Genomic DNA, 115,343 nt, shown 5'->3' on the forward strand with positions numbered 1-115,343 from the left:
CACTCAAAAGCAAATAGACCTTCCGCTTTATTCTGCGCCGCTTCCCTCTACGCTCAAAAAATATACTTCTGCAAAAAACAATTCCATATACCGGCACTCGTTTACCGTTTTTTCAATCGGCGCCCGGCTGCAATGCCGTCATTTTTCTACACTATCTTTATTTGCTCATAGCATCCTAAAGGGTTTAGTCGGCAGAATTTCAAGAACACCTCATAATGAAGAATGGGGCTGTCAAAAAACCAACCAATTTTTGAGACATCCTTATCGTCCATATATAAAACTATCAAAATCAGGAGAATTCTATGAATCATGATGCAAAGAAAAATGTATGTCCTTTTATGAGGATGTGCTCAATCTGCATTGCGCTCATTGCAGCGGTAATGTTTTTCGGCTGTAAGCAGAATATGGGCAACGAAAGCAAAACGCCGTCACAGCCCAAGTACACGCTCACCTTTAGCGTAGACGGCGGGAACGGGTTCCTTGAAGCGAAAGTTGACGGCACTAAAATCAATTCAGGGGATCAAGTTGAAAAGGGGAAAACCATTGTCTTTACCGCAAAGCCATTTTCCGAGTATAGTGTTGATACGTGGAGCATCGACGGCAGCGCCTTTGAAGAAGGTTCCGGCACCGCAGGAAACCGAACGGCAAAAGTAAAAATTACAGCGGGCACAACAGTAAAAGTAAAATTTAAACCTACCTTAACGGATCAAGAAAAGCTTGAAAAAGCAAAAGAGGCGTTACAACTCAGTTTTCAAAACGACGATACTGCAGACAGCATAAGCTCTCATTGGCTGAACCTTCCTGTGAGTGGATTACATGACACTAAGATTAGCTGGAAGTCAAGCGATGAAGCCATAATCGAGATAAAGAAAGAAAATGAATGGAACTGTTACGGTAGTATTACTCGTCCCGAAGAGAATACGCAGGTAACACTGACGGCAACCATCACAAAAGGAGACGCTTCCGCAACAAAATCCTTTATAGTTACGGTACGCGGCACAAATGAGGATGCGGTAATCAGTGCGGCAGAACAGGCGGTAAAATCGATCCCTTCATTTGTGACAAAAGATACGCATATTCAGTTAAAAACCGAAGAAACGGTTTTCGTTTCGAACGGCAGCAGTAGTTCTTCTGTCAAAGTCGATATAAAGTGGAATGCAAAACCGCCAGAGTTTATCTCAGATTCGGACGGTACGGTTACACCGCATGAAACGGAAATAAAGAAAGTAACATTAACCGCAACCGCAAAAAAAGGAAATGCCGAATCCTCAAAAACCATTGAGGTAACCGTATATCCTAAAAACAACGAACCCAATCTTCAAACTGTTGTAGAGAGGATTGTCAACGGAATACCGACCGAAATTGATGCCGATATTCAGCTGCCGCAGTCTCCCTCAGGGTATGAACTCACATGGTCATCTGCTAATAACAGCATACTAAAGATTGCCGGAAATAGCGGACATATTGAGACATGGGATTTGGTTAACCGAACGGTGAAATTGACTGCAACACTGAAAAAAAATGCTACCGGTGAACAGGCAACAAAACCGAAAACGCTTACAATAAAAGCTCGAAAGAAGTTTACAAGAAAAGCCAATATCTATGGAAACGGTGGAACTTATGAATTTGCCAACGATAAGCTGACGCTGCGACATGGAGACGATGAACCTGCTGCCGTATACCGTGTGGAAAATATTAATTCTACTACTAAAACAATAACAGCAACGCTTGAACGGATTACTAGAGGGCATTATACCACCAATACCTTGCTGAAACCAGAAGAAATGGCAAAAAGCCATCTTGCAAGCATTGAACAACTATTTGATATGTATTTTTCTCTCTTTGAATTTCAACAAAAGCCGTTGGTTACACTGCAAGACATCAGGATCACTATACAACAGTTTCCAGATCAGCCTAACTTTAAGACCGATAAAGAGCTTTTCGAAAACTGGTTTCAACATTCGCTTTCAATGATGTCTTATGAAGAGTTTTTGAAAAAAACTAAGGAAGAACAGAGTGAGCTGCTTAAGACAGTATTAAAATCATGGCATGACAGTATCTACAAGACTTTTGGTTTTGACAAAACGGTTTCGCTTACAGAAGCGAGAGCAAAACAGAAATTATTCCTAAAAAAGGCTGTAGAGGCCCACCTTGAAAGAGCCAAAAAAGCGTATGTATATCAGTACCACATTGAAGGAGAGGTCTTGCATACTAACGCACAGTATATCCCCAATACGCTGTGGTACCGGCAGCCGGGAAAATACAGCTTTCATGCGGAAGATGGCGAAATAAAGGATGTATCCCTATTGGTCAATACTGAATTCGATGGAACGACTTATAGTCACATAAACATCAAAAAAGCAAACGAACAGACGATGCAGTTTTTTGCAGGGAATTATGATGGCAGCTCGGCCTTTAAAGCAAAGAAAAGCGGCCACGGCATACCGGATGAAGAAATAGACGTAACTATTACCGGAGAAGATAAAGACAGTCACACATTGAGCGTAACCATAAGCGGTGCAGTTTCCTTTACGGATGTCCTCACCTTTTCCGGAAAGCCTATTCCAGAATCATGGGATGAATTTTAACGCTATTCGGCCGTCTTTAAAACAGGCGACCGATATATAATCAACAACCTCGTACGAATAAAAAATATTCCAGCTTTACAACTGGCTTTACCAATGAGGCAGCTTCTAAAAATCTAACCGAATTTTTAGAAGCTGCCCTATAGAGGCCTCAATATTGCATTTTAGCATCGGTGGACAATAAAAATGTGTTTTTAAAAGCGACGAGTATACACTAAAAGCTATATAAAACGGCCAGCGTCTATGTTAAATATTTTAGCTAATATATTAGCTGTTTTACGGCTAATAGGCTTCTGCCCTGTCTCCATATTGGAGATAAACTGCCTACTGGTATGCAGTCGTTCAGCCAACTGAGCTTGCGTAAATTTATGTAGATTGCGATAAAACCGTAAGGTGTTCGCAGGCGTTTGCCTCTTTTCAGCTTCTTTAAACCATTCCATACTTGTGGCTTCAACATACTCGTCTTTTTCATCATTCACTGTAAGATATTTTTTATAACTTGTTTCAAGTATAGTCATAATATTTTCAGGGATATCGCCTGATACCGTAAAACTAGTATGGGGCATTTTCACGACTGCCAACATATTCAACCTCCAATTAAATTATGCAAAACATCTTGCGCTTTTTCGGGCATAAGGCGTATTGTTTTATTTAATTTTTTAGGCATAACTACTGTATATTTCATATTCATAATGTAATATATTTTATATTACATGTCAAACCTCGTTTTAGGAAATCAATATACTCCAGTGCAGTGTGCAGCCGAAGAACAGCAATAACTCGCCCCTTTGTACGAAAAAACCTTTTCGCATCCTTTTAAAACGCAGATGCGCCGCTCCCAGCGCTTTTGAAAACAGGCGATGCAGATGCACCTGCCTATTTTTACAGGGCAACCGCATTATAAAATATTTGCAGCGGGTGCCTTCCTTCTGTGCGAAATTTTGCTTAAAATTTCGCACATTTTTCCAGCAAAGGGGGAAACGCATCAGGGAAAATAGATAAAAATCGCGGAAAAATTGAGACTGTGAGACCATTTGAACCGCGAAGAGGTTCAACTCTGGTCGAATAGTCTCAATTTTTCCGCGGGGGTGTTAAAAAAACGGCCTGATGCGTTTCCCCTGCATATTTTCAAAAGCATCCTTGTAAATTTGTGGAAATGCTTGTACAATAAATACCAGCGTTTACTTTTTTGCAGGTAACTTTGGGCAGGTAGTATGGAAGTAAAGAAAGAGCGGTTCGGGATGCTGTCATCGGGAGATGCGGTATCGATTTTTACGGTTTCTAATGGCACAATGTCGTTTTCGGCAATCGATTACGGCTGCTGTATTACCGCGATTTTATTACCCGCAGCAAAGGGCGGATATGACGATATCGTGCTCGGCTATTCAACGCTCGAAGGGTATATCCGTAATAAGCCTTATTTCGGTTCTATTGTCGGGCGATGTGCAGGTCGTATTTCAAATGCCCGCTTTTCTATAGAAGAAAAATGCTATACACTGACCCGCAATGACGGCGGAAGACATTGTTTGCATGGCGGTTATCCTCTGTATGGCAAGCAGTTGTGGCAAGCGGAACCTATTTCCGGCAGTGATGAGGCGGGTATCCGTTTTTCCAGAATAAGTCCTAACGGAGAGCAAGGCTTTCCCGGCGAAGTTCAGCTTACCGTTTCGTATACCCTCAACAAAAACAATACTATCACGCTTCGGTACGAAGCTCATACAACAAAGACAACTCCAATCAGTCTGACAAATCATACGTATTTTAATCTGAACCCTGCGGGGATGCAGGATGATGGAAGTTATGTTTCAGTGTTGAATCATCAAGTTCAGCTTTTGGCAAGTCGCTATGCAGAGGTTGACGCTTTGCTTATACCGACCGGCACGCTGGTGCCCGTAGCAGGGACGCCGTTCGATTTCCGTACGCCGAAGTTGTTATCACAGGATTTTGCTCAATTGAAAAACGGCTATGACGATACATGGCTGCTCGATGCGGATGGTGCGGACGATGTTCCGCTTGCTGCGGTTGTAACTGAGCCGGCGACAGGCAGAGCGCTGCGTATTTATTCAACACAGCCGGCAATTACGATGTATACCGGAAACTTTTTAAGCGGAGAGCAGGGCAAAAACGGTGATGTGTACAACAAGCATTCCGGCGTGTGCTTTGAAACTCAGCATATACCGGATTCGCCCAATCGTCCTGAATTCCCTTCCGTATGGGTTCATCCCGACGAAGTGTATCGGCACGAAACGCAGTGGCGCTTTACGGTTTAGCGGTAAGGAGCAACCAGCGTACAATTGGGAGCGGATGCTATCGGGGTTATAACGATGCCGAATAAATGTTATGGTGATAACTAGCGATTGATAGACTAGAAATTGATCGAATCGATATATACGATATAAGAGAGGTGAGTTGATTATGGAAGTTCAGTTACAGGATCTTGTTGAAAAGATCAAGCAGGACGGTATTGCTTCTGCTGAACAGCAAGCTGCGGGTATCATTGCCGAAGCGGAGAAAAAGGCAAAGGCTATCGTTGCGGATGCGGAAAAAGAGGCTGAAACCTTGTTGAAGAAGACTGAAGTCGAATCCCAACGGTTTACAAACGCTTCGGAGGCTGCCGTTAAACAGGCTTGCCGCAATGCGCTCATCGCCTTTAGAGAAGGAGTTACCGCTTCTCTCGATGCCCTCATCAAAGCGGAAACCGCAGCGGCATATAACAGCGATGTACTCAAAACGCTGATTCCCGAAGCGGTAAAGGGTTGGATTAAAACAAACGAAGCCGATATTTCCATTATTCTGTCCCCTGAAGATGCTAAAAAGCTGGAAAGTGCTTTGCTCGCTGCGTTTAAGAAAGAGGTTGAAAAAGGCATCGAGGTTAAATCCGATGCACAGCTTGCAGGCGGCTTTAGAATTGGGGTAAAGGACGGTTCGGCATACTATGATTTTTCTGCAGAAGCGGTTGCCGATTTGTTTTCCGCCTATATCAGCTCACGCGCTGCACGCCTGTTGAAGGATGCGGTAAAGGAGTTATAAGGAGTGGCTTCATACTATTATTTGATGGCTCAGCTGCCGTCAATTATGCCGCACACCGACCCTCCGCTTTCTTACGCGCAATTTAAAGAGCTTGCCCTGCGGTTTTTAACTGAAAAAGATGCTGCCGTGCTGGAATCTTTAACGCTCGTTCCGCCCCGCGAGGCTGTCCATACGGCTTCTGCTGTGGTGAACGAATGGTATGCGTTTGAACAAGAACTGCGGTTTGCGCTTGAACAAATACGCGCTGCAAAGCTGAAACGGGATGAGCGGATTGCTCCTGCAGAAACACCTGCTTCCGCCTTTGATATCGGCGCTATTGTGCGCGGGGTTTCCAACATCGATGACCCCTTAGCGGCGGAACGGTATTTGCTGAATGCGCGGCTTGCGGCAGCGGATCAGCTGCGGAAACTGCATTTTTTTGATAGCGAAGCGGTTTTCGGCTATGGAATTGTATTACTGTTGAGCGAACGGGCTTCAAAATTTAAGATGGAAACCGGCCGCACAGAATATCACTCAATTTATACACAAATTCTCGGAGAAAAGATATGAGAGGAACGAAAGGAAAGGTAGTCGGTATTAACGGGAATATGGTCAGCGTTGAGTTTGACGGTCTGGTTACGTTAAACGAAGTTGGCTACGTCCATATCGGCGACACCAAATTGAAGAGCGAGATCATCCGTATACGCGGCTCCGTTGCTCAGATGCAGGTATTCGAAATTACCAAGGGTATCCGCGTCGGTGATGAAGTTGAGTTTACCGGAGATCTCTTGTCGGTTGAACTTGGGCCGGGACTGCTCGGCAGAGTGTATGACGGTTTGCAGAACCCGCTCCCCGACCTTGCAGAAAAGGCGGGCTACTTTTTGGAGCGCGGTATCTATTTAAATGCGCTTCCTACCGAAGCACAGTGGGATTTTACGCCGGTTGCACAGGTCGGCGATACGCTCGTGCGCGGCGATGTGCTAGGAACCGTGCCGGAGGGGAACTTTACCCACCGGATTATGCTTCCCTTCGGTATGTACGGCACATACACGCTTTCTTCCATTAATCCGGCAGGGCAATACACCGTACATGAAACCATTGCGGAAGTAATCGATGAACGCGGGAAAAAGTACCCGCTTACGATGAGCTTCCGCTGGCCGGTAAAGCGTGCAATCGACTGCTATGCCGAACGGCTCAAGCCCTCCGAAACGCTTGTTACCAAAATCCGCACCGTAGATACCTTCTTCCCGGTAGCAAAGGGCGGAACCTATTGTATTCCGGGGCCGTTCGGTGCCGGTAAAACCGTTTTACAGCACGCAACCAGCCGTAACGCAGAGGTTGATATCGTTATCATTGCCGCCTGCGGTGAGCGCGCCGGTGAAGTTGTAGAAACCTTAAAAGAATTCCCTGAATTGATTGACCCCCGCACGGGACGTACCCTGATGGAGCGGACGGTTATCATTTGTAATACATCGTCGATGCCGGTTGCGGCGCGCGAGGCTTCGGTTTATACCGGCGTTACCCTTGCCGAATACTACCGCCAGATGGGGCTTGACGTTCTGCTCCTTGCAGACTCCACCAGCCGCTGGGCGCAGGCTTTGCGCGAAATGTCCGGACGCTTGGAAGAAATCCCCGGTGAAGAAGCCTTCCCCGCCTACTTGGAATCCTACATTGCAGCGTTCTATGAGCGCGCCGGTATTGTCCGCTTAAAGGACGGCAGCAAAGGCTCCGTAACGATCGGCGGTACGGTTTCCCCCGCAGGCGGTAACTTTGAAGAGCCGGTTACGCAGGCAACGCTCAAAGTTGTCGGCGCTTTCCACGGACTTTCCCGCGAACGCTCCGATGCCCGTAAATATCCCGCCATCCACCCGCTCGATTCATGGTCGAAATACCCGAGCGTACTCGGCACGGCGCAGGTGGAATACGGCAGAAGGATGCTCCGCCGCGGTACCGAGGTCGAACAGATGATGAAGGTTGTCGGTGAAGAAGGTACCAGTATGGAAGACTTTATTGTCTACTTGAAGGGAGACTTCCTCGACGCGGTTTATTTACAGCAAAACTCCTTCGATAAGGTTGACGATGCCGTTTCCGTAGAGCGCCAGCGCTATATTTACAAACTGATCCTGCGCATATTGGGTTCTCAGTTCTCCTTTAATACCAAGGATGAAGCCCGCGCATACTTTAACAAGCTGCGCCAGTCCTTTATCGACTATAACTATTCGCCGTGGGAATCGCCGGAATTTAAGCAGCATGAAGCTGCTATTACCGGAGCGCTTTCCGATAAGGCAACAGGGCTGGATGAAAAAGCGGCAAAACTCATAAAAGAAGCGGAGGCACATCATGAAGAAAGTGTACAGTAAGATTGAATCCATTAACGGTTCGGTTATAACCGTCAAGGCTGAAGATGTGTCCTACGGTGAGCTTGCGCAGGTTCAGACAAGCTTTGGCGCCTCGCTCGCGCAGGTCAATAAGCTGGATAGAGGGCTTGTTTCGTTGCAGGTATTTGCAGGCGGACGCGGTGTTTCCACCGGTGATGAGGTACGCTTCCTCGGCAGGGAAATGCAGGTAAGCTTTTCCGATGACTTGCTCGGACGTATCTTTAACGGTTCAGGTGAGCCGCGCGACCAAGGCCCGATGCTCAAGGATAATATGGTAGAAATCGGCGGCCCGTCCGTAAACCCGTCCAAGCGTATCATGGCGAAGCGCATGATCAGAACCGGTATTCCGATGATCGACGTATTCAACACCCTCGTGGTTTCCCAGAAGCTGCCGATTTTCTCAAGCTCCGGTGAACCCTACAACGAACTGCTCGCACGTATCGCAATGCAGGCTGAGGTTGACGTCATCGTACTCGGCGGTATGGGACTGAAATACGACGACTACCTCTATTTTAAGGATACGCTGGAAGAAGCGGGCGCACTGAGCCGCACGGTGATGTTCGTACACACTGCCGCCGACCCGACGGTAGAATGTTTGATGATCCCCGATATGTGTCTTGCAGTCGGCGAGCAATTTGCACTCAAAGGCAAGGATGTCCTCGTCCTTTTAACCGATATGACCAACTTCGCCGATGCGATGAAGGAAATTGCCATTATACAGGAGCAGGTTCCGTCAAACCGCGGTTATCCCGGCGATCTTTACAGCCAGCTTGCCGCCCGCTACGAAAAGGCGGTTGACTTTGACGACGCAGGTTCGGTTACCGTTCTTGCCGTTACCACCATGCCCGGCGACGACGTAACGCACCCCGTTCCCGATAACACCGGATACATCACCGAAGGTCAGTTCTATCTTAAACACGGACGCATCGAACCGTTCGGAAGTCTTTCCCGTCTCAAGCAGAACGTTAACGGCAAGACCCGTGAAGATCACCGTGCGCTCATGGACAATATGATCAAGCTCTATGCGTCCTACAAGGACACGCTTGAGAAAAAGTCGATGGGCTTTATGATGAGTGAATGGGACGGCAAGCTGCTGAAATACGGTGAGCTTTTTGAATCCCGCATGATGGACTTGTCGGTGAATATTCCGCTTGAGGAAGCGCTCGATAACGGATGGAAGATTCTTTCGTCCTGCTTTACTCCTGAGGAAACCGGTATTAAGTCCGATTTGATCAAAACCTTCTGGCCCAAGGATGCGCAGAACAATCCCTCCGCGGATTAATGCGTTTCCTTCCATATTATAAGGAATAGCGATGGCTATTAAACTGACGAAAAACGAGCTGAAAAATCAAAAAGAATCGCTTAAGATGTTCCAGCGGTACTTGCCGACGCTTCAGCTTAAAAAACAGCAGCTGCAAACCGAAATCCGCACGATTGAGATGCATGCAAAAGAGGTTCGGCTGAACCGAGATGCGCTGCACAAGGAGTTTGAGCAGTGGATTGCCGTCTTCGGTGAAGCGGGAGTCTTTACGCCTGAAATCCTCAAGGTGAAAGAAGTGCGTACCTCGACGGGAAATATTGCCGGTGTTTCGATACCGGTATTTTCCGGGGCGGACTTTGAACGCAGCAGCTACGATCTTTTTACAACGCCGCTTTGGCTCGACATTGCCTGCGACCGGATGGAGCGGGTTTTATCGCTCGATCTTGAAGCCCAAATCCTCGATGAACAGGTGGCACGGCTCAACAACGAACTGCGTACTACAACGCAGCGTGTCAACTTGTTTGAAAAGGTGAAGATACCGGAAACAAAGCGGAACATCAAAAAAATTTCCGTGTATCTGGGAGATCAGCAGGTAGCGGCTGTTGTGCGCGGGAAGATTTCCAAGAAAAACTTGGAAAAGAACGCTCCGGATGAGGAGGAAACAGCATGATTTTACCGATGAAAAAACTGACGCTCCTTGTGCTGGATTCTCAGAAAAAGGCGGCTTTAAAAACGCTGCGGAACTTCGGTGCGGTGCATATCGAAAAGGAAACCGCTTCAAGCGATACCTTGACGGAATTGCAAAACACATACACGAGAGTACAGCAAGCGGAAGCATTGATTACCGAATCGCAGCCGAAAAAAGCTGAAAAAGCACAGACTGAAACGCTCACATTGAGCCGGAATGACTTATTGCAGGCAGTTGACGAGATTCTTGACCTCAAAGACCAAGAATCAAATACACGGGCTGCAATCAATAAGCTGACCGGCGACATTGAAGCATACAATGCTTGGGGGGATTTTGAGCCCAAAGATATACACAGCTTTGAAGAAAATGGCATCTATTTGACGATGGGTGAGCTTCCGGAAAAGTCATATACAGCACTGCCTGAAACGATTAAAACGGTACGGCTTGCAGGCGGCAAAAAAACAGTCCGCTTTGCCATAGTGTCCGAAACCGCAGATGTTCCTGCCGATTTGCCGTCCGATTTTAGTCCGCTTATTTTACCGGATATGCGGCTTTCGGCAATGCATACCGAAAGGGAACGGTTGCAAAAACAGCTGCCCTCATTCAAAGCAAAGATTGGGACACGGACTGAATTGCTTGCGCCGTTAAAGGCAGAGGCAAAAAAGCTTGCAAAAGAGATTGAGTTTGAAACCGTCCGTGCCGGTATGGAAGTCATTCCACTTGAAGAAGATACGGCGGCTGCTTCCGGTATCGATAGCTCGGTAACGCTTGCCGCATCCGGCAATACTGCAAATGCTGCAAACGGCACTACCGGGACTGCCGCAAAAGAGCCGATACGGCTTGCACGGCTTTCCGGTTATATTCTTGCTGAAAAACAAGCTGATTTTGCAGGGCTTGCAAAGGCAAACGGCTGGGCGTTTATTTCAGATGATCCTGCTGAAGAAGATGCCGTTCCGACTGCCATGCGGCATAACCGGTTTGTACAGCTGCTTACCCCGCTAACGGACTTCCTCGGTACCGTGCCGGGCTACCGCGAACCTGATATTTCGCTGTGGTTCCTGCTCTTTTTCGGTATCTTCTTTGCAATGATTTTCGGGGACGCAGGCTACGGCGGCATCCTCGTGATCTTATCGCTCATCGGAATCGTCAAAGCAAAAGCGAAGGAGCAGCCCGCTCCGCTTGCCATGCAGATGTTCCTTTACCTCGGTGTCCTCACCGTTATCTGGGGAACTGCAACCTGCAACTGGTTCGGCATCTCGGTGGAGTACATCCCCGCATGGCTGAAAAACCTGTCCGTACCGGCTATCTCGAACGTAACGGAAGAGAGCATCAGAAATGCCAACTTGATGCAGTTCTGCTTTACACTCGGGCTTATTCAGCTGACAATCGGGCATATCATCTCGATTGTGCGGAATATCCGTTCTCCGCAGATACTGGGACACATTGGTTCCATTGCGATGCTCTGCGGAATGTATGTTGTAGTGTTAAGCCTTGTCGTCAGCGCCGAGCGGTATCAGATTAACCAGCCGGTAATGATTGCGGTAGGTGGCGGCTTTGCGCTCAACTTTATTTTTTCAAATTATCAAACCGGTATCGGGCAGAGTATCGTGGACAGCCTTAAAAATATCATCACGATGTTCTTAGGGGTGGTAAACGTCTTTGCCGATATCATGAGCTATATCCGTCTTTGGGCAGTCGGGCTTGCAGGTTCTGCAATCAGCGCGACAGTCAACCAAATGGCGGGGCCGGCGCTCGGCAGCTTCCTCATCTTTTTGGGTGTGCTGCTGTTATTCTTCGGACACGGGTTGAACTATATTATGAACGTACTTTCAGTCATTGTACACGGAGTGCGGCTTAATACATTAGAGTTTTCAAACCATGTCGGATTAACGTGGGCAGGGTTCAAATACGAACCTTTTGCAGAATAATTAAATAAGAAGAACAACTTCTTATCGTGTAGATTATCAATTTGGAGGATTTCAATGAGTTTTGGTATGTTTGGTGCAGCAGCTGCACTCGGTATTTCGGCATTCGGATCGGCATTAGGGCTTGCTATCGCAGGACAGGGCACAATCGGAGCGTGGAAGCGGTGTTATTTGAATAATAAACCGGCTCCCTTCATCCTCCTCGCATTTGCAGGCGCCCCGCTCACGCAGACCATTTACGGCTTCTTGCTGATGAACAAAATGCTTACTTCAAAAGCGGATCCGTGGTTCCTGTTAGGTGTCGGTGTTGCGTGCGGTCTCGGTATTGCAGCTTCCGCTATTGCACAGGGTAAGGCTTCCGCAGCAGGTTCTGATGCGTTGGCGGAAACCGGTAAAGGTTTCGGTCAGTACATTACCGTTGTCGGTCTTTGCGAAACCGTCGCGTTGTTCGTTATGGTTTTCGGACTGATTAACTGCTAAGCGGTGTCCATTGCTTATTTAAAGCAGCACTGATTATTCCGTGTCGGAATTAGTCAGCGCTGCTTCCTTAAGGAGAAATACACATGAAAAAAATATAGTATTCTGTTTCTTTGCTGTCGCTATTCTTTCAAGCTTGTTTGCAGATCATGATATAATTTTAGCTCCCTCCGTGGGGTATACATATACCAATGCCTTTACGGTGAAAAATCCTATCAATCCTTCATCGGAGAATATCGATTATTTTAAAGCTCACAACGGTTACCTTGAATTTACGGTTGGAGTTATTTTGGACAACGGCTTTACTTTTATTGAAGATGCCGGATTTGCAGCCGGCCCTGCGTATGTTACGGATAGCCAAATGCGCGTTCCTTCTTTCTTTTTTATATCCCGCTCTTTGCTAGGATATACGTTCAAGCCTACACAGAACTTGTATATTAATCTTTTAACAGGGCTCGGATTAACCTGGGGATATCCGCAGGTGCTGCAAGTAGGTATGCCGGTTAATATAGGTCTTTTTTGTTTTTTTAGTAAAAAAAGCGGCTTAAACATAACAGCAACGGATATGGTTGGAATCGGGTTTCCGTCTTTTTTAACAAATGCCTTTACCGTTAAAATAGGGCCTATTTTTAGACTGTAGCGTTATCAGCCATGCTGATAAGACAGCATTTTCGTTAACTGAGACTTATACTCCTGCCTTTTCAACTGTTCAAAGTTTTAAAGGTTCTGCAATTATGGCTTTTCTACTGCGCAGAGAATATTTTTGTAGCCGGTACAGTCCACGAGCTTTGGAACATCGGTGTGTATTATTATCTGTGAGGAAATACAAGCTTCGCGTGTACTGTATTATTGCTGTACTTTACGCTCGGCGTTTATTTCAGCAAACTGAATAGGGTATGGTACAAGATTAAGTTTACGCAGAAGTAGGAGGAAAGACATCGCTATCTTTCCACGTATTTCTTCACTTTTTTTCCAAAAACATAAAAATTATTAGCCGAAACGCCGTTGATGTCGCATAAAAGGGGCATGAACCTTATAAAATTTTATTACGGCATCAAGTGTATGCCAACCCTATTGTGTATGTTTGTTACCGTCTTCGGATGCGTTTCTACGCAAGTCTACGGGCAACAATCGCTTTTTGACCGTCTAACCAATGACCGTTTTATATTCGGTCTACAAAACGGCGAGGAATACGATATCGATGAATACTCCAATGAAGATTCCGATGAGGATTCCGGCACCGAGACGGATGAATACAATTTCGATAAAGCTTCCGAAACCGGATCGGAAACAGGCGGCGGACAACAGACGGGCGAATCAACTGAGCAGCAAACGGATAAAGCGCTTACCCAACAGACAGACGAATCGGTCAAACAACAAATAGACAAAGCGGATTCCTCATCGGACATACAACAGAATGATAAGGCTGATGCAAAACACACAGCCCCGGAACGCGACTATTTTTTCCGATATGTACACAGTGTTCATAAAGGCGCCCGGATTTCTGCCGGAGTCAGCGGTCGCGGTTACATCGGTTATTTGCAGCTTGAATCGCCGATGCCCGTACCCTACTTTGAACTTTCGGTGAGGAATTTCGGTGTCGGGCTGTATCCGCTTGCAGCACTGCAACCTTCTTTTCCTGAAAAAAATATCCCAACGCTTTTCCTCGGTGCAGGAAGCCTTACCTTTGATAGTTTCTTAAAAACGGCGCAGTTTTCCGGCTTTTCGAAAACAAAAGCAAGCTACGGCGGAGTCAAATTTCCGCGAGAACAGTTCATCGGTATCGGGAATGCGCAAAAGGCTATTCAATATGGGGTTGAAGTATACGGCAGCGGATGGAACGGCGCTTTTTTTGCAAGCCCCGAACCAAAGAAGCAGCGGATGCGCTACGGCCTTATTGGCGGTTGGCGTATGAATCAGAAAAAAGCGGACATCAACTTTGCCATTCAATATCTTACCGCTTTTATGCCGGAATTGATCAGAGAGGTAAAAACATCTTCTGCAGAATCCGCAGGCATATATGGTGGAGATATTCGGCAGCGTTACCACACGCTTTTCGGTTTAAACGCCGTTTTTACTCATCCGGTTGTCTCGTTTTCGACAACCGGTTTTTGCAGCTATGCGGCAGACAAAACAGTTTCCGGTGCGGTACAAGCCGAAATCGATGCTTGGTACCGGTATGCGGGTATACGAACCGGCGGCAGCTATACCGGAGCGCGCGCCGTCAACTGGGATGGAAAGCAGCAAAACGAACAGGTTACCGCTTTTATTCAGCCGCACTTTAAGGTGGGCATTTTCTCGCTGTCCGCGCTCTATGGATTCAGTATGGAAGATAAAACAATGCTGCATAACGGCGGGCTTATTACACAGGTAAAACATGAAGTAATCCGTTGGAAGGCAAGCTGGGATTACCGCAATGAACTGCATACTATTAAAACGGAACTGATATGCATAAGCAAACCGAAATGGTTTAACGGCGTTCAATGGTTCCAAAAAGCGACTGCCGGAGCTTCCGTTGAATTACAGGATAAAACTGCCAATCCGTTTATCTTAAAAAAGTATGCTATCCATATAAACGGTCATTTCTGCATTACCGACGGCGTTTTTTGCGGTATCGCCGGTTCGTTTTCCCAAGCAGTACGAAAGGAAGAAACCGAAAATGAACGCCTTATATACCTTCAAAACCCCGTGTATGGCGGCGGCGTATATGTCAGTTTTAAGCGAGACGGTATCGGAAAGGTACACTCCGGCAAATTGGAAGTTTCGGTAAAAAATGAAAAGCCGTATTACGATATTAAGCTTGTGTATCAGGTTCGCGGAAAGTGAGAGGATTGCTCCGCTATCTTCTGAGCGGCGGCAGCACAATCCAAGCCGGCCGTGTCGATGATAAGGTTGCAGTTCCTGCGGTACAGTTCGGTGCGGCGCGTATACAATTCGGTAAACAGATGCCGCGCTTCCGCTTTTTGAGCAACAGGCAGAAAGCGTAGAAATGCCGGATAATACCCTGTTTGCAGCGCATCATGCGTCAAGCGTTCAAAAAGCGCCGCTTCCGTTGCATAGAGGAATACCCGCAGCGGTATTGCTGCAACGATGGCAGACGCTTCCGTGTTATCGCAGATGCCGCCGCCCGCCGCAATGACAGCGCAGTTTTCTACGGCTGCCCCCTGCGGTTTCTCAGCGGAGCCGTCGGTTGGCAGGGACAGAGATACGGAAGACAGCAACGGCTCGGCTGCAAAGGCATCCCCGCCGCAGTCATGTAGAGCGCAACATTCACGCAGGGCAGCGGCTTCCGCAGCATGTAATGCGGATACCCCTCCTTGACGGCAAAGCTCCCGCGGCGTTAAACCGGTACGGATACGGATAAGCTCATCGGTGTCGTAAAAGGAGCAGCCGAGCCGTTTAGCAAGGAGTCTCCCTACGGAAGTCTTTCCCGAACGGCTCAAGCCTAAAAGTATCATGAAGTTCACGATAGCGGCAGTGCTAGGCACTTAACGGATGCGGTGAAGGACAATCGGGTTCGGGCGGTGTGATAAAGTGCAACAGCATTTTCAGCTTTTTAATCGCAGCAGGGAGCGCAATCCGCAGCGGGAGGGGGTGTGTATCATCGGGATTCAGAGCCAAAAGGCTTGACGAAGCGGCGCCCATATACGGCGGAACAGCACCGAATAACCGCATCATCTCCTCTTCTCCATATTGCCGTCCCGTTTGAACATCTTGCACCGTACCTGTCCCGTTGATAGGGGTACCGGAAATTCCGCCTGCTGCATTACCGGCAACTACGGAAGGTTCCATATACCGGCATGGCTTCCAGCGAATACGCCTGTCTTTACCATGATCTCCCGAAAAACCGAATAACCGGCATATCAGACACCGTCCGCCGTACACCGTGCAGTGATACGGGCTTTCGGGGTCAAACAGAACGCAACCGTCGCCTCCGATAGAAGCACCGCTGTCCGCTTCGGCAATACGTTCCGCTCGCTCGCTCTGATTTTCCAGCATCCATGCTGCGAGATACAGCGCTTCAGCCTCATATACTTCAGGTTCAAAATGAACGCAACAACTACCGCAGCCGTCAGGGCATTGCATGGGGCTTTTTGCCTTCCATATTTTTTGATCTGCGTCTATATCATTATACAACGAATCAACTGCCGTCAAAATATCATAGATCACAGTACCCGCAAATTTTTCCGCTTCTTTTATCATATCGTAAATTCTTTTACCTTATTCGCCAATATTTCGATACTTTCTTTATTTTTTTGAACCAGATCATTTACCTCTACAACGGCATTATTTATTTGAATAGCACCGGCAGACATTTCGTCCATGCTGTTGGTAATAACCTGAGTCAATCCATCCAGTTTATTCATCTCCTGCGCAACTTCGCCGCTGCCCGAAAGCATTTCCGATGAACCGGCTTGTACCGTATTCGTAGTAATATTGATATCTTTAATCGCTGCCAATACTTCTTTATTCGCATTCATCTGATCTTGCATGGAACGCGTAATAAAGTCTTCCTGAGCGGAAATTCTGGTCGCAAGTTCATATACCTTATCAAAGGTCTGTTCGGCACCGTTACCGGCAGCTATCAGCGTACGAATAATTTCAATAGATTCTTTCAGAACACCGCCGATTTGCTTTCCCTGTGCATTTGATTCTTCCGCAAGTTTACGGATCTCATCTGCAACAACCGCAAAACCTTTTCCGGTTTCTCCCGCATGGGCGGCTTCGATAGCGGCATTCATAGCGAGCAAGTTTGTCTGGCTTGCAATATTCTGAATAATCAGACTCGCTTCCAAAAGTGCATCGGATCGTTCTGCTATTTGCTTAACTACCGAGTTTGCCGTATTAGCGCCGTTTTTCCCCTCACGAGTCATCGAATACATCTCTTTTATCAAATCATTATTTTTTCAAGCGTTTGCGTAATAGTAACAATATTTGCAGCCATTTCTTCAACTGCAGAAGAAGAGTGCGCAACTGAATTTGCTTGTACTGTAATCTCTTTATCCAGTTCTTGAATTTGCGCAATAATATTTTCAACTACATTGCCGGTTTTTTGAACACTCGAAGCCTGGGTTTTTGCTTGCCTTTTAATACTTTCCACATTTGCACTGATTTCGTTTATTGCACTTGCCGTTTCGGCCATATTATTATAGAGATCATCTCCCACATGCTGCATCGCCTTCGATTCATGGATAAGCGAATCAATCATACCGGCAACCTTATCCATTGTCGTATTAAAATCGATCATCAGACGACCGATTTCATCATTTTTCTTAATGTAAAATCGTCCGGTCAGATCGCCGGATGCCATTTTTGCAAAGATAAGCTGCAACTTTCGGAAATATCCTTTTACCCGTTTGGAGAACCAGAAAATAAGCCAGAAGAATACAATCAGCATCCCCGTTCCGACTGCTGCCATACTGACAACGATTCGGTAAAAACTTTCCAATATCTCACTATTTTGCATCAATATCGCTATTTTCCATCCTAATTCATCAATAGCAAAAACCCGTATCCGCCACTGAATATTATCGATCGTAACAACTTTCGTTTCGATACCGATATCTTGAAAATGTTTAAGGTATTGATTACCGGTACTATCCAGCTTTGTAAACACTAAATCTCGATGCATCGGATCGGCTAAAATAGTCCCGTCATTTTGAAACAACATTACATATCCTGCCTTGCCGACTTTTATCGAATCAATAAATGAAGTAAGTTGCTCAAGTTTTACCTCAAGTCCCAGATTTCCGATAAAACGCCCTTCCGGCGATAATACTTGTCTGGAAAAACAGATAACAGGGGCCCCTATCGTCGACATATACGCAGGGGTCACAACGGTATCGCCACCGGCAGCTTCCGCTTGTTGATACCATATACGCTTTCGCGGATCAAATCCCGCGCTGACGGTATCATCCCACGAACTGGCAAACCCACCCCATTTTGATCCGAAAAAAACTTCCGCGATATCGGAATATCCGTTATAGACACGCTTAAACAGCGTTACCATATCTTGCTCTATCTCTCCTTTCGATACATTTTTCAGTATCATGTTCTGCTTTGTAGTCGTATAATTATTGAGGCTGGTATCAGCAACTTGCACGATAGGATGCTCTGCAAGCACTTTTGCCGTATTTTTATTATTTTGCATAAACAGCATGATCGTTTGTTCTATCAGCGAGAACTGCTGGGATGAGGTTCGGTCGTATTGTTTTATATTAACCTGATATACTTGAAAACCGATTATAGCGCAAGCGCATATTATTAAAATACACAGTATAACGACGCCGGCAAGCAAAATTTTAGCGCGCAGGGATATATTCCTTTTTCTAGTATCCATCATTTCTCTCCTCAATAACAAATGATAATTAAAGAATGCCTAAAAGAAGAATCCTATTTTCCAAATAATCCGCGTTGTCCTGCTTTTATCCATTTACCGGGTATGCGCGATAATGCTGACTGGTTTATTTGTGCAGCCAACCATTCGGTATAGAGAGCATTATCTTCTCCTTCAAGACGAACAAGCATTGTTTGCAAAAGAGCGTTTTCTTCCTGTGCAATCGTTGCCGAACTTGCCTCCGCCATCCTCACAAAGGCCCCGGAAGCAGCGGCAACCGGTATATTCCCGCATGAAGGAGAGACATCTCGATGTACAAATATTAACTTCCCCGATTTTTTATGAATAAAATACCGCATGAAAGTGTAGGCTAACTGTATATTTGCAGTAATCAATTCGGTAACAATCTTATCGGCATGCAATACACCGGTATTGGAATATAATTCGGTATACGCCGGTGCATCAAAGATCAGCAGAGCAGTTTCAATATTCAACTGTAAATTTTTAAATTGGAGTGGTAAAGATTGAAGAGAGAATACGGATTGGCGATTCCATAATAGCACAGGGCCTATCGCATTCTCCGCTTTTTTATCTTTTGTTCGTTCGGCATCGGAAATAACAATTACGCGTTGACCCTGTACTCGTAGGAAATCAGCTAAACTTAACGAAAAATTTAAACGATCGTCTGTTATCAGTATATCAGTACTCATAGTTACTAGTATATACCGAATAAATAAAAATTTAAATAGCTAGTCGATTAAAGTCGCTTCAACCATATAACGGAACGAATCACCTGCCACAGAGCGTTCTTTTTTTTCTATGATGAAAATCAGAGCGCGGGAGGTATCGTCCATCAGTATTTTCTTAACGGCATAATTTTTAACACCACTTCGCACATAATCGGGGCGGCCGACTTCTTTTTTTATCTTGGTACCATTCGGCTTTGTTTTTTCTACCGTTAAATAGAATGAACTTTCCGTTTTTGATTTTTGTGTCGTATTAAGCACAACCGTATATTCGTCGCTTGTCTGGAAGTCGCGGAAAAATAGTGTTTGATTCCCTTCAGTTGCTTCTGTTTGCGCATAAAGAACACGTCCCTGCCGTGTTTCGGAAATACCCCACTTGCTCAGTGAAACTTGAGCCCTATTCTGCAGTGCAAGGAAAGTCGATTTACTTTCTTTTCCTTCCGTTTGCTTTGAAGGAGATGTTCTGAAAATACCGTTGGGGAGAAAAGTATTGGCACCTACATCGACAGCGTAAATTTCGGCATACGCGCGATAGGTTTTATCCTGTAAACCGTATTGGCCGAAAGCAAACTTAGTTCCGTCAGCGGAAAAGCCTAAATTAACAAAGTTTGCAAGATCGCCGGCATAAACGGCAGCCGCAAAGACCGCCATAACAATTATGGTATAAAATTTTCGCATAACAACTCCTGCGCGTGAAAATCCGTGGATTACGTTCCTATACTTGTATCGGAATATAAAATGCAAACTTTAAAAAGGGGAAGCAAAACAAGCACTTTATCTTGTTCAAAGTAATCGGAAACCAATTACCAAATACTACAAATTATCCATTACCCATTACTTACTCAGCTGTCGCCAAACTTTAAGCTGTTCTTGTATCAAAGCCTTACCTTCTTCCAAAACTTTTAACTGGGCTTCTTTTGTAGTGGGTGTCGGATATATTTTAAGAACTTTTACCCGATATGCGCCTCCACGTAGATTGGTTGCAAGCCGTGTTATCGAAGAGATATTCCATCCGCCGTCAACCGCGGCAACAACTACCGGCATCGGAGCCTTGGATAAAAACCGCCGGAAACCGGCCGAATGAAAAGTTCCGACTTCGCCATTCTTTGAGCGGGTTCCCTCAGGAAAGAGTATCGGTATCCAATTGTTGCGCATCACCCGTCGCGCGAATGCATCCATTGCCTGCATGGCCTGACTGGGACTACCGGTACGCTGCACGATACAGTGTTCGTCACTTTTCAGCATAACGGAAACTAACGGCACATAGTCTGCCAGTTCCTTCTTCGCAACAAAACGAACCCGCTTTCCACCGAGATAGTTCATAAACACCACAATATCTAAGATGCTTTGGTGGTTGGAAATCAGCAAATACTGTTCCGGCAGCCGCGGCACAAGAGAATAATCCCCTCTGAAATGGAAATTAAGATAAGCAGAAAAAATCGAAAAGATACGGTGCGCGACAACGGTCGAAATATGTGCATTGATTTTTTTACACCACGAGCGGTGAATAGCATAAGCAATACGGTTTAATAACGCCCATCCGGCCAAAGTGCCGATACAGCATATAATACAAAAAACACCAAGCATAAAGTCCCTATCAATACAAAAAGTTTTCGACAGTATAAACTATTTCTTCTAAAGATGCAAAGCATTGCTTGGTTTTAGGAATACTGTCGATAAAAATTCTCCCGTACTGTTTAACAAGCGCCCGCTTGTCGAGCAGCGTTACAATGCCGCGGTCGGTTTGCGAGCGCATCAGGCGGCCGAAGCCCTGCCGGAATTGTACAACCGCTTCGGGGACGCTCAGCTGCATAAACGAGCTGCCGCCTCTTTTTTCGATGGCATCGGCACGGGCGCGAAAAAGAGGTGCACTCGGCACGGCAAAAGGGAGTTTTACCAAAATGACATGGCTGAGCGCCTCTCCCGGTACGTCGATGCCTGCCCAAAACGATGCGGTCGCGAATAAGCTGCTTTCGATATGTTCCTTAAAGGTTTGCAAGAGGCGGCTGCGGTCGTCCTCTCCCTGCTGTAAAAGCTCCATATCGGGCAGCTGAGTGCGGGCGTACGCACAAGTTTGTTTTAACGACTCGTAAGAAGTAAACAGGACAAGCGTTTTTCCTCCGGTCATTTCAATCAATTTGGTAACGGCGGTGTTCACAAATTGCTGAAACTGCTCATCATCAGGGGCAGGTGCATCGGTCGGGATGTTTAAGAGCACATTTTTGTCGTACGGGAAAGGCGATTCAAAGGTACCGGTGCGCACCGGCTTGTCGGAAAAAGGATGCAAGCCGACCCTGCCCAGCCAATACGAAAAGCTCGTGCCGATTTTCAGGGTTGCGGAAAGGGCAATGACGGTATCGAAGGGGATGAATACCGCCTGCCGCAGCAAACCCGACATATCCACCGGCGTTTGATTAAAGTACGGAACTTCCCCCGCAGGGCTTTGGTATTTTTCTATCCAAAAGACATACTCGGGCAGTTCTTTCCAACGGAAAAAATTTTCGAGCGTTTCGGAAATGTCTTGCAGCCGGTGCAGTGCAAGCGAACCTTCCCGCACCGCTTCTTCATACGGAGAACCTTCATCCGGTTCGGCATTGGTAATCAGCACCGCGAGCTTGACATTCAGGATATTCAGCTCCGCGTAAAAATCCTTGCACGCGGCAAGCAGCGCCGCCGTCTTCGATGCCGGAACCTGTGTAAAACCGAGACTGCTCACATTCCCGCAAAACGAGAGCGCCCGCGCCTCCAATACGGAGTAAGCCGTTTGCGTTTTTGCAAGAGCGGCGATAATAGCAGGCATCAACTCGGCTTTAGTAGAAACCGCAGTGATTTTTTCGATACAGCCGGCGGCTTTTCCCTTTTTAGTACGGGAAAGCGTTGTAATACAGCGGGTTAAATCATAGCGGGAAAAGGTACGCGAAAAAAATCCGCTTGCCGCCTCTTCAATCGTGTGAGCTTCGTCAAAGATGATTGCGTTAAAGGGCGGCAGAACGGCAGTTGAATCATAACCGGCGCCTTCTTTTCTGCTGGCGAGATCGGCAAAGAGCAGATGGTGATTAACAATTAAGAGCGCTGCCTTTTCCGCTTTTTTACGCAGCTTCATCACAAAACAGTCAGTATAAAAAGGACAGCGCTGCCCAAGGCAGTTATCCGATTCGGAGCAAATCTTTGACCACAATCCTGCCGCGGGCATAAACGGGAGTGAAGAGCGGGCGCCGTCTTGGCATGTTTGCGCCCATTTTTGGATAACAGCCAGCTCTTCCGCTTCCTGACTAAAGAGATCAGGTTCCTGTATTGTCTGCATAAGCCGCCGCAAACAAAGGTAATTCTGCCGCCCCTTAATGAGCACCGCCTGCGGCTGTTCCGATTGTTCACCGCATACACCGAGTATTTTTAAGGCGTCGGGAACATCCTTATCGACGAGCTGATGCTGTAAATTGATGGTACCGGTGGAGATAACAATACGAACTTTGTTGGCAAGCGCCCATTCAAAGGCGGGCAGCAAGTAGGCTAAACTCTTCCCGACGCCGGTTCCTGCTTCAAAAACACCGATTGCGCTGTCGTTAAAACAATGTGTTATTGCGCGGATAAGATCGAGCTGTGACGGGCGTTCTTCATAGCGGTCAAAAAAAGACGCAAAGCTGCCGGTTTCTTCAAGATAGCCTGCTATTGTATCGGCATTAAGGCGGTGGTATACACGTTCCTCCGCTTCATCTTCGTAGTGCATAAAGGCTTAATCGCGCAGCCATTCTACCGTTGCGGTATCATATTTAACACTGATAATAGCCGTTTCATTGTATTGAATCTGAGCATCGACCTTTGTGCCTGAAAGAATTTTTTTATCGGGGGATACCAAAAAGCGCCACTGTGGAGGATTGGTTTTTTGAACCGCTTGGCGGGCAATTTCATCGGGTAAATTGAGAAATTGGCGGGGCTGCAAACTGCCTTTTTGCGTTACCAGCAAGTATCCGTTATCGATTTTTAAATCGAGTGAGACGGACACACCGCTTGAAAATACCGCCATTCCGCGACCGCCGCGCAAGATCATCACACGGTCGAGCCCCGGCTCCCCCTTCCATGAACCAGCAAGCGAATCAACAGTGTCGATGTACCCGAACTCCGTATTCTGCTCAGTTTGCGGCAGGGAACGCGCAAGTTGCTCCAGCGGAACCGAAAAGTCAAAGAGGTTGAACACTAACAGTCGGGAATCAAGGAGAATCTTGTTAATATTATCGTATACTTTTGAAATGATACGGGTAAACTGATCTTTTCGTCCCTTTAAAATAAGTTCAAGCTTAATCCCCTCCGGAACCTCTTCCAATGCCCCGAAGAAAATATATTCAATAGCCGGATTTTTAGGAAAATCAACCGGCGCGGACTCATTACGCAAATCAAAGATAGTATAGGTTTTAAGTTCTTTAATAAAAGAGAAAACAAGATTATCAACCGTTTGGGCAATCTGTTCGTTCATAGTAGGAGCCTGTAATTGATAGACGGCAACGCCCGGAAGCGCCGAAAGTACCGGTGGCAGGCTAATAAGCAGAAGGAGAAGCATTATGTAAAGTTTCTTTGTTTCTCTATATTTCATTGCTCGTTATTACCTGTTCTTTAGCTGCAATTCCCGTTGTACATCCCGCTTAATATCCCGTTCTTTTATGTCAGCGCGTTTATCAAACTGCTTTTTCCCTTTACAAATTCCCAGCATAACCTTAATTCGACCTCGCTTTAAGTAAAATTCAAGCGGGATGAGCGTATAGCCTTTTTCTTCCGTTTTTCGAGTTAATCGTTTAATTTCATCCTTATGCAGCAGCAGTTTCTTAGGACGGTCAGGATCATGGTTAAATATTGAAGAATATACATATTCCGAAATGTGAAAATTCTTTAACCATACCTCATTTCGTATAATTTCGGCAAACGAGTCGGGGAACGAAATGCGCCCGTCCCGTACCGATTTTATTTCGGTACCTTGCAACGCAATTCCGCACTCTATTGTTTCTTCGATAGAATAGTCAAAATGCGCTTTTTTATTTTTTGCGATAATTTTTATCGACTCTCCATCCATTAAGCTTATTATATTCATCTGAAAATACTTGTCAACGTGGAAGCAAAATGGTACTGTATTGGAGGTATCTTTAAAGAGTCGGTTAGCTTTTTAGAGGTTCTCACTGGCCGCCTTCACTCGGATGTGTCAGCATCACCGGTAAAATAGGTTTTTTATGTTTTTTCAACGGTACAAATTTACTTCATATACTGAACGACGAGCAAAACGGTTTAGAATTTTCCGCACTGCCTTTATTATTTTCTTAATTTTTATACTGTATCAGCTTATCAGTTCGTATATTATCGCCGCATACCGAATTCAAGCGGATACGATGCAGCCGACTTTTTCCTCCGGTGATATGATTATCACAACCCCCTTTTATTCCCCTCAAAAAGATATTGAACGGGGTACACTCGTAACGGTCGAACCGATTGAACGGCCCCATCAAAATTTTTTTGAAAAAATGGTGCAAAAAGTCGTTGCCTTTTTTACCTTCCAGCTGGTCAATCCCTTTTCAGCTAATCAGCCGTCGCAAGCAAAACCTTTTGTTCGGCGCGTTGTCGGCATTCCCGGTGATACACTATATATGGAAGATTTTGTGCTGCATATCAAAACAAAAGACGGCGAGCATTTCTTAACTGAATTTGAAGTAACAAAAAACGACTATAACGTCAAAAGCGAAAACCTACCGGAGAATTGGGATACGTCACTGCCATTCTCGGGCTCTTATCCCGAAATTACGCTCAAAGAGGGGGAATATTTTGTACTCTGCGACAATCGAATTGCATCAAGCGATTCACGCCTCTGGGGGCCATTACAAGCGACAACACAGATTAAGGGACGCATCCTAATGCGATATTGGCCGTTTTCCCGCATTTCAATTTTCTAGCCCGAAACCATACCCGTGAAGCCGTCCGGTCTTTACATTCATATCCCATTCTGCACACAAAAATGCCGCTATTGCGATTTTTATTCGATAACGCAAAAGGCGGGCTTTTTCCCTTATCATCCTAATCCCCAATTTATCGAGCGACTCCTGCAAGACGTCCGTTCTTTTAAAGAACGCTATGCTATTGAAGCATGGGAAACCGTCTATATCGGCGGCGGTACACCTTCGCTGCTGCACCCCGATGATATTAGCACCCTTGCGGCCGGTATCCGTAAAGAGCAGTATCTGGCGGTTCAAGAATTTACGATAGAGGCAAATCCCGAGGATATTCATCCCGAATGGCTTGCAGCCTGTAGCGAAGGCGGTATCAACCGGCTTTCCATCGGCGTACAGACTTTTGATAACGATGTATTGGCCGTAAACGGACGGCGCGGCTCAAAAGAAAAAACGATAACAGCGTTGAATACGATAAAAAGCCGATGGCACGGCGAACTTTCCTGTGATTTAATCGCGGGATTGACAGGACAAGCCGCGCAGAGCCTTTCCGACGATGTACGGCGACTCATCGATTACCGCATCGAGCACATCTCCCTCTACGGGCTTTGCAGCGAAGCGCCGCTCCCCGATACCCGTGAAGATTTTATTTCCGAGCTTTTACGGGAGAACACCGAGCTTTTAGCTGAAAACGGGTACATCCGGTATGAGGTGTCGAATTTTTCGTATCGGGATAAGCACCGTTCCCTGCATAACCAAATTTATTGGAATATGGAACCATACGTCGGAATCGGCCCTGCTGCATGCGGAACTCTGGTACATGAAGATAGCGGCGGAAAATTTATCGCAGCGGAGCGTTTTGAAGGAATCAAAGATATCGGCAAATGGATGACCGCAGCCGACCGTACTTCGGTATATCCGTGTGAACATATCGACCGGAATATCTTTTTGGAAGAGGTTCTGCTGATGGGTTTCCGACTTTCGGAAGGGATTAACCGGCCGGCATTTGCACGGCGGTTCGGCGCGGATATTACTGCCTTTATCGGCAATACCCTCCGCCTCTGGGAAAAACGCAGGCAGTGCCGCATCGGAGCCGATCGGGTCTACCTTACTGAAGAAGGCCTGCTTTTTCTCAACCGCTTTTTAATCGATGCGCTGTCGGAACTGGATACAAAAGCACAATGCCCTGCCGGAAAGCCTCTTGACCTCGACGGTTAATCATTGTTATTCTATGTGCTATGACAGAAACGGATAAAATAGCGTTGATAGATTTGGATGAAGAAGATTACGATACGGTTTTAGCTGAGGATATTGTCTTTGACGGGATCATTAAGTTTGAAAAGCCCTTTATGATAAAGGGTGCCGTACAAGGAACCATTCAATCTTCAAGCGATTTAATGATCAGTGAATATGCAAAAGTAAAGGCAAAGATAAACGCAGACCGCGTTATTATTAAAGGCGAGGTCATCGGTAATGTTACTGCTACAACCTCCGTACATGTATTTGCCTCAGGTAAATTAACCGGCGACGTAACAGCTCCCGAAGTAATACTGGATAGCGGTTGTTTTTTCAGCGGAATTTGTACGATGAATCGGCACTAGAGGTTGTAAGAACGTGTTTGCTTTTCGCAAAAGATTTCCGGCAGGAATCGCATTAGTTTTTTTAACGCTCTTTTTTCCCTATTGTATTTATGCACAAAAGGGTGATGATGCGCTGGTATTATATCGTGAAGGCCGCTATAAAGAATCCGCATCGGTATGTTTAAACGAAATAGAACGGATGCCCCGCAATATCGACAGCTATGTTGTACTGACATGGGCGCTACTTGCCGACGAACGCTATCAGGAAGCGGCCGACTGGACAGTTAAAGGGCGGGAAGTTTCGCAATATGATCCGCGGCTTATTGAAAGCCATGCACAAGCGCTCTATCACCTTGGAAGGAACGAAGAGAGTCTGCATCTCTTTGAAGAGTATATCGCCTATGCGCCTAACGGTACGAAGGTAAGCGGCGTGTATTATCATATCGGAGAATTGTATTTGCGTATGGCAAAATACCGTCATGCCGATATAGCCTTTTCTACCGCTATCAGGTTGGAACCGCTCAATAGCGTGTGGTGGACGAGGCTTGCGTACTCGCGGGAACAGGCAAAGGAATACCGGGCAGCATTGGAGGCGTATTCGTCTGCATTGCAGTTGAATAAAAATTCAACTGACGCTCAAAAAGGTTATGAACGCGTACTGCACCGCTTTTAACCCGCCACAGCGCCCGCCCTTCTGCTTGACTCTTTGTGCAGGTTTTCTTCATTAATATGAATGTTCAATTATGTTCAATACGAATTGAAACGCTCGGATGCAGGCTTAATCAAACGGAGGCTGAGTCCTTCGCAGCGCTGTGTACCGATGCAGGATTTTCCATCTATACCGGCCATGCCGATTATGCCGGATACGCCGGTACAACGCCTGCCGACACTCCAACGATAACAGCCCCGGAATCCGCGGCTCCCATTCGATTATCTTCCGCGCTGCCGCCCGAACAGACGGTTCTCTGCTTTGTGAATACATGCACGGTAACCGGCAAAGCGGAACAAAAGGCGCGTCGGCTGATCAGATTACTGGTGAAGACACATCCCTATGCCGTTATTCTGGTAACAGGCTGCTATGCGCAACTGGAAGCCGCAGCAATAGAAGCGCTGCACCCCCACATACTCGCGTTTCCCGGACAACAGAAAGATTTATTAACCGAAATACCGGCATACCTTGCAAAATTGGTAGCCGACAGCGCTTACTTTGACACAGCCTTTTTTCTAAGTGCAGTGCGCGCCTACCTTACCGACTTGACAACCAAGGTTCCGCAGCATACACAGACCAAACCGGTACAAAATTCATCAGTACAAAACATATCCATACACGGCATACGGGAGAGCCGGCTATTCGCACTCAGCTCCCCGCATTTTTTATTCCACTCACGCGCACTGCTGAAAATTCAGGACGGCTGTAACGATGCCTGTGCTTATTGCAGGATACGGCTTGCACGGGGAAAATCCGTGTCGCTGCCCGCCGCCGAAGTCCTCGAACGGCTTCGCTGTATAGAAGAAACCGGTGCTCATGAAGTAACACTGACGGGTGTGAATCTGTCGCAGTACCGGAGCGAAGCCGGAGACTTTGCCGATATGCTCAAACTCATACTGGAAAACACTGAGATGCGTATCCGCATTTCGAGCCTTTATCCCGATAGGATAGATGAGACACTTATCCCGCTGCTGGCACATCCGCAGATTTGCCCCCACTTCCACCTTTCCGTACAATCGGGCAGCGATACCGTCCTTAAAGCAATGCACCGAGGCTACAGGAAAGCTACCATATATCAAGCGGTTTCCGAACTTCGCCGCGTAAAGGACAATCCGTTTATCGGTGCGGATATCATCGCGGGTTTTCCCGGTGAAACGGAAGCTGATTTTGAGGAAACATACCGGATGTGCCGTGAACTTGAGTTTGCGGGAATACATGCGTTTCCCTTTTCCGCCCGCCCGGGAACAGAGGCGTGGAAAATGCAGCCAAAAGTACCTGAACGGATTGCCGGTCAACGGATAAAAAAGCTGAACGAACTGGCGGGAACGCAATCCGCAGCGTATTTACAGGCATGGGATGGAAAACCGATATGCGGGGTTGTCGAAGCGCCGCGCAACGGTCGGCAAACCGTTATCACGGAAAATTATCTTTCGCTGCCTTTAATACGGGATTCTTTACAGGAGCGTAATTTACACGGCGGCGAATATGTCCGTGTACGAGTGCAGGGAAAGAATGCCGTACTAACGGAAATCATCTCCGACCCGCACAGCTAACCGAAGCAACCTCACATCATTTTGGTGGGTAATAGGTAATGGTACCGATGGGTATCTCTAAAAATCTAACCGAGTTTTTAGAGATGCCCTATTCTTTTATGGCCACACTATTACCCGTGTCATATCGAGGCTGTACGGATTATCGGCAAACGCAATATCCTTCACCTTTTCCGAATTGTATACCGCCATTTCCCTCGCGTAAGAAATCGGTATGTTCACCGCCTCATCATGCAGCGTTGTTAAAATGAACCGGTAATCGTCCCGTATCGCATCTTCGTTTACGGTGCTCATCATACCGGCAATACAGGCATCAATGCGCGCTTTTTGCACCAAGCCTGCCTGAGAGGTTTTATCCAACCCGTCGTCTGCCATCGCAGTCAAAAAGACATGCGGGTCTTGGGGAAAGCCGTAAGTGTCGTTGACGGACAATTCAAATGCACCCGACGTACCGGTATCGAACCACGTCATCGTTTCGTACCCCTGCAAGACAAGCTCAATGCCGATATCCGCAAGCTGCCCTTTTACCGCCGTCAGTATTTGCTCGTCGATGGGCTTTGCGCTCTGATAAATCGCCCGTAGCTGTAACGGTGTTCCGTTGCGCATCCGTATTCCCTTGCCATTCAGTTCCGTCCAACCGGCCTGCTCAAGCAAAGACACCGCACGCGCTTTATCGTATTGATACGGCGGCAGCGCAACATCGCAATACGGCATATCGCGGGTAAACAGCGTATCCGCCTTAACCTCGCTTCCGTGTAGTACTGTATTGATAATTTCATCTTTATTGATTGCATACTCAAGCGCCAAACGCACCTGCTTATCCCGCGTAAGCGGCGCAGACGCATTGAGCAGCAGATTTCGTGTAATATAAGTTTTATCCGAAAACCGCACGGTCAACCCGACCCCCGCACCGTTCTGATTCGCCATTTCGGTCTGCGCCGGCATCCTGACCTGCTCCAGCATATCGTAGGTAATTTGATACGAACCGAACAGTATATCGATTTCCCCCGCTTTAAGCGCAAGAGCGCGGCTGTCCGCATCGGGGATAATCATTACGGTAAACGACTCCGGCCCGCCGTTTTGTCCATACCATTGCTGATTTTTTGTAAACCGATACCGCTGCCCCGCAACACAGTTTGCCGCCTTTATCTCGTAAGGCCCCGTTCCCGCCGTATCCGCTGTATAGGAGCCGTAGGGATTATTCCCGTTTTCAAACAGACGAGGAGAAAGCATCCCAAACGCCGACGCACTTAACTCCTGCAAAACGGCAGGGTGAGGTTCTGCATAGCGGAACCGCACCGTGTATTCATCTGCCGCCTCCACCGCACTGATCCGCGAAACCGCCCCATAATAGCCGAGATAGTCCCCGACAAACTCCTGCATCTTTTCAATGTTGACCTTTACCGCCTCCGCAGTAAACGGCTCCCCATCGGTAAACGTAACCCCGCGCCGTAAATGAAACGTCCACGAATGTTCGTCATGCTCCCACCTTTCGGCAAGAGCCGGTTTCACTTCCCCATTCTCAAACCGGACAAGCGTTTCATACACCATCTCCGAATAATGAGAAAACCCAAGCCCGTCCATAATCCCAATCGGCTCATAACTTGCAAAATCGACCGCTTCTCCGACAATCAACTCATCACGGTCTTTTACCTCCGACGCCTTTTTGCATCCCGACACGGCAATCAGCGCCGCAACCGACATCGCTGCAATCCACCGTATTTTTCTTGTATTCATACAAACCTCCATTGTTTTTTGTTACTTCTAAGTCTGATGATCTTCCCCTCATTTTCCGTCATAAAAGCAGCTGCCCGCAGGTCATGTGTGATAAACAAATATGCGCATTGCGTCTCTTTTTGCAGCCGTTTTAAGAGCTGAAGGATATGCAGCATCACCGTAGGATCAAGACCCGCGACAGCTTCATCCAACACGGCGAGCTTCGGTCTGATAGATAGCGCACGGATAATGCATATCCTTTTTTGCTGACCGCCCGACAATTCATGCGGATACTTTTCCAAAAGATAGGCAGGAATATCGGCGGTATCCAGCAGCGGAGCAAGCCGAGCCATACACTCCTTTTCAGAAAATCGGCAAAAATGCTGCAGCGGCTCGCAAAGGCTTTTCTTAATTTTTTGCCTTGGGTCAAAGCAGTTCAGGCTATCCTGAAACACGGGTTGAATATGCCGGTAGAGCGTTCTCCTGCGGGCAAGCGGAAAAACATCCTCACCGTCCCACCGGATGCTGCCTACAGTCGGTTTTTCAAAACCGCAGATAAGACGCGCCAAGGTACTTTTTCCGCTGCCGCTTTCGCCGATAAGCGCAACCGTCTCCCCATCCCCGATCGTCAATGAAAAATCCTCCAGCACCGGTATGCTGTCCTTCCTGCCGTTGTCCGTATAGCGTTTTGTTATATGTTTTATTTCGAGCATCGCTTCTCCTCTATAAAATACCCACGTGCACACATGAAAAGAAAAATCTTCCGCCATGGAGGGCGGTGTTAAACAAATATACATCCGTGTATATTTGTTTAACTTCGAGTTTGTTCCCACAAACTCGATTCTGTGGATACTCCCTGGCATCCTTGCCAGTATAACGATATTTTGATCTTGCCAAAATTCGCAGTCAAAAGTGTACATGGACGTACACTTTTGACGATGATAGTAATTCGGCTGTATACGGATGCCGGGGATTTTTCAGAACCGTTTCGGCGGTTCCTGTCTCTACTATTTCACCCTCTTTCATCACGGCAATACGTTCTGCAATATTCGCAACGGCATTCATATCGTGCGAAACAAACAACAATGCGGCTTGGGTCTCTTTTACCGCTTTTGCAAGCAGTTGTAAAACAATACCGCAATTACCGGCATCCAGTGCGCCGGTCGGCTCGTCGGCAATGAGCAACACGGGACGCAGCGAAACGGCAATCGCAACCATAACCCGCTGCAGCATTCCGCCGCTTAATTGCCCCGGATAGCTTTCCATAACACGTTCCGCATCGGGAAGCCCTACGGCACGGAGCAGTTCATACCCCAGCCGGAAAGCCTCACGTATACTGCAATGACGGTGAGCCTTAATCGTTTCCACAAAATGGCGCTTTATTTTCATACACAGATCAAATGCCGCATGCGGATTTTGCATGACATACCCGATATCCTTTCCATTGATTTTCTGTTGTTCCTTTGGGGATAATCGCAGCAGTTCTTTACCGCACAGCCGGATACTGCCGCTTTGCAGCACACGGTCTTTGAGTAAGCCGAGTATCGCTTTGCACACGGAACTTTTACCGCTGCCGCTTTCACCGATCAAACCGAACGTTTCTCCCCGCGCAATGGAAAAACCGATATTGCGTATTTTCGTTCTTTCATTCGGATATTCGATACACAAGCCGCTTACGGAAAGGACAGGTTCCACCTTCACCGGTTCTCCCGTATACTGTGCATATTGCGGCGTGAGCATACTCGCTTCATTCATTGATGCTTTCCTGTACGGAACCTTGATACGGAGAAAAGAAACGGCGCAAACCTTCCCCCGTTATATTGCAGGCGCATACGGCAAAGAAGATACAAAGTCCGGGATAAACGGCGAACCGAGGAGCGCGAATAAAGCTGCTTTTTGCATCCGACAGCAGCGCGCCCCATTCCGGCGTCCCCGCAGGCAATCCGATCCCTAAAAATGAAAAGCCGGAGAGCATCAGTACCGCATCGCCGATTCCTATCGTCAACAGTACGATAAGGCTCGGCATAATATTCGGAAAAATATGCGTTACCGCAATACTCCAATCGGAAAGGCCTGCGGTTTTTGCATAAACAATATAGCTTTTTCGGCTTTCGTGATGCGTATAACTGCGCACCATTCTGCCGTACCATCCCCAATATGCAAACCCCGCGCTTACCAGCAGATTGACTACGCCGTTTCCCATAATGCCGATAACCGCAAGCACCAGCACCGTTGGCGGCATCGCCATACTCACATCGCAGCTTAACACAAAAAGCTGATCCGCAACGCCGCCCTTAAACGCCGCAATCATCCCGATAGGTGTTGCAAGCACGGCAACCATCCCAATAACTGCGGCGGCAAGTCCCATGGAATAGCGCGTGCCGTACAGCAGTCTTGAAAATATGCACCGTCCGTATGCGTCCGCTCCCAATGGCATCGCAAAAGACCGCTCGGCAAACCGCACACTCATATCGATTTTGTCAGGATTATTCGGCGCCAACACATCGCAAAAAACAGCGATGATAACCAACACCGAAAGCATACCGAGCCCTGCGCCGAGCGCGGCATTCATTTTTCCCCTCATGCACGCTTCCTCATTGAACGTTTATTTTAAGCGGCTTAAATGGCGCCGCTTAAAAACACTGTGAGTTTGCCATTCGGCAAACATCACTTATTATATGTGCGCTTTTCGCGCACGAATTAAACAACTTCCAAAGTTGACACTTCGTTCAGTTGTTTAATTTTAAGGAAGGATTAAGCGCTTCGCCGATAAACTCTGCCGCGCCGTTGCACACGGTAAATGTAAACGCCGTTACAATAAGGTACGCATTGATGACGGGAAAATCGCGGTTAACTGCGGCGTTCAGTGCATACATACCGAGCCCCGGAATTGAAAAGATAGTTTCTACAATCGCTGTTCCTGCAATAAGATAGCCGATATTTTGTCCCCACAGGGTTACAAGCATCGGAGCGGCGTTGCGTAAAAGATGGCGCGTCATAATGTTCCAGTCGGTAATCCCGCGGGCTTTCGCGTATTGAATATACTCTTTCTCCTCATTTTCCAATAAGAAGGAGCGTAAAAGGCGGATAAGCGTACCGGTCATCGGCAAAGCAAGGGTAAAAGAGGCAAACAGTACACTGCTCCCCTGCCCGTGCCCGATAACGGGAAACAGACGTAAGCGCATACCGAAAACGAGCAAAACCAAAAGACCGGTGCAATAACCAGGTACGGAAAAACTCAAGAAAGAAATGAAGCCGATAAGTTTATCCGCCAACCGGTTTTTGTACAAAGCCGCCGCTATGCCGAGCGGAACGGCAGCAATGATGCTGAATACCGATGCACAGGCGGCAATCAGCAGCGTTACGGGCAGCGCCTTGCCGAGTTCTTGCCGTACGGATTTTTTGGTAAGGTACGATGCACCGAAATCCAGTCGTACCGCTTTATGCAGCCATGACAAATACTGCTGCAGAATCGTCTTATCAAATCCGGTAAGTTCACGGTATTGCGCAATCAACTCCTTATTTGCAGAACGGACAACCCTCCGCGCGTATGCTTCCGCAGGATCAATCGCCGAAATATTTGCCAACAAGAACGAAAGGAAGGACACGCACACCAAGACAAGGATAAGATACCCCGCTTTTTTAATAATTCTCACGTTTGTTTCAAATGCCCCATAGTATCATCACAGCAAACGCATCAGTACTTTTTTGATATTCACACAGAATAAACAGGCAGCTCACCAGAGTTTCGCTGCTTTGCAGCTCAAATGGTGCCCCGCCTATTTATTCTGCGATTAGACTTTAGACTGATGCGGTTGCCCTTTATTTGCAGGTATTAGTTTATAGAAAGGCACGAACATCTCTACCCCAATCGGAATTTATTATGCCCCAAACGGGTATTGTTATATTTATCAGGTCAAATCTCGAGTTTTGGTAAAACAGGAGAATCAAGGAGAACCCATTATGGTTTTGTTTGTAGCTTTAAGAAAGTTCTCCAAAAACTAAATGGGAATAAAATAGAATTTTCCAATTCTTTAATAAAATATTAAGGTAATAAGAGAGAATGTTTTATAAAATGAAATTGAACTTTAGGGCTAAGCAAGGTAGCAATAAAACGCGGTTTTACGCCGCTTAAACAAACTGTTTGACATATACACGCTCTGTATGTATAATACACTTATGATAAAGACTTTTGCGGATAAAGAAACAGAGCATGTTTATAAACAGGAGTTTTCAAGACGGCTTCCGAATACAATTCAGAAAGTTGCTTTGCGTAAACTTATGTTAATAGATAATGCAAAGTGTCTTGAAGATTTGCGGGCGCCTCCAAATAATCATCTTGAACAACTTGTAGGAGACAGAAAAGGACAGCACTCTATCCGTATAAATGATCAGTGGCGTGTCTGTTTTACAGAAAAAGATGGACACTTTTATAATGTAGAAATTGTGGATTACCACTAGGAGAAAACTATGGCAGAGTATATCGAAACACCGACAATGGGTGAAATCTTAAATGAAGAATTCTTGATTCCTCTTGGACTTTCCGCATATAAAGTAGCACAGGAAATTAAAGTTCCTACATCTCGCATTCAGGATATTCTTCATAATCGCAGAAGAATTACTGTAGATACATCTTTACGACTTGCAAAATTCTTTGGAGTTTCAGATGGTTATTTTATGGCTTTGCAGAATGATATTGATATAAGAAATGCAAAGTTAGAGCTTGCTCCACAATTAGAAGAAATAAAAGCCTACGCTTATGCATAATAATATGCCATAACAAGAAGTTCAAAGCCGGCACGGGCTCAAGGTCTGTGCGGTTTAACTCATTGTTAGATGTACAAATCACTAAGCAGATTCTTTATTTACAATCAACAACCCCGACGCAAGCGTCGGGGCACAGTGCTCAACGTTTCGCACTGTGTATTCTATAAGGTGGTTGCAGTCGGCTTTAATACCCTTTGTTACGACGCAAGCGTCGGGGTATTAAACCCTCCGCACGAATAAAAACGTGCAGGTGTACAAAATCTTGATATTTCAAGCATTCTATAGATTGAAAATGATTCCATAAATAGGTTTCAATATAAAAAATAATATATGGAGAAAAATTCTACTCGCTTTTTCCTTTTTGCATTTTATTTAATTCGGCGATATAATTTAAACCAAAAACCTCAATCTCGTCTAATACTTTTCGAAACTGAGTTCCCAATTTACTCAAAGAGTATTCAACATGAGGCGGGACTTCGGCAAAGACTTTGCGGTCGATTAGTTTATCTCTTTCAAGCTGACGGAGCTGTCTTGTTAAAACAGTTCGAGTTGTTGTGGGCATTAATCTTTCGAGTTCATTAAACCTTTTGGTACCCGTGCTCAGATGATATAAAATTATAATCGCCCATTTTCCTTGCAATACTCTTTGAGTAGTAGCGAAGGGACACTTATCATACATCGACATTATAAGAACCCTCTCAAGTATTATTTTTGATACTATGTATTATAAATGTTCGTACTTACAAAATCAAGACTAAAGACTATAATGGTACTTAAAGAAGTGAGAAACTTCTAAATATTTACTGGAGGAATGTTATGAAACATGAAGTAATGAAGGTCTTTGCTGCTTATCGAGATGCATTGGAAAAGGGCGATTTTGCGGGAGCCTTTGCAACAATGTCTGACACTGTTGTATGGCACATGGGAGGCGAAAGTTCGCTTTCAGGTACGATTATGGGGAAACAAGCATTGGGAGAGCGTTTAGGAGAATTCGCAAAAAGGAGCGGCGGCACATTTAAAGTTATTACCAATTGGGCTGCGAGCAACGAGTGTTTTGTTGCTGCAAGTGTTGTTTCCATAGCGGAGAAAGGTACTGATAAGCTCAATGATCCGGGTATTGATCTATTCAAAATAGAAAATGGCAAGATACAAGAAGTATGGACTTTTGCCGAACAACAATCGGCAGAAGACACATTTTGGGGTTAAGTGTGTACGCTTTGATTCATATAGAATTTTTCTGTGTTATAGATCATTCATCATAGAAAAATAAATAAAGACATCTAACACCCGCTTCAACCTGCCATTACCTTTGCGGCAATGCAAGGAAAGGCTCATTTTGCCGAGCATGAGTTGATTGAGGCAGAGTAATGCGGCTATTATGGGAAGATAGAGCATGGGATGATTATTTATATTAGCAGGCACAGGACAAGAAAACACTGAAAAAATAAACGGGCTTATCAAAGATATTCAACGAAGTACTTTTGAGGGGATAGGTAAGCCGGAACCCCTAAAGAGAAATTTAAGCGGTATTAGGGCGCTCTACCCCAATCGGAATTTATTATGCCCCAAACGGGTATTGTTGAAGAATCACATAAAGAATGGGTAAAGACTATTTCTCTACTACGGAAAGTGTTATTTTATTGTAAGCGTTCTTTTTATCGTTCGGGTGCGGTTCCAAGCCTATCACTGTAATATCCTCCCGACCAGGTCCATAAACCCAAAAAATTCTTTCAGCCGCTGGTTTGTTATTTTCCACATAGGATTCCCAAACTTTCAGATCGTATCGTTTTGTAAGTGCCTCAATATCATGTGTACAAAGGCTTGGATACCTTGGGTCAGTAGAAAGTTTCTTAAAACAACTGACAAGTTTTTTAAATAATTCAATCTCTTTTTTACTTGCGCTTTTAGCTTTGATTTTTTGCTCTAAATTGTCCCAAAATTGTTTCATTTCAGGAATACCCATTCTGATGTTGAACATTATTCAATATCTGTATAAGAGGAGAGACTCAGAGGCGCTGATACATTGCCTGTTTTAAAATTATCCACACTGGAATCCAACATAGAAAGAGAATTCTGAGAAATTTGAAATGGTTTTGTTAATTCCCGAGGTTCCAACACAATTTTCCCATCTTCATATTCTTCAATATGAAAATATTCATAAATTGTATTGCGCAACGTAATTCTTTTCTTTGAGTCTACTTTTGCATTATATGATCTGATCGTTGCTGCCTGCATAGTATGCCTCCAAATAGTGGGATTTCCCACCTACACTATAAAATATAAGCCTAAAAAAAACAAGTCGCCGTTGACCCGTTCTATTCTGAAAGTAATATCCGCTATCTTGAAAATATTGTGCGTGATATAAAAGAAGGAAAGGCTCATTTTGCCGAACATGAGTTGATTGAGGTAGAGTAATGCGGCTATTATGGGAAGATAGAGCATGGAATGATTATTTACGTTGGCAGGCACAGGACAAGAAGACACTGAAAAAAAATAAACGGGCTTATCAAAGATATTCAGCGCAGTACTTTTGAGGGGATAGGTAAGCCGGAATCCCTAAAGGGAAATTTAAGCGGTATTAGGGAGCTCTACCTCAATCGGACTTTATTATGCCCCAAACAGGTATTGTTATATTTATCAATTAATTTGACAATAATCCCATCCTTCGAATCAGAGTACCATGGGGTATGTTTATGAAAAGCTCTGCAAAAAACAATCAATATATGCTATAATACCACCCGGAGGCAGCAAAATGTTTGCAATAACTGGGATTATTCAGGGAAATACCATTCTTACGGATTATCCTTCGCTTGAATATTATAATGGTAGAAAAGTAATAATAACCGTTTTGGAAGATGACAAGCCATATCATACCGTTTCTGATGAAAAACTTTTTGCAATTTCCGATTCTCTCATCGATCGGAATAAGCAAGCGTATCAGGAATTAGCTAAATGATTTTCTTTGAGTATGAACAAGTAGTAAAAATCCACAGGTCTCTTATCGAAAAGACAGGCGGTATGGATGGTATACGTGACGCGCAGCTCTTGGATTCAGCATTGAAAACACCATTTCAAACTTTTGGCGGGAACAATCTTTATCCTGATATTTTAGACAAGGCTTCGCAGCTGTGCTACTCTTTGATTGAGAATCACCCTTTTATAGATGGAAACAAAAGAATCGGCGTACATTTAATGTTGCTTTTTTTAAAGTTGAATAATATTGAAGTAAATTATTCACAACAAGAATTGGTTGATTTTGGTTTAGACATTGCTTCGGGAAAAATGTCTAAAAATGACATAAAAGGATGGATTATTGAGCATAGAAAATAATCAGCCTCCCCCGCAGCAACCCCGCATGCAGGACTGCGGAGGAAGAGTAATTCACAGCCTTATGCCTTTACAATAGGCACCCATAGCTCCATCATGTAATTCTTGCTGTACATATCCCCTTCCGAATATGCTTCAAAGTCGGGAGTACCGGCATGACAGTACCCTTGTTCGGGAAAGAAGGTTTCCATAACATACTTCCAGCCTTTGTGGATGCAGTCGGGAACGGGGCCTTTCAGCTGGACTACTGCGTATTCTGCTTCAGGGATGTGCATCACCGACAAGCCGAGTTCGGCAGCTTTTTGTTCGTCACGGCAATCATACGCCGCTGCATAGGTAAACGTTTTGCCGTCTTTTACCTCGGAACAGATGCCGAAGCTCCTGCCGTTTCCGAGTTTTGCAAGTTCTTCGTGCGAAGCTTTTTCAAAAAGGCTGTTCCAGACTTTCGGAAAATCACTGGTTAGATCCGCATCGACTTGAATGCCTGCAAGCGTAAATCCGCTCTTTTTTTCAATTTTGACTTCCATAGTTTGCCCTCCGTTGACGGTTAAAGATAATTTAATTGGAGCAAATGATTTAAACTCTTTTCCGTTTCGAACCGCACTCGGACTGACGCCGTGAAATTTCTTAAACGCAGCTGCAAAAGAATCAGGCGATTCATAGCCGTACGCCAATGCTATGTCGATAATCTTAGCATCGGTATTGCGCAAATCGGCGGCGGCTCGGCTGAGCTTTCTAAAACGGAGATATTCATTTAAAGGATACCCGACCAATATCGAAAAAATTCTGCTGAATAGCGGATAGGAATAACCGGAAATGCGCGCAATCTCCGCTTCATCACACCCTGTCTCAATAGTTCTTTCAATATAAGCCATCGTTCCGTTAAATGATTGAATGATATTCATCTTTTGCTCCAAAACCTACGGAGAGTATAATGCATATAAAAACAGCCGTCCCGATAGTTATCGTACAAAAAAAAGCGGCTGCGATGTGTCTTCTATATCATCATCAGCCGCAAAAATAAGTACAACGCACAGTAAAAAAGCTGCATAAAAAAAACAGGCGTTTCATACAATGTTTTTCATAAGTTATTGGTACTCCAAAACTTATGAAAAACATCATCTCGGATAGGCTTACGATTTTTAGCGGCGCCATCTTAGCGGCTGACAATCAACATTGTTTTTTAGCAGCGCCCTACACTTAAGCCCGAGTCTTACGCTCCTGCCTTTTTCATTTGTTCAAGGTTTTGCTTCATCGCTTTTTCGACTGCGCGGAGGATGTTTTCGTAGCCGGTGCAGCGGCAGAGGTGTCCGGAGATAAGCTTACGCAGCTCCTCCCGTGTATACAGCTTTCCGCTGCCGACAATTTCTACCGCCGTCAAAATAAGCCCGGGGGTACAGAAGCCGCATTGAACCGCCGCTTCATCGATAAAGGCCTGCTGTATCGGATTGAGTTCTCCGTTTTCGCCCTGTAAGCCTTCAACCGTCAAAATGCTCTTGCCGTCCGCCCATACTGCAAGGTAAATACAGCTGTCAACAGACACTCCATCCACCAACACGGTACAGGCGCCGCATTCTCCTACTTCACAGCCTTTTTTAACACTGGTTAACGCAAGTCTATTGCGAAGCGCGTCGGCAAGCGATTCCCGAACATCAACGGCAAGCTCGCGTTGCTTTCCGTTCACCTTCATACTAATAATTTTTAACATGCTTACGCCTCCTGCCGCTCGACAGCTTTCCGTAAAGATCGCACCGCTATTTGCTTGGCGGTATTAACTCTGAACGCTTTTGACGCGCGCCACGAGTCACGGGGATTGATATCCGTGAGAAGCACTTCCTGCAAGCCTTCATATAATGCATCGTTGATTTCTTTACCGGTCAAAAAAGCCTCGGTATTTTTACAGCGGAGCGGTACCGGAGCGGCAACACCGAAACACATACGCACTTCATCGATTTTTAAGGCGCCGTTTTCCCGTTTGGTTTTTACAAGGGAGGCGCAGCTCAAGTTCGCAATATCCATCGCATTACGCATCGCATACTTGATGTAATCGCCGGTAAAGCCTTCGTAGTCCTTCTTTTTAATGAGGAATGAGGTTACCAACTCGCCTTTTTGCAGCACAACTTTTCCGGCAGAGACGTAAAACTCCTGCACGGGAACCAACCGCACTCCGTCCGGGCCGGTAATTTCGACAACCGAGTTATAGCACTGCTGGCTCGGCGCGGTGTCGGCGCTCGTTACACCGTTGGAGATGTTCCCGCCTGCCGTTCCCATATTCCGTATTTGAGGCCCGCCGACCTGATCGGCCGCATAGCCGAGCATCGGTAAGTGCTTCTGCACGATGGGACTTCCGGTTAATTCGCTAAAGACCGTTAGCGGACGGATGCGGATAGTACCTTCCTCGTCTATGCTCACGCCGCGCAATTCGGGGATGCCGAAAATAGACACGACATTCCGTCCGGCAAGTTTACCTTCCCGCATTTGAATCAGCACGTCGGTGCCGCCGGCAAGGATAACCGGATTTTCGGTACGGACTAAGGCGCTTACGGCATCGGCGACGGATGTCGCTTGATAAAAACTTTCCATATCGTACATATTAGATCACCTCCTTCAGCAGCCCGCTCTCGCTGAACGCTTCAAAAAGCCGCTGAGGATTAAGCGGCAGCTTGTTAATGGCAACACCCGTCGCATGGAGCAGCGCATTGCGGATTGCCGGCGGCTGCGAAATAATCGGCGGTTCGCCCAGTGATTTATTCCCGAAGGGGCCGGTGGGGTCGGCATTTTCGATAAACAGCTCGTGTAAGTCGGGAAGATCCATCGCCGTCGGCAGCTTATAGTCCAAAAGGTTCCCGTTCAGCAGCTTGCCTTTATTATCGTAGAGCATCTGTTCGGCAGTTGCAGCGCCGAGTCCCATTCCCATGCCACCGTGTACCTGAGCCGCCGCCAGCTGCGGATTGATAAGCGTGCCGCTGTCGTGCAGGTTCAAAATATTCAATACCTTGATTTTGCCGACCGGGATATCAACTTCAATCTCAACAAAGGTTGCGCCGAACGAGAAGCAGTTATCGGTGCAATGAGAGGTTTCTTCTGCGCTGAGGTGATTGGATTCCTTCATACTATAGCAGCTTTCCATTGCGACCTCTTCCAAGGTGAGCCGCTCTTCACCGGTACTGCGAACAATAATTTTTTCATGCTGCAGATCAAGTTCATCGGCCTTCATATCGAGCATCCACGCCGCATAGTCTAATATTTTTCGTTTAAGCGATTCGGCAGTTTTTTTAATCGCCTTACCGCTCACGTATGTTTGACGAGAAGCATAAGCCGCACTGTCGTACGGGCTGACATCGGTATCCTGTTCGGAAAAAATATAGACCTTATCCATCGGCAGCGAGAGCACTTCGGCAGCCATCTGGCAGAACACCGTATCGGCGCCCTGCCCTATTTCCGTCGCCCCCATCTGAATTTGAATACTGCCGTCCTGATTGAGCACAATACGGGCGGAGGCGGTTTCGAGCGAGATGGGGTAAACGCCGGTTTTGTAGTTAAAGCAGGCAACTCCGACACCGCGGCGCACCGGCCCTGTTTGATTCGCATACTTTTTCCGCAGCTCATCCCAGTGGAACACCTCGCGGCCTTTCTGCAAGCATTGATACAGCCCGTCCGAGTTTGCTCTAATCTTTGTAACGGGATCTTCGTACCCTTCCCGCATACAGTTCTTGAGCCGCAAATCAACAGGATCCATATTCAGTTTGAGCGCCATATCATCCATAAAAGATTCAAGGGCAAAATCCGCTTGCGGAATCCCATACGCGCGCATAGCCCCTGCGGTAATATGATTGGTAAACACGGAATACGCTTCGGAAATAACGCCCTTTTCTGCCGAATAGAGCTGCTTAAACTCGTTGGCGGCATTCGCGGTAATGGCGTGTCCGTGTGAAGCGTAACCGCCCTTTGTCGAATAGCAGAGCATTTTGCGCGAAATGAACCTGCCGTCCGACTTCCGCACTGTTGTCTTCATGTGAAATTCCATTGCATGGCGCGTGCGGGTACACATAAAGGTTTCTTCCCGCGAAACGGACAGCTGTACGCACCGTCCGCCGACCACCGTACAAAGGTAGGCATTCAGCGGTTCATACAGGATATCCTGCTTGTTGCCGAAGCCGCCGCCGATATACGGCTTGATAACCCGTATCTTTCCCCAGTCGATACCGAGCGCCTGTCCGCACACACGGCGGCAAATGTGAGGCAGCTGCGTGGAAGACACCACGATAATCTTTCCGCCCTTCATATAGGCATACGAGCCGGGATTTTCGATATGGCAGTGCGAAATCGGAGATACGGCATAATCGCCTTCAAACATGACCGTATCGGGATCATCCGGCGTTTCCTCATACTCGCCCACGCTAAACACCGTATGCTTCAGCACGTTGCCCGGGAACGCTTCGTGTAAAACGGTTGCTTCGGGGGACATCGCTTGATGCACATCCAGAATAGGAGGATATTCTTCATATTCAACGGTGATAGCCTTTAACGCGCGTTCGGCGGCCACATTATCTTCCGCAATAACGGCAGCAATATCATCCCCGTAAAAGCGTACTCTTTTGTTGAGCAGCTTGCGGTCTGCAATATCCTGATGTGCCTCCTCGGTAGACCACGGGTGCCCCGCTGTCGGGAAACAAATGTCCGGCACATCGAAACAGGTAACAATCTTAACCACACCGGGAATTTTTTCCGCAGCGCTCGTATCGATTTTTTTTACCAGGCCGTTCGCAATGGTGCTGTGCAATACCTTTGCGACTAAAAAATCACTGTGAAAATAATCGTCAACATACTTTGCCCTGCCGGTTACCTTATCGTAAGCATCGACACGGGGCACCGCTTTTCCAACTATCATTTTTACCTCCCTATATAAATTGAAATTTTACTACATCAAACAAACCGGAATCCGTCAATTTTAATTCGGGGATAACCGGCAGCGCAAGGAACGACAAACCGATCAGCGGTTCAACTTCGGGGTATACGCCGATAGTATGCGCTTTCTCGGCCGCATCGTGAATACAGTCGGCGAGCTGCACCGGTTCCATAGCACTCATCAAACCGGCAATCGGCAATGCAAACTTGCTGAGCAGCGTGCCGTTTTGTACAACAGCCACGCCGCCTTTCATATCGATTACTTCTTCAACGGCACGGTGCATATCGGCCGCATTGGAACCGGCTACGATGATATTGTGCGAATCATGCCCGATACTCGATGCGATGGCTCCGTTCGACACTCCATAACCGTGCAGCAACGCGCGGCCGATATTGCCGGTGTTCTTGTGCCGCTCCAGCACCGCCAAATAACAGAGCTTGCCTTCTTTGAGCATCTCGGCGCATTCCTGCCGCGGAAACACCAAATGTTTCGTAAAAAGGGTTCCCCGCTGCATTCCGATAACATGGAAATTATCGGAACCCGACGGCATAAAATGGTCGGCGCTAAAGACACTCCGAGACACGGGAACAACATGAACACTGTCGGTAATCCGTTGAATGGAGAACGAAGACGGTTCCTCTGCCGCCGTCGATTCCGTTTCTTGCGCCATAGGAACGGAAGAAACTTCGATACCAGCCTTATACACCGAATTGATTGAAAAGTCCGTTATATTATCAAACACGACAATATCCGCATAGTGACGCGGAGCGATAGCCCCTCTGCCGCTCAAACCGTAACACTGCGCCGCATGAAAGCTCGCCATACACAGCGCATCTTCCGGCGATAATCCGAGCGACACCGCTTTGCGTACATTATTATTGATGTGTCCGTTCGCTAAAATATCACTCATTTTTTTATCATCGGTACAGAACGCAAAGCGGCTCGTATCGGTTTTATGCTCCAGCATACCGCGTACGATAGGTTCCAAATCTTGAGCGGAAGATCCTTCGCGTATCAGGATGTACATTCCCTGCTGCAATTTTTCAAATGCTTCATCATAGGAAGCACATTCGTGATCGGTACGGATACCGGCGGCGCAGTATGCCTGTAAGTCGCGGCCGCGCACGCACGGCGCATGACCGTCGCATATCTTTTTCTTTTCCCGAGCCGCGGATATCTTTTTCAATACGGCTTCATCCCCACAGATGACTGCAGGATAATTCATCATCTCGCCGAGGCCGAGTACGTTCGGCTCATCTAACAGTTTTTCTATATCGTACACGGTAATCGCGCCGCCGGTGTGTTCAAAATCGGTAGCGGGCACGCAGGAAGGAATCATAAAATAGATGGAAACAAGCGGCTGGTTCGTACCGGCAAACACCGCCTTCCGCGCATCCTCCAGCATATAGAGAATACCGTCAACGCCTGCGACGTTGGCAATTTCGTGCGGGTCGGCAATAACGGCGGTAGTACCGCAACGGAGCGCCTGCCGGGCAAAATTCCGCGGAGATGCCATCGTGGACTCAATGTGTAGGTGCGCATCGATAAGCCCCGGACACACGAACTTGCCGGTTAAATCTTTTTCTACAACGCCTTCGTACTGTCCGACTCCGGCAATATAGCCGTCCGCTATCGCAACATCCTGTTTAATAAACTCTTTGGTAAATACATTAAGCACAAAAGCGTTTTTTAACACCAGATCGGCTTTTACCCGCCCTGCCGCAATATCGATAAACCTTTTTTCATCCATAGTTATATCTCCTCCCGTTTATCCCATACGCAACGGCCTTGTACGAATTTTGCAACCATGTTGTGCCGTTCCGCCAAATAGAGCGCACGTTCCAGCCGTTGCTCAACGGAAAAATCGGTACACGCACTCAACTGCGTATCATCGATCACTACTGCGTCAAACCAGAAGTTTTTTTCAAAGCTGCCGGTATCGCCGAAGAAGGAACCGCCGCCTTTCGTTCCAAGGTATAAGGCCTCCGATACGGAAAGCGCACGCTCTCCTTCATAAAAATACCGCCGCATTTTTGAAACTTGAAGCGCCGACATCATCGCCTTAAAAAGAGATAGTTGAGAACCGGCAGCCACATCTGAGCCGAGCCCGATATGAACGCCCGCATCCAAAAGACGCGCGATCGGGGCAATGCCGCTGGTTAAATTGATATTCGATTCGGGACAATGTGCAATGTACGTGCCGCGCCGAATCAGCAATTCTATTTCTTCGTCGGTAGGATGCACACAATGAGCGAGGATGGTTTTATCGGTTAAAAGGCCGTAGCGGTCGTACACTTCGGCATAGTTTTTGCATTCGGGATGAAGTTCCTTCACCCATGCGATTTCTTTTTTATTTTCCGAAAGATGGCTCTGTATAGGCAAGTGCCGGGCTGCTGCCAGCTTGCCGAGATTATCCATTAAAGCGGGCGTACACGAAGGTACAAAGCGAGGCGTTATAATAGGAGCAACGGTATCATCATTTTTAAATGAATCAACAAAGGCTTGGGTCGCCGCAAAAGAGGACTCTGCCGTTTCGCATAAATAGTCGGGCGCATTCCGATCCATATTCACCTTACCGACGAGGCACGGCATCTTTTTAGCTTTCAGCAAGTCTGCCAACACAAGATTACCGCTGTTATGAATGGTACCGAAAATGACCGCGCGGCAGGACGGACTTGCTTCAAGATCATCGGTGAAAAGCCGATAGCTCTGCAAAGCGTAATCAGCATCGGCATATTTCGCTTCTTCGGGAAAGGTATAGGTATTCAGCCAATCGATGAGTTCAAGCTCCATCCCCATTCCGCGGAATGCATACTGCGGCGCATGAACGTGTAAGTCAACGCAGGCGGGGACAATCAGCATACCGGAAAAATCAAAACAGGGAACACGTTCCCATTGACCTTCCGGCAATGCGGTAACAAAATCGATTATTCTTCCGTTTTCGCACAGCGCATACGCATTCGGATGCGCTACAAGACGGTCTTTTGTTACTGCCGATACAAAATCGCCTTTTACGACAAACTGTGTCTGACTCATACTGCAATACCCTTGTACCAGTATAGCACGGTTCACCGCAAAAACAAGCAAAAAAACGCAAAAAACTAATTTTTTTTTAGGATATCTCACAATATGTAAGGATTAGTGAAGGAATTAAAAAGAAAAAGATAAAAAAGCCAACTCTCGGACTTGAACCGAGTACCTGCACGTTACGGCTTGGTTATTTTTGCGTTTAACAAAGTCGATTAAATTTGTCCGTTGTTGACGGCATCCATTAAGAAATCATTTACCTTTGTTTGCCAACCTTTTCCCATTGCTCTAAAGTGGTCAATAAGATATTTGCTCAATCTGATTGATACTTGCTCTCTTTTTGGCTTGAAGTATTCAGGGTATCGAGGCTTAAAACCGGAAAAGTCCGTAATTTCAGGAATATCCGATAAATCAATGTTCTTACGGAGTTCCGCCACTCTTTCAGCAGTTAAAGTTTTTTCTTTGCTCATAATAAAAAGCCTCCTCCTTTTTTGTTGCCAGACGTGAAGAAATAAGCCTTGTTCTATCACGTTCCGTATACACAATCGTGATTATTACAAAACCGTTCAAACTCCCAATCCCTATTAGTCTTTCTTCCTCAAGTGTTGAATGTTCAATATCAATCTTTTCGATAAAGTATGGATCATTAAACACTTCAAGAATTGCATCAAATGAAAGACCGTGTTTTTTGATGTTTATCTCATTCTTGTTACTGTCCCATTCAAATTTTCCGTGAACAACCATCATAAAAACACCTCTTTTGATATGTCTATATTGTATTTCTTTTATGTATTTCTATCAAGGTATGCATAGTAACAAAAAAAGCAGTATACTAATCTACCACGGTACAGTCACTTGTCTGGTTATTTTAAAATCTAAATCAACACCCCCGATGCAGAGCATTGCCGAGGAACGGCGGGTATTAAACCTTTCGCACGAATAAAAGTCTTTTTTCTTTGTTTGGGATTGAAAAAGGATATGAGACAGCCATAGTAAAGACTTTTATCGCAGATACTGAAAGCGAACATGTATTGGTTTTATGTACCGGGGCATAGCATAATCTTTAATATTGTCGTCCCAATTGTTCGAATAACGTATTTTGTAAATAATGATAACACAATCACTTACTAAAAAAAAGCCAACTCTCGGACTTGAACCGAGTACCTGCACGTTACGAGGGTGCTGCTCTGCCAGGTGAGCTAAGTTGGCAAATAAAACAAGCTGAGGCTAGTTTACCAAAAAAGGCTTCCTCAGACAAAGTTTGAACAGTATACGGAAAAAGAACCGTTTCGTCAAGGAAAAACTTGACAAACTTATTCAGATGTTTTTAGCTCTTATAGCGATTAATGCCCCTATCGCAGCCCTTCCTTCAACTCCGCTAACAGCGTATCGCTTTTCATAAATGACTGGTGCAGCAGCTCCAGCAATTCCGCCGTGGTGTGCGTCACTTCTTCTTCCTTTATATACGGATTTTTTATATCCAGGTTATAACCGTTGGCTTTTAAGGTTTCAATACCTGCAAAAATATTACGAAGCAAAACTGCACGTTTATTTCCCGTCGAAACATCAAGATTTTGCAGTCCGGGGAACAATACCGTATCGACAAAATCTTTCATCTCATCCCCGGTAATCCCTTCGCCGTCCGCCGCCCAGCTCCGCCACTTCAATTCTTCCGGCACCACCGAAACATACTCATCATGCAAAAGTTCAAGCTCCGCTTCTTTGTCATCAAGAATTTTGAGCGTAACCATCCATCCCAACTGTTCAATGCGCTGCGCATCCCCCGAAACTCCCGGGTCTTTCCGCATAATGTTTTGCAATGATTTTATAATTCCACCAATATTCGGCATATATACTCCTGTTAAAAGCAAAACTATTTATAAAACTCATCCCAGAAAGCTTCGGTATTTTCTTTAAGATCAGGATGTTGAATTTCTTCAACTAATAAATCCAGATTTGTATACGGATTCCTTTCATATATTTTCTTGTCGCTATCGTATTTTTCAACTTCACTTCGCAATTTTTTTGCATTTTGCTTGGCAACTGCTAGATTATTTTTAGTAATCGAATACACATTCGTAGCATTTTTAGTGTAATCAATAAAATTCTTATTTTTTAATTCTTTTATAATATCTTCACTTTTAGAAAATTGTTTAGTCGTATATTTATAATGCAATAAAATCCAAATTTCAAATGCGGTTGCAGAAAAAGCCAATTTAACACCTTTTTCTTTCGCCAATCTAAAAGTTTCTTTATGTAAGGTATATCCATCTTGATCATATACAACCCAAACTTCGTCAATCTTCTTAAATTTCCTCTCTATTTTTCTTGATGCTTCCTCTACTAATTCTCGTCCGGTATTTTTTTCTGTTGGTACTAATTCAATTTGTACTGTATTGCCTTGTAACGGCGTGTCTTTAATTAATGCGCTTAAATAAGCATATTCCGAATGCTTGTCAGAACCTTCACATAAAATATATATTCGTTTTGCACACCTTCTTGATCCAGCCGGTTTCCTTGATTTTGGCATTTTTCGCATCCCCTCTATTTAAGATTAATCTTGGAAATAGCAGGTAAAGCCTTAAATCTTCCATCAAAATAATATTTACCATAGTTTACATAATCTCTAATGAGATTTTTATCAAACTCATTTAGACAATACAGTTCAGTAGCTCCAAAATTATTTTTATCTGTAAACCATATTTGTTCACGTTTCAACTCACATGAATCCATAATAAATGTATCATGAGAAGTAACCAATAATTGTGCATGCATAATATTTATTTCCGGATCTAAATACATATCAATAATCATTTTTTGTATTACTGGATGTAATGCATTATTAAACTCATCAATAACTAATACAGTCCCTGAAATCAAAGAGCGAACAATATATGCAGCCAAGTCGTATAATTTCTTTGTTCCCGCAGATTCTTGCGTTGCTAAATCAAAATATACTACATCATTTATATCAGATCCAATAACTTTATGTGCCATTTTAGGCTCTGCAGAATATACTCTTTTTAGCAAGTTAATATCATCACTTTTTAAATTATTAAATTCATTTTGAATATACTCAAACATTTCCGGCTTTTTAGTATGTTCAATCTTTAAATCTTCAATCTGAATATCTGCAGCATGTAAAAAATTAAGAATTGTTTGTTTAAATTTATCTTCTTGTTCTAGAAATAAAGTTGTCACACATAATTCAGGCAATTCGTAAGATTTACGTCTGTAAAAATTTATTTGTTCTTTAAAAAACTTATATGGTTCTTTAAGGGAATCGTTATTAGAATTACCCGTTCTCGAAAGTAAACTTTGATTGGGGAGCAAAAAAGTTTCAAGTGCTTTTTTAGAACCGGAAAATAAACTTCCGTAATATATATCTTTCCCTACTTCTCTCTTAAAAACCGTTGATTTTGACGCTCGTTTATTATAAGAATATAAATATAATTCTTCTTTTAATACACTATTTCTCCCAATCTCTAAAATATATAAATATCTGTTGTTATCAATTTCATATTCTATTTCAAAATGTGTCGGTTTATTTATATATTCTTTATCCAATAAAAAAGGTTTATATGCAGAGATATCAGCGCCGGCTTCGTACTTATAAGATTCTTCTACAAAGTCACACAAATCATCCAAGGCTGAAATAAATTTTGACTTTCCTGACGCATTCGGACCGTAAATGATACTAAACGGATAGAGTTTAATGGTATTATTTTCTAAATTAAAAAGAGCATTTTTATCTTCAGTTCGTGATTCGGACACAAAACTAAAAGTTTGCGCTTCCTTAATTGATTGATAATTTGCAACGGTAAAATCTATTAACATAAAGGCTTCCTACTTATGGCTATTTTTTGAATATTTCACCTTATTCTGTGCGTATATACACAAACATAACGCTTATTTTTAATAATTGCAAGCTGTAGCGATTTATAAGGCAGTTTTATAATTCCGCCAATGTTCGGCATATATGCTTCTTTTCTTTTTCTTATTTGGGCGTTCCCGCCGCAAGCGGCGGTCGGGCTTTCCGGGGTTATCATTCCTCCGCTGCGCTCCGGAACACCCCTGCGGTGTGCCTCTCCAATCCCTAACGCTGTCCAGATTTTGACTTCCATGTCAAAATCTGGACATGAGTTTGCTATTCGCAAACTCATTGGTGCTTGGAACCAGCGGCGTCCGTGCCGCTACTGAGTGTGCATCCATGTATATTGCTCAACGACAAGTTTTTCTTAATGAGAAACTTGCTACTGAGTGGAACCACCGCCATCCATGGCACCCGCTGGACGCGAGTTTTTTTGCAAAAGTGAAAAACGATTCTAATTAAAGATCCATTTTTTTGAAATTAGAAAACAAATCATGCAAAGATTCAATTTCCTCTAAATGATCTTTATACACAGTTTCTGTCAGTAATGTATATTTCTGTTCTAATGTTACAATATTTATTTCTCCTTCATAACTAATCGAATCTTTGTAATTTGAGAAATCCATAGTTACAAGAATTATCTGTGAAATACTGTTTATCCTAAATATTAATTTTAAAATTTCTTTACTACTAATATAACTCGCTTCATTGCCTCGTGGTGAATCTATAATAAATGGAAATCTATTTGATTTAATCTGCATATAATCCATTGTTTCAAATAATGCAATAACTTGCGAAAGAATAATTTTATTATTCAAAGTTCCTTGCCCTTTCAATGGTTTTAGAAGTTTTATTTTTCCTTCATAAGCTTCCTCCCAAGCACCTAATGAAACTAAATTTTCTTTAGTAAATTCGATATATTTTTTCTCAACTTCTTTTTTATTTGGTAACTTGTTTAACTCTGAACTAATATCATGGATTGCATCTTTTACTTTTGCCTGTTCAAATAACTTTTTTTCATAGTTTTTCGACATATTATTAAAAGTTGAAGACAAACCTTTTTGTGCCAAATATATATCATATGCACTTTTTGTTTCATCATATACAGCTTCTGCTTCTTTTAATTTATTCATCAATTCAATATAATCTATTTTTAGTTTTCCAAGTTTTTCCTCTATCCGCTGAATTAACAATAAAATTTGTTGTTTAGCATATTGCCTACTTAATGATGTATAATTTTTCTCGACAATTTCAAATATTTCTTTATCCATGACATATCCGCATTTTGGACAAGCCAGAATATTCTGCACCGGAGAATCGATCGGAGTGTGAATAACATGTTGGTGCAACATATTAATTGTATTTAATTGGTATTGATGGTTTTGCAGAGTAGTCTCAAGTTTTTGAATTTCATTCCTTTTTTTTCCGATCTGTTCTACAAGCATTGCAATTTTTTCTTTTGGTAAAATTAAGTTTCTTTCTAGCTCTTCCACGTTTACAGCAGGAACTATATTTTTAAGCTCATCTGACAAAACACTTATAACAACTTGCAATCGTGTACCTTCTTCTTCAAGCTGCTTTAACTGTAGAGACAGTGAATCTTTTCTTGCCATCAATTCAATTGTTGCCCTATTATAAATACCTAAATGATAATATAATGATTTTATCCTTGCATCTTTCGTGTATTGCTCAAGATGTGAGAAACTATCATAAATTTCCGTCCACCCCCGATCTTGATCTATATAATAGGGCATAAACATAAATACAGGTGGTGCTAATTCTATTTTATTATCATTTCGATTGGGTAGATAAACACCAAAATCAAATATTTCTTCAAGTTTTTTAGCCAGATCTTTTGTTACGCTATCAGTAAAAAGAATTATTTCTTCATTCTCGAATAAAACAAATTTTTTTAAAAATCTTGCAATTTTATATTTTTTCTTGTCAACTTCGAAATTAACAATATATATTTTTGAATTTTTATCCCATGTAGAGTCAAACTCTATTTCAGCACCAAGTGCATAATAAAGCGATTTTATAAGAGAAGATTTTCCAACATGATTATCAGAGCTAGTAATAACATTAAAACCTTTTGAAAATACTTGAAGTTTTGCCGTTTTTTTCGATATATCGGCGATTAAGATGCTATTAAAAAACAATTCTTTCATAATTAATTATCCTTCCAGCTATTATAAAGTATAGAAAATATCAGTATCTTCCTATACCAATCATTATAAATTGGATTTCGAGGAACAATATCTATAATTCTCTTTGCATAATCTTCATATTCTTCATTTTCAGACATTGGGTTCTCATTCATTTTATTTTGTAACTTTAATAATAATGAATAAATCCCTTCATCGCGTTTTTGCAAATCAACAAGGATTCTTGTATATTCATATGATGCTTTATTTCTTTCTTCTTCTTGAAAATCAATCATCTTTTCAATAGTTTGAAATTCTGGAAGAGCTATAAGCATTGTCATTTTTATTGCTCTATTCATATCTTCTCTTGAGATACCTTTCTTCGCTCGAATGGATGTAAAATCTGAATCCTTAGGTAATAATTCATATTCTTGACGTTTTGTGAGCATATCAATAATGCTTTGAAAAATAGTCTTTGTAGCTTCAAGTGTGATTTTAGGATATTTTTTCAGAAGAAAATTACCTAATTCTTGTTCTGCAATATCTCTATGCCTTTCAATAGTGAGGGTTGTTCTTACATGGATAAATTTTGATAAGTTTATTTCACTTACTGTAATTCCCATCTTCTTAGAAATATCTTCTTTGATTTTCGCTACAGTTTGCTCATTAATTTTTGAAAATGGAGTTTCCTCTTCCCGTAAAATTTGGCTATCGAATTTGATAGGGCAATTTGTTATTAATCCAAGATTTTTAATTAAATATGTTGGATTATTTAAATGGGCATATAGCTTTGGTAGCCATTCTTCTCTTAAAATTGTAGCGACAGTTATTGTATCATTACTTGTTTTCATCTGATAATAACTAACAGATTGTGGATTGTCTGAATCATCAAAAATAGTAATATCATCATAATAATCCATTACAAGAAGGAAGTTTACATTGTCAAATAATTCAATCGCCATGTGAAGCGCTTGTGTTACTTGCATATCAAGTCTATTATAACTTCTACTTCCAGATTGTACATCTATATCAATTGGTTCTGCCATATTATCTACTTCCGTCCCCTCCAGATTCTCCTTTATTATACCAAAACTAAGTTTTTCGGATAGTATCTCTCTTTCTTGTATCTGCCGCTCAATCTCTGACACTTTATTAAACATGGTCGATACAGAAGTAATAATTTGCTGCTGCTCAGCCAAGGGGGGAAGTGGAATCAATGTATTAGATACGCACTCCTGATTAATCTTTGGCATTGTCTTTTGGGAACCTTTTGCATTTGACATAAAGTACTGCCGATTAAATGGAGCCATTAAAACTGTATGAATATAAATACTCGAAATTGGCTCAATTAGCTGAATTTTCATTAACAAGTCTGGGTATATAAAGTCATTGTCTTTTCCTGTATAAATTGCACAAATGCCTACATACTCCAATGAATTACTACGTTCAATTAAAATATCGCCGTTTTTTAGCCAACAATATGATTCCTTTGGAATTTCCTCATTTATATACTTGTATTGAGAAGAATCAAATACGCCGGATGTTACCGCACCAAGTTTTAGTGTTTTTGTATTTGTTTCAAAATCGACCGCTTTTGGAGAATAGCCATTTCTTGGTACTTCTTTGATTATCTCCCCCAATCTCATCCACTTCCACCCGGTAGGAAGTTCAAAAGGCTTTTCCGCATCAAGAATCGGCGGTAACGCTTTCCGTTTTTTATCAACTTTCCTTTCCTTCTGAATCGACTCAAACAAAGCCTCTGCATCGTAGTCGGGATTGCCTTTCTGCACCGGATGTTCTTTACGCCAATCAGCGGTAAGTTTGCCTTCTATAGCATCCTGTAAAATATTCCGGCGGAGCTGTTTCGCGTATCCTTTTTGAGTTTCTATTTCTTTTGCCAGTTCATTTACTCGTTTTAGATTTACAGAAATTCTTTTTACAATTTGCTTTTGTGTTGGTAAATCTGGGAGTGATATTTCTAATGGTAAAAATACTTTCGGTTTTATTTCAGTCTTTATTCCGCCTTTTGCTTGCTTTTTCAGTGTTTCAATAAAAGTGGGACTTTTAACAAAGTATTTAAAATACTCTAAATCAACAACTGAATCATCGAATATATATGAAGAATAATGGATTGTTGCTGTAACGGGTTCCACTCCCTGATATACTGCAATAGCCCCTTTTGCCACGTTAGTTCCGGAAATAACCAAATCACCCGGCTGAACAATAATCATATCAGTTTTAGAAGGTTTTTCGGAAATATGAATTGTTCCGGAAAAATCTATTTTATCGAGGCGTTTATATGTTACGATAGCGTTATCATCGGGTTTGTATCGGCCTTGCCGTTCTGTCAGGAACTCCCCAATCCTAACGTTCTTCCATTTTCCCATCTTCTATTCCTTCAGTAAATCCATCATGTCCCAATTATACTCCTTTTTGGGATATATAGCACAGATATGTACCAAACATTCGGAAAATGGTACATATTACTCCGCTTCTTCGTAATAATAGGAATAATCAATCCCTTTCATAAACATTTCACGGTCATTGATTTTGTCCGTCAGAGCATTCTGCAGCAAAACCTTTATTTTGCTTGACTCGATTACGCTTTCCGCCATAGCTTCCAGATATTCTTTTTTATTGATTTTGCTCCAATTGATGCACTTTTTTAATGTACGCTTGAGGATTAAATCCAGCCATATCCTTGTTGCCCTCCCGTTACCTTCACGGAAAGGATGGGCGATATTCATCTCGACATATTTTTCTGCAATCTGTTCAAGCGTTGTATCAGGCATTTTCTCTATTTTCGCCAGATTTGATTCCAGAAATTCTGCTGCTGCAAACTGAAAACCGCCTTTTGAAATATTCACGGTTCTTATTTTACCGGCAAAATTATACAGTCCCCCAAAAAGATAGGCATGTATCTGCTTCAAACCCTGTATCGTCCCAACTTCAATACTGTCCAACAATGAACTTTCAAAGAGTGCGTATGCTTTTGTTTTACTCTTTGCGTCTATTGTTTCTTTGGAATAGGTAAACCACTGGATAAACGGCACGGATTTGTTGTTGGGAAAATTTTTTGCAAGCTCTATTACTTGATTATAATCAATGACGTTTGATAAACGTTTTTTCCCGTCAGGAGCGGTAAGTTTGAACTGGGTAGTAACACTACCCAGTTGATTATTTTCTTTTTTGAGCTTTGCCTTCAAATATTTCCAGTAGTTACGGTTCTTTTCGTATTCGCGTTGTTCGTTTAAGACCCCGATAATATCAAGCACACTAAACCACCATTTGGAGTGTTCCTTTACAGTGAGCATTTAGTACTTTTTTATAATTTTGCAATTTGCATTTGAAGTTTTAAATAATAAACAATATGCTCATGCATATAAAGCTTTTTATTTAGAATATCATTTACAATCTTTATAAATGGTAAACTAGCAATACTCAGCTGCAAAATATCAGATCCGATTATTTTTTGAGCAGCAAAATATGAAATAAACAAAGGAAGTAAAAAGGCTGTTATATATGAATACACTCCATTTTTTTTCTCGTCTTTCTCTTTCTGAATTCTATTTTCATAGTATTCAATTATGTTTGGATACATACTCATCGAAACACCATTTTTTGAGAGATTAAAAAGAAATTTGAAAAGAAATTCTTCTTCGTCTTTTTGTCCTTTCATATAAATAAAATTCTCAGTCCGATCTTTCTTCCGCAAATATTTAATAAAGAAAATAGTATACCCTATCAATACAATTTTGGACGCTATCTGCAAAATAAGATTAAATAATGGAGTGATTATTGTATTCAATTTCTTATCAGCTACTCTTACCAAAAAGAAAAGACACGCAAGAACCGTAAAAAATATCCACAATATTACAATTCTACACTTATCTTTTTTAGATCCATCTCTAAACGGTCTAAATCCAATATAAGATTTCTCTACAATTTCTAAAATTTTAAACCAATCTTTTGTAAACATATTTAATTTCTCCTAATTAATATAATGGCGACCTCTAAAAACTTCAGTTTTAAGGGGGTACCTTAGATTTAATTTGCGATAACTTAATCCTCTCTTCCCATAAATGTACCGATAGCCGTTTATTAGCCCCCCTATATTTGAGACTCTTGTAAACCGAACTTTTGATTATTTCAGCTACTTCTTATATCCGGTATAACTGTAACTGCGGTTATATTCCTTTATTCACCTTACATCGGGCCTTTCTGGCATAGTCTAACTTTATGCGATCATTCCTGCTACTTATGCGCTTTCTTAGAAAACATAATTGATTATAGCACGGCTTTCTTCATTTATATAGTGGAAAGATTGTGATATAATGCAACACATATCAGGCAGTCCTGATTCGATTATCTTAGTTAGGAGATCCTATGAACAAATACATCCGTTCAATTATTTTATCATTAATTACTGTTTGCACTGTACTGCTAAGTACGGCTTGTACTGAAAAAAACGTCGCGCAAGAACATTGCATCAGCGTCGTTGGCAAAGCAACCGTGTACGTTTCACCCGATCAAGCAATGATCTCTTTTTCAATTGTTTCGCAGGCAAATGACCTTACCGCAGCAAAACAGCGCCACGATACGGCGATGCAAAAAACGAATACACTATTCAACCAGTACGGCATCGAACAAAAAGACGTTACAGCTGAAAACCTTACCATTCATCCCCAATACTCTTACAATGCCGATACGCCTAAATTCCTCTATTATGAAATTACTCAGAATATTTCAGCAGTGATTACAAACTTGGATAACTATGAACCGTTCTTAACGGATTTAGTGAATAACGGTATCGACCGGATTAACGATGTCCGATTTTCTACAAAAGACGTTAAAAAATACAAGGATGAGGCACGGCGCAATGCTGTAAAAGCTGCGGAAGAAAAAGCGCAGCTTCTATGCGAAGCAGCATCAAGCGGCAATCATAAACCTTCACTCGGTAAAATTATCCGCATTTCGGAAGCTCCCTCTTATTCCGATTGGAATGGAAAGGGATACAATATCGCTGTGCAAAATCGAGTTGCGTACGCGCAGACAGCTGGAGGCACTTCGGAGTCAGGCGGTACTCCAATCGGAAAGATTCTCTTTGACGCGCAAATAGAGATGATATTTGAGCTGAAGTAATTTTAAAATAGATAAAAATTGCGGTGTCAACAAAGATTTTGTTATACCCGATCGCCATTCCCATATTCTCCACGAATGGCAGTGATTCCACACAGTCACAGCAGAACACAAGAGACCTTTACTTCCCCGCACCGAACGCATGCTTGATTGTTTCGGCGAGGTTTTCTATGCGGGAAATGCCTTGCATTGCAGGTTCGGGCTCATCGCCGTCGCCGGCGGCTGCCGGGACATAGAGTTGGGTAAAGCCGAGGCTTTGCGCGGTTTTAATCAGCGGCTTTAAGCGGCGCACCGGTCTGATCTCACCGGCAAGACTAAGCTCTCCGATAAACGCTTCGTTTTTATGCGCGGGGATATCCGTCCGCGCGGAGTAGAGCGCAAGCGCCAAAGCCAAATCGATAGCCGGTTCCCGCAGCCGGATGCCGCCGGCAACATTGATATAAATATCTTGATCGGAAAAGCGCAAACCTATCCGTTTTTCCAGTACGGCGGCGACGCGGCTGACCCGTGCGGAATCTATCTTATCGGAGAATACGCGCGTCATCGTGCCCTTAGCGGGTACCGTAAGCGCCTGAATTTCTACCATAAACACGCGGCTGCCTTCAAACACCGGCACGGTCGCAGACCCGGCAGGCAGCTCACCTTGCCGTTGAATGATAAAAAGCGCGGCGGGATCCTGTACGGCAGCCAAGCCTTTTTCATCCATCCTGAAAATCCCCAGCTCGTCCACCGAACCGAAGCGGTTTTTAAGGGCGCGGAGAAACCGCACATCATCTTCGTTCCGCTCAAAAGAGATAACGGTGTCGACCATGTGTTCCAGAACCTTCGGCCCTGCGATGACGCCTTCCTTTGTTACATGAGCGGTAAGAAAGAGCACAGCGTCCCGCTCCTTCACCCACTGCACCAATTCGTTGGCACAGTATTTGAGCTGATTGATCGTACCCGGGATGGTTCCCGCCTGCGGAGAAAAGAGCGTTTGTACCGAATCGATAATGACGATAAGCGGATTGAGATTATTCAATACTTTTTCGATATTTTCCACCGAATTGGTGCAGAGCAGTTCGATATTTTTGAGCGGAATGTCAAGCCGGTCTGCACGGCCGCGTATCTGCCCGGCGGACTCTTCCCCGGAAACATAGAGCGTCCGCTGCCCTACGGCTCCGGCTGCTGCGGCAGCTGCCGCTTGCAAGAGCAATGTCGACTTTCCGATACCGGGTTCGCCGCCGATTAATACGGCCGAGCGCTTTACTGCACCGCCGCCAAGCACCCGATCGAATTCAGAAATGCCGGTTGTAATGCGGACGGTATCGTGCACCTCCACCTGTTCAAGCGGAATGGGATGCGCTTCGTCCGTTTGCCGCACGGCAGCGGCGCTTGAAGCAAAGCCGGGGGTAAAGTCCGCTTCTTGGAATTGCTCCTCAAAGGTATTCCATTCGCCGCAGCCCGGACAACGCCCGAGCCATTTCGGCTGACTGTACCCGCAGGAGCTGCACCGGAATATCCGCCCGCCGGCTTTCTTTTTTGCCATTTTTCTTCGTTACCTATTCATCGTTCCGTTCGGAAAGGGTAAGCGTCAGTTTCACGGTCTTATTTCCGCGGAGCACCGTTACGTCGATACTCTCATTCGGTTTTTTATCTTCCAAAACAGCGTAGTATTCGCTGAGGTTGCTGACAGCTTGACCCGCAATTTCGGTGATGATATCGCCGCCAAGGTAGATAACCGCAGCGCGCTTCCCAATACCGTAACGGACGGCATTCGCTCCACCGCGAAGCCCCGCCTTTTCGGCATTGCTGTCCTTTTTAACACGGGAAACCAGCAAACCGCGCTGTACCGACAGCCCCGCATAGTTTGCAATCGAAGCGTTCAGCTGTACCAGCTCCGCATCGATGGACGCGCGCCGAACCTTTCCGTACTTGATAATCTCGGATACAACCCGCTTAGCTGTGTTGATGGGTACCGCAAAGCCGACTCCCGCAGAGCTGCCCGACGTGGAATAAATCATCGTATTGATGCCGATCATTCTGCCGTCCGAATCGAGGAGCGGGCCGCCCGAGTTGCCCGGGTTGATGGCCGTGTCGGTTTGAATCATATTTTTGATGATGACGTTTTTATCGGTTTGAATAGGGCGGCCGAGGGCGGACACAATACCGACCGTCAGCGTTCGTGTTAACCCGAAGGGGTTTCCGATTGCGAGTACCCGCTGCCCTACCTTGAGCCCGTCCGAATCGCCGAATTTTATCGTCGTAAGCTGCGTGTTTGCGGGCGGGTCGAATTTGAGCACCGCAAGATCGTTTTCACGGTCTACGCCGATAACTTTGGCATTGTACTGGCTGCCGTCCGAAAGGGATACGAATATCTTTGTTGCATCCTCGATAACGTGCGTATTGGTCAGGATGTAACCGCGGCTATCGATAATCGACCCCGAACCGGAACCGCCTTCCTGCGGAATCGGTTCAAGGAACCAGTTTACCCCGACCGTTTCCGTCGTGATATTAACAACCGCATCGTTGGTATTTTCATACACCGAAATATTTTGCTTTTCCTCTGCAGTGTAACAGCTTGCCGGTTCCGCGGTAGCTGTCAGGTAAGGGCTTGTTTGCCCCGCTGCTTCTAAGACAGACACGCTCCCGTCACCGGCATTTTCTACACCGTCAATTTGCCCGCCGCTCTGTTGTGTGAGGGCGGTATTACTTTCCGCCAATGCTTCAAGCTCAGCTGCGTCCCCCTGCGACGTTTTCGTTCCGTGTCCTAAATAAAAGCCTACCCCATAAGCGGCAAGTGCAATAAAACAGCCTGCAACGACTGCGGAAAGAATAAGTTGTCTTCTACTATAAAGCTTCATACACGATCCCCTTATACGCACGAATAAATATACAAAAAAACAGACCATCCGCCAATAGACAGACAGAAAAATAAACATATCGGATTATTTTTTAAAGCTTCTTTATTGTTCTAAAATATACACACTCTTCCTTATGCGGAATTCCAAAAACACTGAGTTTTTGCCCTTTCAAAAAAGAACATTCTCCGATATAATCGATCTATCGAATAGATAGTTCGTAGGACACAAAAAGTATGGAAAACTCGCTCGTTACAAAAAAGTTGCGCAAAACAAAAGCACGGAACTTAATCATCAGTATTTTATCTCAAGATAAGGATAAGGCTTTCTCCGTCGAAGAGCTGCATGAAGCCTGCGGGGCAGATCTGCAAATCGACTTATCGACGGTATATCGAACAATGCATACACTTGCCGAATCCGGTTTTGTAACAAAAAGTATGCATCCCAACGGAAAAGCCTATTTTCAGATTGCCTCTCAACAGGGAACAGAGCATCACCACCGAATCGTATGCAGTAAATGCAAGGCTTCGGCTGACATTGCCGTCTGTCCACTGCACGATTTGGAAAATCAGATCTTATCCGAAACGGGCTTTACCATGACATCACACAGTATAGAACTTACCGGCCTTTGTCCCACCTGCAAAGCCGAAGAGGAAGCACAGGCTTCACAGACAAAAGCTCCATAACATATTTTAATTCAAAAAAGCGGCAACCTTAAATCAGTTTGTTTTTTTGCGCCGCAGCATAAAGTTTCGCATTCCACACATTACGGAAAATAAACTTATCGCGCACCGTATTCTCCGTCATCGTATCCATACAGTTCTGCAACGCCTTAAACGATCGGCTTAAATATCCATTCGCGGTATCGGAGGTATTTCCCTCCCTGCGGCGAATCGCATCATAACAAAGATACGAATATATCGAAGCGTACATATCATGATTTTTAAGTGCATCCCGTGCAGTGTCTTCGAGTTGTTGCAGATATGTCGGAGCAGATTCTTCCAATAAGTCCGCTGCAAGCCTAAATCGATAATAGCTATCAAAAGCGGTATAGCATATCTGCATTGCCGGTTTACCGTACAGCTGTCCCCAGACTAATTCCTCTGCAAGCACAAAACCACTCTGGTGCGGTTCAAACGGTACGACAAATGCATCGGGAGTAACCTGTATCTCGGCACGTTCATCGCGAAGAATAGGCGCAAACAAAAATGATTCAATCAAAAATAAGCGGGCATCGGGAGACTTATCGAGGTTTGTAATGAGTATCGGCTGTGCCTTACTTGTTTGCCCCTTTTGGGATAATGCTCTTGCATACCAAATCCTGCAAAGAGGTACCCATTCTTGGAAGTGCTTCGAAGCTGCTTTTTCCGCCTCTTGAAATAACAGTTCCGCCTTGCCGTAATCACCTAATTGCAATGCTACCCGCCCCTGCATGAACAAGCACGGTATTTTTTTAGGCTGTTCAAAATAGTTCTCTGCATCCTGTAAGAGTCGATCGAAAAAATTTTCAGCAGTATGTAAACTATTCTGTAAAAAGCAACTGATACCGAGGTTAAACAATGCCTCGCATATAAAATTGCTATCGTTCAGTGCTTCGGCAATATCAAGCGCGTATTGAAAGTATGTAACAGCATCTTCTATTTTATTTTGAGATAAATGCAAAAAAGCAACACATGAAAGAGCGCGATACTCTCCTGCGGGAAACGTATGCGCTTGGGCGGAACTGACCGCTTTCTTTACTGCATAAACCGCTTCGTTAATATTTTTTTGTTCCCTGATTTTTAATGCTTTTTGGTAACTTTCGAGAGCGGGAAAAAAGACCGCAGACTTAAAGGGGCTGATATCAATCTGAGGAATTTCCTTATCCGAGTACTTGTGGAAGAAATGATGCAGCATAAATTGATCTTCCGGAACAAATTGAAGCATACCAAAAATAGCTTTCAGGTTTTCATCGGGACATAACATCCCTCTCTTATATTTACCCCATAGGAAATTGGCTATATACCGTTTTGCCTTGTTTTTTTCTATTCCAAGCCGCTGCTCCAATCGATCGGTAGTCAAGGGGCTTACCGAGTACAAATCGTTTTTAACCTCGGTAATACCAACTGCATACATCCACTCATACAAACTTGTAATAAACGGGGCGCTTTTATGCAGTGAAAGGAAAAACTCCGACATTTCATCGTCAAAGATAAATAAAGGTGCATATATTGTAAGATAAGCAAGTTGTAAAAAATCAGTCGATAAGCCGTCAAACATCATCGATTTTTCCGACATCAGTTCGGTATGGGCGGTAATGGGGAGTACACTTATCAGATGATTTGCTGCCTCCGCATTTTTTTCGGTATATATAACCGTTAATTCGGTAGTATGATAACTTTTTACAAAGGCCTGAAAATAAAGACGCGTATATAATAAAAACGCGTCGATAAAATAATCAGGATAATCAGCACAAAAACGGTTCCGACGGAAATAATACTGCACATGTTGAACTTTTTCGTATTGAACTTGTTCGTCTTTCGAGAGTGCTGCTGTTACCGCGTACTCAGTAAGAGGATGTACAAGCATAAAATGATACAGCGCGTGTATCCATGTGCCGGTACTCGAAACGTAGAGGCAGCACGGAGTTTTCGCCGTTTCGGTATGAGCCGTTTTCGGTACGATAAAATCGGCACTGTAGTAAAGTTTTACCTTAGGTACATATTCGAACCGGATATAGGCTTTCAAAAGCTGTTCTGCTTGCGCGGAGGCAAAAAAGCTACGGCTTGGCACAAGGGTGCTTCTATAAGCGGCAAAATAATCTGCGATAACATCCTCGGAATCCGTTTCTCCACAGCAATCGATAATAACGCGATAATCTACAACCCGCCTTTTATAAACGCGCAATAAATCGGCTAAATTTTGCAAAAATAAATTAGCGGAAAACATCGGGGCAACTTCGTCACTGCTAAAACAGTAGATTGAAGCACACGAAATCTTAAATGAGGAGGCTCCGTTTGCTTCAGCCGATTCCGCGATGGTATTCAATAATTTTTGTATTTCAAATGGAGCAATTCTCAATAGCTGCCGTTCATAGGGAATTTCAAAATAAATACAAATCATAACAACCTCGTTTCCATCCTATGTATCGGCTTTTTTTTATTTCTGATAAAGTTTGTAGACCTTTCGAAAAAATTTGGCTATACTGTACGGATGAATATAAAAAACAAGCGAGATTACTTCTTACCGCTTATATTAACCTTTGCGGTTATTGCGTCTGATCAACTAACCAAATGGCTGATTATTAAATCGATTGATCCGTGGTCTGTGGGGGCTTCTTTTTTTGGAGACCTCATACGAATTGTCTGTGTTTACAATACTGGGGCAGCCTTCAGCCTAGGAAGTAGACTTTCCTCTATTACACGCCTTATTGTAATGGCCTGTATCCCTGCCTGCTTTATTGCCGGTATCTGCGTAGTCTATTTTAAATCGGAGTTCTCACGGGTGCAGCGCTGGTTTTTAAGCGGTATTATCGGCGGCGGAATAAGCAATTTACTCGATCGTTTTTTTAGAGCGGAAGGCGTTGTAGATTTTATCGATGTTAAATTTTTCGGTCTTTTCGGTTTGGAACGCTGGCCAACATTTAACATCGCAGATTCCGCTATTGTAATATGTGGAGCAGGCTTATTTGTTGCCCTTCTCATGCAAGAGTGGAAAGGGAAAAGCAAAACTCTGGAAGCACCAAAAGACGGGGAATAAATGCGGAATATTATTCTTTTTCTGATTATCGGGACATTGATAACACTCATGCTTATCGCCGGATGTAGCGCAGTATGTGCCACAATCATTATTTTGCTGGCAAAATTCGTGAATGAACATATTTTAGCAGCGCTGCCTTTTTCTGTTATTGCCGGTATTATCTTGTCGTTTTTCTTTTACGGTAAGATAATGAAGAAAATAATGAATAAGTACGGATTAAATAACAAAAAATAAGCAGTTAAGATAGGGATTAATAACCGTCGGACATCTGGCGGTTTAAATCTTTCTGGCACAGCTCTTGATAAATAGGTGCACGGTTTTTCAGTTCTTCCTTGACAGCCTTGCTGAACGGCATATATCGCCAGAATACGTTGCGTACTTCTTTATCGAGCTTTTGTATTCCTTCACTTTCCTTAGTCATCCAGATTAAATAATCTTCGATAAAGTACTCTTTTACATCACCTTTCAGTTTTTGAGCCTGGAACCATTGATAGTAATTGCCGGTTAATCCTTCTTCCATCCAATAGTACGAAGCCTTTTCCTTTGCAACTTGCCATCGAAGGTCAGCGGTAGCTGTTAAAAGTGCATTTTTCAAATTTTTTGTATACATTGGAATTGCAATACGCCCGCGGCTGGTTACGCGATTATACCGATCGAAGGGTTCCCAACAAAAACCGATATCACCATAAGAGGGAATAAGTACGACAAACGGAGGTATCCTATTCAGTTGAGAACGGTACTGCCGACAGTACGCTTCGCAATCAATACTTTCAATCCAGCGCATAATATCCAATACGTTTTCTCTAATACCGATTTCGTTCGGTGTACACCGGAAAAATTCGCGCGATAAAATAGGAAAGTGATTCCCTTGTCGCCCGCAGGTCATCTTAACCATTTGTCGAACGGTTTCAAGCTCCGTATTTACATCGGAGACGTTCAACTCGCCGTCGCCGCTCACCTCGATTTTTTCTTTTAACAAACGGACATCTTCATCTACACGATGGTACTCATTCAAAAAATTTGTCAGTTCTTTATCCAGTGCAAGAATCCGCCTCAAGCTGTCACCCAGATCGCTTACATTACGCTTCTGTATTTCAGTAAAAGGCGCTTTTATTCCTGCAAAACCGGCAAGACTATCATGTACAAATAGCTCATGAATTTGATTTTTTACTAATTCTTCTGCATTGGAGCGCTCATCCGATTTTGCACGGAGCAAATTTTCCGCACTTTGCAATTTGCCCTGAGCCTTATTAAGTAGTTGCTGGAAATGAGTCGAAATATTTTTTTGTTTTGTCCGTACCTCGTCAGTGGAAGAAGGATTAATCAATCCGACAGCAATATCATGGAACCACTCATCAAGGTAATAAACAGGTTCATTGTAGGAATTTTCATCGATAATCTTTGCAAACGTATCTTTTTGTTCAGCAGTTAAAAGCGTCGGCAAAATGAGCCCGTACCGCAACGCATACTTTTTTTCAATTCCGAATTCATCTGTTGGTAATTTTAATACAAGTACGGAAATAAACTGCCAATAATTTGTGACAAGCTGCTGCCGGTATACGGTACGGTCTTTCTGATCGCGGGTGGTAAGATATTTTGTGAGCGTATTATGCAAACGCTGAGAAGCCTCACCACAATTTTTTAGCACTCTTTTATAAAAATCCGCTGAATCAAAATAGGTATGCGGCGTTTTATTATAAAAATGTTCGATTTTAGGGAAAGCTTTAACAGTAAGATCAACGCGGGCAGGACTCGGTTCAGAACTACCGGAAGCTTCCGGTGAAGCGGATAGGAGAATATCATCGCCAATATCATCAAAAAGATCAAGCGAAGGGGCAGAGGGAGCTACAGGAATATCTTCCAATAAGGCTGCGAGATCAGGATCAAGATTTGATATATCCATACGCGGTTCTATTCCTACCTTCTTTTTATTCGTGTGGAGGGTTTAATGCCCCGACGCTCGCGTCGTGGTTGTTGATTTTATCTGGAGGTGAGGGGAATTGAACCCCTGACCTCTTGCATGCCATGCAAGCGCTCTAGCCAACTGAGCTACACCCCCAAAGGCAACGAAATAATTATGAAGGAAATTCCATTTTAGGTCAAGCCCTGAAGCAGGAGTGCCAGAAGAATGTGCGACATGAATTGCTTTTTTTTTATAAATGCGTTATTCTATTAGCAATGCTTATTATGCGTTACGGGGGCACATATATGTTACCATTCTACTTTCTTTCCGTCACCACAAATTTAATGATGGGGGGGATTTTACTCCTTTCCGCAAAAAACAAAGAGGAATTCAACATCAAATATCCTCTTTTAAATGATCCGACTTTCTTGCTGGTACTCCTGATCTTTTCAGGAATTTCAGCCGTATTTAAACTGCTTAGCCCCGTTGTTGGCCCCGCCGGAGGAAGTGCTCCGATAGTCGGCGATATTATCCCCGCACTTTCAGGTATACTCGGCTGTATCGTATTTTTTGACCGCTGGGTTAAAGCCTCTGAAAATCATTTGACGCTGCCGTCGTTCTTTACCCGTATTCTTGCCTTTGAACAGCCGATAGGCTTCTTCTGCCTGTTTGCCGGTGTTACTCACCTGCTTTTTTCACAGGTACTGTTCTTATAGCCTATGCGCCAATCGGTAGTAGGTATTGTCCGCAAGGATAACAAGTTCCTGCTTGGCTTGCGAACACCAGGCGGCGATGTCGGAGAGCATTGGGAGTTTCCGGGAGGAAAGTGCGAAGAAGGCGAAACGCATCAGCAGGCTTTAATCCGCGAGTATGAAGAGGAACTCGCCGTCCGCATATCCGTCGGGCAATTCATTGCACATAAGCATTTCCAAAACGAACACCGTAATTTCGATCTTTTTGCTTACGAAGTAATTATTCCAAAGGATCGACCATGTGCTTCTTCCGTGCATTCTGAATTAAAATGGTTTTCGATTGATGAGCTGCAGGATATTTCGATTGTCCCGTCTGATGCGCTGTTCATTCCCGAACTCCGAAAGTTTTATCGGTTATAATTGTGAAAAATATGATACGGGGCGGCAGTACTACAACATTATGCACCATCGCTTGTCTCTTGTTCTGCTTGGTTTCTTGTACACGGCATGCAAGTTTGGATTCAATTACGCTGCCGTCCGATTCCGCCTTAAACGATGCCGACCGGTTTGCCGTAATTACCGAGACGTATATCTCGTTAAAAGATAGCCCGGGAGTAAACGGTATTATTGTCAACCATGCGCGGCGAAAGGAGATTTACGAAGTAACAGGAACGCAATTCGTATCAAGAGATTCGGAGAGCGAACTGTGGGTACACCTTACGGATGGCTGGCTGCAACGCTCCTGTGTAGAGTTATACCCAAGCAGGGCAAAAGCCGAAACAGCTGCCGCCCGGTTAAAATAAAATGGAAGAATACCCTCAATAGCCGAGTGCGCGCAGGGGTATCCTAAGGAGAGATTATGCCTCAGAAGATCGGAACGGTTTCGCGGGGATTGATAGCACCCATTGTACATGCCGGAGATGATATTGCCGCAATAGCGGTTGATACGCTCTTGTCGGCGGCGGAAACGGAAGGCTTTTCCATTCATGACCGGGATATCCTTGCCATAACGGAGTCCGTGGTGGCACGCTCGCAGGGGAATTATGCTTCCATCGACCAAATTGCCACCGACATACGGGCAAAATTCGGAACCGAGCACATCGGATTAGTTTTCCCTATATTGAGTAGAAATCGTTTTGCTATCTGCTTGGAGGGTATCGCAAAGGCGGGAAACAGACTGACGGTTGTGCTGAGCTACCCTTCCGACGAGGTAGGCAACCGACTGATGGATCCTGATACGGGTAAAGCGGAAGCGATAAATCCGTGGCAGGATACTTTTACAGCTGAGGAGTTTACGCAGCGCTTCGGGGCATATAAACACCCGTTTACGGGTATCGATTATATCTCTTTTTATAACTCAATCATTAAAAAATACAATGCACAATCTTCTATCCTACTGGCAAATGATCCGTGCGCTGTTCTTTCCGAAACAAAATATGTACTCGCTTGCGATATCCACACGCGGGAAAATACGAAACGGCGCTTAGCGGAACACGGTGCGAGCCGCGTGTACGGGCTTGACGATGTACTGTCCCACCCTGTTAACGGTAGCGGATATAACAACAAGTACGGATTGCTCGGATCAAACAAGGCGACGGAAGATTCCATCAAGCTCTTCCCGAACAATTGCCAAGCATTGGTAGAAAAGATTCAGTGCATGCTTAAAGAAAAAACCGGCAAAACGGTTGAAGTGATGGTATACGGCGACGGAGCATTTAAAGACCCTGTCGGAAAGATTTGGGAGCTTGCCGATCCTGTTGTGTCCCCCGGCTTTACCGCAGGACTATCCGGAACGCCGCATGAGGTAAAATTGAAATACCTTGCGGACAACAACTTTAAGGATTTGTCCGATAAAGAACAGTACCAAGCAATGGTTACTTACATCAGCGAGCATAAAAAAAATGCCCTTTCGTCACAGATTGATCAAAAAGAAGCCCAAGGAACGACCCCTCGCCAATTAACCGACTTAATCGGTTCGCTATGCGACCTTACCTCCGGCAGCGGCGATAAAGGGACACCGATCATTTTTATTCAAGGCTACTTTAATAAATTCGGTGAATGAAATACTGAATATTGGTACTGACGAAAGAGGAATCGAACCAGATAAATAGATACACAGCATAATAGTAGGAAAGAAAAAATCATAAGAGTTATTAAATTTTTATTTTTTATCATTCCGACAGCCCCTAATTGTTTTAGTTAAAATTGCTGGATACATATTATTTTTGCCATTATTCAATATTTTACTTAGGAATTTCATATTCTTTTATTTTATATGTATCCATATTGTTCCCTTCAACCAAATACTCTAAAAATAAAGTCTTATTATCAAATTTGGTTTTTTTTCCTATACAAAACCAATAACACCCAGCACGAAAAATATCATGCGGTAGTATGAGTATAGTACTTTTTCCAGCATTAAATATATCTACTATCGAAATAGTAGTATCTGCACAGAGAACCAATTCGTTATTCAAATCTACAAAATTTGTTGCAAGAAAAATATGATTTGAAAATTTTTCATACTTGGTAGAAAAGAAATATGATGATATATCCGGTGCAACAGCACTACCAAAGTCAATCCTTAGTATATCTTCATTAAGCCAATACATACGAGGATCAAGCCTCGTAATTCCTTCAATTTTTATATTCTTTCTATTTCTCAGATTAACTGCTTCAATGGTAGTATACGCCTTGTCATATTCATAGATACTAACGGTCCAATCTCCTTTTTTATCGGCAACTTGTAAAACTTGTCCACACGCGATATGCACAACAAAAATAAAGACTACACTGAAAATAAGCTTTCGTTTTAAGGCCATCGACGTCCTCCTTGACTTTGAATTGATGAATCACTAAATTAAAAAAAATCAGCTGTTCTCACTGAAAGGGGATTTATCCAATCAATGTCTTAATTAGCATAAAAAAGCAAATCAGAAAAACAAAGACCGTTGCGACTAACCCTTTAATATTAGAAGGTGATACTTTATCATTGTTACAGTCATTTTTGAAATCTAAATAGCAAGTTGGAAACATTCCTGCACCAGCAATAGCACCGAGGAGATAATATAAAATATAGGTTCCTCTATATCCAATTATATACAATATAATTACAATAAAACATGTCACTAAAGTAATATAAAAACAAATCCGAGCAATCCGCCTATTCATCCTATTCTTTCGCCTTTTCAGTTTTCAGAAGTTCCCTATATCATAACCACCATGTCCAATCCAAGGCGCTGATCTTACCGCTTACAAGCATATCTTCAGGGTATGCGTGCCAATATTCCATCAGCATATTCCACCACCATTTATCTTTTATCTTTTCTTTTCTGCCAATACATCCAATTCTTGAAATAATATTTCATTAATTGTTATTTCAAAGAATAATGCTGTTGTAATAAATATTGTAATGTTAATGCTCTTAATCTATCTATCATACTGACTTTTATAAATACATTATTCGTCATATCGTAAATAACATTCTCTGTCTCCATTTCATAAGAATACTTTTTGCCATCCATTGTAATTAATTCAATATGATAAACTCCTTCAAATATCACGCACTTAGGTACATTTTCTATTGCGATCTCCTTTCCATTCTTTATTTCATTTAATAGATCAGAAAATCTTTGTGCATCTCCATCATAAAAAATAATATCGCTGGATAAGTTATTATTCATTATTAAATACATTTTTAATTTCCCAATAAACTTTAATTGCTTATCAATTTTAGGCGACCTATCATTTATAACACTTATGGACAAATACAACAAACCAACGCAAAACATAAAAGCAAAAACACAAAAAATAAATAAACACTTCTTTTTCATTTACTCACCCCTCAATGTTTTTCTCATATATCTCCTTAGAGTATATATTTGCTTACCACACATACCCCGGCCATTAAAGCTTTCTGTCCCAGTAATAGCAACACCTTTGCATCCGACAACATCAACATTATTGCCGAAGGCTCCCTCCCATTTATCTTCGACATCGTCTTGAAAATAATTTTTCAAAAATTATAGTTTTAAGATTTTTATATCCCCATAGACGACCTTTTCTCTAAACACATGAAAAACTCAGTTTTTATTCAGCATTTATTTTTGTGCAGTAACGCCGTAGACGGTATGCATATTTTCAAAAGCGGACGTCGAAAGAGTCCAACCCCTGATACTGCGCAGCCGTAATTGTAAAATTGGAAATATACGCACGGGGATGACTGTGCTGTACCACATTGAAAAAGTCATAGAGCGTGGCGCCATCTCCTTCTGCAAATATCTCCACCGAATAGTCGGGACAGTTCCGCACCCAGCCGGTAATGCCGAGTTCCCGTGCAACCTGTACCGTCCAATAACGGAACCCGACGCCCTGCACCCGTCCTTCCACAACGGCACGAGCTGCTTTCCGTTCGGCTGCATGCGGCGCATCCTTACGCATAGCGTATCCTCAAAAAAATGACCTCTTTCAACATACCGGTGAACTTATCCTACTTATGCGCAAAGCCCAGCGCTTCCGCCGCATCGATTATCGGTATGCCGAGGTCTTCCGCATATTCGATACCGTTCTGCACTCCTGCTAAAACCTGTTCTATTTGGTGCGCATCGGCATTGCAGATAATACGGGCATTTTTTTGCGCCGCTCGTTTCCAAAACGCCGCTACGGGATATTGATAGTCCGCACCGTAATCCCGCCGCACCTTCGATTTAATCAGCCCGTAGCCGTTGATTTCAAGCGGCATTCCCAAATCATTTGCCGCATCGATGAGCGCATCAATGCAGGCAAGGCAGTCCGCGTCGATAGACCGGATGCTGCTCAAAAACAAATCGGGATGAGCCAAAAATGCATAGAGCCCCGACTTCATCCCTTCAATCGTAAAATCGATATAGGTATGCAGCAGACGTCTTTCGGTAACGGTCGCAATATATTCAAGTCCGCCGTGCAGCGGAAACCAGTGTGAACCGAACACCAAATAGTCGGCTCCGTAGCGGCCGATTAACTCATCCTTAAACCAGCTGCGGTGCTGCGGCGACCATTCACATTCAAAACCGAAATACACGGGAAAATCAGCTTCCTTTTTTGCATCTTCAACAAGGCGCTTATACAGTGGTATATCCGCTGCTGCCATCCGGCAATAGAGCCACATGTCGTCATGGGGATAAGGACAATGGTCGGAAAACCCAAGCGCAGAACAACCGTCGGATGCTGCCTGCCGTACATAATCAAACGGAGTACCCTCAGCGTGTTTACACAGATAAGTATGGGTATGGAAGTTACTGAGCATAAAAAAAGTATAGCGGTAAGCCCCTCAAATGTCAAACTTCCGCCGGGTAAACGTCAGGGTAAATGCATCAGGCCGTTTTTTTAACACCCCCGTGGAAAAATTGAGACTATTCGACCAGAGTTGAACGGCCTCCTGATTTTTCGGGGATATTGCCAAAGCATCTGATGCGATTGTCCTGTGCGTCAGAGAGTGTTTTGTGCCCAAAGGCGGATAATCGGTTCGAGGCTGTCAATACGGAAGCCCTGTGCGAACACATCGGCTTGTTCTTTGCTGCCCTGCCATTGCTGATAGGGATTATCGTAATTAGTTTCTAAAAATTGATAGATGATATTTTCGGCGTTGTTTTGTTCGTTGCCAAAGAACGATAATTTTTGTACTGCCGAATGTTGGAGAATCGTACGGATTGCCGAGCGGACTTCTTTAAAGAAGAGATCGCGATAGATGCCGTAGCTTTTGCCCGTTACTTTTTTTACCGTTTCGGCGATGGATGCCGGTAAACCTTTAGATTCATTGATAGGGTATATTTGAACGGGAGCCGATGCTTCTTCTACAGTCGGCTGGACTGATACAGACTTACCAGCGGCTAGTTTAAGTACTTCCTGCCGGTCTGCAACCGGTCGACCCGATACGGCTTTACTTGTTTCAGAACCGATCGATGCAGATTTAATTGATACAACCGATTTCGTACTCTTTCTTGATTCGGATGCTGCTACTGTGTTTTTTTGCAATACTTTTTTTGCAGACGGCATCGCAGCTCCGAACACGGAAGCCGAATTAGCCTGAGCATTTTTTTTCGTCTCTTTTTTCTTACGTATGGAAGCAGTTTCCTTTTCCGCTTTGTTCGTTTCTTGAACCGATACTTTTTCAGTCTGTTTTTTTGACCGTTTTGCCGCTTTTGCTTTTTTTACAGCCGGTACCGGCAATCCTTTAGCCTGCGAAGGCGGAGACTGATCAGCTGGTTCCACACAGAGCTTCAACTTCTTCCAAGCACGTTGTAGGTATAGATCCCCGGAGATGCTGTAATAGTACCCTTGTGCTACATTCGCGAGCACTGCATGAAGCAGCTCTTCATCTTTCCAATTACGCACTCTGCCTACTTTTATCGCATGAAAAATTGCATAATGATTGGTGCCGTACTTTCTGCTATACAAGAGCAATATATTTTCAAAAGCACCATCAGCATAGCGATTCCAATATTTCATAATATAGGCGAGTACCTTATCTTCAACACGGGTTATAGACGTAGAAATAGTTATCGATGCAATTTGTTTTTTAGTAAAAACAATCTTTGAGAAATCGATAACGGAAGTCTGCGCCCTTTGAATCGCTCTCCGCGCTTTTTCCTGAGCATCTTTCCGACTACATTCTTCACGGTATTCTCTTACCGAAGAAATTGTATCGGTAATATACATACGAATGATATCGGCAGCCTGCCGCATATCGGCAGCATGATACTTGAGCCTTTCGGCATACCGCGTGTATTTTTCGGTAAAACTAATGGCGGCAAATCGATTCGGAGAAATGGCATTAATGACATTTTCGCATACTTTAATAATCGTATAAACCTTCGCACGCTTAAGCGGGGCAATGGTATTCGCAAAAAAGACAATAACCCTTTTTACCTGAATAATAGTCCTATCCGCAAGCTGAATAAGCGAATCGGTAAACAAAATATGAAATCGATAATCACGCTTTCGGTAATAAGTCATCAACTGCACCCGCATCTTATTATCAGGATATCGATGTATTAATTTTGTATTATAGAGCCGCAATGCCTCTGCTTGCCTATTCAAAGAACGGAATTCAAAATAACGTTCAATGTCAGGGTCTTCGCTCAGACTGAGTCCGGGAAATTCTTGCTTTAAAATATAAACATCAAGTTCGGTAAGTTGCCGCATAATATATAACTTTTAGATTGATTATAGCAAAAAAAAGGGTTGCTTCCTAGTAGGAGGCAACCCTTTCCGTCACTCTTTAATGCTTAGCGCAACAGCGACATCACACTTTGAGTCTGCTGGTTTGCTTGTGCAAGCATTGCCGTACCGGACTGCGTCAGGATCTGGTTTCTGGTGAATTCTACCATCTCCTTAGCCATGTCAACATCACGTATGCGTGACTCTGAGGCTTGGAGGTTTTCCGCTGCAACATTGATACCGACAACACTCATTTCAAGTCTGTTCTGGTATGCACCAAGATCAGCCCGCTGCTTGTTGATCTTCTTGATGGCTTCATCAATGGTACCGATTGCACGGTTTGCTGTTTCAGGCGTATCGATTGTAAGGATCGATTCGTCACCAATGTCGCGAACACCAAGTGCTTTAGCGGTCATAGTACCGACATACGCACGTACGCGCTGATCCATGTTGGCGCCGATATGGAACCACATAGAGGCGGTAACGGTGTTTTCTCCTGTTTCACGAGCGAAACGACCGGTAAGCATATTCATACCGTTGAACTGTGCGTGACTTGCGATCCGGTCAACTTCAGCAACAAGCTGAGATACTTCAACCTGGATGTACAAGCGGTCTTCAGCGCTGTAAATACCGTTTGAAGACTGAACGCTTAATTCACGGATACGCTGCATAACATCAGTTGTTTCCTGCAAGAATGCTTCGGCAACTTGAATAAAGGAAATGCCGTCTTGAGCGTTGGCACTTGCTCTGTTTAAGCCGCGGATTTGGCTTCGCATTTTTTCGGAAACTGCTAAGCCGGAAGCATCATCCCCTGCACGATTGATGCGTAAACCGGATGAAAGTTTTTCTATGTTTTTCTGAGTATACACGTTGGTTTGACCAAGAGTTCTCTGTGCAAACATAGCGCTCATGTTGTGATTAATGATCATATTGCTACTCCTTCGGCGATTTTTGACGAGTTTTTTACCTTACGGCGTCCGTCACGGCATCCCTGCCGATATGTCAATAATTATTTTCCAGATCCTCTGCTATCCGACACAGAAGAACGTAACACAATGCAAGGCGCACAACCTTTTCACTGTGCTTATTACATATATCGGAGTTATAGCAAAACACTTAAGAAGAAAAAATAAAAAATATAAAGGTTATCGGTAGATTTAGATCAGGATCAACGTATTACATGCATATTACAAACCTCTTTCGATAAATAGTAAAAACTGATAGACTATTTATCGCTTATAACAGAAGTGGGTAAGGAGCGTAATGACACCGCATACATTCGAAGTTTTAGAATTTTTCCGCATCGCGGAGATTATCGCAGGATATTGTAAATCTGAAGGGGCACGAGTACGCTGCCTACAAAAACGGCCGCTGCAAGATGCGGCGGAGATTGCCGCAACGAAAGAGCTCGGTCGGGATATTCTCTCGTTTTTGCAAGCTGACGAACCGCTGCCTATTAAAAATCTCCCACCGCTCGCTTCCGTATTAAAACAGCTGCATACCGCTGGCGTCTGTCTTACCGTAGAGGAACTCTACGCGGCAGGGCTTTTAGCGCTGCAAGTCGGTGAGTTGAAGGCGTGGGCTATAAAGCAAAAGCGGACGGACAGTGCCGCATGTACGCTCATCGAATCGATACCGCCGCTTCCGCAAACCGAGCAGGCGGTATTTTCGTTTATCGACAAAAACGGAGCACTGCGCGACATCCCCTCGTTGACGGCAATCCGAAAAAAGATGCAGCGTATCGAAGCCGATATCGAAAAAACAATGCGGAGCTACTGCACCGACGAGTCTACCAAGGGAATGCTGCAAACGCCTACGCCCGTGCTGCGGAACGGCAGGCAGGTTATCGCCGTGCGTTCCAATTTTAAAGGACGGATTAAGGGCATTATCCACGAATACTCCCAGTCGGGGCAAAGCTTTTACCTTGAACCTGAAAGCATTGTACTGCGTAATAACGAATTGATGCGGGCGCAGGCAGAGTATGAACAGGAGCTGCACCGCCTGTTGGTGAGCATCAGTGCAAAGCTCGCGGAGGAAGCGGAAGCGCTTGAACAAGCATACGATCTTGTGCTGGAACTGGATTGTGCTGCGGCTGCCGCCCGCTGGGCATATACGGAAAACGGTGTGTTTGTACCCGACACGGGGAATTCTCAGTACTTTTATTTACAGGCGGCGCGGCACCCGCTACTCGGCGCAGCAGCGGTTCCCATCGACCTGAAACTGGCACCGGAAGAGCGGATACTGATTATCACCGGCCCGAACACCGGCGGCAAAACCGTCAGCTTGAAGACCGCCGCCCTCTTTGTTCTATTGAATCAAACCGGCTGGCCGGTACTCGCAGGGGAAGAAACACGGCTGCCGGTGTTCCGCTACGTCGGCTGCGCTATCGGAGATGAGCAGTCGCTCGACCGCTCGCTTTCCACCTTTTCCGCCTATATGCGCACCGTCGGGGAGCTTTTGGCGGCGGCGGATGAAGAAAGCCTTATCCTCCTCGACGAACTCGGCAGCGGTACCGACCCTCAAGAGGGCGGCGCGCTCGCTATGGCGATTTTGGATGAGCTGTTTGCCCGCCGCTCGCGGGTCTTTGTAACGAGCCATCACGGTGTACTGAAAAACTATGCGTACCGGAAAAGCGGCTGCGTGAATGCCTCCGTATCATTTGACGAGGCGACACTGCGCCCTTCATACCGGATACTGATGGGCATCCCCGGTGAAAGCCGCGCCGTCGATATTGCGGAAAAAAACGGATTAAGCCCCGACGTTATCCGCGCCGCACGTGCGTATATGGCAGACAGTTCCGCCGATGCCGCCGCCCTCATCAAGGGGCTGATGGAAAAGCATGAGCAGCTCGCCGTCTTTGAGCGGGAAAAAGACGAGACAGAAAAGGCGTTGCGAGAAAAGCAGCGCCGCTTCGATTTAAACACGCTCAAGCTTCGCCAAAAAGAGCAAGTTCTCCGCTCGCAGGGCTATAAACGGTTGAATGATCTATTTGAGCAAAAACGTAACGAAATAGAAAACCTTGTGCGGGAAATCCAAGAAGGGGAACTGACGCACGAAAAAACGACTAAGCTCAAGCAGTTCTTTGCCGATTTCGGGGCAACACTTGCAGAAGAGCAAACGGATATCCGCAATGAACAGGAGGAACTTTCCACCCTACAGCAGGCGCTTCGAAATCGTGAGCAGGCACAAGCACACGGAAAACCGGCAAACGGTATGCCTGCAACCGGCGTTTTGGCAAACGGCGTTCTCGCATGCGACGCTTCTGCAAGGGAAACGCTTACCGAAGGCATAGAAGTGTTTATCCCCCACCTACATCGGCGCGGCATCATTATCCGGAAAGAAAAAAAGAATTGGCTGGTGGCGGTCGATACCGTTAAGATGACATTCCCCGCCGATAAACTTGAACCGCTTAACACACCCGCAGCCGCACCGTTACGCACACCGCAGGTTATCATAGAGGCGGAGCTGCACAAGGAAAGCCGTCCTGAGCTTGAGCTGCGCCTTTTGGGCATGCGCCTTGACGAAGCGGAAAAGTGCCTACAGAACCAGCTTGATCTCGCCCTGATGCATAATATGCAGGAATTTTCGATTGTACACGGGAAGGGTAACGGGATACTGCAAACAATGGTACAAGAAAAACTTGCCTCAACTCCGTACGTTGCGGAGTTTTTCTTTGCCCGCCCCGAACACGGCGGCACCGGCAAAACTGTTGTACACTTGAGGTAGTTATTTTTTCTTTTTACCCTTGCCAAGAGCAGCAATCCATTCTTCTTTGCGGGCGGGGCGCATGATACGGATACCCTCCATTGAGGTTCGAATTGCTTCCGAAAAAGCTCCTTTTGCAGATTTATCGATAATACGTACGATGGGGAAACGGGGATCCTCCGAATTATTGTCGATCACCTGCGCAACAGTATTATTTGAGAGATAGACAAAACTACCGATCGGGAAAAACGACAGCGCATTCAAAAACGCTTTCAAAACCTCCTCATCATATTGTGAGGACTCCCGCCGTAAAACATTTAATAAGCCTGTTGAAGGGTCTTCGGCCTTTTTATATTTGCGTTCGCCGGTCATTGCTTCATAAGAACAGACAACCGCCAGAATCTTTCCATAAAGAGAAATCTTTTCACCGGTCAGCTTTTGAGGGTATCCCGTACCGTTTTCACGCTCATGATGATCGAGCGTTCCTAAGCAAATCGGTAATGGAAACTTTGCTTTTTTTAATATTTTACAAGACAGCACAGGATGCACATATAAGTACTTTTTTTCTTCATCTGATAATTCACCCGCTCTGGAATAAATATCTTCGGAAATATGAATAAGACCTATCTCATGCATCAAGGCTGCGGTTGCCAAATCAACCAGCTGGTGCCTTTGCATTTTGAGTTCCATACCGATTACAATGGCAAAAACCGCCGAACGGAGCGAATGGGTAACAAGGAAATTGTCTACATCATACGGCATAATAGATTGCAAAATAAGTACTGACTGCCGGTTTTCTTGTACAAAAGTGCAAAATTCCTTCATCTTAGCAATTACCTTTTCGGTATTGAGAGCTTGCTTGTTGCGGTATGCGCCATACACCTCGTCAGTAAAAGCATAGAATCTTTGATAAGTCTTTTCTACCAATTCTCCCGAAAGTTTTTGCTCGGGTACAGCTTGAACATTACCATTTGCACCGAGCTTTTCACCGCTCTTATCTTCCTTTTTTTGAGGATCTGTCTCGGTTACAATCCCTTTTGTATACAGAATCGTAAACTGCCATTCGGAAAGGAGTCTTTTTAATTCCTCCGTAAAGCAGCTTTCCCTTGTAAATAATAAAAACTTTTTATCAATGTACACATCCTCCGTAAAATATACGGGAGTTTTTAGCTCTAAAAGTTTCAATGTATTCACTTAAATACGCTCCTGTAGTACACTGAAAGTGCGATTAAAAAATTCGCACCATCTATTTATAGATTATAGGAGATTTTGAATGAAATTAAAAGTGCTTATTATTATCTTTAATGCTATCCTGTTGACTATCTTCTTTACAGTGCTTTCTTTTTCATTCTTTACTGCCGGTACTGAATTTATCGGCAGCTTTTTTAAAAACTATTGGATATTCGTCCTGTTTTTTACGATTCTCTTTCTGGGAATGAATATGTTCTTTATCAACAACTGGAAACTCATAACAACCCTTGAAGCTGAAGATTGGCCCGCGCTTTCCCTTTATTTGGAAACGGAAATTTTTGAAAAGCACCATCTTACCGCCAAAAAAGTGCAGCTACTGTGTGAAATCAGTATTTTATTGGGAGATTTTGAGATATTAAGGCGGCTCGAACGCGTACTAGAGGACTATAAACCTGAATATATCAGAACTTTTGCTCCTCATTTCGCGGCGGCTAAGCTGCTTTCAAATGATTATCAAGGGCTTGCCGAGTTTATGACTCATATTGTCGGAAGCCCCCATAAAACTTCTCCGTGGATATCATTTTATGACGCATTCTCAGCACAAATGTTGAAGCGTTACCACGAGGCGGCAGAAAAATTCGCGCGTATGTTAGAAACGGAACAAGAACCGTTTGTTCGATTGCTTGGTGTTTATTTTATGGCATGCGGATTATATCATTACATTGATGTGCACAAAGACGAAGCAGATAAAAGAATCGAAGAAGAAAAACGAAAATTAAAAAAACGTTCATTGCAACAGTGGAAAAAATACGCTCAGAAAGAAAAACAAAATATACATATACTTGTTCTCACAAAAGCAATCGATGATGCACTGATATGGCTTTTTAAAGAAGATGAACTACCGAGGCAAACACCTCAGACGGTTTCTTAACAGCCTGATACATTTGCCCGTCCTTGTATAACTGCTCAACCGCGGAGCATTTTTTTAATGGAGCCGAAAACACCGCGGGTAATTTCCCGTCCAACCGAACGGGTGATACTGTCAACCAAAATTCTTCCCAATCTATCAGTGGTACTTTGATTTTTCCGTTTTGCAGCCTCTTCCAGCCTTAACTTTGCCGCTTCCGCCCTTGCTTTGGCGTTTTCGGCTCGTATAAGCGCAGCTTCTTCTTTTGCCTTTGCCGCGTTTTCTTTTGCAAGCTGTTTTTCTTCGGCTTGGCGCGTTGCAGCTTCAGCTTGTTCGCTAAACTGTTTGGTAAGAATCTCGTAGGCGGATTCACGGTCTACGGGATCCTTGTATTTGTATAAAAGAGGAGACTCTTCTACCAGTGCTGTGATTTTAGCACCGTCGATTACACCTATTTTACTGTGAGGAGGAACAATCATTGTCCGCTGCGTTATGGAAGGGCTGCCGTCCTGCTGTAAAACGGAAACAAGCGCTTCGCCGGTTTTAAGCTGCGTAATAACTTGAGCGGTGTCGAATGCAGGATTGACGCGGAAGGTCTCGGCTGCAAGGCGTATGGCTTTTGCGTCCTTAGGAGTAAACGCCCTCAACGCATGCTGAATCTTATTTCCCAGCTGACCGAGGATCGCTTCGGGAATATCGACGGAATTTTGAGTAACAAAAAAGACCGCAACGCCCTTCGATCGGATTAAACGAATGATTTGTTCAATCTTTTGAAGTAAAATCTTTGAGCCGTTATCAAACAACAAGTGAGCTTCATCAAAGAAAAAAACAATTTTCGGTTTTTCAGCATCACCGATTTCCGGAAGATTTTCGTAAAGCTCGGATAAGAACCATAGTAAAAAGGTTGAATACAGCATGGGCTTTTGGTACAGTTTGACGGCATTTAATATATTGATATAGCCTCGCCCGTCCGATGTTTGCTTAAAAAAATCATTGATATCTAAAGCCGGTTCTCCGAAAAAATTATCCGCTCCTTCATTTTCGAGCGTTAAAAGATTCCGCTGAATTGCTCCTATCGATGTGTCGGAGATATTACCGTATTTTAATTTTAAATCCTGCTTATTTTCACTGATATAATGGAGCATCGCTTTAAGATCCTTTAAATCCAAAAGCAAGAGACCGTCCTCATCGGCGACCCGGAATGCGATATTCAATACGCCGGTTTGCACTTCGTTAAGGTCTAAAAGGCGCGAAAGCAACAGCGGCCCCATTTCGGAAATCGTAGTGCGTATGGGGTGCCCCGTTTCTTGTAAGATACTCCACATCCGCACGGGATAACTTTTGAATTCAAAGTTTGAAATATGTAAGAGACTGAGCCGTTCTTGCAGTTTAACGCTCGATTCGCCTTTTTCGGCAAAACCGCACAGGTCGCCTTTCACATCCGGTAAAAACACCGGTACGCCTAAATCGCTGAATGCTTCAGCAATTACTTTGAGCGTAACGGTCTTTCCGGTACCGGTAGCCCCTGTAATAAGTCCGTGTCTATTCGCCCTCATCGGTAAAAGTTCAACCGTAGTTTCACCGCGGCCTAAAAAAATTGCTTCGCTCATAATGCTTCCTTAAAGTAATAGTATGAAAAAAGGATTGGGAGTCCCTAACAATCTTCGTTGAGATATTTTCCTGAAATTTAATCAGCCTGTAAAATTTTTTAGCGAAAAACACAAGAAAGGTCAATGCCGGCGAGGATCTCTACTCTACGTTCGCTTAACCCGTTTAAAGAGTTCTTCGCGGGTAAGCACAATCCAGATTGGGCGACCGTGCGGACAGATGGGTTCGGGAAGTTCAAAGGCTTGCGCCGCAATGCGCTGTTGGGTTACGGGGTCGAGGATGGCGTGATCCTTGCAGGCAGCGCGGCAGGCGGCTGAGGCTAAAATCTGATAGAGGATATCATCGGCATTTTTACGGACGCCCGTGATGTCGCGGATAAGATCGCGTTCCGTGCCTGTCCACCGTGCCGGTACGGCGGTTACCTGCCATACGCCTGCACCTTCATCGGAGAGGGAAAAGCCCGCTTTACACAGCAGCTCCTGATGTTTTTTGATAAACGCATCGTCTTCTTCCGATGAAGTGATAATGCGGTAGGGGATTAACAGCTCCTGTACGCCGCCGATATTATGCCGCAGCTGCTCAAAGATAATCCGCTCGTGGGCGGCATGTTGGTCAATTAAATACAGCGCCTCGTTTTTTTCTACTGCGATAAAGGTACCGGCGACCTGTCCGAGCAGCTTAAAATCAGCCGGAGGAAGATCCGGCGGCGGCTGTAGACACGCTGCCGTACCCGAAGCCGCAGGCGGCGGAATAATGTGTTCCCCTACTGAATAAGGAACCGCTGCTGTCGCCGCTATTTGGCGGAATGCGCTACCGTATCCGCTTTGTGCAGAACCGTACTCCGCTTGAGTGCCGGATACCTCGTGGTTGTATCCGTCAGGTAGTACACCGGTATCGTTTCCGTACTCCCTTCCATATCGGTCATAGTCATCGGCTGCTGTACCGGCGGCTGGGTTAGCGCTTTTACCGTATCCATACAGGCCGGCTGTCGTGTCGGAGTGCGGCGGCTGTGGGTATGCTCCTGCCGGGGAATCGTGTTGAAAATCCAGCGGGCGGGTAAGGCTGGGGTCATACTTCTCTTTTAAGAGACTTGCAACGGTATGCTGCCGGTAAAAAGATCCGACGGCGCTGCTAACGGCGTGGTGAATGGCGCCGTAATCTTGAAAGCGCGCTTCTTTTTTTGCGGGGTGAATGTTAAAGTCCACACGGGAAGGCTCTACCGTTAAAAATAAAAACGCAACGGGGTGTCCGCCGTTGGGGAAATAGCCTTCGCTGCCGTACTCGATTGCCTGTATAAGCCCGAACTCGGTAATTCTTCTACCGTTGACAAATACCATGATAGCGCGTTTATCGCTTCGGACAACATCCGGGCTGCCGAGCACAATACGGAACGAAAAATGCTCACCGCTTCCTTCAATTTCAAAAAAGAGCGCTTCGGGTTCTTTAAACGAAAATGCAGCGAGGCAGCGTTCCCGCAGCGACTCTGCAGGAGGAAGCAGAAAGCGAAGCTCGCCATCCGTGATAAAGCGCATTTCGGTACGGTAATGCGGCAGAGCTTTGTCGAGAAAGATTGTTCTACACAACGCAGTCTCGGCAGCCGCCCGCTTTAAAAACTGCTTGCGGGCAGGGAAGTTTTCAAAAAGGTTTTCTACCTGCACTACCGTGCCGGCATTTAGACGCGCCGGAAGTATCTTCCCTAGCTGCAGTTTCCATGCGGCGGGTCCGCTCCTCGTTGAGGTAATTTCAAGATCACTGACCGCTTTAATAGAAGAAAGCGCTTCGCCGCGGAAACCGAGGCTGTGCAGGGAGAGCAAATCTTCCGCGGTGGATATCTTGCTCGTCGTATGGGTATCCGTGCAGATTGCGAGGTCTTCGCGGCTCATTCCGCAGCCGTTATCCGTAACCCGAATGCGGTCGATACCGCCACCTGAAATTTCCACTTGCACCTTTGAAGCGCCTGCGTCGATTGCATTGTCTAAAAGCTCACGGATAACAGCGGCGGGTCGGTCAATAACCTCCCCTGCTGCAATTTTCCGTGCCGTTTCCGCATCAAGCGCTTTTATCGGCTTGTACACAGCGGCGGAATCGACAGCCGTATCAGTATGAAAAGAAACTTGAGATATTTCAGGTGATTGAGACGAGGTATCCATCGCTATATGTCATCAGCTGAAAAGAGCTCCAGCTCAGGTTTATCCTGCGATTGCACCGGCTGATTCATCAATATCTGCACCTTACTTTCTATTTTATCAATGTCTTTTTCCAAGGTTTTAGCAAGCTTGATTCCTTCTTCAAAAGCCGCAAGAGCTTCTTCCAACGGAAGATCGGCACTTTTGATTTTTTCGCTGATTTCTTCAAGACGAGTTAACCGTTCTTCAAATTTTTTCAACGTCTTCTCCTTCTCTATTCGAGACAACCGGACTGCTTTTTAACACCCCCGCGCGGATAAATGGCGATGATGATGACATATATAGTTAGTGTCAATAACAGTAGTGCTTGAGCACGAAGTGTTTTCACCTCGTATATATTTTATTACATACTCTACTGGATAGTAAAAAGCATTCCATCTCTTTCCACCGTCCGATAAATCCTGTTTACCTTGAATGGTAAAGTCATTTACACCAATAATATCTTTTGGGAGACTAATACAGTAATTAAACCCATCCTTATATTCAATATACTCGATCTCAAATTTAGTCATCCCCTCAAAATAATCTACATAAATATCCTCTTGCTTTTTTAGTAAGAAAATATACTCGCACCCCGTTTTAATTCCATTCTTTTGATATGTTACTATTGAATTTTCTGCAGCGTAACCTTTTATTGTTTCTTTAATATTTATAGTATATTGCGTTTTATTTCCTATAATTTTGCTAGAGATAATTTCTCCCACTATTATTAAATCAGCTTGACTAACAAGAGAATAGAATTCCTCGAAAATATATAATGGAAAAACAGGGATACTAAAAATCACAAAAATAATTGTTGATAACAATTTCTTCATATATTTTCTTCCTTTGTATCGTAAGAGCGCCGTCTAACATTCGATTAATCCGCATTACACATTTTCTCCGAATAAATATACGAATCTTCGGATGCTTTCAGAGCAAAGGGTAGCCCATTTTCTCGAATTGTAGCTTTTACAAAAGAATTTATAGCCGAAGAAATATTGATTCCCATAGAATCACATATCCGCTCAAAACTTATTTTATCATCATTTATAATCTTTGCTGATATTGTAGTCATTTTTAATACCTATTACTACAATATACTGTATAAATCTCTAAATATCAACACTATCAAAACTGCTACAAGTAATTATGCTTTATATTATTTTACTTTTCTTATTTATATCTATAAAAACAAACAGCCCAAATCCTTTCTTATTTTATATTCGCCGCCTTGAACCATGGAACACCGAGGAAACCCTTGTACAATTTTATTTTAACCATATTGCCAAGCTCTACTTCAGAATACAATGTGCTTCCAACCGAAATTTCTTTTTGTTTTGTTTTTCCGTCAATCCATGGTGAAACTTCAAGATAATAATTCGTCCGTTTTCCTTTCAATATGCGTTGATTTATGACAGTAACTTCGAAAACCGTAGGCTTTGATTTATCAAGTATGATGTTTGCAGAAACCGAAAAACCAAATCCATATAAAAACATAAGAAATAAAACACTGGCAACTGTAAGCATTCTGGTAGAACGCTTTTCTTCTATTTTCTTTTCTGATTCACTTATGCAAATATAATATAAAAAGAACATAACAAGCATTACAAATACCGAAACGGAAACTTGTTTTGAAAAACTATATATTTGGTTTATATAAATAGCAGCTAAAATACAAAGCGTCACAGAACAAAAACAAAAAGGAGTAAGAAGGCTTGGATATAAATCTGTATTATTTGCATTAAAGCGAATTTCTCCATTTGAGAGACGTATAATCAGGAACAAAAGAATCGGATACGCTGCGCACACAATAAAACCAATATGCATGAAACTTCTACCTAAAAAAATACAAGCAATAAAAAGAATAGAAATAAGCACGCCGCCCCATTTTAAAATCCGTGCAATCATATACGTTTTTTGAAGAAGCCTATTTTTTTCATCATCTGAAAGTTCATCATGGGATTCCGTAAATTCTTTAATAGATTGCGCAACCTGCTCGACATATAAATTATGCGCATGAGAATCAAGCCATTCATATAGTAACTGTAAATTCTGAAAATATATAGAGACTGTAAATGATTTTATTTTTTCTATACCGCCGATTAAAGTTTTGTATGAAATTGAAATTCCTTTTTGAGTTATAAGAAATGATTGAAGCGAAGAAACAGGAATCTTCTTCACTTTTGCAAAACCCGAATAAAATTCGATCCCATTTTCATCATCAAAAGAACAGTATGCAAAGAATGCTTCCAAAACACTAAAAACAGAAAGCGTACCAGATAATATAAACAGCGGGAGCATCAGCCCCCAAGTCACAGCGGGATGTACTTCGGTAAGCAGAAAAAATAAAAATCCAAATAAAAAAGCTGCTGATAAAAAAATACCGCTTGCCACAGCCACAACTTTCATTTTTTTAGAAAAAGTAAGTTTTATCATTTATTTCTTAAGTCCTTCATCGATTCTAAACTATTGGCTTTAATACCATCCGTTACGACATAGCATATAAGATAACCCTCTATGCTGATAACTCTCCGTACGGATAACAGGTTCAACCCGTTTAATATATTTCGTCCCTACGGCTCGTTAAAATGATACGGTTCCCTGCTTTGGTAATGCGTATGCAGCAAACGGTGCGCCTTTTCAGAATTCGGCTTTCCCAAGTATTCGCTATAGACTTGCTTGATGTATGGATTATTATGCGATGTTCGTATCACAGCTCTTTCATCATCGGTGTAAAGACCTGCAGCCCTTAGCTTCCGCACCTCGTCGGTACAACCGTAGGGTTGCCCGCCGCCACCGACACAACCGCCGCGGCATGCCATCACTTCGACAAAATGATAGATCGGGTCTTCGCCTGCTTTAATTGACTGTCTTATCTTCTCCAAAAATTCAGGTAAATTCCCGAGCTGATTGACAACGGCAACGCGAACTTCAGTCCCTTCAATATCTATTTTAGCTTCTTTAATACCGGTAAGACCTCTTACTTGATAAAAATCAAGCGCGGTGAGTTCTTTTCCCGTTATATAAAAATAGGCGGTGCGCAAAGCCGCTTCCATAACGCCGCCTGTTGCACCGAATATCGTTCCTGCTCCGGAATACGGGCCAAGCGGAGAATCTGCCTTCTGCTCTTCCAATGCATTAAATTCAATCCCGGCCTGACGGATATAGTTTGCAAATTCCCGCGTTGTAATAACCGCATCTACATCCTGGTAACCGGAAGCGGACATGGTACCATTGCGTTCGCATTCGTATTTTTTTGCCGTACACGGCATAACCGCTACCGAAAATATCTTTTTAGGATCGATGCTCATCTTTTCAGCCCAATAGGTCTTTATCATCGCCCCCATAATCTGCATCGGACTTTTAGTAGAAGAAAGATGCGGTATCAAATCATGATGATATTTTTCGGCGAATTCAACCCATGCAGGACAACAAGATGTGAACTGCGGGAATGTGTAAGTTCTATCGGTAAAATTCGTCACGAACTCCTGTGCCTCCTCGGCAATCGTTAAATCAGCGGAAAAATTACTGTCAAATACATACTCAAACCCGATGCGGCGTAACGCCGTATATATTTTTCCGGTGGTGAGATCCCCCGGTTTTAAGCCGAATTCCTCTCCCAATGCGACCCGCACCGAAGGAGCTATTTGAACGACACTGATCGTATCGGGATCGGAGAGCTTTGCCCACATATCCATTTTTGGCGGAGTCTCGTAAATCGCGCCGACCGGACAATGAGCTGCGCATTGGCCGCAATGTACGCATGGAGAATCCCTCAATAGAGCCATTGCTGCCGGAGCGATAATCGTCTTTCCTCCCCGTCCTTGATATTCTATCGCATGTACCGCCTGCATGTGCTGACAGACTTCGACACAGCGTCCGCACGAAATACACTTATTTCGATCAAATACAATAGCGCCGTTAGAATCATCTTTCGGTTTTTCATTGATGTAGTGTTCAAAGTGCATCTCCCGCAATCCGAATTCGGCAGCTAAACTTTGAAGTTCGCATTTATTATTCCGGCTGCACGTAAGACAATCCTTAGGATGATTAGATAAAATCAATTCCAATACGGAACGCCGCGCCTGTACAATTTCGGGGTCATGGGTAATAATGTTCATACCGTTGGCAGCCTTTGTGCAGCAAGCTCGCATCATTCTGGCGCTGTTCTCAAGATGGACAATACAAAGTCCGCACGAACCCCATGCCGGTAAGTCTTTGTTATAGCAAAGTGAAGGAATCTTTACATTTGCCGCACGGGCAGCCTCCATTATCGTTGCGCCTTCGGGCACTTGCACTCGTTTTCCGTTTATCTTTATGTCCAACATGCAGATTCCCCCTTATTTTTTCTCGATTGCATCAAACCGGCAGCTACGGAAGCATTCTCCGCATTTTAAGCACTTTACCTGATCGATTGAATGGCGGTTTCTCCGCTCGCCTGCAATACAGTTTGCAGGGCATTTGCGTGCGCAAGCGCCACAGCCGATACATTTTTCAGTAATATAGAAACTAACCAAGTCTTTGCACTTACCGGTAAGGCATTTTTTATTGACAATATGGGCGATATACTCGTCGCGAAATTTCTTTACCGTTGAAAGCGTAGGATTGGGAGCGGATTGACCGAGTGCGCATAAAGAAGCTTTTTTCATGGCAAAGCCGATTTCTTCGAGTTTATTCAAGTCGCTCATTTCACCTTTTCCCTTGGATATCTTATCGAGCAACGCATAAATTTGACGAGTACCTATCCGGCACGGCGCGCATTTTCCGCAGGATTCATCGACGCAGAATTCCATATAAAACTTTGCAACATTTACTACGCAGTCATCTTCGTCCATAACGATCATGCCGCCTGAGCCCATCATGGAACCGAGCGCTTGCAGGTTTTTAAAGTCGATAGGAGTATCAAGTGCCTCAGGCGTAATGATTCCCCCTGAGGGGCCACCGGTTTGCACCGCCTTAAATTTTTTACCGTTTTTAATGCCGCCGCCTATATCAAAGATAATTTCCCGCAGCGTCGTTCCCATAGGAACCTCAACCAGCCCTGAGTTTTCTACCTTCCCGGTGAGTGCGAACACCTTGGTGCCGGCAGAATCCGCCGTGCCGATGCTTTTGAACCATCCCGCTCCTTTCATCAAAATGATGGGGATATTCGCAAACGTTTCTACATTATTGATAATGGTCGGTTTGCCCCAAAGTCCCGCCTGTGCCGGAAATGGGGGCTTAGGCGTCGGCATCCCACGCTTCCCCTCGATTGAGCGGAGCAGCGCTGTTTCTTCCCCGCAGACAAAAGCACCTGCACCCAGTCTGATTTCTATATCAAAGCTAAAATCAGAACCAAGGATATGTTCACCCAAAAGGCCGTATTCCTTTGCCTGCGTAATGGCCTTCTCCAGCCGGGATATTGCGAGGGGATATTCCGCGCGAATATAAACGAAACCCTTATTCGCACCGATTGTCCTGCCGCAAATAGCCATCGCCTCAATAATGCTGTGAGGATCTCCTTCGATTGTCGATCTATCCATATAGGCGCCGGGATCCCCTTCATCGGCATTGCATACAACGTACTTTACATTGCCTTTTGCTTTAAAGCCGGCATCCCATTTTAATCCTGTCGGAAAGCCGGCTCCGCCCCGTCCGCGTAAACCGGAAGCGGTAATTTCAGCGACGATTTCTTCTCTCGTCATTTCAAAAAGCGCTTTTTCAAGCGCAAAGTAACCGTCATGAGCGATATAGTCCTCAATATTTTCAGGGTCGATTAATCCGCAATTGCGCAAAGTAATACGCAGCTGCTTTTTATAGAAAGGAATTTCATCCACATCTTCCGCACTCTTTTTCTCTTTTGCATAAAGGAGGCGGTTCACCTGAATGCCTTTTATAATATGCTCATTGATAATATCCGCGGCGTCTTCGGGCTTTACTTCGACATAGAAAGCGTCTTCCGGAAGCACCTTTACGATAGGGCCTTTTTCACAAAAACCGAAACATCCGGTCTTAATGATTCTTACCTGATCGTCAACGCCTGCTTTTTTTACTTCTTCTACCAGGTTTTCATAAATCCGAACGGAATGGCTGGATTCGCACGCAGAACCGCCGCACACCAAGATATAATGGGTATAGTTCATACGTGATTCTCCCTAGCTTCCGCAGCATCCAACATATATTCGGTTACCGTCTTTTTGTTTATAATGTGGCTTTCTATAATTTTTTGTGCGGTTTCGGGGGTAACCCGTCCGTATTTTACCGGTTTTTGCCCCTCCAGGATGACTTCAACGACGGGTGCTCTATCCCAGAAGCTCTCCATATCCGCTTGAATTACTGCGACGGAGCCGCGTAATCCGAGTGCATTTACTTTCTCACTGATTGCGGTAAAGACATCTTTTGCTCCCTTTTGAAGACCGCACTCCCCCATACCGACGATCACATAAGCGATTTTACCGGCTGTCTGTCTGATTTTTATTTCGTTTACTAACGAATCTCTCAGTTTATGCAGCATCTCGCGTGTTAATTTTTGCATACCCCGATACTCCTTTTTGTTTTAGCCCCATATTTCATTAATCCGGCATTTTTGCTCTTGTGTGCGGCAATCTGCAATGATTTTTGTCATATCTTCGCGTTTCAATTTTCCATGAACGATACCATTGACGGAAAGGACAGGTGCTAATCCGCAACATCCGATGCATCGTACCGGCTCAACAGAAAATTCTCCGTCGGCGCCGGTAACCTGTTCTTCCGTTAATCCGAGCAGGCTGCGAGATTCATCGAGAATATCTTGACTCCCCTTTAGGTAACACGCTGTTCCTAAGCAAATACAAATTTTGTGTTTTCCGGGTTTTTCCGTTTTAAAAAAGTGATAAAAAGACATGGTGCCGTATACATTGGCGAGAGGAATACCGGTTCTGATCGAAACTTCTTGCGCAGCCTCTTTTGAAATATAGCCGAATTCTTCTTGAACCTTATGTAAAATCATAATAAGGTTACCCGGCCTATTTTTCCAATCGGCGATAAAGGAGTTTAAAGAATCGGAGAAGGACGGTTGTGCGTTCATAAATCAGCCTCCAACCTTACCGGCTTATTCTGCCGGAAACATGTTGACAACCTTTAAAAAAGTTAACTTTTAAGGGTACCGAATTATACTCTACTTAATAGTATCACACCGAAAGATGTAATCTGTCAACCGGAAAAATTTCCACATTTCGATAACCATGCCGATAAGCAATTTCTGCAACATAGAAATCACGGATATACGAATACTCCGTGATACAAATACTCGTATAGAAATTGGGGGCATATATGCGGATGTTCGATGTCATGCTTAGTTACAAACTTCCATAGATAATTTTTTACATATTATTACTAAAGGCCTATTGTTAGTGAGGGGAATTGCCTCATTTTCTCTTGCCATATGAATATGGTCAACCTACATTGCCAAGATCATGTCAGCGTTGAAGCGGGTGTTAGAAGTTTTTCTTTACATAATTCAAATAAAAATTTATAAAATCATCTTTATTATAATTTTCAGTTTTATTCATAAACATTATATTACTAAATTCTAACCTACCATTTCCTAGAATATATTTTTTTGTATCAATTTTTTTCTTATAATTTCTAATAATCATATTTTTTTTCATTTTTTTAGCGAATAAATTTACACATCTATTTTGATTTCTTGCTAGTTTTGATGAAATTTTATATTTTAATAATCCATTGCTACTAAAAAGAGGTATGGATAAATCATCTAAAGTTTCTAATAATATAAGATTAGCATATTCGTTATTTAGTTTCAAGATTTTTGAATAGAGATTTCTCTTAATTCTAATTTCATAAGCATACAACCATGTAAATTCCATTATATAATCATATAAAAGTAGTGGATCATTTTCTATTACAAAAATAAAATAATCTTCCAGTATTTTTTTACATTTTATTCTATGAATATTTAAGGTATCACAGATTATAATTAAGGCTTCTCTTCGTCTGATATATGAAGAATCAAATAGCATTTTTTCACAAAATTTATAAATACAATCATTTTCATATTTTTTTAATATTAATTCTCGATATTTATGCGAATGAGTTACTGAATCACAAATAAATGAACAAGGACTTTCCGATGTATAAACAGCATCATTTTCATAACATTTTTCGAAGAAAAGATTTGTATCTTTAATTTGCAATAAGCCTTTGCATACTTCTTCCAAATACTCATCTGTAAGATAATAGGTATATTCTTTCACCTTTTGTATTAATTCATCTTTTTCCAATATTTTACCCTAATTTTATCCATCTAACAACTGGTTTGACTGCACACACAGATTGACCGCGCGTCGGCTATAGTCCTGTGTTATGTGATATTTCCATCTCCTGTAAAGCTTTTTTATAAAAAGAATAAAAATCATCTATTTTATAGGAACTATATATTTTTTCAAAATAATTAATACTTTTAATATATTCATCTCTTGTGAAATCTTTAATCTTGTTTGCACCTTGAACATTTGTTATAAATATTTCAAAATTCATAGTAAAATTTTGAATACTGTCAGCTCTTATTTTTTGTAAGTATTTTTCATTTTTATTTAAGCCTAATACTTTCTTAGTAAGTTCTTCATCATCAAACAGAAGTATAGAAATGAAATTTATTAAATCAAAATCTTCAACAAGTAATTTCTTGAATTCCTTTGCTTTTTTACTTTTTAAATAAAATAATTCTGTTAGACATCTGGCAGTTAGTATAGGATTCTTTTTGTAATATTCACTAATAAAAGCGTCCTCCAAATATTTGCAATTACTTGTGCTTCGTTTTTTTGCAAGTGCTAAAATTGCACCTTCTTTTTTATATAGAAAATCAGAGTATAAATATTCTGAAAATTTTTTCCAAAAATTTATTTCCTCCAATTTTGAATCTATATATTTAAAATGTTTATCCTTAATATTCAGAGTTACGTATAAATCAGTTAGAAATTCTATGATATTTGGAAAAATAAATTCATTTTCAGTTTTTTGGTCTATATCGATTAAATTATACAAATCAAACGGTATGTTGATAATTTCATCTTCAGAAAAATAACTATAGGCTTCTTTGCTATTGTATAATCCGTTGGAAAAAACTTTGATAAAATTCATTTATTCTATTATTCCTAAGTACCCTAGTGCGGGCATCCATATAACATTCGCTTAACCTGCATTCTCGTAAAGGCAATGTCAGGTTAAGCGGATGGTAGACGCATTGAATTATTTATCTTTCTATTCTTGCCTGACAAGCATTATATCTATCTTTTCTTTTTTCATAAATATACTTCCATCCTAAAATATTCTTCTTATATATAATATCTTAGCCGTCTGTAAATGAGGTAATATTAAAAACAAAATCTTTTATTTTATACACTCCTTCTTTTTTTACTAAATGGAATATATGATTTTCTTCTGTCTTTATAGTATTTCCCGCGAATTTTCCTTCTCCAATCTTCTTATATTCCTGTAAAGCTTTTTGGCCGAATTTTTCCAGCTCTTCTTCATTTATACAAATATCATCATAATATTTGAAATATTTCTTTTTTGTAAGCGCCATACCATGGTCTGCATAAAACCAATGCGAAGCTTCTGCTTTTACGACACAAGTACATTCCTTATCAGTGATTGAAACTACTGAGATATCTTTTATCTTTATGTTTTTACTTGTATTAAGAAATCTGTCCGGTTGCTGTGATGCTTTTGTATATAAATTTGAAATGATATTTTGCCAAATTCCATCTTCTAAAAATATTTTATGAAATATTTCTGTTAATTCATCGCTTGGTTTATAATCAAAATCAAATATATTAAAATAGTATTCCTTATCCAATACTTTTATTGTTTCATAAAATAATTTTATCTGATCTTCAACAGTAGGATTTTCCACATCTAATATTTTTAAAGATTCATAAAATGGTTTAAAATACTCTTTCACTTCAGGATTTTTTAAATCTAATCTTTCTTTTACTTCCTCAACGGTTAGCAGTTCTTCTCTTTGAGAATTTTCTATATCTATTGCTGCAGCAGTAAAATCTTTATTTTCATTCTTTTTACATGAGATAAACAAAAATAATAGAATAGAAAAGAATATAATTCTACTTAAACTTTTCATTTTTCCTCCACAGCAGACCAACGACCTGTCGCCACAACATTGTTTTAAACTGCAAACGGGCATAGTCCCATTTGTCGGCTTTGAAAGCGGTATTAGGCTATATTATTTATAAGCACCTTTTCGTGTTCCAAGGTCGACTATAAATACAATGACTGTATCTTCTGATATTTTATAGAATAGACGGTAATCCCCTATTCTAAACCGATATAGGCCTTTGTAATTACCTTTCGATATCATCGACAACTGTCTCATTCATGGTGTAATTGCGCGTTGCATATTCCAGATAATTTGAGATTGTTCTTTTCTGCCCATCAGCGGCTAGTTTGAAAATGTCATATGTACTGTCATCTATACGAACAGTAATTGTCCTCGTCATTTTATACCTCTGCTTCAAATGTATTCAGTTATATTCAAAACGTCAATCGGTTGCGCAAAATCACATCCTGTCTATAGAGGTTTTGAAGCCGAGGTTGGTACTGTACTTTTATTGCACCACTCTAGGTGCTGCTTAAAACTCTTTATTTCATAGTAAAAAATATGCTGTTATTGATAAAATTTTTTATTCTCATGTATAATAACGGAAAAGGAGTTATACATATGAAAAAAGCATTTTTCTTTTTGCTATTATCAATAGCGATATTTTCTTTGTTTACATCGTGTCCAACATCGCCGCCTTCGCCGAAAGAAGAGCCTCAACGGATAGAGGAGGCGCCTGCGAAAGAACCGGCGCCTATTCCTGCTTCCGAACCGGACCAGCCTAAACCAAAGGAGCCTGTTCCGGAGGCAGAACCGAAAACGGTAAGTGTCAAAAAGTACACCGTTGTTAAAGGCGATATTCTTTCACGAATTGCCTTGAAGCACTTTGGAAGTCTTGATAGAGCCTACTATTTTCCCATTATCATGGTGATGAATGAAGGGATAATAAAGCATCCCGATAAGATACGCCCCGGTATGACGCTGAATATTCCGGATTTTCAAGAATTTATGGCTCATCCTGAATATCGACAAAAAGCGAAATCTCAATTTGAGCAGTGTATTAAAATATATAAAAGAGAAAAAAAGTTCACTATGATGAAACGATTGCAAAAACGCATAAAATATATGGATAAACCGCAGTAGAACCCTGAAATCATCATACCCCGACTCAAGAAGCGTCGGGGTATGAAACCCTCGCACGAATAAATGTTATAGGTCGGTTCCGCACCCGCCTGCCTAAAGGCAGACCAACCTAATGGGTGTGCAGCATTCATTCAACTACCGCTTAACCTGCGTTTGCAGTTGTCAGCGTTGAAGCGGGTGTTATGGCAAAAATATTTCTTAGACAGAATTAGATTTCTTAAATCCTTTTTTCTTTAAGAAAAATTCTGTTATATTTTTTGAAGCGTATGCTTCTATATATTGTACTGTTCCTAAACAGCAGAAAACCGCTTCTTCGTCCAAGCCTGAAATTATATCCTTTATTACCAAACTATTATTTCAGTATATTCTGTAATAAGCTCGCCATCATCAAAACTATATACAATTTTTCCTATGAAGTTTTTTTCATTTTTTATTTCTTTAACCAACCAATATTTTTTAATTTCATTGAATATATATCCATGATTGTTTATTATTTTATTTTTAATGATAAAAACTTCTCCATTCTCTGACTGATAGGAAAAGCTATAAATCAGCATTTTTTTCCATGATATATTCTTATCTACTAAAAAACTGAAAACATCATACAAAATACCAAATGGCCATGTTCGTACGGTATGAGTCAAAAGCACAATATTGTTATGATTTTTAAAATCGGTATTTTCTTCATGACAAAAATTATACTGTTGAAAAGCCCAATGTGGATAACTTTTAGAATTTATTGCAAAATTTATTGCATAGCAATTAAATAGATATATACATATAAATAATAGTGAAACTGTTCTTTTCATTTTTCCTTCTAGAAAAGCAGTCCAGTAGCCTGTCGCCCTAATAAATGGTTGTACCGCACGCGGCTTTTCCGCATGTCGGCTACTAACCTTTGTTATGTGTATTACTTTAATTCAAATCCTTTTTCTTTATAATTATCAATATTCTCTTTACTGCCGTTTCCAGTAACTGTCCATTGTGATATATAATCTGGACTTTTAATTACTTTGCCACTTTGTCTTTCTCTATAGTCACCGGGCTTTGCTTCTATAATAGCTCTATCATCATTTGGAATTGTAAATAATTCTTTGTAATTTTCTCTTTTTATTTTAATTTCTTTGTCAGTAATAGATTCTATGATTCCACTTGTCTGATATTGTTCCAACAATTCATTATTGCTATTGTAATACCTAATTCCAATTAAAATCAGTTTTCCAATTTTATTTTTATTCATTTCATATCCTTTAATTAAAATCGAGCTTGACCCGATTTTTAATATTTTTACAGGAATAAGTTTTTTATTTACAAAAATAAATATAACCGCTTCCTCGACCTACCCCTAAACTTCAATTAATTATTTTATTCCAATTTTATAGACTTCCATATTTGGAAAATCTTTTACATCATAATACGGTGCTTCATTCTCCCATAATTGATGAAATCTTAATATAATATGATCGTTAAAATCACAGTCCAAATAGACATAGAAACTTTTATTTGGAAAACTTGTTTTTAAATTTTCAATGAGATTTTTCGTAATTAATTTTGCAGAAGTTATGGCTGTATGTTGAACACGTTTTTTAACTTTACCACAAATATGAATATGATTTTCATATGCCTCTAATTGTGTTTTATCAGATACTTTATCTAATGAATCTATCTTTGAATCTTGAGTTTTTAAAAATATATATTCATTATTTTCAGAATCTATTGCCGTATAAAATTTCGGGAAGAGAATATCTTGTAATTCGATAATAGCCTTAAAACCATTCATATCTTTTCATAAAACCTCGCATCCTAGTGTAGTGTCGCCATAACATTGTTTTAAAGTGCAACCGGATCTATTAATCCTAATATTTAATCCTAATATTTTCATAATTAAGAGTTACCATTGGATAATACAAACCTTTTCTAATCTTATTTCCAAATAAAATCAAAGACACATATTTTTTTCCATTATCTTCGTAAAATTCTTCGTACCCATACTCTTGAGGTTTATATTTTTTATTTAATCTTGAAATATGACCGTTTTCTTTTACAGTGTTCCAAGATAAAATCTTAGCTTTTTCAAAAATAATATCAAAATAAATTGACTTCTTTTCTTCTGAATCATAAGTATTAACTTTTATTACAACGTTTCCATTAATTTGTTTCAGATAGATTTTTGCATCATGCAAATATTTATATATTTTTATGAAATCAGATTTTTCAAAATCTTTTACTATACTCTTATTATATTCAAGAAATGCTTTGCGATATTCATCATCATTGTAATCAGCTAAATAAATATATTTTAAAATTTTTGATTTTTTTATATTTCCATAAGTTAATAACATTTTTAATCCTTTCCCAACGCTTGACGTTGGATACATAACTAACGCTTAACCTGCAACAAGGCTTGTCCGGTTTGTCAGCTTTGAAAACAGTATTAGGTGTTATTACTATTTAAATTCTATTTAATTTATATTAAACTTAAACTATAACAAGCATCTAGCCCTAACAAATTTTTTCTTATCAGTTTCTGATAATTCAGAAACTTTCATATTATTTGCTTTTGCATAAGAAAATAATGCTTTCAAATCTATACTATTTTCCATTTGAGACAACAATATAGGTTGCGGGGTATCTTTTAAAGTTTCTTTATAATTTTTCATCAGTCCAGTCATAGGTATAAACCTCCATTATATTTTTTGCATTTTCTTCATCTATTGCAAATTGAAATGGATGAAGAATACCGATAAATTCAGCATTAAATTTTTCGACATAATGATCAAGTAAAATTTTATTCGCTGTAAATCCATACATCATTCCATCAAAACCAAAGTCGATTGATTTGTTTGCAGCGATTGCAAACAAATGTCCGCCAACACCTTGATATCTGATTTCTTCTATGTATACTTTTTCCAAACGTCGTAAAGCCGCGTACCACCGCTACCTTGTTCCGCCCTAAAGTTCAATTTCATTTTAGTAAGCAAGCTTGAGTTGCTTACTAAAACATACTTTTTTTCATCGAGCTTGACTGGATGAAATTATATTCCTTTTTAAAATTTTATAATATTGAAACTGAATAAATAAATTATAAAAGCACAACCAATGTTTGTCCTTTTCGACCTTTCCTTATAATACCATAAAAATGACTCGTCTGCAATCTAAACTGCTACAAGATAAGGAACTCCCATATTATCCCTGTTCCCGATCCTCTCGATTTCTATGCTTTTTTTAATTTAAAATACTCTCTATCATACATAAACAATAATATGAGTAACAATGCAGATGCGCCTAATATAGTTAAATATAATTGTATTGATTCTCTTTTAAATAAAAGAATCATATTTGATAAATTAAAAAAAGTATGATAAAAAATTGCATTTAAAATATTGTTTTTTGATTTCTTATAAAAATATGTGATAAAAATACTAAGCATAATAACCGTAGGGATAAATAATAGGTATCCTACGAATCCGACGTTCATTATTTTGAAGAAATGCCATGCACCCCAAAGTATTCCAACAAATAGTGAACTGGTAAACGAAGTATATTTATTTTCAAAAATCTGTAATAAAGTTCCCCTCCAACCAATTTCCTCACTAATAGATCCGACAATAGTAACTATAACACCAATTAGTAATAAATATCCCGTGTATTCTGACTTAACATACGGCATTCCCATTAAATCAAGTATAAATGAAGATAGTAAAACCAGTGTTATTGGAAATATAATAGCTATTACTGAGTATCTATTTAATTTATAAGCATAAAATTTCCTTTCATTATATTTTTTTCTAAAAATTAAAGTTGTTATCAATGGAGATAATTGTACTGCAACCATTGTAACAGAGCCTAATAGTAATTCATTACCTCTGATATTTTGTGTAACACCTCCGGATATCATAGCAAGAAGAAAGGTTATTAGTAAGTTCATCAAATTAAAAAATACTACTTTTTTATTCATTTTACTTCCTCTAAACTTATTTCTTCGTTATCGTTAAAATAAATGTTATAGATTGGTTCTGTTCCCGCCTGCCTTTAGGTAGGTCAACCTAACTGCCGCTTAACCTGCATTGCCGTAAAGGCAATGGCAGGTTGAAGCGGGTGTTAGGTTTTATTTCATTTTAGATTTTTACGATCCATATTTTTCAGAAAAATACTCCGATTTGGCATCTTCAATAGTTATATCTGAAGAAACACAGCCTGTAATCTGTTTTAATAAATCCATTCCTGCTTCAGGTGATAGTTTATCTTTCTTCTGAGATTTTATGACATTTATTTTATAATCCAGTAAATCAAAAAAATCAGAAACATCTGAAAGAAATTCAACAGGAATGGATTCAAGCCTTTTTTCCAAAACTTCATATGGAACTTGATAAGATCGTTTTTTTGATGTATTTATCATTGTATCAGACATATAATCCTCCTAGATTCAACTACTATATTTCTTTGTAATTTATATAAAGTCAGACGGAAACCTCCCGAAATATTTGCATATTATTGACTTTGACATTACATTTCCCAGTATTGCATTTAAAAATCTCATATTACGAATTCCTGTTTCCTCCCATTAACAAATAGAAACGAGGAACTGAAGTCTCTTTTAGAAAAGCTGACACGAGAACATTTGTATCGATTACAGCATATATCGGCATCCTATATCCCTTTTCGTGCAGCAGAAATTTCAGCATTAATCTCTTCAAGATTCAAATTTGCGACTCCATTCTCTTCTGCACTTTCAGCTAGTGTATTCATTGCATTAAGAATGTTTAACGGAATCCGTTTTCGAATAATATCTTTTTTATTGTTATAATCAATTTTCATTGCAAAAGGAATGCCTTTCTCCGCAACACTTCGTTTGAAAAAGATTCTCACTGCTGTCGATAAATCTAATCCAAGTTGGTCATAGATGGCGGTAACCTCATCTTTTAATTTGTCATCAACCCTTACCTGGACCAAAGAATTTGCCATACGAAGCATCCTTTTCTGAAGTTCAATGTAATGACATTGTAATACGAATAAGCGTTTTAAGCAAGCATACTTATTTAATCTACCTATATTTATTTGCCGCTTTCTCTTAGTTCAAATTTTCGCTTGTCATTAAGAATTACTTTCTTTAAATCTAACCTGCATCAATTCCAGCTGATTTTACCGGATTGTCAGCCTTTAATTTCTTATGCTTTTCCCACAGAGTATACAATGGAGTGCCGATCCATTCGAAATTCTCGCCTCCCATTAAATCTCTTAATGCAAATTCTTTATCATTAAAATTTTTGCACCAACAATATACAGCACCTTGAAGAAAGCTATAAATTTCTGCTCCTTGTTTTTTGAAATTCCAGAAACACTTCTTACTATGCTATTACCTTTTATCAGCATTATAATTTTTTCCTTAACCGTTTGTGCTCTATGTATAAACACCATAGAGCACAAAAATAATACCTAAATTTAGTTACCAAAAGACCCCGAATATCCAAGTTTCTTTAACCGAACTTGTAATTTCAGCGGAATGGAAGTACCGTCAAACTGTTGACTACTATGTCCGAAGTCTATTCGTTCCAAGCTTTCTGGAATTACGACTTCTGAAAGTTGTTTGCAAAAACAGAAGCCATCGCCTGCTAATTTTTTTGCAGATGTTGGTAGTGTTATTTTTTTGAGATCCGGACACCAACCAAAACCTCCGATTATTTCACACCCTTCTTCAAAAATAGCCTCTTTTATTGTTGAGTTTTCAAACTTGTAGTTTTCTGGTGCTCCTAAATAACCTTCATTCTTAGCCCAATTTGAGCGAATGATAATGCTCTTTTCTTCAAAATTAACATATTCTGTTCTAATTTCTGTCAAATTATTTAATTCTTTCAAAGAGCCTTTTAATGTAATATAAAGATTTGCAGGAGATTTTCGATTTTTCTGAGCAAGTATCTTACATTTCTCAATAGTAGATGGAAGTTTGTTTATAGTAATATGACTTGAGGGAATTCCTCTTGAATAGATCTGAGTTAAAGAAAATTCCTTTACACCTTCAGGTATTTTTATCAAAATTTCGCTAATACCTTGAAAACCTAAAAATTCAGATTTGACTGCAATGACAGGTATATCCTCTATTGTTGGAGGAATATCATATACTTTTTGATTATTTTTAAACCCAGTTATGATAATGGATTCAACATCATCGGAAAGTTTATAACTAAAATCGCTTGCAGAGTTTGCTGCAAAAACTGAAAAAGCAGTAACTACTATTAAAGATACTGAAACCAAAATTTTCCTCATAAAATCCTCCTATGATTTTATAAATTTATTTTTTGGTCGAAATAAATGTTATAGATTAGTTCTGTCTCCGCCTGCCTTTAGGTAGGTCAACCTAACGGCTGCTTAACCTGCATTGCCGTAAAGGCAATGGCAGGTTGAAGCGGGTGTTAGGTTTGTTCTCGTTTCCAAACAGCTTAATTATAATTAGAACTTACTCAATAGATTGAATATTAGCATACACAGACTGCATATTTTTTATAATCTTATCTACTTTACTATTATTCATTCCCAGTTTTATACTCTTTTCAATATTATTTATGCATTCTTCTTTTTTACCATTAGCCATGTTAATAATAGAACGGTTTAAATATGGAAGCGGATATTTATTATCAATATTTAAAGCCTCTTTAATATATTTTTCTGCTTCTTCATATTGTTTTTTATTTATATAAATACAACTAATATTGTGTTTAACCATGGCTAAAATATCTATCGTATAAACAGACCATGTCATCCAGAGAATCGTTTTTTTCCATGGTTTTTCCTCAATACAACGCTCAAATTGTAAAAAGTGATATAATGCTTTATCTAAATCATTTTTATTCATATACTTTCTACCGGTGTAGAAATCTTGATAAAAGTATTGACTTATTCTTCCAGGTATAAGCAAAAGTAAACCAATAAAAAGCGAAGTAACAAGGCGATAATCCTTGTTAGTATTTGATATACTCCAATAAACAATGGTAGCAAGTGATATAAGTATTACACCGTAAAGTATTTTTAAACAGAGCGTCCTATTCATTTTTTATCCTCCGCGCCGTAGGCGTCAACCTAACACCCTTTAGCCCCTTCCTCATAATATCATGGAAATTTCACGCTTTCAATCTAAACTGACACCCATCGCAGCAGCTACACCTTTCTACTATGAATACTCACTGGAATGCAGCAACAACAGGCAGCTTAGGTCTATCCTCACTAAACAAGCTAAAGCAAAATCACATCCTATCTATAGGAACTAGGAAAAATTTTATCCATTTTTTCTGTCGTCTACATTTTTATATACTTCCATACGATCTCGTTTCCCGATTCCCCAAATTTCTATGATTTCTTTTAATTTAAAATGATCTCTATCAGTTCACTGCGTTCCAAAAAGCTCTCTAAAATAGTTCAATCGGCAGTTTGACTCTCAAAAAACCGATGCAAGGCTTCTTGAGCCCGAATCGGCGGCTGTCCTTGCGGCAAAGTTTTGCGGTGCCAGCTGCCGTCCGGTTGCATTTCAAAGGCCTTTACGTTATCCGCAAAGTACACGCTAAAAAAATAATCCAGAAGCTTCTGATTCTGCTTATCCAAAACAGGAAACAACAGCTCTACCCGCCGTTCAAGATTGCGGGGCATCCAGTCAGCGCTGGAAAGGTGCCATTCAGGATTACCGCCGTTTTCAAAATAGAATATCCGGCTGTGCTCCAAATAGCGGTCGATAATACTGACCACGCGGATATTATCGCTGATGCCACGCTGCCCGGGAATGAGCATACAGATACCCCGCACGTTTAAATCGATACGGACGCCCGCCTGCGACGCCTTGTATATGGCGGCAATCAGTTCGGGGTGAGAGAGGCTGTTCATCTTTGCGATAATGCGGGCGGGCTTATGCTGTCGTGCAAAGTCGATTTCCCGATCGATATATCCCAGCAGGGTACGCTTGAGTGCGTCAGGCGCGGTAATGATATAGCGGGGAGCCTCTTGCGTATATTTACCGCACAGACGCGAAAAAATAATGTGCGCGTCGGCAATCATCCGTGGATTGACGGTAAACAATGATATGTCTGCATAGAGCCGTGCGGTGGTATCGTTGTAGTTGCCGGTAGACAGGTGCACATAACCCTGCTCACCGTGCGCCTCGCGCCGCATAATCAACAAAAGCTTTGCATGAACCTTCAAATGCGGCAGATCGTACACCACCCGCACGCCGTGCTTTTGCAGCCGCTTTACCCAGCCGAGATTTCGCTCCTCATCAAAGCGCGCTTTTAATTCCACAAATACCGTAACCTGTTTTCCCCGCTTTGCCGCCTCCACCAACGCACGCACAACAGGCGAGCTTTTACTGGTACGGTACAAGGTCATACGGATGGACGTTACGGCAGGGTCTTCCGCAGCGTCAGACAAAAGCCTGATAACCGGTTTATATGACTGATACGGAACGTGCAGTAGAATATCGCGTGCTTTGATGCTATCCCACAGCGTGCCGTTAGAGGGGAAGGCAGGATGTGCAAAGTGCTTCCATTTTTCATTCCTCAGCCGTTTAAACCCGTCTATTTCCGTGATTTTTGCAAAGGAGGAAAGCCCTATGGGAGCCTCGCTTAAATAGACATCTTTTTCGCCCAGCTGAAACAGCTCGCTCATCCGCCGTACCAATGCGGGGGATTCATGAGTACTCGTCATCCGCACGACAAACGAGTATCGGCGCCTGATAAGAACTTCTTCCAAGGCCTCGATAAAACCGTCATCGGAGGAATCGTCAACCGTCATACTGGCGGAGCGGTTAATCTTAAAGATTCCCGTTCCGGTAATCCGGCAGCCGGGGAAAAACGCTCCGCCGAAATACCGAATCAGCTCGTCGATCAGTACGAACCGAACCTTTTTTGCAGGGTCCGATTGCAAAAAGACAAAGCGCGGAGCCGACGGCACCGGTACAATCGCGAGCCGGTCTTGTCCGCCTGCATCATCCGAAAGCAAAAACCCGACGTGCAGCCGCACATTGGCAACACTGTCTGCAAGTGCCTGTTCATTTTCGGAAACTTGCGGGGTAATAATCGGGTAGAGGTGCCGGTAAAAATAATCTTTCAAAAAACGCCGCTCCGCTTCGGAACATTCTTCCGGTTTGCAATAGGTAAATCCATGCGCTTTTAGCTGAGGCAGAATTTCGGTATTTAATACCGCTTCTTGAATGTCAAACAAGACGCGCGTTTTTTGTACGATGGCTTCTAACAGCGTTTCTACCGGCCAATCGTCAGCATCGGCGGGTGGATGCCCGCTTTTATAAAATTCCTGCAAGCCGGCAACCCGCACCATAAAAAACTCATCAAAATTTGAAGATACAATACCGATGAATTTGAGCCGCTCTAAAAGCGGTACCGAGGAGGAGCACGCTTCCGCCAATACCCGCTCGTTAAAATCGATCCATGAAAGTTCCCTATTAAGATAGTCCATCATAGTGAAGGTCTCGCGAAACTTTACAGGCAGCTCCGCTTACAGTTTATCGATGAGCATCGAACACTTACCGGAGGGTATCGGCAGCGTTTTCTTTTTTTGTCCGAGGATATTGATAGTAAAGTAATAGAGCTTCTCGCTTTCCATGTGGATTTCCCAGCCTCGCTGCGTTTTTGACGACAGGATGGTAACGAGGTTTCGTTTCAGGCTCAAGTTTTCGATTCCCATTACCTCAAGATTCGGGATAATCCAATCGACGGTTTTTCGCGGGAAACTGATGGAAAGCCCGATCACATTTTCAATCATCAATGTGATGGTCGAGAGCGCTGCCGAAAAAAGATATTGCTTGCGCGGGAAATTTTCATGGTCAGGCCATTGCGCGGGGCCTTCTTTTTGCGGCAAATACGCTTCCCACAACGCGCCTTTTTTGCTGTTGCCGTCGGGAGCAAGGCCGTCAAGCACATAGTAGATATGGCGGATAGCGCATTCCCGCGCAAGTTCCCACCGCTCATATTTTTCCAAGCCCTTAATCACAATAAAGTTCAAATGCGGGAATACACTACCCAACGCCCCCATACCGCGTTCATTATACGCAGAGTCATCAAGCGACAAACTGGGAATAGGATGGTCGGAACCGAAGGTTTCGGGATTGAGCAAGTGTGCGGAAAGCTGTTCGGCCTTGTCCTCATTGGGGATTTCGGCAAGCAGCGGCCAAAAACCGGCGATTGTCTTTTGCGGCAATTTTTGTTCATCCGCATCGATATCGTGATAAAAACCCGTTTCGGCATTCCACATAAGGGCATTGATACGGGTTTTCAGCGTAAAATAAACCCGCTTATACTGAAAACTCAATTCCTTGTCGTTAAGAATGTCTCCCAGCACCGACATATACAGCGCGTTAACCGCGACCGCCGCATTAAAGTCTACCAGATAGGCAGCTTTCTTGCGCGGTGTATTGTACATTTCTACGGCTGCGAGCGGGACGGTATACAATCCGTTCGGTTGTTTAAACGAAGTATCCAGCCACTTCATATAGCGGGTTAGTACCGGCATGACATCTTTTACCCGTTTTTTATTCGCCGTCTTGTGAAACATATTATATTCCGCCCATGCAAAAAGCGGCATACCGACACCTTCGGGATTATCGCTTGAAAACACCGGCTCACCGGTTTCGACATTATACTGAGACCGAATCGCCCCCGATTCTTCCTGATGTGCATAGAAAAAATCCAATCCCTGATTTGCACTATAGTTTCGGTTTGAATAGACAAAAAAGAACGATGAAAAGATAGTTTCATACTGATTTAAAAACCATCCGTTGTTATCGGGATACAGAAAGAAACTTTCAGTTGTTCCTTTTTCGGTCTTTATATTGAATAAAAAATCCTGAATAAACGACCACGTTCTATCATAAATATCAACAAAATCCTGATCATAAAAATGAACTTTTGGAAAATCGCGTTTGTTCACCTTTGCTCCTCAACAATCCGCCGATAAAATAATTCAGCGAATCTTTCGCGTATATAGTATATCATATTTTTACGCATAGTTGTATAATTTTTTCTGTTTTTTGTATATTCTAATAAGAATCTCTAAAACCTATTGATTTTTTTAGAGATGCGCTGATATCATTGCTGTGTTGCAGGAGGAACGCTTGTACCAATCGTTTGTTTTTCTTGAAATCCGTGTTTTAATGTTATCGGATGAGAAAGCGTTTTGTTCCTGCAAAGCAGGCTCCGCAGCCGGAAGTTGTCCTATTTGTACACGCACACCGGGATATCCGCTGCTTTTAACAGAACATATTGCCCGCGATGCGTACCGGCTCGCTCAAAGCCTCGGCTGTACGCTTATCCCAAAAGCTCAATATGAATACCCTTCGGGTATGCCCGCCCTTCCGCCCGAATATCAGCTCTGCGGCGCTTCGGTAAAAATTGCGGAAAAAGGCGTGCTCGATATCGAATTTCACAAACACAAAAAGCAGATTGATATTTTAGAAATACGCATCGAAGAAGATGCGGGGCGCCTTATGCACGCCGACGGCAAGGCTTTTATGGATTACAGCTCCGCGGGAATGCCGAGCATCAGAATACGCACCGGTAACAATCTTGAACTGGGCGAAGAAGCGGAGATGTTTTTAACCGAACTGAATAACCGGCTGCGGTACATCGGACTCCTCACCGATTCCGACAGTAGTCATAAAATCCGCTGCAATGCCTATGTTGCTTCTACCGAATTTCCCAATCCACCGCAGCATTATGTAAAACTGCGGAACCTTAACTCTTTTAACTTTGTACGGAAGGCGGTAAACGAAGATTTACGGCGGCAGGAAGATATGCTCAAACAGGGGAAGGAGCCGATTTCGGAAAGCCGGTTGTGGAATGCCCGCATGGAGCGTACCGAACCGTATAAAACGCGAGATTTTATCGATTACGTTAAAACGAGACCGGCAAAAGAGCTGCACTTCTACACCGCGCCGGATACGCTGTTGCAAGAAGTATTGCAAACTGCTCCGGAAAATCAACAATCGCGAAAGCTGCGCTATATTCAATCCTTCGGTCTGTCCATCCCGATTGTACGGGCGCTGTGTACCGAGGCGCGGCTTGCGGATTTTTTTGAAGCGGTGCTGCAATTCGGAATTGAGCCGAAAATCGCCGCAAACGGGATTCTGGAAGATATCCTTCCACTGCTAAAGCGCGCCGGTAAAACAATCGACGCCTTTGTTTTGCAGCCTGAATACGTTGCCCGTATTTTGCGGCTTGCGCAGGAAGGAACAATTAACCATCCGATTGCCCGCACCCTGCTGCAAAAGATTATCATCGACGGCGCTGATCCCGCAGCCTTGCTTGCTCAAGATGAATGGATAAAAATATCCGACGAAACAACACTGCGGACACTCGTTCAAGAACTGATTGCCAAACATCCGAAAGAGGCGGAACTGCTCAAAACCGGTTCGATGAAATACCTCGAAATCTTGTGCGGGCAGGTGATGAAGCGGACAAAAGGATTTGCCGACCAGCAGTTGGTAAAGCAACTCATTAAAGAAGAATTGAATATCCGCATTATCTATGTGCTTTCGATGGGCGGCGCAATTTCGGCTACCATACAAAACGGACAGGTGAAAGCGGGAAGTACCAAAATTCTGTCCGAGCTATTGGATACCGATATTGCCAAACGGCATATCCGCATTGAGCCGAGTATTTCCGACGGGCTTTTCAGCGAAGAGCTGGAGCCTGCGGATTGGGCGCGGCTTATCCACGCAATCTGCGAAAAAATCGCTTCGGGGACGGCCAACGGTATTGTGATAACGCACGGAACCGATACCCTCGTTTATACTGCGCCGCTGATATACTGGCTTTTTGCTGATACGCCGGTCTCCATCGTATTGACTGCATCCGGTACCGCTCCTTCGGAATCTGAAGAAGCGCGGCGCAACTTTAACGCGGCAATCAAGCTCGCATGGGAAAAAGAAAACGGCGTCTATGTTTCTTTTAACGGTAAGGTGCTTTCACCGCTCAATCTCAAGTTCGTCGATTCCGGCGATATCGGCTTTGTAAACTGGAATATGCAAACGCCGCTCTTTTGGGGAGAAGGGCTGCTTTCGGATTATGAGGAAAGCGACAGTCTCGTTTTTGAAAGCCTCTTGAGCGAAGCTGCCGACAATATGTTTTTGATAAAAACCTATCCCGGTATTCGGAGCGAGCGTCTTATTTCATTACAAAAAGATATACGCACGTTCTTTTTAGAGCTGTACGAAAACGGTACGGCCAATATGAAAGACAGCTCATATTCTTTAAAAGAGTTTCTGAAACGCGGAAAAAAACAGCAATGTAGGTTTTACTGTACTTCTCAACAGGAAGAAGCTATCGACTTCTCCAACTATGCCAGCGCGCGGGACTTATGGAAAGAAGGCGCCGTACCGATGGGAATGCTCACAACTGAAACAGCCATTGCACTGTACTATGCAGCATCTCTCGTATGCGACAGTCAGGAGGAGCTTGATCGTATTATGGAAACGGCCGCGCTCTTAAATGAAAAATAAAAAGGAAAACTACGTGAAGCAACTGATTATTACCAACAACCCTAAAACCGCCGAATATATCGAACATCAACGTAAAGAATGGAAGAACAACCCTGAAACCGCAGCTATTGAACTGATATTCTGCGCGTCGCGGGATGAACTGTACACACAGGTACGCGACTATATCCATCGAAACTGGAAGCTGCAAAACCATGCAATGTACGGGAACATCCAACTGCACAAGCAGCCGTACCGCAGTATGGTGTTAACGAAAGGGACGGAGCTGGATACCCGTTCCTTGCAGCTGTGGGAGCAAGCCATGGAACGGGTGAAACGCACTAATCCGCCGAATTATTCGGAAAAAGTGCTGGAAGACTTCCAAGCCCTTGACCTTTCTTTATTTAGAAGTGCCCTATAGTATCTTGTACGTAAATATGATACACATATAAATCTTTATCGCACACGTATCAATATCCAGAGGAAGAAAAGATGAATAAAATTATTGAACGCTTACAAGGTATTACCTATACGGCACAAACAAATCCCGCAACGTTAACCGGTGATGATATTGCATTCGTTACCCAAAGCGTTAAAAGCAACAACGAGAAAGTAATTGCGCAGGCATATACCACTATCGGTCACATCGGAAATAACAGACCGGAGAAAATTATGCACCTCATAGACGGTGCCTTTGCTGCATTAAAAGACAGTAACTGGGAAATTCGGGAACAAGCTGTTTTAGCGCTCGGCCGCATAGGCAGGGCGGATATCAATGTGGTAAAAAATCGGCTGGATAAAATTATTCAATTACATTGCGATTCAGTACCCAAAGTACGGGCAGCAATGCTGGATGCGTGTCAAAGTATTGCCAACGCCAAAGCGTCCGTCTTTAAACCATACATCGGCTTATTTGAACGTATGCTGGACGATCCCGACAAGGAGGGTGTACGTGAGCATGCCCCGGACATATTCCGCATCATCGGGAAATACGAACCGGAAATGGTTGAACGTTCATTGGTGTTGTTAAAGGACAAGCTACGCGATCCTTCCCCGAAAACGCAAGCTCGTGCCGTCGAAGCCATACGCACAATCGAAACATTTTTGCGCAGGACACCGACGGTGTAAAGCATTCATAAGGGCATTGTTAAAAAAATCTAGCCAAGTTTTTAGAGATGCCTATTAGTTGTTGGGGAGATTCACATCGAAGATAATCCCCACACGCTTAAAGACTATCTTGTCCAGCTTACTTTTATCGATTGTACGTTTTTGATAAAATGTTTTTAAATCACCGACTGTATAGTTATGAGCGGTCTTCCATTGTGCAATCAACATGATCGTCAGCTGATCGATCGGTTTAAAGCTGATGATTGGTCCGAATACGACATTATAACGATCTTCGCCCCATGTACTTTTATCGGCACCGGTAGGAACTTTAAAAAAAGTTTTCTCCGTTTCCAGTCTAAAGGCAATCATATTCATCGGTAGGGGCATTTGATAGCCAAGCACGTATGAAGCACAATAGGTCAAGCCGTTTCTGTTTTCGCCGTCGTCATTCTGAAACACCCATGATGTAAGCGAGCCTACGCCTGTAACACCTCGGTATAAAAAGTACTGATCAACCCTCGCGATTATATGAGTCCAATCATTCGGAATAATTGCCCCCAAATCAAATTGCAAAGCGGCGCCTAAATTAGCAGTGTAAAATGCGTTTTTAAAGTTAATAGGAACTTTGTTCGTTGTGCCGGAAACATCCTGATTTAAGGCAAGGCCGTGCCATCCTGCAAGTGTCCACCCGGATCCAATACTGGCACCTCCATATACTTCCAAAAAGGCGAGCGGAGTCCAGACCACATCAAACTTTCCTTCGACGGTAACCGGCGTAAGTTCCGCCCCTAGTTTAAATTTAATATTATTACCACGCATAAACGGATTATCAAAGTTCAAAACCGGAACTTTAATAACTTCTGTCACATTCAGCTTGCCGGCCCAAGGATAGGTAATAGCCAGATTGATATTTGTCGAATATTTTACCTTTGACTTTTCCTCTGCCCCTTCTTCCTGTGCAGAAAGCGTACTGAGAATCAGCAGGGCACCAATCACCGATGCAATCAGTTTCTTCATAAAACACTCCTTAGACTGCTCGTTTTTTTCACGACAACGTAATATAAAAACAACGTTGCATAAAAACGGCACACTATCAAGCCTACACGGATGCTGCTTTTTATGCAAGACCTCGACAACGCGATCACAGGGTAAACGCATCAGGCCGTTTTTTTAATATCCCCGCGGAAAAATTGATACTATTCGACCAGAGTTGAACCTCTTTGCGGTTCAAATGGTCTCACAGTTTCAATTTTTCTGCGATTTTTATCTACTCTGCCTGATGCGTTTACCCATTTGCCGGAAAAATATGCGAAATTTTGAACAAAATTTCGCACAGAAGGAAGACAACCGCTAAAAATATTTTTGATGCGGTTGCCCTGAGCGCGATCACAGGGTAAACGCATCAGGTATTCTTTATCAGCCCCGCAGAATAAGTGAGGTTGCCTTATATATTCCGAAAACATCGATGTGTTGTGCTTTATGTCATTTATGCTATAGTATTTAAAGAACCTTATCAGCACAGAAGGAGATTTTTATGACACCAGCTGAAAATGTTTACAAAGCATTGCAAGATATGGGTATCAGCTATGAAGTAGTTGAACACCCGCCGGCATTAACTACAGAAGAAGCCGATAAATACATCGAAGGCAAAGAAGGATGCCGGACAAAAACGCTCTTTTTGCGGAACAGAAATAAAAAACGGTGTATTCTACTCATTATGGATGAGGTAAAACGGCTTGATATGAAAAAATGTGCGGAAATGCTTGAAGAAAAAGAATTTAAGTTTGCGTCAGCAGAATTGTTAGCGGAAAAACTCGGCCTTGCAGCTGGAGTGGTGTCACCGTTCGGTTTATTAAACAACACCGCGCATGACGTAACCGTATACTTCGATAAAGCAATGCTCGACGAATATCGCATTCTAACCTTTCATCCGAATGAAAATACAGCAACGGTTTTTATCGATTCCAGCGACCTGCAGCGTTTTATCAAAAATACCGGACATGAGTATTTTATCATCAATACATAAAAACCGGCCAATAAAAGGCTTGACAATTTTCGAATATAATAGAAAATATTTTCTATGAAACCTCGAAAAATTTGGATTATTACCTGCTTATTTTCCGTTATTCTCATTTCTACCGTATCGTATGCGCCGTCTATCTTTGCTCAATCTCAACAGGATCGGACGCAAAGTACGATACCGTATATGCAATACCTGCAATACTTAAATGAGGCACTTCAACGCTATTATGTCGATGAGGTAAATCCGGAGGTACTCTTTCAGGGCGCCGCGGAAGGAATGCTCAATGCGCTCAAGGATCCGTATACCATGTATATCGACAACGGCAGCTTAACCGGCGTAGGATTACAGGATACCACAACCGGCTACTTCGGCGGAATAGGTATTACCTTTACCAAGCCTACTGCTTCAACAGCTGAACGTCCATCCTATATTGAAGTTGCATCTGCCCTCGAAGGAACCCCTGCATGGAAAGCCGGTATTCAGGCAGATGACCTCGTTACCGAAATCGAAGGAGAATCCACTATCGAGATGACACAGGCGGATGTAGTGGCAAAGCTCCGCGGCAAAATCGGTACATCCGTTACCGTAACCGTCCGGCGCGGAAAGAATATGGAGTTTCCGGTTAAGCTGGTACGGGCACGGATTGAAGTGCCGACCATTAAATACATGAAGCTCGATAAGGATATCGGCTATATCCGCCTGATAGAATTTAACCCCAACAGCAGCCGGCGCATACGGGAAGCAATGGAAAGCCTACAAGCGGAAGGAGCAACCAAATTAGTACTCGATCTCCGAAATAATCCGGGGGGACTTATCACTGCAGCAGTCGATACGGCGAGCCTTTTTATTAAAGAAGGATTGATCGTTTCTACAAAATCGCGTATCCCGCAGAATAACCTTGAGTTTAACAAAAACGCTGCGATCGATGCGGTGTTTGCGGATGTGCCGCTTGTTGTGCTTATCAATAAAGGTTCGGCAAGTGCCTCGGAGATATTGGCGGGGGCATTAAAAGATTATAAACGGGCATACCTCATCGGGGAAACCAGCTACGGAAAAGGTTCCGTACAGCAGATCTTTGATTTGACACAAAAAGATTCCTTTAAGATGACGACTTCACGCTATTATACACCGAGTGACGCAAATATCGACAAAACCGGCATCAAACCGGACAAAGAGGCACAGCTATTTCCGCCGTTATCGGCAGATGACGAAAAACAGCTGGAAAAACTGTTCAAAGATGAAAAACTTTCCAATTTTGTCAAGAAGAACAAGGATTTAACCGCGGCACAAATTACCCGATATGCGGAATCGCTCGCAAAAGAATATTCATTGAACAAAGAGTTGCTCCGCATCTTGATTCGGCAGGAATACAATAGAACGCATACTGCTCCGGCAGCTGATATTGACTATGACGCACCGCTGCAGGAAGCTGTCAAAATTCTTAAAAGCGGAACCCTGCCGCAGTTGTTGCGAAACAGTAAAACCGTGCGTCAAATGCAGGAAGAAGCAGCTCAAGAAAAAGCCGCAGCTAAGTTGAAGAAGGCTTCATAAATCGGTATTACGAAGTAATGAAGCAATTTATTATCGAGCAAGAGCCGGATGGTAACGGCATGCTCACCTTGAGCGGCAAGGCCTTTATATACTTGATAAAAGTACGGCGTATGCGGGAGGGTGATGTCCTGCATGCGCAGCTGCCGCAAAGCGGTGCCGCCGATATGGTCATCGATTCGATAAATACTGTAAAGAAAACACTGCGGTTAAAGCGGCGGACAACGCCTCTCAGTGTGTGCGGGACGGCTGCTGCGGGTGCAACCAACGAAGCCGCAAACAGTTTGCCTGCGTATGCCGCACCTGCTGCCGACCTTATTTTGCTGCAATGGGTGCTCAAAGGCTCTAAAACCGACACCATTATCAGGCAGGCCACGGAGGCAGGCGTGCGCGCTGTTTTACCGGTTATTGGAGAGTTTTCCGTTGCAAAAAAACAAAACCCTGCACAGCTGGAACGGTTCAGGCGCATTATCAAAGAATCGCGGCAGCAATCGGGCTCTCCGATCGATACCATCGTTATGGAACCGGCTCCGCTTGCCGAAGCGCTCAATACCCTAAAAACACTTGTACCGGCTGCTACTACCGTGTTTGCTCAGTGCAGCGAAGCCGCCGGCGCGTCCGTCGGATTTCACCAACTGCTTGCAGAAAAACCTTCCCATATTGTGCTCGCAATCGGAGCAGAGGGAGGCATAAGCCCCACGGAAGCAGCAGTACTTCGCAACGCGGAATTCCAAACCATTCATTTTAAAACGAACGTATTACGTGCAGAAACTGCCGCACTGTATGCAATTGCAGCGGCACAAATTATTATAAACGAGGCTGACCAATGGCAATTACCCGTATAAAACTCTTAGCAATCCCCATCGACATTCTTCCCGACGAAGATATTGAACAAACCATAATGGATATGGTGGATAAAGGAGAACCTCAGCATATCGTGTTTATTACAATTTGGGATTTGCTCAGAGCTCGGCGCGATGCGGAATTCCGCGCAATGCTTGAACAAGCAGCGCTCTGTCTTCCGCTTTCAAGAAGTTTATTAAAAGCGGCGCAGTTCCTCAAACTTCCCGTACCGATCAGACGCGATTCCTTTGATATGATTATCAGAATCTTGAACATCATCGATTCTCACTATAAAACGCTCTACATCCTGGGAGGACGGGCGCAGAATCTGTTGGATGCCGAACGCAATGTACACGTAACCTTTCCTGGCATAGGTATTGTCGGTCGCTTTAACGGTTTTTACCGCAAGAGTATGGAACCGGATATTATCTTGTCAATTGTAAAAGCTCACCCTGCACTATTGATCGCCGGAAACGGTATTCCCGGCGGTGTCCGATGGATTTATCGGAATAAAGCCAAATTACCTGCAAGCATCTTTATCCACAATAATGATATCATCGACATTTTTGCAAAACGTAAAAAGCGCATTTCCGACGCTGCATTTCGAAAAGGGCGTGAGTTTTTGCCGCAGCTGCTGCGCAATCCTTTTAAAATATTTTACGTGTTTCGCTATCTCCTCTTTCTGCTGATCGTACTGTTCTACCGATTGTTCAGAACATAACACGGTCTAACTTCGACTGCTGATACAAAATCCATATTTTGTTCGACCGGTGCATTTTAAGGATATACATACCACTATGAAAACGCACTATTTACTTGATACGGAAACAGTAAAGACCTACCTCGTTGAACAGCTGCGGTTATTTTCCCACGATGACCCGCTCGATGCGGAAGAAATCGGGGACGGCAATATCAACTATGTATTCCGTGTGCGCTCACGGATAGGCGGAAAAAGTATTATTGTCAAGCAGGCAGACCGGCTGCTCCGTTCATCGGGACGTCCGCTCGATATTACTCGCAGCAAAAGAGAGGCGGAAGCGCTCCGCATTTACGCCGATCTTACCCCACAGTTCATACCTCAAATATATGCCTACGAC

114 protein-coding genes, 2 tRNA genes and 2 pseudogenes (2 of these 118 only partly in view) are annotated in these 115,343 nt (G+C 43.1%); 43 read left to right on the top strand and 75 right to left on the bottom strand.

What is annotated here, in order from left to right; genetic code table 11:
* Together ABH09_RS10675 and ABH09_RS10680 are read left to right on the top strand one after the other, a co-directional pair.
* Positions 1-313: the 3' portion of a hypothetical protein gene (locus tag ABH09_RS10675; RefSeq protein ID WP_253714401.1), read on the top strand. It extends 233 nt beyond the left edge of the window; only the last 313 of its 546 coding nucleotides appear in the window; its start codon lies beyond the left edge, outside the window; the stop codon is at positions 311-313.
* Entirely contained in the window at positions 303-2,588 is a 2,286-nt protein-coding gene (locus ABH09_RS10680) for an immunoglobulin-like domain-containing protein (RefSeq protein WP_253714402.1), read from the top strand. The genes ABH09_RS10675 and ABH09_RS10680 overlap by 11 nt, the downstream gene beginning before the upstream one ends.
* Positions 2,589-2,806: 218 nt before the next feature.
* On the opposite strand, the gene ABH09_RS10685 is transcribed toward ABH09_RS10680, so the two are convergent.
* Positions 2,807-3,169 carry a helix-turn-helix transcriptional regulator gene (locus ABH09_RS10685; RefSeq protein WP_253714404.1) on the bottom strand — a complete coding sequence of 121 codons (363 nt, stop codon included), beginning with the start codon at positions 3,167-3,169 and terminating at the stop codon, positions 2,807-2,809.
* Between the two features lie 630 nt (positions 3,170-3,799).
* Here ABH09_RS10685 and ABH09_RS10690 point away from each other — a divergent pair.
* From ABH09_RS10690 to ABH09_RS10735, 10 genes are all read left to right on the top strand, one after another.
* A complete protein-coding gene (locus ABH09_RS10690) occupies positions 3,800-4,855 on the top strand; it encodes an aldose epimerase family protein (RefSeq protein WP_253714405.1) in 1,056 nt (351 codons plus the stop codon).
* A gap of 145 nt (positions 4,856-5,000) precedes the next feature.
* Positions 5,001-5,615: a V-type ATP synthase subunit E gene (locus ABH09_RS10695; protein ID WP_162664301.1), complete on the top strand. Its 615-nt coding sequence runs from the start codon at positions 5,001-5,003 to the stop codon at positions 5,613-5,615.
* 3 nt (positions 5,616-5,618) lie between these two features.
* Positions 5,619-6,164, top strand: a complete 546-nt coding sequence (locus ABH09_RS10700) for a hypothetical protein (RefSeq protein WP_162664302.1) — start codon at positions 5,619-5,621, stop codon at positions 6,162-6,164.
* On the top strand, positions 6,161-7,954 hold the full coding sequence (locus ABH09_RS10705) for a V-type ATP synthase subunit A (protein WP_253714406.1): 1,794 nt from the start codon (positions 6,161-6,163) through the stop codon (positions 7,952-7,954). Before ABH09_RS10700 ends, ABH09_RS10705 begins: the two co-directional genes overlap by 4 nt.
* Positions 7,935-9,254: a V-type ATP synthase subunit B gene (locus ABH09_RS10710; protein ID WP_253714407.1), complete on the top strand. Its 1,320-nt coding sequence runs from the start codon at positions 7,935-7,937 to the stop codon at positions 9,252-9,254. Before ABH09_RS10705 ends, ABH09_RS10710 begins: the two co-directional genes overlap by 20 nt.
* A 31-nt stretch (positions 9,255-9,285) precedes the next feature.
* Positions 9,286-9,903: a V-type ATP synthase subunit D gene (locus ABH09_RS10715; protein ID WP_253714411.1), complete on the top strand. Its 618-nt coding sequence runs from the start codon at positions 9,286-9,288 to the stop codon at positions 9,901-9,903.
* Positions 9,900-11,849 (top strand): V-type ATP synthase subunit I, encoded by a 1,950-nt coding sequence (locus ABH09_RS10720; protein WP_253714412.1) that lies wholly within the window; start codon positions 9,900-9,902, stop codon positions 11,847-11,849. The genes ABH09_RS10715 and ABH09_RS10720 overlap by 4 nt, the downstream gene beginning before the upstream one ends.
* Positions 11,850-11,903: 54 nt before the next feature.
* The gene (locus tag ABH09_RS10725; RefSeq protein WP_006187911.1) at positions 11,904-12,326 is read left to right on the top strand and encodes an ATP synthase subunit K; all 423 of its coding nucleotides are present in this window, start codon (positions 11,904-11,906) and stop codon (positions 12,324-12,326) included.
* 40 nt (positions 12,327-12,366) lie between these two features.
* Positions 12,367-12,963, top strand: coding sequence for a DUF2715 domain-containing protein (locus tag ABH09_RS10730; RefSeq protein WP_371922111.1), 597 nt, complete (start codon positions 12,367-12,369; stop codon positions 12,961-12,963).
* 386 nt (positions 12,964-13,349) lie between these two features.
* Complete coding sequence (locus ABH09_RS10735) at positions 13,350-15,149, top strand: hypothetical protein (RefSeq protein WP_253714415.1); 1,800 nt, start codon at positions 13,350-13,352, stop codon at positions 15,147-15,149.
* Here the strand turns inward: ABH09_RS10735 and ABH09_RS12910 are convergent.
* From ABH09_RS12910 to smpB, 10 genes are all read right to left on the bottom strand, one after another.
* Positions 15,131-15,781 (bottom strand): shikimate kinase, encoded by a 651-nt coding sequence (locus tag ABH09_RS12910; RefSeq protein WP_305880066.1) that lies wholly within the window; start codon positions 15,779-15,781, stop codon positions 15,131-15,133. The genes ABH09_RS10735 and ABH09_RS12910 overlap by 19 nt on opposite strands.
* Positions 15,782-15,803: 22 nt before the next feature.
* A complete protein-coding gene (locus ABH09_RS10750) occupies positions 15,804-16,526 on the bottom strand; it encodes a YkgJ family cysteine cluster protein (RefSeq protein WP_162664307.1) in 723 nt (240 codons plus the stop codon).
* Positions 16,523-17,218 carry a methyl-accepting chemotaxis protein gene (locus tag ABH09_RS10755; protein ID WP_253714416.1) on the bottom strand — a complete coding sequence of 232 codons (696 nt, stop codon included), beginning with the start codon at positions 17,216-17,218 and terminating at the stop codon, positions 16,523-16,525. Before ABH09_RS10755 ends, ABH09_RS10750 begins: the two co-directional genes overlap by 4 nt.
* On the bottom strand, positions 17,215-18,663 hold the full coding sequence (locus tag ABH09_RS10760) for a PDC sensor domain-containing protein (protein ID WP_253714417.1): 1,449 nt from the start codon (positions 18,661-18,663) through the stop codon (positions 17,215-17,217). Before ABH09_RS10760 ends, ABH09_RS10755 begins: the two co-directional genes overlap by 4 nt.
* Before the next feature lie 53 nt (positions 18,664-18,716).
* Positions 18,717-19,370, bottom strand: coding sequence for a hypothetical protein (locus ABH09_RS10765; RefSeq protein ID WP_253714422.1), 654 nt, complete (start codon positions 19,368-19,370; stop codon positions 18,717-18,719).
* Positions 19,371-19,409: 39 nt separating this feature from the next.
* Positions 19,410-20,084, bottom strand: a complete 675-nt coding sequence (locus ABH09_RS10770) for a DUF2259 domain-containing protein (protein ID WP_253714424.1) — start codon at positions 20,082-20,084, stop codon at positions 19,410-19,412.
* Between the two features lie 156 nt (positions 20,085-20,240).
* Complete coding sequence (locus ABH09_RS10775; protein WP_162664310.1) at positions 20,241-20,993, bottom strand: lysophospholipid acyltransferase family protein; 753 nt, start codon at positions 20,991-20,993, stop codon at positions 20,241-20,243.
* 10 nt (positions 20,994-21,003) lie between these two features.
* Positions 21,004-23,133 carry an ATP-dependent DNA helicase gene (locus ABH09_RS10780; RefSeq protein WP_253714425.1) on the bottom strand — a complete coding sequence of 710 codons (2,130 nt, stop codon included), beginning with the start codon at positions 23,131-23,133 and terminating at the stop codon, positions 21,004-21,006.
* A gap of 6 nt (positions 23,134-23,139) precedes the next feature.
* Positions 23,140-23,961 (bottom strand): TP0183 family DNA metabolism protein, encoded by an 822-nt coding sequence (locus tag ABH09_RS10785; protein WP_253714426.1) that lies wholly within the window; start codon positions 23,959-23,961, stop codon positions 23,140-23,142.
* Positions 23,962-24,003: 42 nt separating this feature from the next.
* Entirely contained in the window at positions 24,004-24,468 is a 465-nt protein-coding gene (gene smpB, locus ABH09_RS10790) for an SsrA-binding protein SmpB (protein WP_253715769.1), read from the bottom strand.
* Positions 24,469-24,622: 154 nt separating this feature from the next.
* On the opposite strand from smpB, the gene lepB reads away from it, so the two are divergent.
* From lepB to mtaB, 5 genes are read left to right on the top strand one after another with little or no spacing between them, the layout of a single operon-like run.
* On the top strand, positions 24,623-25,336 hold the full coding sequence (gene lepB / locus ABH09_RS10795; protein ID WP_253714427.1) for a signal peptidase I: 714 nt from the start codon (positions 24,623-24,625) through the stop codon (positions 25,334-25,336).
* Positions 25,337-25,351: 15 nt separating this feature from the next.
* On the top strand, positions 25,352-26,548 hold the full coding sequence (locus tag ABH09_RS10800; protein ID WP_253714429.1) for a coproporphyrinogen-III oxidase family protein: 1,197 nt from the start codon (positions 25,352-25,354) through the stop codon (positions 26,546-26,548).
* Between the two features lie 20 nt (positions 26,549-26,568).
* Positions 26,569-26,931, top strand: a complete 363-nt coding sequence (locus tag ABH09_RS10805) for a bactofilin family protein (RefSeq protein ID WP_162664314.1) — start codon at positions 26,569-26,571, stop codon at positions 26,929-26,931.
* A 13-nt stretch (positions 26,932-26,944) separates the two neighbouring features.
* Entirely contained in the window at positions 26,945-27,583 is a 639-nt protein-coding gene (locus tag ABH09_RS10810) for a tetratricopeptide repeat protein (RefSeq protein ID WP_162664315.1), read from the top strand.
* Positions 27,584-27,639: 56 nt separating this feature from the next.
* The gene (gene mtaB, locus ABH09_RS10815; RefSeq protein WP_253714431.1) at positions 27,640-29,172 is read left to right on the top strand and encodes a tRNA (N(6)-L-threonylcarbamoyladenosine(37)-C(2))-methylthiotransferase MtaB; all 1,533 of its coding nucleotides are present in this window, start codon (positions 27,640-27,642) and stop codon (positions 29,170-29,172) included.
* A 96-nt stretch (positions 29,173-29,268) separates the two neighbouring features.
* On the opposite strand, the gene ABH09_RS10820 is transcribed toward mtaB, so the two are convergent.
* The 5 genes from ABH09_RS10820 to ABH09_RS10840 all read right to left on the bottom strand — a co-directional run bounded on the left by ABH09_RS10820 (position 29,269) and on the right by ABH09_RS10840 (position 34,541).
* Entirely contained in the window at positions 29,269-30,906 is a 1,638-nt protein-coding gene (locus ABH09_RS10820; RefSeq protein WP_253714432.1) for an ABC transporter substrate-binding protein, read from the bottom strand.
* On the bottom strand, positions 30,903-31,598 hold the full coding sequence (locus ABH09_RS10825) for an ABC transporter ATP-binding protein (RefSeq protein WP_253714433.1): 696 nt from the start codon (positions 31,596-31,598) through the stop codon (positions 30,903-30,905). Before ABH09_RS10825 ends, ABH09_RS10820 begins: the two co-directional genes overlap by 4 nt.
* A gap of 193 nt (positions 31,599-31,791) precedes the next feature.
* Positions 31,792-32,640, bottom strand: coding sequence for an ABC transporter ATP-binding protein (locus ABH09_RS10830; protein ID WP_253714435.1), 849 nt, complete (start codon positions 32,638-32,640; stop codon positions 31,792-31,794).
* Complete coding sequence (locus tag ABH09_RS10835; protein ID WP_253714436.1) at positions 32,633-33,469, bottom strand: ABC transporter permease; 837 nt, start codon at positions 33,467-33,469, stop codon at positions 32,633-32,635. The genes ABH09_RS10830 and ABH09_RS10835 overlap by 8 nt, the downstream gene beginning before the upstream one ends.
* Positions 33,470-33,614: 145 nt before the next feature.
* The gene (locus ABH09_RS10840) at positions 33,615-34,541 is read right to left on the bottom strand and encodes an ABC transporter permease (RefSeq protein ID WP_253714437.1); all 927 of its coding nucleotides are present in this window, start codon (positions 34,539-34,541) and stop codon (positions 33,615-33,617) included.
* Between the two features lie 523 nt (positions 34,542-35,064).
* On the opposite strand from ABH09_RS10840, the gene ABH09_RS10845 reads away from it, so the two are divergent.
* Together ABH09_RS10845 and ABH09_RS10850 are read left to right on the top strand one after the other, a co-directional pair.
* Complete coding sequence (locus tag ABH09_RS10845; RefSeq protein WP_253714438.1) at positions 35,065-35,346, top strand: type II toxin-antitoxin system RelE/ParE family toxin; 282 nt, start codon at positions 35,065-35,067, stop codon at positions 35,344-35,346.
* Positions 35,347-35,355: 9 nt separating this feature from the next.
* Positions 35,356-35,652, top strand: coding sequence for a HigA family addiction module antitoxin (locus ABH09_RS10850; protein WP_253714439.1), 297 nt, complete (start codon positions 35,356-35,358; stop codon positions 35,650-35,652).
* 343 nt (positions 35,653-35,995) lie between these two features.
* On the opposite strand, the gene ABH09_RS10855 is transcribed toward ABH09_RS10850, so the two are convergent.
* The gene (locus ABH09_RS10855) at positions 35,996-36,337 is read right to left on the bottom strand and encodes a winged helix-turn-helix transcriptional regulator (protein WP_253714440.1); all 342 of its coding nucleotides are present in this window, start codon (positions 36,335-36,337) and stop codon (positions 35,996-35,998) included.
* 131 nt (positions 36,338-36,468) lie between these two features.
* Here ABH09_RS10855 and ABH09_RS10860 point away from each other — a divergent pair, with 131 nt between their 5' ends.
* Both ABH09_RS10860 and ABH09_RS10865 read left to right on the top strand, forming a co-directional pair.
* A complete protein-coding gene (locus ABH09_RS10860; RefSeq protein WP_253714441.1) occupies positions 36,469-36,858 on the top strand; it encodes a nuclear transport factor 2 family protein in 390 nt (129 codons plus the stop codon).
* A gap of 161 nt (positions 36,859-37,019) precedes the next feature.
* Positions 37,020-37,258, top strand: a pseudogene (locus ABH09_RS10865) (type II toxin-antitoxin system YoeB family toxin).
* A gap of 3 nt (positions 37,259-37,261) precedes the next feature.
* On the opposite strand, the gene ABH09_RS10870 reads toward ABH09_RS10865, so the two are convergent.
* Positions 37,262-37,630, bottom strand: a complete 369-nt coding sequence (locus ABH09_RS10870) for a hypothetical protein (RefSeq protein WP_371922112.1) — start codon at positions 37,628-37,630, stop codon at positions 37,262-37,264.
* The gene (locus ABH09_RS10875) at positions 37,630-37,887 is read right to left on the bottom strand and encodes a hypothetical protein (RefSeq protein WP_253714443.1); all 258 of its coding nucleotides are present in this window, start codon (positions 37,885-37,887) and stop codon (positions 37,630-37,632) included. The genes ABH09_RS10870 and ABH09_RS10875 overlap by 1 nt, the downstream gene beginning before the upstream one ends.
* Before the next feature lie 179 nt (positions 37,888-38,066).
* Here ABH09_RS10875 and ABH09_RS12915 point away from each other — a divergent pair.
* The 3 genes and pseudogenes from ABH09_RS12915 to ABH09_RS10890 all read left to right on the top strand — a co-directional run bounded on the left by ABH09_RS12915 (position 38,067) and on the right by ABH09_RS10890 (position 38,982).
* Positions 38,067-38,349, top strand: a pseudogene (locus ABH09_RS12915) (Txe/YoeB family addiction module toxin).
* A 55-nt stretch (positions 38,350-38,404) separates the two neighbouring features.
* Positions 38,405-38,608 (top strand): hypothetical protein, encoded by a 204-nt coding sequence (locus tag ABH09_RS10885; RefSeq protein WP_253714444.1) that lies wholly within the window; start codon positions 38,405-38,407, stop codon positions 38,606-38,608.
* The gene (locus tag ABH09_RS10890; RefSeq protein WP_253714445.1) at positions 38,605-38,982 is read left to right on the top strand and encodes a type II toxin-antitoxin system death-on-curing family toxin; all 378 of its coding nucleotides are present in this window, start codon (positions 38,605-38,607) and stop codon (positions 38,980-38,982) included. Before ABH09_RS10885 ends, ABH09_RS10890 begins: the two co-directional genes overlap by 4 nt.
* Before the next feature lie 59 nt (positions 38,983-39,041).
* On the opposite strand, the gene ABH09_RS10895 is transcribed toward ABH09_RS10890, so the two are convergent.
* The 16 genes from ABH09_RS10895 to ABH09_RS10970 all read right to left on the bottom strand — a co-directional run bounded on the left by ABH09_RS10895 (position 39,042) and on the right by ABH09_RS10970 (position 56,909).
* Positions 39,042-39,884 carry an AraC family transcriptional regulator gene (locus ABH09_RS10895; protein ID WP_253714446.1) on the bottom strand — a complete coding sequence of 281 codons (843 nt, stop codon included), beginning with the start codon at positions 39,882-39,884 and terminating at the stop codon, positions 39,042-39,044.
* A gap of 308 nt (positions 39,885-40,192) precedes the next feature.
* A complete protein-coding gene (gene xdhC / locus ABH09_RS10900; protein WP_253714447.1) occupies positions 40,193-40,687 on the bottom strand; it encodes a xanthine dehydrogenase subunit XdhC in 495 nt (164 codons plus the stop codon).
* Positions 40,688-40,689: 2 nt separating this feature from the next.
* Positions 40,690-41,571 (bottom strand): xanthine dehydrogenase subunit XdhB, encoded by an 882-nt coding sequence (gene xdhB, locus ABH09_RS10905; RefSeq protein WP_253714448.1) that lies wholly within the window; start codon positions 41,569-41,571, stop codon positions 40,690-40,692.
* 1 nt (position 41,572) lies between these two features.
* Entirely contained in the window at positions 41,573-43,870 is a 2,298-nt protein-coding gene (xdhA, locus tag ABH09_RS10910; protein WP_253714449.1) for a xanthine dehydrogenase subunit XdhA, read from the bottom strand.
* A gap of 10 nt (positions 43,871-43,880) precedes the next feature.
* Entirely contained in the window at positions 43,881-45,638 is a 1,758-nt protein-coding gene (gene ade / locus ABH09_RS10915) for an adenine deaminase (protein ID WP_253714450.1), read from the bottom strand.
* A 2-nt stretch (positions 45,639-45,640) separates the two neighbouring features.
* Complete coding sequence (locus ABH09_RS10920; protein ID WP_253714451.1) at positions 45,641-46,924, bottom strand: amidohydrolase family protein; 1,284 nt, start codon at positions 46,922-46,924, stop codon at positions 45,641-45,643.
* A 206-nt stretch (positions 46,925-47,130) separates the two neighbouring features.
* Positions 47,131-47,385 (bottom strand): BrnA antitoxin family protein, encoded by a 255-nt coding sequence (locus ABH09_RS10925; RefSeq protein ID WP_016523208.1) that lies wholly within the window; start codon positions 47,383-47,385, stop codon positions 47,131-47,133.
* Positions 47,357-47,662, bottom strand: a complete 306-nt coding sequence (locus ABH09_RS10930) for a BrnT family toxin (RefSeq protein WP_016523207.1) — start codon at positions 47,660-47,662, stop codon at positions 47,357-47,359. Before ABH09_RS10930 ends, ABH09_RS10925 begins: the two co-directional genes overlap by 29 nt.
* A gap of 389 nt (positions 47,663-48,051) precedes the next feature.
* Positions 48,052-48,124: transfer RNA gene (locus ABH09_RS10935), tRNA-Thr, on the bottom strand.
* A gap of 143 nt (positions 48,125-48,267) precedes the next feature.
* On the bottom strand, positions 48,268-48,765 hold the full coding sequence (locus ABH09_RS10940) for a type I restriction-modification system subunit M N-terminal domain-containing protein (protein ID WP_253714452.1): 498 nt from the start codon (positions 48,763-48,765) through the stop codon (positions 48,268-48,270).
* A 23-nt stretch (positions 48,766-48,788) separates the two neighbouring features.
* A complete protein-coding gene (locus tag ABH09_RS10945) occupies positions 48,789-49,445 on the bottom strand; it encodes an RloB family protein (protein WP_253714453.1) in 657 nt (218 codons plus the stop codon).
* Between the two features lie 14 nt (positions 49,446-49,459).
* Positions 49,460-50,752, bottom strand: coding sequence for an AAA family ATPase (locus tag ABH09_RS10950; RefSeq protein WP_253714454.1), 1,293 nt, complete (start codon positions 50,750-50,752; stop codon positions 49,460-49,462).
* Between the two features lie 492 nt (positions 50,753-51,244).
* Entirely contained in the window at positions 51,245-52,954 is a 1,710-nt protein-coding gene (locus ABH09_RS10955) for a coiled-coil domain-containing protein (protein ID WP_253714455.1), read from the bottom strand.
* Positions 52,955-52,956: 2 nt separating this feature from the next.
* The gene (locus ABH09_RS10960; RefSeq protein ID WP_253714456.1) at positions 52,957-55,317 is read right to left on the bottom strand and encodes a restriction endonuclease subunit S; all 2,361 of its coding nucleotides are present in this window, start codon (positions 55,315-55,317) and stop codon (positions 52,957-52,959) included.
* Positions 55,318-55,413: 96 nt separating this feature from the next.
* The gene (fic, locus tag ABH09_RS10965) at positions 55,414-56,244 is read right to left on the bottom strand and encodes a protein adenylyltransferase Fic (RefSeq protein WP_253714457.1); all 831 of its coding nucleotides are present in this window, start codon (positions 56,242-56,244) and stop codon (positions 55,414-55,416) included.
* A gap of 11 nt (positions 56,245-56,255) precedes the next feature.
* Positions 56,256-56,909 (bottom strand): hypothetical protein, encoded by a 654-nt coding sequence (locus ABH09_RS10970; protein WP_253714458.1) that lies wholly within the window; start codon positions 56,907-56,909, stop codon positions 56,256-56,258.
* A 407-nt stretch (positions 56,910-57,316) separates the two neighbouring features.
* On the opposite strand from ABH09_RS10970, the gene ABH09_RS10975 reads away from it, so the two are divergent.
* Positions 57,317-58,072 (top strand): SIMPL domain-containing protein, encoded by a 756-nt coding sequence (locus ABH09_RS10975; RefSeq protein ID WP_253714459.1) that lies wholly within the window; start codon positions 57,317-57,319, stop codon positions 58,070-58,072.
* 118 nt (positions 58,073-58,190) lie between these two features.
* Here the strand turns inward: ABH09_RS10975 and radA are convergent, their stop codons facing one another.
* Positions 58,191-59,597, bottom strand: a complete 1,407-nt coding sequence (radA, locus tag ABH09_RS10980) for a DNA repair protein RadA (protein ID WP_253714460.1) — start codon at positions 59,595-59,597, stop codon at positions 58,191-58,193.
* A gap of 13 nt (positions 59,598-59,610) precedes the next feature.
* Positions 59,611-60,912: a S1C family serine protease gene (locus ABH09_RS10985; protein WP_253714461.1), complete on the bottom strand. Its 1,302-nt coding sequence runs from the start codon at positions 60,910-60,912 to the stop codon at positions 59,611-59,613.
* Positions 60,913-61,145: 233 nt separating this feature from the next.
* Between ABH09_RS10985 and ABH09_RS10990 the strand changes: the two genes are divergently transcribed.
* The gene (locus ABH09_RS10990; RefSeq protein ID WP_253714462.1) at positions 61,146-61,595 is read left to right on the top strand and encodes a Fur family transcriptional regulator; all 450 of its coding nucleotides are present in this window, start codon (positions 61,146-61,148) and stop codon (positions 61,593-61,595) included.
* Between the two features lie 28 nt (positions 61,596-61,623).
* Here ABH09_RS10990 and ABH09_RS10995 read toward each other — a convergent pair whose 3' ends face one another.
* The gene (locus tag ABH09_RS10995; RefSeq protein ID WP_253714463.1) at positions 61,624-64,011 is read right to left on the bottom strand and encodes a tetratricopeptide repeat protein; all 2,388 of its coding nucleotides are present in this window, start codon (positions 64,009-64,011) and stop codon (positions 61,624-61,626) included.
* 90 nt (positions 64,012-64,101) lie between these two features.
* Here ABH09_RS10995 and lspA point away from each other — a divergent pair, with 90 nt between their 5' ends.
* Positions 64,102-64,647: a signal peptidase II gene (lspA, locus tag ABH09_RS11000; RefSeq protein ID WP_253714464.1), complete on the top strand. Its 546-nt coding sequence runs from the start codon at positions 64,102-64,104 to the stop codon at positions 64,645-64,647.
* Positions 64,648-64,881, top strand: a complete 234-nt coding sequence (locus tag ABH09_RS11005; protein ID WP_253714465.1) for a hypothetical protein — start codon at positions 64,648-64,650, stop codon at positions 64,879-64,881.
* A 16-nt stretch (positions 64,882-64,897) separates the two neighbouring features.
* On the opposite strand, the gene ABH09_RS11010 is transcribed toward ABH09_RS11005, so the two are convergent.
* Positions 64,898-66,550 carry a hypothetical protein gene (locus tag ABH09_RS11010; RefSeq protein ID WP_162664349.1) on the bottom strand — a complete coding sequence of 551 codons (1,653 nt, stop codon included), beginning with the start codon at positions 66,548-66,550 and terminating at the stop codon, positions 64,898-64,900.
* A gap of 82 nt (positions 66,551-66,632) precedes the next feature.
* A tRNA-Ala gene (locus ABH09_RS11015) sits at positions 66,633-66,706 on the bottom strand.
* A gap of 149 nt (positions 66,707-66,855) precedes the next feature.
* Here ABH09_RS11015 and ABH09_RS11020 point away from each other — a divergent pair.
* Genes ABH09_RS11020 through ABH09_RS11035 form a run of 4 tightly spaced genes read left to right on the top strand, consistent with a single transcriptional unit; the run spans position 66,856 to position 69,304 of the window.
* A complete protein-coding gene (locus tag ABH09_RS11020; protein ID WP_253714466.1) occupies positions 66,856-67,266 on the top strand; it encodes a hypothetical protein in 411 nt (136 codons plus the stop codon).
* A gap of 3 nt (positions 67,267-67,269) precedes the next feature.
* The gene (locus ABH09_RS11025; RefSeq protein WP_162664351.1) at positions 67,270-67,662 is read left to right on the top strand and encodes a (deoxy)nucleoside triphosphate pyrophosphohydrolase; all 393 of its coding nucleotides are present in this window, start codon (positions 67,270-67,272) and stop codon (positions 67,660-67,662) included.
* Positions 67,663-67,673: 11 nt separating this feature from the next.
* Positions 67,674-68,045, top strand: coding sequence for a hypothetical protein (locus ABH09_RS11030; RefSeq protein WP_162664857.1), 372 nt, complete (start codon positions 67,674-67,676; stop codon positions 68,043-68,045).
* Between the two features lie 56 nt (positions 68,046-68,101).
* A complete protein-coding gene (locus ABH09_RS11035) occupies positions 68,102-69,304 on the top strand; it encodes a coenzyme F420-0:L-glutamate ligase (protein WP_162664352.1) in 1,203 nt (400 codons plus the stop codon).
* Positions 69,305-69,485: 181 nt separating this feature from the next.
* Here the strand turns inward: ABH09_RS11035 and ABH09_RS11040 are convergent, their stop codons facing one another.
* The 6 genes from ABH09_RS11040 to ABH09_RS11065 form a co-directional block, all read right to left on the bottom strand.
* A complete protein-coding gene (locus ABH09_RS11040) occupies positions 69,486-70,064 on the bottom strand; it encodes a hypothetical protein (protein WP_253714467.1) in 579 nt (192 codons plus the stop codon).
* Positions 70,065-70,616: 552 nt separating this feature from the next.
* The gene (locus tag ABH09_RS11045) at positions 70,617-71,075 is read right to left on the bottom strand and encodes a hypothetical protein (RefSeq protein WP_253714468.1); all 459 of its coding nucleotides are present in this window, start codon (positions 71,073-71,075) and stop codon (positions 70,617-70,619) included.
* Positions 71,076-71,382: 307 nt separating this feature from the next.
* Positions 71,383-71,682, bottom strand: a complete 300-nt coding sequence (locus ABH09_RS11050; RefSeq protein ID WP_253714469.1) for an acylphosphatase — start codon at positions 71,680-71,682, stop codon at positions 71,383-71,385.
* A gap of 49 nt (positions 71,683-71,731) precedes the next feature.
* Positions 71,732-72,526: a PHP domain-containing protein gene (locus ABH09_RS11055; RefSeq protein WP_253714470.1), complete on the bottom strand. Its 795-nt coding sequence runs from the start codon at positions 72,524-72,526 to the stop codon at positions 71,732-71,734.
* A 182-nt stretch (positions 72,527-72,708) separates the two neighbouring features.
* Complete coding sequence (locus ABH09_RS11060) at positions 72,709-74,424, bottom strand: hypothetical protein (protein ID WP_253714471.1); 1,716 nt, start codon at positions 74,422-74,424, stop codon at positions 72,709-72,711.
* A gap of 83 nt (positions 74,425-74,507) precedes the next feature.
* Positions 74,508-75,368: a flagellin N-terminal helical domain-containing protein gene (locus tag ABH09_RS11065; RefSeq protein ID WP_016523188.1), complete on the bottom strand. Its 861-nt coding sequence runs from the start codon at positions 75,366-75,368 to the stop codon at positions 74,508-74,510.
* 334 nt (positions 75,369-75,702) lie between these two features.
* Here ABH09_RS11065 and ABH09_RS11070 point away from each other — a divergent pair, with 334 nt between their 5' ends.
* Positions 75,703-78,165: an endonuclease MutS2 gene (locus ABH09_RS11070; protein ID WP_253714472.1), complete on the top strand. Its 2,463-nt coding sequence runs from the start codon at positions 75,703-75,705 to the stop codon at positions 78,163-78,165.
* On the opposite strand, the gene ABH09_RS11075 is transcribed toward ABH09_RS11070, so the two are convergent.
* Entirely contained in the window at positions 78,166-79,338 is a 1,173-nt protein-coding gene (locus ABH09_RS11075) for an HD-GYP domain-containing protein (RefSeq protein ID WP_253714473.1), read from the bottom strand.
* Between the two features lie 79 nt (positions 79,339-79,417).
* Here ABH09_RS11075 and ABH09_RS11080 point away from each other — a divergent pair, with 79 nt between their 5' ends.
* Positions 79,418-80,266: a hypothetical protein gene (locus ABH09_RS11080; protein WP_253714474.1), complete on the top strand. Its 849-nt coding sequence runs from the start codon at positions 79,418-79,420 to the stop codon at positions 80,264-80,266.
* A gap of 35 nt (positions 80,267-80,301) precedes the next feature.
* Here the strand turns inward: ABH09_RS11080 and ABH09_RS11085 are convergent, their stop codons facing one another.
* The 14 genes from ABH09_RS11085 to ABH09_RS13070 all read right to left on the bottom strand — a co-directional run bounded on the left by ABH09_RS11085 (position 80,302) and on the right by ABH09_RS13070 (position 94,390).
* Positions 80,302-81,852 carry a helicase HerA-like domain-containing protein gene (locus ABH09_RS11085; RefSeq protein ID WP_253714475.1) on the bottom strand — a complete coding sequence of 517 codons (1,551 nt, stop codon included), beginning with the start codon at positions 81,850-81,852 and terminating at the stop codon, positions 80,302-80,304.
* A gap of 144 nt (positions 81,853-81,996) precedes the next feature.
* Positions 81,997-84,000: a DNA mismatch repair endonuclease MutL gene (gene mutL / locus ABH09_RS11090; RefSeq protein WP_253714476.1), complete on the bottom strand. Its 2,004-nt coding sequence runs from the start codon at positions 83,998-84,000 to the stop codon at positions 81,997-81,999.
* A gap of 2 nt (positions 84,001-84,002) precedes the next feature.
* On the bottom strand, positions 84,003-84,236 hold the full coding sequence (gene xseB, locus ABH09_RS11095; protein WP_162664362.1) for an exodeoxyribonuclease VII small subunit: 234 nt from the start codon (positions 84,234-84,236) through the stop codon (positions 84,003-84,005).
* Positions 84,237-84,275: 39 nt separating this feature from the next.
* Complete coding sequence (locus ABH09_RS11100) at positions 84,276-84,851, bottom strand: hypothetical protein (RefSeq protein WP_253714477.1); 576 nt, start codon at positions 84,849-84,851, stop codon at positions 84,276-84,278.
* Positions 84,852-84,895: 44 nt separating this feature from the next.
* A complete protein-coding gene (locus tag ABH09_RS11105; RefSeq protein WP_162664364.1) occupies positions 84,896-85,093 on the bottom strand; it encodes a type II toxin-antitoxin system RelB/DinJ family antitoxin in 198 nt (65 codons plus the stop codon).
* Positions 85,094-85,230: 137 nt separating this feature from the next.
* The gene (locus tag ABH09_RS11110; protein WP_253714478.1) at positions 85,231-86,454 is read right to left on the bottom strand and encodes a hypothetical protein; all 1,224 of its coding nucleotides are present in this window, start codon (positions 86,452-86,454) and stop codon (positions 85,231-85,233) included.
* Between the two features lie 137 nt (positions 86,455-86,591).
* The gene (locus tag ABH09_RS11115) at positions 86,592-88,346 is read right to left on the bottom strand and encodes an NADH-dependent [FeFe] hydrogenase, group A6 (protein ID WP_253714479.1); all 1,755 of its coding nucleotides are present in this window, start codon (positions 88,344-88,346) and stop codon (positions 86,592-86,594) included.
* A 12-nt stretch (positions 88,347-88,358) separates the two neighbouring features.
* Positions 88,359-90,140, bottom strand: coding sequence for an NADH-quinone oxidoreductase subunit NuoF (locus ABH09_RS11120; RefSeq protein WP_253714480.1), 1,782 nt, complete (start codon positions 90,138-90,140; stop codon positions 88,359-88,361).
* Positions 90,137-90,532 carry a (2Fe-2S) ferredoxin domain-containing protein gene (locus tag ABH09_RS11125; protein WP_253714481.1) on the bottom strand — a complete coding sequence of 132 codons (396 nt, stop codon included), beginning with the start codon at positions 90,530-90,532 and terminating at the stop codon, positions 90,137-90,139. The genes ABH09_RS11120 and ABH09_RS11125 overlap by 4 nt, the downstream gene beginning before the upstream one ends.
* A 21-nt stretch (positions 90,533-90,553) precedes the next feature.
* Entirely contained in the window at positions 90,554-91,063 is a 510-nt protein-coding gene (locus ABH09_RS11130; protein WP_253714482.1) for an NADH-quinone oxidoreductase subunit NuoE family protein, read from the bottom strand.
* Between the two features lie 409 nt (positions 91,064-91,472).
* Positions 91,473-92,279, bottom strand: coding sequence for a hypothetical protein (locus tag ABH09_RS11135; protein ID WP_253714483.1), 807 nt, complete (start codon positions 92,277-92,279; stop codon positions 91,473-91,475).
* A 67-nt stretch (positions 92,280-92,346) separates the two neighbouring features.
* A complete protein-coding gene (locus tag ABH09_RS11140) occupies positions 92,347-93,138 on the bottom strand; it encodes a hypothetical protein (RefSeq protein ID WP_253714484.1) in 792 nt (263 codons plus the stop codon).
* A gap of 208 nt (positions 93,139-93,346) precedes the next feature.
* Entirely contained in the window at positions 93,347-94,138 is a 792-nt protein-coding gene (locus ABH09_RS11145) for a hypothetical protein (protein ID WP_253714485.1), read from the bottom strand.
* Positions 94,139-94,240: 102 nt separating this feature from the next.
* The gene (locus ABH09_RS13070; protein ID WP_162664372.1) at positions 94,241-94,390 is read right to left on the bottom strand and encodes a type II toxin-antitoxin system RelE family toxin; all 150 of its coding nucleotides are present in this window, start codon (positions 94,388-94,390) and stop codon (positions 94,241-94,243) included.
* Positions 94,391-94,735: 345 nt separating this feature from the next.
* On the opposite strand from ABH09_RS13070, the gene ABH09_RS11150 reads away from it, so the two are divergent.
* On the top strand, positions 94,736-95,257 hold the full coding sequence (locus ABH09_RS11150; RefSeq protein WP_162664373.1) for a LysM peptidoglycan-binding domain-containing protein: 522 nt from the start codon (positions 94,736-94,738) through the stop codon (positions 95,255-95,257).
* A gap of 341 nt (positions 95,258-95,598) precedes the next feature.
* Here ABH09_RS11150 and ABH09_RS11155 read toward each other — a convergent pair whose 3' ends face one another.
* The 13 genes from ABH09_RS11155 to ABH09_RS11215 all read right to left on the bottom strand — a co-directional run bounded on the left by ABH09_RS11155 (position 95,599) and on the right by ABH09_RS11215 (position 106,180).
* The gene (locus tag ABH09_RS11155) at positions 95,599-96,066 is read right to left on the bottom strand and encodes a hypothetical protein (protein ID WP_253714486.1); all 468 of its coding nucleotides are present in this window, start codon (positions 96,064-96,066) and stop codon (positions 95,599-95,601) included.
* Positions 96,067-96,167: 101 nt separating this feature from the next.
* The gene (locus ABH09_RS11160; RefSeq protein WP_253714487.1) at positions 96,168-96,497 is read right to left on the bottom strand and encodes a hypothetical protein; all 330 of its coding nucleotides are present in this window, start codon (positions 96,495-96,497) and stop codon (positions 96,168-96,170) included.
* Between the two features lie 120 nt (positions 96,498-96,617).
* Positions 96,618-97,037 (bottom strand): hypothetical protein, encoded by a 420-nt coding sequence (locus tag ABH09_RS11165; protein ID WP_162664376.1) that lies wholly within the window; start codon positions 97,035-97,037, stop codon positions 96,618-96,620.
* A 76-nt stretch (positions 97,038-97,113) separates the two neighbouring features.
* Complete coding sequence (locus ABH09_RS11170; protein ID WP_253714488.1) at positions 97,114-97,599, bottom strand: hypothetical protein; 486 nt, start codon at positions 97,597-97,599, stop codon at positions 97,114-97,116.
* A 141-nt stretch (positions 97,600-97,740) separates the two neighbouring features.
* On the bottom strand, positions 97,741-97,929 hold the full coding sequence (locus ABH09_RS11175; RefSeq protein ID WP_162664378.1) for a hypothetical protein: 189 nt from the start codon (positions 97,927-97,929) through the stop codon (positions 97,741-97,743).
* On the bottom strand, positions 97,904-98,170 hold the full coding sequence (locus ABH09_RS11180; RefSeq protein WP_253714489.1) for a hypothetical protein: 267 nt from the start codon (positions 98,168-98,170) through the stop codon (positions 97,904-97,906). Before ABH09_RS11180 ends, ABH09_RS11175 begins: the two co-directional genes overlap by 26 nt.
* A 301-nt stretch (positions 98,171-98,471) precedes the next feature.
* Entirely contained in the window at positions 98,472-99,215 is a 744-nt protein-coding gene (locus tag ABH09_RS11185) for a CPBP family intramembrane glutamic endopeptidase (protein ID WP_253714490.1), read from the bottom strand.
* A 168-nt stretch (positions 99,216-99,383) separates the two neighbouring features.
* Complete coding sequence (locus ABH09_RS11190) at positions 99,384-99,668, bottom strand: hypothetical protein (protein WP_253714491.1); 285 nt, start codon at positions 99,666-99,668, stop codon at positions 99,384-99,386.
* A gap of 239 nt (positions 99,669-99,907) precedes the next feature.
* Complete coding sequence (locus ABH09_RS11195; protein WP_253714492.1) at positions 99,908-100,222, bottom strand: type II toxin-antitoxin system RelB/DinJ family antitoxin; 315 nt, start codon at positions 100,220-100,222, stop codon at positions 99,908-99,910.
* A gap of 477 nt (positions 100,223-100,699) precedes the next feature.
* A complete protein-coding gene (locus tag ABH09_RS11200; RefSeq protein ID WP_253714493.1) occupies positions 100,700-101,521 on the bottom strand; it encodes a leucine-rich repeat protein in 822 nt (273 codons plus the stop codon).
* Positions 101,522-101,711: 190 nt separating this feature from the next.
* Positions 101,712-102,302: a tetratricopeptide repeat protein gene (locus ABH09_RS11205; RefSeq protein WP_162664382.1), complete on the bottom strand. Its 591-nt coding sequence runs from the start codon at positions 102,300-102,302 to the stop codon at positions 101,712-101,714.
* Between the two features lie 365 nt (positions 102,303-102,667).
* Positions 102,668-104,713, bottom strand: coding sequence for a polyphosphate kinase 1 (gene ppk1, locus ABH09_RS11210; protein WP_253714494.1), 2,046 nt, complete (start codon positions 104,711-104,713; stop codon positions 102,668-102,670).
* 36 nt (positions 104,714-104,749) lie between these two features.
* Positions 104,750-106,180 carry an MGH1-like glycoside hydrolase domain-containing protein gene (locus tag ABH09_RS11215; RefSeq protein ID WP_162664383.1) on the bottom strand — a complete coding sequence of 477 codons (1,431 nt, stop codon included), beginning with the start codon at positions 106,178-106,180 and terminating at the stop codon, positions 104,750-104,752.
* 184 nt (positions 106,181-106,364) lie between these two features.
* On the opposite strand from ABH09_RS11215, the gene ABH09_RS11220 reads away from it, so the two are divergent.
* From ABH09_RS11220 to ABH09_RS11230, 3 genes are all read left to right on the top strand, one after another.
* A complete protein-coding gene (locus ABH09_RS11220; RefSeq protein WP_253714495.1) occupies positions 106,365-108,749 on the top strand; it encodes an asparaginase domain-containing protein in 2,385 nt (794 codons plus the stop codon).
* 13 nt (positions 108,750-108,762) lie between these two features.
* Complete coding sequence (locus ABH09_RS11225) at positions 108,763-109,146, top strand: GrdX family protein (protein WP_253714496.1); 384 nt, start codon at positions 108,763-108,765, stop codon at positions 109,144-109,146.
* 71 nt (positions 109,147-109,217) lie between these two features.
* Positions 109,218-109,853, top strand: coding sequence for a HEAT repeat domain-containing protein (locus ABH09_RS11230; protein ID WP_253714497.1), 636 nt, complete (start codon positions 109,218-109,220; stop codon positions 109,851-109,853).
* A gap of 54 nt (positions 109,854-109,907) precedes the next feature.
* On the opposite strand, the gene ABH09_RS11235 is transcribed toward ABH09_RS11230, so the two are convergent.
* A complete protein-coding gene (locus ABH09_RS11235; RefSeq protein WP_253714498.1) occupies positions 109,908-110,849 on the bottom strand; it encodes a hypothetical protein in 942 nt (313 codons plus the stop codon).
* 517 nt (positions 110,850-111,366) lie between these two features.
* Here ABH09_RS11235 and ABH09_RS11240 point away from each other — a divergent pair.
* The 5 genes from ABH09_RS11240 to ABH09_RS11260 all read left to right on the top strand — a co-directional run.
* Positions 111,367-111,858: a prolyl-tRNA synthetase associated domain-containing protein gene (locus ABH09_RS11240; RefSeq protein ID WP_253714499.1), complete on the top strand. Its 492-nt coding sequence runs from the start codon at positions 111,367-111,369 to the stop codon at positions 111,856-111,858.
* A gap of 54 nt (positions 111,859-111,912) precedes the next feature.
* Positions 111,913-113,406 carry a S41 family peptidase gene (locus ABH09_RS11245; RefSeq protein WP_162664389.1) on the top strand — a complete coding sequence of 498 codons (1,494 nt, stop codon included), beginning with the start codon at positions 111,913-111,915 and terminating at the stop codon, positions 113,404-113,406.
* Between the two features lie 17 nt (positions 113,407-113,423).
* Complete coding sequence (locus tag ABH09_RS11250) at positions 113,424-114,248, top strand: RsmE family RNA methyltransferase (RefSeq protein ID WP_253714500.1); 825 nt, start codon at positions 113,424-113,426, stop codon at positions 114,246-114,248.
* Positions 114,230-114,967, top strand: coding sequence for a WecB/TagA/CpsF family glycosyltransferase (locus ABH09_RS11255; protein ID WP_253714501.1), 738 nt, complete (start codon positions 114,230-114,232; stop codon positions 114,965-114,967). The genes ABH09_RS11250 and ABH09_RS11255 overlap by 19 nt, the downstream gene beginning before the upstream one ends.
* Before the next feature lie 76 nt (positions 114,968-115,043).
* Positions 115,044-115,343, top strand: the 5' portion of a protein-coding gene (locus ABH09_RS11260) for an S-methyl-5-thioribose kinase (RefSeq protein ID WP_253714502.1). 999 nt of this gene lie beyond the right edge of the window; the window shows 300 of its 1,299 coding nt (coding positions 1-300); it begins with the start codon at positions 115,044-115,046; its stop codon lies off the right edge, out of view.

This window comes from Treponema sp. OMZ 803 (assembly GCF_024181165.1).
Lineage (GTDB): Bacteria > Spirochaetota > Spirochaetia > Treponematales > Treponemataceae > Treponema.

Excerpts from the sequence above, each read along its gene's own strand:
- ABH09_RS10875 (WP_253714443.1), bottom strand. The coding sequence starts at position 37,887 with ATGCAGGCAGCAACGATCAGATCATATAATGCAAAAGTAGACTCAAAG.
- ABH09_RS11080 (WP_253714474.1), top strand. The coding sequence starts at position 79,418 with ATGAAATTAAAAGTGCTTATTATTATCTTTAATGCTATCCTGTTGACT.
- mtaB (WP_253714431.1), top strand. The coding sequence starts at position 27,640 with ATGAATGTTCAATTATGTTCAATACGAATTGAAACGCTCGGATGCAGG.
- fic (WP_253714457.1), bottom strand. The coding sequence starts at position 56,244 with ATGCTCACTGTAAAGGAACACTCCAAATGGTGGTTTAGTGTGCTTGAT.
- lspA (WP_253714464.1), top strand. The coding sequence starts at position 64,102 with ATGAATATAAAAAACAAGCGAGATTACTTCTTACCGCTTATATTAACC.
- ABH09_RS10925 (WP_016523208.1), bottom strand. The coding sequence starts at position 47,385 with ATGAGCAAAGAAAAAACTTTAACTGCTGAAAGAGTGGCGGAACTCCGT.
- ABH09_RS11040 (WP_253714467.1), bottom strand. The coding sequence starts at position 70,064 with ATGGCCTTAAAACGAAAGCTTATTTTCAGTGTAGTCTTTATTTTTGTT.
- ABH09_RS11035 (WP_162664352.1), top strand. The coding sequence starts at position 68,102 with ATGCCTCAGAAGATCGGAACGGTTTCGCGGGGATTGATAGCACCCATT.
- ppk1 (WP_253714494.1), bottom strand. The coding sequence starts at position 104,713 with ATGATGGACTATCTTAATAGGGAACTTTCATGGATCGATTTTAACGAG.
- ABH09_RS10995 (WP_253714463.1), bottom strand. The coding sequence starts at position 64,011 with ATGATTTGTATTTATTTTGAAATTCCCTATGAACGGCAGCTATTGAGA.
- ABH09_RS10895 (WP_253714446.1), bottom strand. The coding sequence starts at position 39,884 with ATGAATATCATTCAATCATTTAACGGAACGATGGCTTATATTGAAAGA.
- ABH09_RS10920 (WP_253714451.1), bottom strand. The coding sequence starts at position 46,924 with ATGAGTCAGACACAGTTTGTCGTAAAAGGCGATTTTGTATCGGCAGTA.
- ade (WP_253714450.1), bottom strand. The coding sequence starts at position 45,638 with ATGGATGAAAAAAGGTTTATCGATATTGCGGCAGGGCGGGTAAAAGCC.
- ABH09_RS11045 (WP_253714468.1), bottom strand. The coding sequence starts at position 71,075 with ATGAAAAAGAAGTGTTTATTTATTTTTTGTGTTTTTGCTTTTATGTTT.
- ABH09_RS11030 (WP_162664857.1), top strand. The coding sequence starts at position 67,674 with ATGATACGGGGCGGCAGTACTACAACATTATGCACCATCGCTTGTCTC.
- ABH09_RS11240 (WP_253714499.1), top strand. The coding sequence starts at position 111,367 with ATGACACCAGCTGAAAATGTTTACAAAGCATTGCAAGATATGGGTATC.
- xdhA (WP_253714449.1), bottom strand. The coding sequence starts at position 43,870 with ATGATAGTTGGAAAAGCGGTGCCCCGTGTCGATGCTTACGATAAGGTA.
- ABH09_RS10985 (WP_253714461.1), bottom strand. The coding sequence starts at position 60,912 with ATGAAGCTTTATAGTAGAAGACAACTTATTCTTTCCGCAGTCGTTGCA.
- ABH09_RS11115 (WP_253714479.1), bottom strand. The coding sequence starts at position 88,346 with ATGTTGGACATAAAGATAAACGGAAAACGAGTGCAAGTGCCCGAAGGC.
- ABH09_RS11105 (WP_162664364.1), bottom strand. The coding sequence starts at position 85,093 with ATGACTACAATATCAGCAAAGATTATAAATGATGATAAAATAAGTTTT.
- ABH09_RS10885 (WP_253714444.1), top strand. The coding sequence starts at position 38,405 with ATGTTTGCAATAACTGGGATTATTCAGGGAAATACCATTCTTACGGAT.
- ABH09_RS10805 (WP_162664314.1), top strand. The coding sequence starts at position 26,569 with ATGACAGAAACGGATAAAATAGCGTTGATAGATTTGGATGAAGAAGAT.
- ABH09_RS10705 (WP_253714406.1), top strand. The coding sequence starts at position 6,161 with ATGAGAGGAACGAAAGGAAAGGTAGTCGGTATTAACGGGAATATGGTC.
- ABH09_RS10695 (WP_162664301.1), top strand. The coding sequence starts at position 5,001 with ATGGAAGTTCAGTTACAGGATCTTGTTGAAAAGATCAAGCAGGACGGT.
- ABH09_RS11170 (WP_253714488.1), bottom strand. The coding sequence starts at position 97,599 with ATGTTATTAACTTATGGAAATATAAAAAAATCAAAAATTTTAAAATAT.
- ABH09_RS11235 (WP_253714498.1), bottom strand. The coding sequence starts at position 110,849 with ATGAAGAAACTGATTGCATCGGTGATTGGTGCCCTGCTGATTCTCAGT.
- ABH09_RS11005 (WP_253714465.1), top strand. The coding sequence starts at position 64,648 with ATGCGGAATATTATTCTTTTTCTGATTATCGGGACATTGATAACACTC.
- ABH09_RS10940 (WP_253714452.1), bottom strand. The coding sequence starts at position 48,765 with ATGCCGAATATTGGTGGAATTATAAAATCATTGCAAAACATTATGCGG.
- ABH09_RS11145 (WP_253714485.1), bottom strand. The coding sequence starts at position 94,138 with ATGAAAAGTTTAAGTAGAATTATATTCTTTTCTATTCTATTATTTTTG.
- ABH09_RS10930 (WP_016523207.1), bottom strand. The coding sequence starts at position 47,662 with ATGATGGTTGTTCACGGAAAATTTGAATGGGACAGTAACAAGAATGAG.
- mutL (WP_253714476.1), bottom strand. The coding sequence starts at position 84,000 with ATGGATACCTCGTCTCAATCACCTGAAATATCTCAAGTTTCTTTTCAT.
- ABH09_RS11070 (WP_253714472.1), top strand. The coding sequence starts at position 75,703 with ATGACACCGCATACATTCGAAGTTTTAGAATTTTTCCGCATCGCGGAG.
- ABH09_RS10735 (WP_253714415.1), top strand. The coding sequence starts at position 13,350 with ATGAACCTTATAAAATTTTATTACGGCATCAAGTGTATGCCAACCCTA.
- ABH09_RS10870 (WP_371922112.1), bottom strand. The coding sequence starts at position 37,630 with ATGTTCAACATCAGAATGGGTATTCCTGAAATGAAACAATTTTGGGAC.
- ABH09_RS10825 (WP_253714433.1), bottom strand. The coding sequence starts at position 31,598 with ATGCTCGAAATAAAACATATAACAAAACGCTATACGGACAACGGCAGG.
- ABH09_RS12910 (WP_305880066.1), bottom strand. The coding sequence starts at position 15,781 with ATGATACTTTTAGGCTTGAGCCGTTCGGGAAAGACTTCCGTAGGGAGA.
- xdhC (WP_253714447.1), bottom strand. The coding sequence starts at position 40,687 with ATGTTAAAAATTATTAGTATGAAGGTGAACGGAAAGCAACGCGAGCTT.
- ABH09_RS11085 (WP_253714475.1), bottom strand. The coding sequence starts at position 81,852 with ATGAGCGAAGCAATTTTTTTAGGCCGCGGTGAAACTACGGTTGAACTT.
- ABH09_RS13070 (WP_162664372.1), bottom strand. The coding sequence starts at position 94,390 with ATGAGACAGTTGTCGATGATATCGAAAGGTAATTACAAAGGCCTATAT.
- ABH09_RS11185 (WP_253714490.1), bottom strand. The coding sequence starts at position 99,215 with ATGAATAAAAAAGTAGTATTTTTTAATTTGATGAACTTACTAATAACC.
- ABH09_RS10990 (WP_253714462.1), top strand. The coding sequence starts at position 61,146 with ATGGAAAACTCGCTCGTTACAAAAAAGTTGCGCAAAACAAAAGCACGG.
- ABH09_RS10690 (WP_253714405.1), top strand. The coding sequence starts at position 3,800 with ATGGAAGTAAAGAAAGAGCGGTTCGGGATGCTGTCATCGGGAGATGCG.
- ABH09_RS11130 (WP_253714482.1), bottom strand. The coding sequence starts at position 91,063 with ATGAACGCACAACCGTCCTTCTCCGATTCTTTAAACTCCTTTATCGCC.
- ABH09_RS11155 (WP_253714486.1), bottom strand. The coding sequence starts at position 96,066 with ATGAAAAGAACAGTTTCACTATTATTTATATGTATATATCTATTTAAT.
- ABH09_RS11245 (WP_162664389.1), top strand. The coding sequence starts at position 111,913 with ATGAAACCTCGAAAAATTTGGATTATTACCTGCTTATTTTCCGTTATT.
- ABH09_RS10845 (WP_253714438.1), top strand. The coding sequence starts at position 35,065 with ATGATAAAGACTTTTGCGGATAAAGAAACAGAGCATGTTTATAAACAG.
- ABH09_RS10785 (WP_253714426.1), bottom strand. The coding sequence starts at position 23,961 with ATGCTTCTCCTTCTGCTTATTAGCCTGCCACCGGTACTTTCGGCGCTT.
- ABH09_RS11020 (WP_253714466.1), top strand. The coding sequence starts at position 66,856 with ATGTTACCATTCTACTTTCTTTCCGTCACCACAAATTTAATGATGGGG.
- ABH09_RS10715 (WP_253714411.1), top strand. The coding sequence starts at position 9,286 with ATGGCTATTAAACTGACGAAAAACGAGCTGAAAAATCAAAAAGAATCG.
- ABH09_RS10685 (WP_253714404.1), bottom strand. The coding sequence starts at position 3,169 with ATGTTGGCAGTCGTGAAAATGCCCCATACTAGTTTTACGGTATCAGGC.
- ABH09_RS10680 (WP_253714402.1), top strand. The coding sequence starts at position 303 with ATGAATCATGATGCAAAGAAAAATGTATGTCCTTTTATGAGGATGTGC.
- ABH09_RS11250 (WP_253714500.1), top strand. The coding sequence starts at position 113,424 with ATGAAGCAATTTATTATCGAGCAAGAGCCGGATGGTAACGGCATGCTC.
- ABH09_RS11060 (WP_253714471.1), bottom strand. The coding sequence starts at position 74,424 with ATGCGGCAACTTACCGAACTTGATGTTTATATTTTAAAGCAAGAATTT.
- ABH09_RS11150 (WP_162664373.1), top strand. The coding sequence starts at position 94,736 with ATGAAAAAAGCATTTTTCTTTTTGCTATTATCAATAGCGATATTTTCT.
- ABH09_RS11255 (WP_253714501.1), top strand. The coding sequence starts at position 114,230 with ATGGCAATTACCCGTATAAAACTCTTAGCAATCCCCATCGACATTCTT.
- ABH09_RS10710 (WP_253714407.1), top strand. The coding sequence starts at position 7,935 with ATGAAGAAAGTGTACAGTAAGATTGAATCCATTAACGGTTCGGTTATA.
- ABH09_RS10770 (WP_253714424.1), bottom strand. The coding sequence starts at position 20,084 with ATGCGAAAATTTTATACCATAATTGTTATGGCGGTCTTTGCGGCTGCC.
- ABH09_RS10890 (WP_253714445.1), top strand. The coding sequence starts at position 38,605 with ATGATTTTCTTTGAGTATGAACAAGTAGTAAAAATCCACAGGTCTCTT.
- ABH09_RS10830 (WP_253714435.1), bottom strand. The coding sequence starts at position 32,640 with ATGAATGAAGCGAGTATGCTCACGCCGCAATATGCACAGTATACGGGA.
- ABH09_RS11100 (WP_253714477.1), bottom strand. The coding sequence starts at position 84,851 with ATGAAGAAATTGTTATCAACAATTATTTTTGTGATTTTTAGTATCCCT.
- ABH09_RS11110 (WP_253714478.1), bottom strand. The coding sequence starts at position 86,454 with ATGATAAAACTTACTTTTTCTAAAAAAATGAAAGTTGTGGCTGTGGCA.
- ABH09_RS10860 (WP_253714441.1), top strand. The coding sequence starts at position 36,469 with ATGAAACATGAAGTAATGAAGGTCTTTGCTGCTTATCGAGATGCATTG.
- ABH09_RS10780 (WP_253714425.1), bottom strand. The coding sequence starts at position 23,133 with ATGCACTACGAAGATGAAGCGGAGGAACGTGTATACCACCGCCTTAAT.
- ABH09_RS11025 (WP_162664351.1), top strand. The coding sequence starts at position 67,270 with ATGCGCCAATCGGTAGTAGGTATTGTCCGCAAGGATAACAAGTTCCTG.
- ABH09_RS11160 (WP_253714487.1), bottom strand. The coding sequence starts at position 96,497 with ATGAATAAAAATAAAATTGGAAAACTGATTTTAATTGGAATTAGGTAT.
- ABH09_RS10835 (WP_253714436.1), bottom strand. The coding sequence starts at position 33,469 with ATGAGGGGAAAAATGAATGCCGCGCTCGGCGCAGGGCTCGGTATGCTT.
- ABH09_RS11175 (WP_162664378.1), bottom strand. The coding sequence starts at position 97,929 with ATGACTGGACTGATGAAAAATTATAAAGAAACTTTAAAAGATACCCCG.
- ABH09_RS11190 (WP_253714491.1), bottom strand. The coding sequence starts at position 99,668 with ATGTCTGATACAATGATAAATACATCAAAAAAACGATCTTATCAAGTT.
- ABH09_RS10820 (WP_253714432.1), bottom strand. The coding sequence starts at position 30,906 with ATGAATACAAGAAAAATACGGTGGATTGCAGCGATGTCGGTTGCGGCG.
- ABH09_RS11010 (WP_162664349.1), bottom strand. The coding sequence starts at position 66,550 with ATGGATATATCAAATCTTGATCCTGATCTCGCAGCCTTATTGGAAGAT.
- ABH09_RS11200 (WP_253714493.1), bottom strand. The coding sequence starts at position 101,521 with ATGAGGAAAATTTTGGTTTCAGTATCTTTAATAGTAGTTACTGCTTTT.
- ABH09_RS10975 (WP_253714459.1), top strand. The coding sequence starts at position 57,317 with ATGAACAAATACATCCGTTCAATTATTTTATCATTAATTACTGTTTGC.
- ABH09_RS11120 (WP_253714480.1), bottom strand. The coding sequence starts at position 90,140 with ATGAACTATACCCATTATATCTTGGTGTGCGGCGGTTCTGCGTGCGAA.
- smpB (WP_253715769.1), bottom strand. The coding sequence starts at position 24,468 with ATGGATGGAGAGTCGATAAAAATTATCGCAAAAAATAAAAAAGCGCAT.
- radA (WP_253714460.1), bottom strand. The coding sequence starts at position 59,597 with ATGGCAAAAAAGAAAGCCGGCGGGCGGATATTCCGGTGCAGCTCCTGC.
- ABH09_RS10855 (WP_253714440.1), bottom strand. The coding sequence starts at position 36,337 with ATGTCGATGTATGATAAGTGTCCCTTCGCTACTACTCAAAGAGTATTG.
- ABH09_RS10765 (WP_253714422.1), bottom strand. The coding sequence starts at position 19,370 with ATGAGTACTGATATACTGATAACAGACGATCGTTTAAATTTTTCGTTA.
- ABH09_RS10970 (WP_253714458.1), bottom strand. The coding sequence starts at position 56,909 with ATGTTTACAAAAGATTGGTTTAAAATTTTAGAAATTGTAGAGAAATCT.
- ABH09_RS11050 (WP_253714469.1), bottom strand. The coding sequence starts at position 71,682 with ATGCGTAAGGATGCGCCGCATGCAGCCGAACGGAAAGCAGCTCGTGCC.
- ABH09_RS10775 (WP_162664310.1), bottom strand. The coding sequence starts at position 20,993 with ATGCTTGGTGTTTTTTGTATTATATGCTGTATCGGCACTTTGGCCGGA.
- ABH09_RS11125 (WP_253714481.1), bottom strand. The coding sequence starts at position 90,532 with ATGCAAAAATTAACACGCGAGATGCTGCATAAACTGAGAGATTCGTTA.
- ABH09_RS11205 (WP_162664382.1), bottom strand. The coding sequence starts at position 102,302 with ATGAATAGGACGCTCTGTTTAAAAATACTTTACGGTGTAATACTTATA.
- ABH09_RS10720 (WP_253714412.1), top strand. The coding sequence starts at position 9,900 with ATGATTTTACCGATGAAAAAACTGACGCTCCTTGTGCTGGATTCTCAG.
- ABH09_RS11230 (WP_253714497.1), top strand. The coding sequence starts at position 109,218 with ATGAATAAAATTATTGAACGCTTACAAGGTATTACCTATACGGCACAA.
- ABH09_RS10960 (WP_253714456.1), bottom strand. The coding sequence starts at position 55,317 with ATGGGAAAATGGAAGAACGTTAGGATTGGGGAGTTCCTGACAGAACGG.
- ABH09_RS10760 (WP_253714417.1), bottom strand. The coding sequence starts at position 18,663 with ATGGATACTAGAAAAAGGAATATATCCCTGCGCGCTAAAATTTTGCTT.
- ABH09_RS11140 (WP_253714484.1), bottom strand. The coding sequence starts at position 93,138 with ATGAATTTTATCAAAGTTTTTTCCAACGGATTATACAATAGCAAAGAA.
- lepB (WP_253714427.1), top strand. The coding sequence starts at position 24,623 with ATGTTTTTTCAACGGTACAAATTTACTTCATATACTGAACGACGAGCA.
- ABH09_RS10750 (WP_162664307.1), bottom strand. The coding sequence starts at position 16,526 with ATGATAAAAGAAGCGGAAAAATTTGCGGGTACTGTGATCTATGATATT.
- ABH09_RS10955 (WP_253714455.1), bottom strand. The coding sequence starts at position 52,954 with ATGAAAGAATTGTTTTTTAATAGCATCTTAATCGCCGATATATCGAAA.
- ABH09_RS10950 (WP_253714454.1), bottom strand. The coding sequence starts at position 50,752 with ATGTTAATAGATTTTACCGTTGCAAATTATCAATCAATTAAGGAAGCG.
- ABH09_RS10850 (WP_253714439.1), top strand. The coding sequence starts at position 35,356 with ATGGCAGAGTATATCGAAACACCGACAATGGGTGAAATCTTAAATGAA.
- xdhB (WP_253714448.1), bottom strand. The coding sequence starts at position 41,571 with ATGTACGATATGGAAAGTTTTTATCAAGCGACATCCGTCGCCGATGCC.
- ABH09_RS10725 (WP_006187911.1), top strand. The coding sequence starts at position 11,904 with ATGAGTTTTGGTATGTTTGGTGCAGCAGCTGCACTCGGTATTTCGGCA.
- ABH09_RS11165 (WP_162664376.1), bottom strand. The coding sequence starts at position 97,037 with ATGAATGGTTTTAAGGCTATTATCGAATTACAAGATATTCTCTTCCCG.
- ABH09_RS10945 (WP_253714453.1), bottom strand. The coding sequence starts at position 49,445 with ATGCCAAAATCAAGGAAACCGGCTGGATCAAGAAGGTGTGCAAAACGA.
- ABH09_RS11065 (WP_016523188.1), bottom strand. The coding sequence starts at position 75,368 with ATGATCATTAATCACAACATGAGCGCTATGTTTGCACAGAGAACTCTT.
- ABH09_RS11055 (WP_253714470.1), bottom strand. The coding sequence starts at position 72,526 with ATGCTCAGTAACTTCCATACCCATACTTATCTGTGTAAACACGCTGAG.
- ABH09_RS11195 (WP_253714492.1), bottom strand. The coding sequence starts at position 100,222 with ATGGCAAATTCTTTGGTCCAGGTAAGGGTTGATGACAAATTAAAAGAT.